Here is a 115,343-nt window from a genome sequence, read left to right as displayed (position 1 = left end):
GTACTCGGCCGTGACCCGCTGCAGGTCGTGCGTCCGCTCGTCGAGCTCGGTCCGCAGCGCCTCCAGCTCGGCGCCCAGCGCGGGCTGGGCCCCGGTCGTGGCCTCGTCGTCCGGCTTCTCGTTCTCAGTCTCGGTCACGGGAGCCTCGTCCTCGGGATCGGCCGCCCGATGGGCGCCGACCGTCGCCTTGCCCTTGGCCGTGGGGGCCTTGGTCTCCGGCTGGTCGATCTTGCGACGGTCCCGGATGACGACCCGCTCGGTCGCCCGACCGTCGTTCTCGTCCTCCGCGGCAGTCACTTCTTGTCGTCCTCCACGATCTCGGCGTCGACGACGTCGTCAGCCGCGCCCGCGGACGGACCTGCGTTGGCCGCACCGGCCGCACCGGCCGGGCCGGCTCCGGCGGCACCGCCGGGCGCACCCTGCGTGCCGTCCGCACCGGGCGTGCCCTGGGTCGGGTCTCCGCCACCCTGCGAGTAGAGCTGCGAACCGGCCTCCTGCGAGACCTGCGACAGCCGCTCGTGGGCCGACTTGATCTTCTCGATGTCGGTGCCACCGAGGGCGCCGCGCAGCTCACCGAGCGCCTCGCCGATCTTGGTCTTGCTCTCCTCGGGCAGCTTGTCGCCGCTCTCGGCCAGGAACTTCTCGGTCTGCCACTGCAGCTGCTCGGCCAGGTTGCGGGCCTCGGCGTCGTCGCGGCGCTTCTTGTCGTCGTCCGCGTGGTCCTGAGCGTCGCGCATCATGCGCTCGATGTCTTCCTTCGGCAGCGCGGAGCCACCGGTGATCGTCATCTTCTGCTCCTTGCCCGTGCCCAGGTCCTTGGCGGACACGTGCACGATGCCGTTCGCGTCGATGTCGAAGGAGACCTCGATCTGCGGGACGCCCCGGGGCGCCGGCGCGATGCCGCTGAGCTCGAAGGTGCCGAGCTTCTTGTTGTACGCGGCCATCTCGCGCTCGCCCTGGAAGACCTGGATCAGCACGGAGGGCTGGTTGTCCTCGGCGGTCGTGTAGACCTCGGAGCGGTGCGCCGGGATGGTGGTGTTGCGCTCCACCAGCTTGTGCATGATGCCGCCCTTGGTCTCGATGCCCAGGGACAGCGGGGTGACGTCGAGGAGCAGAACGTCCTTGACCTCACCGCGGAGCACACCGGCCTGCAGCGCGGCGCCGACGGCGACGACCTCGTCCGGGTTGACGCCCTTGTTCGGCTCGCGACCGATCATGCTCTTGACCAGGTCGGCCACGGCCGGCATACGCGTCGAGCCGCCGACCAGGATGACGTGGTCGATGTCGGCCAGCTTGACGTCGGCGTCCTTGATCGCGGACTCGAACGGGCCCTTGCAGCGGTCGAGCAGGTCCTGCGTCATGCGCTGGAACTCGGCGCGGCTCAGGGACATGTCGAGGTGCAGCGGACCGTCGGGGCCGGCCGTGATGTAGGGCAGGTTGATGCTGGTGGTGGTCGCGGCCGAGAGTTCGATCTTCGCCTTCTCGGCGGCCTCGCGCAGACGCTGCAGGGCCATCTTGTCGGCGCCGAGGTCGATGCCGTGCTCACCGCGGAACGTCTTGACCAGGTGGTCGATGATCCGCTGGTCCCAGTCGTCGCCACCGAGGTGGTTGTCACCCGAGGTCGACTTGACCTCGATGACGCCGTCGCCCAGCTCGAGCAGCGAGACGTCGAAGGTGCCGCCGCCGAGGTCGAAGACCAGGACGGTCTGTTCCTTGGAGCCCTTGTCCAGGCCGTACGCCAGAGCGGCGGCGGTGGGCTCGTTCACGATCCGCAGGACGTTGAGGCCGGCGATCTCGCCCGCCTCCTTGGTGGCCTGGCGCTGAGCGTCGTTGAAGTACGCCGGGACGGTGATGACCGCGTCGGTCACCGTCTCACCGAGGTAGGCCTCCGAGTCGCGCTTCAGCTTCATCAGGACCCGCGCCGAGATCTCCTGCGGGTTGTACTTCTTGCTGTCGATGTCGATCGACCAGTTGGTGCCGACCTCACGCTTGACCGAACGGATCGTCCGGTCGGGGTTGGTCACCGCCTGGCGCTTCGCGACCTCTCCGACGAGCACCTCACCGTTGCGGGCGAAGGCGACGATGGACGGTGTCGTCCGGGAGCCCTCCGCGTTGGCGATGACGGTGGGCTCGCCTCCTTCCAGAACGCTGACGCAGGAGTTCGTGGTGCCGAGGTCGATGCCGACCGCACGTGCCATGGTGTTCCTCGCTTCTTACCGCTATGAGACAAGGTTGAGTGGAACCGACTCAATGATGCCACGGGAGTGCACATCGTCAAGTCGAAGTTGAGTCACCCCGGCGCAACTGCCAGCAACCCCACAGCGGGCACATAAGTTCGGTAGATACCTGTCCGGTCACGGCATACCGGCCGCTGTTGTCCCGCATGCATAGATCAGGCACTCTTTACCCGTGACGACGCACGGTGACGCGGTCGGTCCGTCGGCCCTGTCCGCCGCACCAGCCGCCACGCGAGAAGCCGCCGCAGCCTCCGAGGCCGGCTCCGCGGATGAGAAAGCGCAGGTCAGCACAATGACCGCCGATTCCGCGAGCCCCTCTGAGGGTACTGAAGCAATCGTGCCCCGTCAGCCACATGAGGATCCCGAGCCGCGTCCCACCGACCTGGCCCAGGCCGACGCGGCCAGACTCGCCGAGGCCCCGCCCGCGATCGGCCGGCTCGCCGACGCCCTGAGCGCTCTGCGGGCGGCGATCGGCGGCACGGCGTACCCGCTGGTCATGCCCTCGGCCGAGGAGGCCCAGCGGATCGGCGTGGCCTTGGTCACCCAGCTCGACGACTACCTTCTCCCCCGCCTGGCCCGGCTCGACGCGCCCCTGCTGGTGGTCGTCGGCGGCTCCACCGGCGCCGGCAAGTCGACGCTGGTCAACAGCCTGGTCCGCGCACCGGTCAGCTCGGCCGGCGTGCTGCGCCCGACCACCCGGTCGCCGGTGCTGGTCAGCAACCCGGCCGACCTGCCCTGGTTCCAGCAGGGTCAGCTGCTGCCCGGCCTGACCCGCACCCGCGAGCCCAGCACCGACGCCGCCGCGCTGCAGGTCGTCTCGGCCCCGGCCCTCGGCGCCGGGCTGGCGTTCCTCGACGCCCCCGACATCGACTCGGTGGTCGACCGCAACCGCAAGCTCGCGGCCCAGCTGCTGGCCGCGGCCGACCTGTGGTTGTTCGTCACCACCGCCGCCCGCTACGCCGACGCCGTGCCTTGGGAGCTGCTGACCACCGCCCGGCTCCGCGGCACGGTGATCGCCCTGGTCCTCGACCGGGTGCCGGCCGAGGCCGCAGCCGAGATCGCGACCCACCTGCAAGACATGCTGAACGTCCGCGACCTGGGCGGCGCCCCGCTGTTCGTGCTGCCCGAGACCCGGCTCGACGGCCAGGGCCTGATCGCCGAGGACGTGATCGCCCCGCTGCACGACTGGTTCGGCCGGCTCGCCGCCGACTCGAGCGCCCGCGCCGCGGTGGTGCGCCAGACGCTGGACGGCGCGCTGATCTCGCTCGGTCCGGCCGTCGCCGGGCTGGCCGACGCCGCCGACGAGCAGGCCCGGGCGGCCAAGGCGCTGGGCGACCGGGTCTCGGTGGCCTACCGCACCGGACGGCAGACCATGGCCGACGGCCTGCGCGACGGCCGCCTGCTGCGGGGCGAGGTGCTGGCCCGGTGGCAGGAGTTCGTCGGCACCGGCGAGTTCCTCAAGACCCTGGAAAGCAAGGTCGGCCAGATGCGCGACCGGTTCGTGTCCGCCCTGACCGGACGCCCGGCGCCGGGACGCAACCTGCAGGTGGCGCTCGAGTCCCAGCTGGTCACATTGCTGCGCGGCATCGCCGCCGACTCGGCCGAGCAGGCCTATTCGGCCTGGCAGGCCCACCCGGCGGGCGCCGCTCTGCTCGATCCCGGGCTGCAGCGTCCGGCGGCCGATCTGCCCGAGCGGGCCGACCGCCTGGTGCGCGACTGGCAGCAGTGGGTGCTCGGCCTGGTGCGCGAAGAGGGCGCGGAAAAGCGGATCGTCGCGCGCGGGGCGGCGTACGCGGTGAACGGCGCCGGTCTGGCCGTGATGATCGCGGTGTTCACCTCGACCGCGTTCATCCCGACCGGCCTCGAGGTCGCGGCCGGGGCCGGCAGCGCGGTCGCGGCGCAGAAGGTGCTCGAGGCGATCTTCGGCGACCAGGCCATCCGCACGCTCGCCACCCAGGCCCGCGAAGACCTGCTGCTGCGGGCGGGCAAGCTGCTCGACGAGGAGGCCGCGCGATACACCGACCGGCTCGCCTCGGTCGGGCTCGACACGGAACCGGGGGCCCGGCTGCGACAGGCCGCGGCCGACGTGGAGACTGCGCGTACCGAACTCGCGTTGACGGGGAGCGCATGAGCCTGGTGGAGAAGGTGCGGGGCAACGAGCGGGTGGACGCCGACCGGTTGGTGGTGCGGATCGAGGCGCTGAGCCGGTTCCTGCGCCTGGTCGACCCCTACCTGCCCGACAACGAACTCGTCGCCGCGCACACGCTGGTCGAGCGGGCCGGCCACCGGTTGTCGCTGTCGCGGGAACACACCGTGGTGGCGCTCGCCGGCAGCACCGGCAGCGGCAAGTCCAGCCTGTTCAACGCCCTGGCCCGGCTCAAGCTGTCGCCGGTCGGCGTGCGGCGGCCGACGACCGGGGTGGCCCACGCGTGCGTCTGGGGCCCGCTCGAGCCGGCCACCAAGCTGCTCGACTGGGTCGGCGTGCTGCCCCGGCACCGGTTCATCCGGGAGAGCGCGCTCGACGGCGAGGACGAGGCCGCCCTGCGCGGTCTGGTGCTGCTCGACCTGCCCGACTTCGACTCGGTCGAACGTGGACACCGGCTCGAGGTCGACCGCCTGCTCGGCCTGGTCGACCTGATCGTCTGGGTGGTCGACCCGCAGAAGTACGGCGACCGGATCCTGCACCAGGCCTATCTCTCCCAGTTCCGCTCGCACGCCGCGGTCACCGTGGTGGTGCTCAACCAGGCCGACCGGTTGTCCACGCAGGACACCGACCTGGTGCTGAGCGACCTGAAGCGGCTGCTCACCGACGACGGCCTGGGCGAGGCCCCGGTGCTGGCCACCTCGGCCAAACAGCCCGGCATGCTGGCCGACCTGCGTGGCTCGCTGGAGAGCACGGTCGCCGAGCGGCAGGCCGCCCTGCAGCGGGTGGCCGGCGACCTCGAGACCGTCAGCACGCCCCTGACCAGCATGATCGGACCGCCCGCGGCCGAGGACGAGGTCGACCGGGCCACCGTCCGCCAGCTGACCGACGCGCTGTCCCTCTCGGCCGGGGTCGGCGCGGTCGCCGACGCCACCGCGGCCGCCTACCGGCACCGGGCCTCGGCCGCCACCGGCTGGCCGCTGACCCGGGGCCTGAGCCGGTTCCGGCCCGATCCGCTGCGCCGCCTGCATCTCACCGAGACTCCGGCCTCGGACAAGGCCGACGACGAGCAGCCCCGCTCCTATTCGACCGAACTCGTGCCACGCACCTCGCTGCCCGAGGCCGACGCGGCCCAGAAGTCCGCCGTCAGCCTGGCCGTCCGCGCGGTGTCGAGCCGGGCCGCAGCGCCACTGCCCGACGTGTGGGAACCGGCGCTGACCACGGCCGCCCGCTCGCGCGCGGCCGACCTGTCCGACGCGCTCGACCGGGCGATCGGCACGACCGACCTGGGCGTGGCCAGATCGCCGCTCTGGTGGCGGGCGGTCGGCGCGCTGCACTGGCTCTTCCTGGCCGCCGCGGTGTTCGGCCTGGGCTGGCTGATCTTCGGGTACGTTCTGCGCATCCTCGGCCTGCCCGAGTTGGACGATCCGGCCGTCGGCATCGTCCCGCTGCCCACCGTGCTGCTGGTCGGCGGACTGCTCCTCGGCGTGCTGTTGTGGCTGCTCATGCGCCCGGCCGTGGAGTGGGGAGCCCGGCGCGCCCGGCGGCGGGCCGAGCAGCGACTGCGCACCTCGGTGAGCGAGGTCGGCCGGGAGTACGTGGTGGCGCCCGTACGCGAAGTGCTGAACGCCTATGCGCAAGCGCGTGAAGCTCTCACCGCCGTGCGTTCGTAGTAGTCCGAGCACGCACCGTGCCGGGTAGGCTCGCGACATGCCCGCACCACAGACTCCGTACGAGGCGGTCCTGCACGCGGCCCGCGACGTGGCGAAGCTCGGCTGCGCGCTGGACGCCGAGATGCTGGGCACTGCCCTGCTCGGCAGCGTCTATTCGATAGCCGAGGAAGATCGCGACACCGCCGTCCGCGGGTTCGTCGGCGATTTCCTCTCCGCCACCACCCGGCGCCGCACGGCCTCGGCCACCACGATCCGCGAGGTCTTCGCCGTCCTCGTGCCCGACGCCGAGGGCTCGGCCACGGTCCGCCGGGGTGCCCAGGCGCCGGCCTGGACCGCCCAGCTCGGCCGGGTCCGGCCCACCGGCTGTTACGCCTACGGCGACGTCTACGGCGACCAGACGTCCTATCTGGTCACGTTCGCCTACGACGACGTCGACGAGGGCGGCCCCGAGCACGCGGTCGTGGCCCTGGTCGACCACAACATCGGCATCGCCAAAGATCTCTACGTCGGCTCCTCGGCCGAGCGGATCCTCGAACAGGTCCGCCAGATGTGCGACGACGACGAACTGACCTGGTTCCGCGAGGAAGACCCGGGCCGGCTGCGCGACGAGGTCATTCGCCACCTCGAGATCACCGACGGGCTGAGCGAGCTGCCCGCCGAGGGTTCCCTGGCCACCGACCGGGCCCTGGCCGGCGCGCGGCTGGCCCTGCTGCCCGCGGCCACCACCCCGCCGCTGACCGAGCCACCCACGGTCGACAGCACCGGACTCGTCCGCGACTTCCTGGCTTCACCCGAGGCGGCCCGGTTCTCCCTCGAGCGGGTGCACGCCGACGACGAGCTGGCCTCGCTGCATTTCTGCCTGAGCCTGATCCTCGACCACGCGGCGAGCCTGCCCGACCCCGACCCGCTGCGCTGGAGCCCGGCCGTGGCCGGGCTGTTCCTGCTCGACTGGGTGCACCGGCGGGCCGTCCTCGACATGGACGACGCGGCCATGCTGCCCCGGGTCACGCGGGCCTGGTCGGCCTATGCGACCCGGCGGCGCGACCTGCCCGAGGCCGCGGCCGAGCAGACCGACCACGTGGTCGAAGAGATGATCCCCGAGTTCGCGCGGCTCTACGCCACCGGCGAGAAGCGCAGCGCGGCCACCGCGGCGGTGGCCCAGCTGATCTCCGAGGGCGTCGACCCCAACGACGCCGAGGCCATCGACGCCTGGATCGAGGCCAACCGCCACCGCCTGGAGGACGGCGGGGTCTGAGCTCCCCTCTACCAGCGTCCGGAGAGGTCCTCGCTGTGCTCGGCGTGGTGCCGGCCGACCCGGGAGCTGCGCTGCTGCTCCGCCGTGTCGTCGGCGTGGTGCAGGCTGCTCGCGCGGTGGCTGCCGCGATACGACCGGTTCTGGTTCTCCTCCGAGCGGGCCTCGGGGATCAGCCGCCGTCCGTGGTTGTTGCCGACGTTGGCGTAGCTGCGCTCGAGGATGCTGGACGGGCGGATGTTGTTCGGACGTTCGGCCACAGCTGACCTCCGGCTGTGTTCGGACCGGTCGCGTGACCGGTGACGGGCAACGGAACGGTGGGTCTCGGTGCTGCTCTCCTCGCACCGGCGGTGGCGGGGCCGGTCGGAGTCCTGATCGTCGGAGCCCTGATCGTCGGAGTTGTCGTGGTGGCCGGCGTCATCCGGAGCGTCCGGTTCGTCGACCGGGTCGTCCGGCACGTCGGGCAGACCGGGCACGTCGGGTCGCTCGGAGTCGTCGTCCGATCCGGGCGCGTCCGTCGCATCGCCGGGCACCGACGGCAGACCGGGCACAGAGGGCCTCCTACCCCAATGAGCAGGCTCATCACGTCCCGGGTCCGAGTTTCCGCGGTTTTCATCCCGTACGGCCCCCGACGCCCCGCCGGCCTTCGAGCCCCCGGCCCGCGAGTCATGGTCCCGGCCGCCCGACGAGTCCCGGCCGCCCGACGAGTCCCGGGCACGCGACGAGTCCCGGGCGCGCGAACTGCTTCCCGGTGAACTGGCGGACGAACCGGCGCGCGGCCGCTCTCGCACGGCCGGCTCGCGACGCCCGGCCTGACCGATCAGCTTCCCCGCCCGTACGGCCGCATCGGCGCTCTTGGACGCCCCTTGAACCGAGCCGTCCTGGTCGTCCGGCTCGGGCCCGGATCCCGACGGCGGCCGATCGGTCGGCTGCTGCCGCACCGGCCCCGACGAGGGCGGCGGCAGGAACGGAATGTCCATCGTGTCCGTCCGCGGACCGGACAGCTCCCGCGACCCGGCGGTGATCGCGGCCAGGGTCGGCACCGATGCCAGTCCCACCAGCATCGCCACGATCAGCACATAACGACGCGTCGGCCCGGAGAACCCGGTGTCGGCCCGATAGACCCCGTTGAGGCGCTTGCGCATCACCCTCATCGGTGGCACGAGGTCCTCGTCGGGCTGATCCGGCTGGTCCGGCACGGCCGGGGTCCTCCTCTGCGTCGCATGGGTCGGACGCGGCCAGCAATGATCAACATTGATGGGCCGCAGTTACCGGACTGAACGACGCATGGGCATATCGGCAGCGGCGTAAAGCAGCCGTTCGTACGGTAGTGACCGTACGAAAGCCGCTTATTTGGACAAATACGGGCACCGATATGACGGAGGAATTTCCCGACTGTGATCGACCTGACCTGTAACGGGGCTCACGTTCTCTGTCAGGATGGGGGCGACGGCACCGCCGCCGTCGCTTCGCCGACCCAGCGGGGCGTGGTGGGGGCCGTCACTCCCCGGCGGGGTCCAGGCCCGCGCCGAAACGCCGCGCGGCAACCTCACCCGGGCCAGGCGCGGCGACCAGCGGCCGCCGCGCGCACGGGCGACACCCGTCGCGGGCGCAGAGATGAACAGGGAGACTTGGATGGCGAACGGCGAAAGCATTGTTGGGGCCGACGCTCCAGCAGGCGGCTTCGTCCAGCTGCTCACCCCCGACGGCGAGCGCGTCGACAGCGTGACCACCGCTGACGGCATCACGTACTCGGTCGACTTCACCGACGACGAGTATCGCGAGCTCTACCGCGACCTGGTGACGGTCCGGCGGCTCGACGCCGAGGCAACCGCGCTGCAGCGACAGGGCGAGCTCGGCATCTGGGCCAGCCTGCTGGGCCAGGAGGCGGCCCAGGTCGGCTCCGGCCGGGCGATGCGACCCCAGGACATGGCGTTCCCGACCTATCGCGAGCACGGCGTCCTCTACACCCGCGGAATCGACCCGATCATGCCGTTCGGCCTGTTCCGGGGCGTCGACCAGGGCGGCTGGGACGCCAACGAGCACCGCTTCAACGGCTACACCATCGTGATCGGCTCGCAGACGCTGCACGCGACCGGCTACGCGATGGGCGTGACCATGGACGGCAAGACCGGCGGCCCCGACGGCGAGGCGGTGATCGCCTACTTCGGCGACGGCGCCACCAGCCAGGGCGAGGTCAACGAGGCGTTCGTCTGGGCCGGTGTCTTCCACGCCCCGATGGTCTTCTTCTGCCAGAACAACCAGTACGCGATCTCCGAGCCGCTCGAGCGCCAGACCCGGATCCCGCTCTACCGCCGGGCGGCCGGCTACGGCTTCCCGGGCGTCCGGATCGACGGCAACGACGTGCTGGCCAGCTTCGCGGTCACCCGGGCGGCGCTCGACAACGCGCGCAACGGTCAGGGCCCGACGCTGATCGAGGCCTATACCTACCGGATGGGCGCGCACACCAGCTCCGACGACCCGACCCGCTACCGCATCGCGAGCGAGGTCGAGTCGTGGAAGGCCAAAGACCCGATCAGCCGGCTGCGGGCGTTCCTGGCCAAGCAGCAGGTGGCCGACGAGAGCTTCTTCGACGAGGTCGACGAAACCGCCAAGACGCTCGCCCTGAGCCTGCGCGAGCGGGTGCTCGAGATGCCCGACCCGCAGCCGATCTCGATGTTCGACAACGTCTATCCGCACGGCTCGCCCGAGCTCGACGCCCAGCGGGCCCAGTTCGCCGAGTACCACGCCTCGTTCGAGGGGAGCGACCACTGATGGCCGAGACGATCACCATCGGCAAGGCCCTCAACCACGGCCTGCGCCGCTCGCTGGAGCAGAACTCCAAGGTCGTCATCATGGGTGAGGACGTCGGCAAGCTCGGCGGCGTGTTCCGGATCACCGACGGCCTGCAGAAGGACTTCGGCGACGACCGGGTCATCGACACCCCGCTGGCCGAGGCCGGCATCGTCGGCACGGCGGTCGGCCTGGCCATCCGTGGCTACCGGCCGGTCTGCGAGATTCAGTTCGACGGGTTCGTCTTCCCGGCCTACAACCAGATCGTGGCCCAGGTCGCCAAGATGTTCTACCGCTCCAACGGCAAGGTGCGGCTGCCGATCGTCATCCGCATCCCGTTCGGCGGCGGCATCGGCGCGGTCGAGCACCACTCCGAGTCGCCCGAGGCGTACTTCTCGCACACCCCCGGCCTCAAGGTCGTGACCTGCTCGAATCCCGCCGACGCGTATTCGATGATCCAGCAGGCGATCAACTCGGACGACCCGGTGGTCTTCTTCGAGCCCAAGCGCCGTTACTGGGAAAAGGGCGAGGTCGACCTCGACGCCGACATCGCCGGCGCCTATCCGCTGCACGAGGCCCGGATCGCGCGCGAAGGCACGGACGCGACCCTCATCGCGTACGGGCCGATGGTCCGCACCGCTCTCGACGCGGCCAGCGCCGCCGCCGAGGACGGCCGCAACCTCGAGGTCATCGACCTGCGCTCGCTGTCACCGGTCGACTACGACAAGATCTATTCCTCCGTACGCCGGACCGGCCGCGCCGTCGTCGTGCACGAGGCCCCCGGCAACATCGGTCTCGGCGCCGAACTCGCCGCGCGCATCACCGAGCACTGTTTCTATTCGCTCGAGGCGCCGGTGCTGCGGGTCACGGGTTACGACATCCCGTACCCGGCGGCCCGGGTCGAGGAGGAGTACCTCCCCGACCTCGACCGGGTGCTCGACGCCGTCGACCGTTCGTTCGGCTGGTGACCCCGATGTCACGGATCAAGGAATTCAACCTGCCCGACCTCGGCGAGGGGCTGACCGAGGGCGAGATCTTGTCCTGGCTGGTCAAGGTCGGCGACACGATCGAGCTGAACCAGCCGATCGTCGAGGTCGAGACGGCCAAGGCGGCCGTCGAGATCCCGGCCAAGTGGGCCGGCGTCGTCTCGCGGATCTTCGTCGAGGCCGGCACGACGGTCGAGGTGGGTGCGCCGATCGTGGCCATCGACACCGACCCGTCGGCCGGTCCGCTGCCGTCCGACCTGCCCGGTCCCGTGCCGTCGGCCGAGTCGCTGGCCGCGGTCGAGATCGCGCCGGCCGAGGGTGCGGTCGAGCCGGGCCTGATCGGTGGTCCGGCGCCGGGTGGCCGCACGGCCGTGCTCGTCGGTTACGGGCCCAAGGTCACCACCGCGAAACGGCGGCCACGCGTCGGTACGCCGTCCGGCTCCGCGGTGGTGGTTCCGCCTCCGCCGGTGGTGCCGCCCGCTCCGGTCGCCCCGCCGACTCCGGTTGCGCGGACGGGTGGGCCGGTGCTGGCCAAGCCTCCGGTGCGCAAGCTGGCCCGTGATCTCGGCCTCGACCTGGCCACGATCGCGGGGACCGGGCCGCTGGGGTCGGTGACGCGTGACGACGTACAGAAAGCCGCCGCAGGCGCACCGCAAGCGGCCCCGATCGCACCCGCCGTGACCACCGCCGCCGTTTTCGACGCGAGTCGCGAGCAGCGGATCCCGGTCAAGGGTGTCCGCAAGCTCACCGCGGAGAACATGGTGGCCTCGGCGTTCACCGCGCCGCACGTCACCGAGTTCCTCACGGTCGACGTGACCCGCACCATGAAGGCGATCGAGAAGCTCAAGGGCCGGCGTGAGTTCCGCGACGTGCGGATCTCGCCGCTGCTGCTGGTGGCCAAGGCCGTGCTGCTCGCGGTCGGCCGGCACCCGATGGTCAACTCGTCCTGGTCGGCGGCGACGAACGAGATCGTCGTCAAGGAGTACGTGAACCTCGGCATCGCGGCGGCGACCGAACGCGGCCTGATCGTCCCGAATGTGAAGGACGCCGGACGTCTCAGCCTGCGGGAGCTGGCCGAGGCGCTCAACACACTTGTCCAGGTGGCGAAGTCCGGGAAGACACCGCCGTTCGATATGGCCGGTGGAACCCTTTCCATCACGAATGTCGGAGTATTCGGTGTGGACACCGGAACTCCGATCCTGCCGCCCGGCGAGTCGGCGATCCTGGCCTTCGGCGCCATCCGGCCGATGCCCTGGGTGCACAAGGAGAAGATCAAGATTCGCCAGGTCACGACCCTCGGGCTCTCGTTCGACCACCGGATCATCGATGGCGAACTGGGCTCGAAGTTCCTGCGCGACATCGGCGACTTCCTCACCGATCCCGAGGGCGCCCTGCTCGCCTGGATCTAGGCACACCCGAGGTCGTTAGGCAAATCCTTTTCTTGACCTACGATCCTTAGGCAAGTGCTGCGCGTCACCCCGCAAATCGTTGGTAACTCGTCCCGTTGAGGCGCACAATGGAGTCACAACGGGACGAGCAACACGATGGGCCGGCGATCCCGGCCCGAGGGAAGTGACTAAGTAATGAGCATCGTCGACCGCGTTCGTCAGCGCCGGTTGATCAACCGTCAGAACCGCGCCATCGACCGGGCCTGGATGACCGCACCCAGCCAGTCGATGCGCGACGAGATCGCCATCTTCGCCCAGCGCAAGGTCTTCTGAGACCCTCGCGCCACGGCCCGCCCGGTACCCCCACCGGACGGGCCGTTCGCTTTTTCAAGGGACGCTTAAAGATCTTTTGGTAGTCCCCTTCGTGGCGTACACCGGGATTCCTCATGCTGCCCTCGCCCGGTACTGTCGGGCACGGTCATCGAGCCGGCTCGGCCGGTCGGCAAGGGGCCGGGGTTCCAGCCGAGCGGCGGGATCCCGCACGGCCTGGCCTCAGAGCTGGGCACGACGCCGGACTGTCCGGCGTCCGTGCAGAGCTGGCACGGCCGCATGAAATGAGGAGGCGCTCATGACGTCCGAGGGGCACTACGCCGGCGCACAGCCGGCCGAGGCCACGTCGGGCGGACCGACGTCGGACGGCTTCCCGCCGGACACCGACGGTCAGCGGATCTCGGGACGGGCCTCGGCCCAACCGCCCGCCGACGGTTTCCCCAGTTCGTACGGGCCGCCACCGCAGGCCACCCCGAACGGCGGCTCGCCGTTCGTCGTTCCCGCCGTGCCCACCTTCGGCTCGGGTCCCGACGCTCCGCGTCCCGCCACCGGCACGTCCTACGGGTCGGCGCGCGTCCCCGCGCCCTCGGCCGACGAGGCCTCACTGCCGCAGCGCACCCCGGCTCCCTCGGCTTCCTCGGCTGACGAGGGCGCTCTGCCGCAGCGGGGCGCTGCTTCGCCCTACGGCTCGGTCACGCCGTCGCCGTTCGGTCCCGGGCCCAACTCGGTCTTCGGCACCCCGCCGGCCGACGCGCCCGCGGCCCCGGCCGACGCCTGGGCACCGCCGCCCGCGCCGCCGTCCCGCACGCCCCCCGAGCAGAGCTTCATCCAGCGTCCGGGTGCCCCGCTCCCGCAGCGCAACGCGAACCCGGGCAGCACGGTCGACAGCGTCGAGGGCTTCAACGGCTTCGCCGCGGCGGCCAACCGTGAGCCGCAGCAGCCGGCCGAGGCGCCGTCGATGGACCAGTCCGGCGGCCGCGCGCCCGGCGTCTCCGCCTTCGGTGACCAGCGCGTCCGGGTTCCCGGCGCCACCCTGACCGACCTGCCCGAGACCCCGGCGGCCGGCCGCTCCGGCGACAGCGGCGGCTTCCCGCTGCGCGGCGGCGGTGCCGGTGGCGGTTCGGCGTTCCCGGTCCGGCGCAGTGAGAGCGGAGCCTTCCCGGTGCGCGACGAGTCCGAGCCGCAGGCGGCCCGCCCGCCGTCGGCCTTCCCGCCGCCCCTGCCGCAGCAGACCGCCCCCGCCACCGCGGCGCCGTCGGGCGAGCTGCCGGTGCGCAGCCAGCAGGCGCCGTTCGGTCCGGGCCAGCCGCCGACCGGGGCCGCCCAGTTGCCGCCGGCCACGAGTGGTTTCAGCGCGTTCGGTCCGGCCGGGCCGGCTGCTTCGGGTTCCTCCCCGGAGGATGCGCCGCACCCCTACGGCCGCCCCGAGCCCTTCTCCGACCCGTTCGGCCGCTCGACCGACGCGGCGCCCGAAGCCCCGGCCGGCCACGACCCGGAGCGCGACGGCCTGCCCGATCCCTTCGGCCGCAACACCGCCCAGGCGGCCGGTTCCGCCTATGGCAGCGCGCGGCCGTCGGCGCAGTTCGGTCCGGCCGACAACGGCTCGTCCGACGCGCCCGCCTTCGGTTCGGCCCATCCGTCGGAGCCTGGCTCCGGCGCCTTCGGTTCGGCCCGGGCGTTCGGTCAGTCCGAGCCCACGTCGGGTGCCTACGGTTCGGCCGGCTCGCCCGATCAGCCCGAGCCCACCTCCGGCGCCTACGGTTCGGCCCGCCCGGCCAGCTCGTTCGACCAGCCCGAACCCACGTCGGGTGCCTACGGTTCGGCCCGCCCGGCCGGCTCGTTCGACCAGCCTGAGCCAACGTCTGGCGCCTACGGTTCGGCTCGGCCCACCCCTTCGGACACCTACGGCTCTCCCCGGTCGACTTCCGGCCAGCCCGAGGCCGACCAAGGGCACCCCTACGGCTCATCCCAGCCCAGCTCGGGCACCTACGGTTCGTCCGAGTCCAGCTCGGGTGCCTACGGATCACCCGAACCGAATTCGGGTGCCTACGGATCGCCCGAGCCGACCTCCGGTGCCTACGGGTCTCCCCGCCCGACTTCGGGGCAGCCCGAGGCCGACTTCGGGGCCGCCCGTCCGGCCGAACCGGGTGCGTACGGCTCGGCGCGTCCGAACCCGCCGTTCGGGGCGTCCGCCAACGACGCCGCGGCGTTCGGCTCGGGCCGCCCCGCATCGCCCTACGGTCAGGACGAGTCCGCCGCGCGCCCCGAGGCCGACTCCAGTGCCTTCGGATCGCCGCGATCGGGCGCGCCCTACGGCCGGTCCGACGAGGCCGACTCGGGTGCGTTCGGTTCCGCCCGCCCCGCCTCGCCGTTCGGCCCGGCCCAGAACGACCCCCGGGCCGGATCACCGACCTTCGGTTCGGCCCGACCGGCATCGCCCGATGAGGCCTCGTTCGGCCCGTCCTCGTTCGGCCCGGAGCAGTCCTCGTTCGGTCCGGCGTCGGATGATCGGGCGGAGTCGCCCTATGGCGCGGCTCAGTTCGGGGCCGAAGACGACCGGGCCGGCAACGACGAGCACGCCCTCTACAAGCGCCCCCAGTCGGCCGACGACAACCCGAACGGCTACCCGCAGCGGGTGCCCGGGGCCGCTCTCGGCGCGATCGGATCGCCCGCGGCGAGCTCGGTTCCGGCTCCGCGCGACCCCTCGGAGAAGCCGCCCGCCGTCGGTTCGGCCCGCCCGGTCACGGCCAGCGCTTCGGTGCCCTCGGCCAACCGACCGGTCGAGGCGACCGAACTGCCGCCGCCGTCGGCTGCCCCGCAGGCCCGGGTCTACGGCCGTCCGGCTCCGGCCGAGCCGGTCGAGGACGACGCACCCGAGGCTCCGGCCGAGCGGTCCCCGTTCGGCGCCCGGTCCGACTCGGCGTTCGGTGACCGTTCCGACTCACCGTTCGGCGAGCAGCCCGGATCTCCGTTCGGCGATCACCCCGACTCGCCCTTCGGGATGCGGCCCGATTCTCCGTTCGGCCCGCGGCCGGGCGCCGAGGACCGTCCGGCCACGTCTCCCGGCGGGTTCGGCGCTCCGGCGTACGGGGAACGCTCGAATGACCCCAACGCACCCGGCAGCGAACCCAGTGTCGCCCCGCAGTCGCCGGCTCGCGCCACCGCCCGCGCCTCGGCGAGTGCCCGCGTCGCCCCGCCGACCTCGGGTGGCCCGGCCAACCCGCCGACCGGCATGACGTCGGCCCCGGCCCTGCCCGGCGCGGCACCCGAGCCGGCTTCCCCCGGTTCGCCCTATGCCGACCGTCCCGGCGGCCCCGGTGGGCGGCCCGGTGAGCCGTTCAGCGAGCTGACCACCGACATCGCGGGGCGTGACCAGCAGCCGTACGTGCCGGCCCCGGCCCTGCCTCCGATGCCGCCCGGCCTGAACGGCTTCGACCCGGCCACCCAGCCCCGGTCGAACAGCTTCGGTCCGGCCGGGTCGTCGCCGCACAGCGCCTTCGCCCCGCCCGGCTCGCAGCCGCACAACGGTTTCGGCCCGCCCGGACAGCAGCCCGGTGGTTTCGGCCAGCAGCCGCCGAACAACTTCGGTCCGCCTCCGGACGGCGGGTTCGGCAACCCGGCCAGCCGCGCCACGGTGACCCCGCCGACGCCTGAGGACACCACCTCGTGGCCCGGTGTCGAGGCCGACCAGGGCCGGTTCGACAGCTTCAAGGCCGAGGAGAAGCCCGCCGCCAAGCCCGAGACGCCGCACGTCCGGGTCATGCCGATCCTGCTCGCGGTCGTGGTGGCGGCGATCCTGCTGCTCGGCGCGATCTTCGGCATCGTCTATCTGGTGGCCGGCGGCAGCGACAAGTCGCTGTCGGTGATCCAGGGCGAGTGCGTGAAGCGCGACGGCGAGTCGGCGGTCAAGTCCGAGTGCACCGAGTCCGGGTCGTTCCAGGTGGCGTCCATCGTGGACGACAAGGCGCAGTGTGCCGACCCGGGTCAGCCCTACGTGATCAACAAGACCTCGGACGGCAAGAGCCAGGTGCTGTGCCTCAAAGCGAACGCCTGAGGCCCAACGCCTGACGCTGTCATCCTGACCACCTTCGTGCCGTGCCGGGCCACCCGGTGCGGCACGATGGTGCGATGACTGGACGTGTACGGGCTCCCGAGCTCCGCGGTCGTGGCTGGCTCAACACCGGCGGCAAGGATCTGACCCTCGCCGACCTGCGCGGCAAGATCGTCCTGCTCGACTTCTGGACCTTCTGCTGCATCAACTGCCTGCACGTGCTCGACGAGTTGCGTCCGCTCGAGGAGAAGTACGGCGACGCGCTCGTGGTGATCGGCGTCCACTCCCCGAAGTTCGAGCACGAGCGCGACCCGCAGGCCCTGGCCGCGGCGGTCGAGCGCTACGGCGTACACCACCCGGTCGTCGACGACGGCGACATGCACCTCTGGCAGCAGTACGCGGCCAAGGCGTGGCCGACGCTCGCGGTGATCGACCCGACCGGCTACCTGGTCGCCTCGATGGCCGGCGAGGGCCACGCGGAGGGCCTGTCCCGCCTGATCGACGAGCTGATCGCCCAGCACACCGCCGACGGCACCCTGCATCGCGGCGACGGCCCGTACGTTCCGCCGGTCCCCGCCGACACCGTGTTCCGGTTCCCCGGCAAGGCGATCGAGCTCCCCGGCGGCCACCTGCTGGTCAGCGACTCGGCCCGGCACTCGATCGCCGAGGTCGAGGCCGACGGCGATTCCGTCGTACGCCGTTTCGGCCCGTTCAAGGAGCCGCAGGGCCTGCTCCTGCTCCCGGCCGAGATCGCGTCGACGGCCGGCTACGACGTGCTGGTCGCCGACACGGTCAACCACCAGCTCCGCGGCCTGCGCCTCGCCGACGGTGAGATCACCCTGGTCGCGGGTTCGGGCCGGCCGTGGCGCTCAACCGTCGGCGAGCACCCGCACGACGCCCTCGCCGCCGACCTGTCCTCGCCGTGGGACCTGGCCTGGTACGACGACCGCGTGATCATCGCGATGGCCGGCATCCACCAGCTGTGGTGGTTCGACCCGATCAAGCGCACGGTCGGCGTCTACGCGGGCACGACGGTCGAATCCCTGCGCGACGGCCCGATCCCCGACGTGTGGATGGCCCAGCCGTCCGGCCTGTCGGTGGGCGGCGACCGCCTGTGGATCGCCGACAGCGAGACGTCCGCGCTGCGCTACATCGCCGACGGCGTCCTGCACACCGCGGTCGGCCAGGGCCTGTTCGACTTCGGCCACGTCGACGGCCCGGCCAAGGAGGCGCTGCTGCAGCACCCGCTCGGCGTCGCCGCCCTGCCCGACGGCTCGGTGCTGATCGCGGACACGTACAACGGCGCGATCCGCCGCTTCGACCCCTCGTCGGACCAGGTGTCCACGGTCGACACCGGCCTGGCCGAGCCGAGCGACGTGCTGGTGACCGAGGCCGGCGACGTGATCGTGGTCGAGTCGTCGGCGCACCGCCTGACCCGGCTCGCGCCCGGCGCGGTCCGCACGGTCAACGGCGAGCGCCACCGCACCGAACGCCCGGCGTCCACCGTCGCCCCCGGCGAGGTGACGCTCGACGTGGTGTTCACGCCCGCACCCGGGCAGAAGCTGGACACCCAGTTCGGCCCGTCCACCCGCCTGGTGGTCTCGGCCTCCCCGCCCGAGTTGCTGCTCGACGGCGCCGGCACGACCACGGACCTGTCCCGCGCCCTGGTGATCAACCCGGACGTCCCCGAGGGCATCCTCCAGGTCGTGGCCCAGGCCGCCACCTGCGACGTCGACGTCGAAAATGCCGCCTGCCACCTGACCCGCCAGGACTGGGGCGTCCCGATCGTGGTCAGCCCCGACGGCCCGGCTCGCCTCCCGCTGATCCTGCGGGGAATGGATGAGGACTCCTGACGTCCAGCCCGGCTTTGGTCAGGCCGTTTCGCACCCGCGTGGCCAGGTCCACTGCGCCTGGGGTGTCACCGTGCACGCAGATCGACGCCACCGGCACCGGCACCACCTGGCCGTCACCGGTCTCGACCTCACCGTCGACAGCCATCCGCACGGCCCGGGCAACCACCGCGTCCGGGTCGTGCAGCACGGCCCCCGGCAGCCGGCGCGGCATCAGCGTCCCGTCGGCCTGATACCCCCGGTCGGCGAACCCCTCACCCACCACCGCAATGCCGACCGCCTCCGCGAGCCGGGCCAGTGTCGACCCGGGCTGGCACAAAACCGGCAACCCCGGCCCGTACGCCCGGATCGCCTCCACAACCGCACCCGCCTGCACCTCGTCGACGGCCGCGGTGTTGTAGAGCGCGCCGTGCGGCTTCACATAGGCCACCTGCCCGCCGGCAACGCGGCAGAACGCCTCCAACGCCCCGATCTGGTACAGAATGTCGTCTCGCAGCTCGTCCGGGTCATAGTCGATGCGCCGTCGTCCGAACCCGGCCAGATCCCGGTAGCCCACCTGGGCCCCGATCGCCACGCCCCGCTCCACCGCGTCGCCACAGATCCGGTACATCGTGGACGGATCACCGGCGTGAAACCCACACGCCACGTTGGCCGAGGTAATCACGTCGAGCAGGGCATCGTCGTCGCCGAGCTGCCAGCGGCCGAAGCCCTCACCAAGGTCGGCGTTGAGATCAATCGAGCGCACGAAACCGCACCGTACTCCCCGGCCGCGCCTGAGCCAGCCCATTCACGTCGTCAACCACCCCAATCACCGGGTAGCCGCCGGTAGTCGGATGATCGGCGAGAAAGATCAGTGGCTGCCCGTCCGCCGGCACTTGGATCGCTCCCAGCACCACACCCTCAGACGGCAGCTCGCCCGTTTTGATGCGCGGCAGGGCCGCCCCACTAAGCCGACAGCCGACCCGGTTACTCATCGGGCTGACCTGATATTCGCTCGAGAACAGCTCGTTCGCGTCAAACCAGTCATCGCGCGGCCCAAGCCAGACGCCCAGCTCAATGTGATCGCCGCCAGCAGCCGTCGCCTCTTGATCTTCGGGAGCAGCCGCCGCCTCCCCCGCCCACCCAGGGACGTCGGGGCTGACGCTACCCGCAGAACCACCCAACGGCGCGCCGTCGTCCACAGCCCGCGCCCCAGCGGCCGCGCCGCCCGCCGAGTTGTCCACAGCCCGCGACGCCGCTCGCACGGCCGCGTCTCGTCGCCCCTCGTCGCGCGCCCCGAACTCAACCTCCGGCCCGAATTGTCCGGACTCGTCGCCGATCGGAAGGGACGTGCCGTCAGTCAGTTTTGGCGGACCCAGACCCGAGAGCGTGTCGGTCGATCGTGATCCGAGCACCAGCTCCACGTCCAGGCCACCGGCCACGGCCACATAGGACCGGACGCCCCGGGCCGCCCGCCCGATGTCGAGCACCGAACCCGCGGGCACCTCGATCACCCCGTCGCGGGGCGTGACCGGGAGCTTGTCGAGCTTGAGCACCGCCGTCGCCCCGGTGACCGCGACCACCGCCGCCCGCTCGAACCGCAGCGCGCATCCGAGCAGCGTGGTCTCCAGCCCGGCCGCGTGCGGCGGGTTGCCGACCAGGGCGTTCGCGCGGCGCAGGGCCCACTGGTCGAGGGCTCCGGAGCGCGGCACGCCGAGATGCGCGTATCCGGAACGGCCCTGATCTTGGATGGTGGTGAGCGGGCCGGCCCGCACGACCGTGATCACGTTGCCACCAACTGCACACGGGTGCCGGGGGTGAGCCGGGCCGGGGGTTCCCGTCGTACGTCGAAAAGGGTCTCCGACGTGCGACCCACCAGCCGCCATCCGCCCGGCGAGGCCGTGGGATAGATGCCGCAGTAGTCACCCGCGAGGCCGACCGCACCGGCCGGAACCCGCTGTCGGGGAGTGTCGAGCCGGGGCACGGCGTACTCCGGGCCGAGCCCGCGCAGGTAGGCGAAACCGGGTGCGAATCCGCAGAACGCGACGGTGAAATTTGTCTCGGTGAGACGGGCGATTACCCGCTCGCGGGGCATTGACCACCGCGCCGCGACGTCGTCGAGATCCTCGCCGTCGAACACGGTAGCGATCTTGACCAGCGAACCTTCTCGATGCTCGACACCCACAAAATCATGCGCTCGCCACGAGGAGAGCAGAGCGTCGGTGCCGGGTTCCACGCCGTCGAGCAGCAGCGTCCGGGCACCGGGCACGATGTCGATCACGCGCAGCTCACCCGCCTCGCGCCGGCGCACCACCTCACGCCGCCACGCCTCGACCTCGTCGCCGTCGCGGCACTCGAGCAGCAGAGCCGAAGCGCCCGACCGTTTCAGCCTCATGGTCACATAGTGCCAGTGCCGAAGTTCACTACTGACGAGTAACTTACGATACCGTAACCTGAAACTCGTGACGACTTCCGCCCCGTTCCGGATGAAGCCGGCTGACCTCGGAAAGCCGAGGCTGCGCGGCCGGTTGCATCAATACGCGTTCTTCGTCGCGCTGGTGTGCGGCATCGTGCTGTGCTCGATCGCCCTGAGCAGACCGGGCATCGCGCCGTTCCTGAGCGTCCTGATCTACAGCGTCACCGTGTGTGGGCTGTTCGGCATCAGCGCGCTCTATCACCGGCGGGTCTGGAGCGAACGCGGCTACCAGATCATGCGCCGGGCGGATCACTCGATGATCTTCATCTTCATCGCCGGCACCTACACGCCGTTCTGCGTCGAGCTGCTGCCGACCGGCAAGGCGACGCTGATGCTGAGCCTGATCTGGGGTGGCGCGCTCGGCGGGGTGGCGCTCAAGACCATCTGGCCGCATCTGCCGCGCTGGGCCGGTGCACCCCTCTATCTGGCGCTGGGCTGGGGCGCGGTCGCGATCCTGCCCGAGGTGCTGCACCGCGGCGGCGTCGCCACCCTGGTGCTGCTCGCGGTCGGTGGCGTGATCTACAGCGTCGGCGCCGTGTTCTACGCCCTGCGCCGGCCGAACCCGTGGCCCGAGGTCTTCGGCCACCACGAGTTCTTCCACGCGTGCACGCTGGTGGCCGCGATCTGCCACCACATCGCGATCTACTTCTCGCTCTACGCCTAAGACGACACGGAGACGCGCACGCCCGGGTTGTCGTAGGCGACCCGGGCCGCCTGCACGTCGCCGATGTGCGTCTCGGCCCATCGCGACAGCGCCCGCACCAGGTCGAGCAGACTCAGGCCGAGAATGGTCAGTTCGTAGTCGACCCGGGGCGGCACCTCGGCGTACACCGTGCGGCCGATCAGGCCGTCACGCTCGAGACCGCGCAGCGTCTGGGTGAGCATCTTGGGACTGATGCCCTCGATCCGCTTGGCGAGCGACGAGTAACGCTGCGGGCCGTCGGCCAGCATCCCGACGACCAGGACGCTCCACGTGTCGCCGATCCGGTCGAGGATCTGCCGGCTCGGACAATCTTTCGCGTACGCGGTGGTTTCCACCTGGACACTATCCCTCAGGTAAGTACTGCACTTCAAGGTGCCTTCTATCGATTGGGAAGTGACCTCTGACCTGCGCGGTTATGGTGGTGCAAGCTTCAATCAGCAGGAGGAACGCTATGAGCATCGTCGTCACGGGCGCCACCGGACACCTCGGCCGGCTCGCCATCCAGTCGCTTCTGGCCAAGGGTGTGCCCGCGAGCGAGATCGTCGGCCTCGGCCGCTCGGTCGACAAGATCGCTGACCTGGGCATCACGGTGAAGCAGGTCGCCTACGAGGATCCGGAGGCGCTGCGGGCGGCGTTCGAGGGTGCCGACAAGGTCCTCTTCATCTCGGGCAGCGAGGCCGGTCAGCGGATGGCCCAGCACACCAACGTCGTCGCGGCGGCCAAGGCGGCCAACGTCGGCCTGCTCGTCTACACCAGCATCCCGAAGGCCGACACGAGCGACCTCAAGCTGGCCGAGGAGCACCGCGCGACCGAGAACCTGATCGTCGAGTCCGGTCTCCCGTACGCGTTCCTGCGCAACAGCTGGTACTTCGAGAACTACAACGTCGCGCAGGGTCTGGAGCACGGTCTATTCGGCGCCTCGGCCGACGGCAAGATCAGCGCCGCCACCCGGGCCGACTATGCCGAGGCCGCGGCCGCCGTGCTCACCACCGACGGCCAGGCCGGCAAGGTCTACGAGCTGGGTGGCCAGGGCTTCACGATGGAGGAGTTCGCCGCCGAGATCGCCGCGCAGTCCGGCCAGCCGGTCACCTACACCGACCTCGGTGAGGACAAGTACCGCGAGATGCTGGTCGGTGTGGGCCTGCCCGAGGCGTTCGCGGCGATCCTGGCCGACTCCGACCGGGGCGCGGCCAACGGCGGGCTCTACGTGCCGGTCGACGACCTCGAGTCGCTGCTGGGTCGTCCGGCGACGTCGCTGAAGTCGTACGTGGGAACCGCTCTTAAGGCCTGACAAGCGAACGACAAAGCGACGCCGGCAGGCCGCTAGGGGGAGGGGCGCGGCTGCCGGCGTCGCGAGTCGGGTTGGTTACTGGTAGGCGGGCGGCGGAGGCGGCGGAACGTCGTCGCGCCGGGTCTCCCGGTATTCGCTGCGCACCTGCTGCTGCCCATAGACCGGGGCCCCCGCGACCGGATCGGCGGTCGTCTGCCGGGTCACGACCGTACGGCGACGGCTGTTCCAGAACCAGAGAGTGATGACCAGGCCCACCAGGCCGGCCGCCATCAGGATCCACCCGATGATGTTGATGTCGATCCCACTGATGTTCGCGTTGACGGCGAACGCCAGGATCGCGCCCAACGCCAGCAGGAAGATGCTTCCGCCGATGCCCATCACGGGCCTCCTTGATCCTCACCGTGGTCAATACGTCGCTGACGGGGTTACCCACCCGCTCTGATCCTCAATCAGGCAAGCTGGACGCATGACCGCTAGGACGCTCGTTCTGCTTCGCCACGCCAAGGCCGAAACGCCTGATGAACGCTCCGATTTCGACCGGAAACTGACCACGGTCGGCGAGACCGACGCGGATGCGGCGGGTGCCTGGCTGGCCGACGAGCGCCTGCATCCCGATCTGGTGCTGTGCTCGGCCGCGGCCCGCACCCGGCAGACCTGGCAGGGCGTTTCGATCGCGCTGGCCCAGGCCCAGCCCGGCGGCGGGACGCCCGAGGTCCGCTATGAGCAGAGCCTCTACAGCGGTGGGCCGACCGAGGTGTTCGACCTGCTGCGCAAGGTGCCCGAGACGGTTCGTACGGTGCTGGTGGTCGGGCACAACCCGACGATGTCCGAGGTGTCGACGCTGATGATCCCCGACGATCAGTACGACGGCGTCGACATGATCATGAAGACGGCGGGTCTGGCGGTACACCGTACGGAAGAAGGCAGTTGGTCGTCGACCGAGCCGCGCTCGATGCATCTGGTGGAGCGGCATACCGCTCGCGGATAGACGACCGAGGCCGGCGAACGTCATCGTTCGCCGGCCTCAACCGTTTTCAGGAGTGGTGAGAGGAGCGGGGCGGCTCCGCTCACCGGGGGGAACTACCTCAGAAAACGTCCTCGGAGATGTCCATGATGTCCAGAGTGGTGTTCTCGATGATGCGCCGGTCGGAACCGACGCGGGGCAGGACCTCGCGGACGAAGAATCGGGCCGCCGCGACCTTGCCCTCGTAGAAGTTCTTGTCGGCCGCCGACAGCTCGCCGCCCAGCGCCTTGAGGGCGACCTCGGCCTGGCGCAGCAGCAGCCAGGCGAGCACGACGTCGCCGAGCGCGAGCAGAACGCGCCGCGAGCTCAGGCCCACCTTGTACAGCTCGCGGGTCTCGCCGCCCTGCACCGCGCCGAGCCAGCCCATCGACGCACCGAGGATCTGCTGCATCTCGCCGAGCGCCTTGCCCAGCCCGAGCCGCTCGACCTTGAGCTGACCGTTGCCGGCCTCGCTCTCGACGAACTGCTGCATCTCGCCGGCCAGCGTGGCCAGCGCGACGCCCTGGTCCTTCACGATCTTGCGGAAGATCAGGTCGAGGCTCTGGATCGCGGTCGTGCCCTCGTACAGGGTGTCGATCTTCGCGTCCCGCACGTACTGCTCGAGCGGGTAGTCCTGCAGGAAGCCGGAACCGCCGAACGTCTGCAGCGCCTCGTGACCGAGCAGCTCGTACGCCCGCTCGGAGCCCACGCCCTTGACCAGCGGAAGCAGCAGGTCGTTGACCTTGCTCGCGGTCTTGGCGGCCTCGGTGTCACCGGCCGCCTCGGCGATGGCGACCTTGTCCTGCCACGTGCCGGTGTAGACGACCAGGGCACGAAGAGCTTCCGAGTACGCCTTCTGGAGCATCAGAGACCGGCGTACGTCGGGGTGGTGGGTGATCGTGACGCGCGGCGCGTTCTTGTTGTCGTTCTGCACCAGGTCGGCGCCCTGTACGCGGTTCTTGGCGTACTCGAGGGCGTTCAGGTAACCCGTCGACAGGGTCGCGATCGCCTTGGTGCCGACCATCATGCGGGCGTACTCAATGATCATGAACATCTGGCGGATGCCCTGGTGCTTCTCGCCGAGCAGCCAGCCCTTGGCCGGGGTGCCGTGCTCGCCGAAGGTCAGCTCGCAGGTGTTCGAGACCTTGAGGCCCATCTTGTGCTCGATGTTGGTGGCGTAGACGCCGTTGCGCTCGCCCAGCTCGCCGGTCTCGGCGTCGAAGTGGTACTTCGGCACGATGAACAGCGACAGGCCCTTGGTTCCCGGACCGCCGACACCCTCGACGCCGACCGGACGGGCCAGCACGTAGTGGATGATGTTGTCGGTCAGGTCGTGCTCACCCGAGGTGATGAAGCGCTTGACACCCTCGATGTGCCACGAACCATCGGGCTGCTGGATGGCCCTGGTGCGGCCGGCGCCGACGTCGGAACCCGCGTCGGGCTCGGTCAGCACCATCGAGGAGCCCCAGAGCTTCTCGACGAAGAGCTTGGCCCACTTCTTCTGCTCCTCGGTGCCCTCGGCGTCGATGACGGACGCGAACGAGGGACCGGACGAATACATCCATACCGGAGCGTTGGCGCCGAGCACGTTTTCGGCCAGGGCCCACCAGAAGGCGCGCGGGGCGAGGGTGCCGCCGAGCGACGCGGGCAGGTCGAGGCGCCAGAACTCGCTGGCCATCCACTGGTCGAACGACTTCTTGAACGACTCCGGCAGCGGCGCGGTGTGCGTCGCAGGGTCGAAGACCGGCGGATTGCGGTCGGCCTCGACGTAGCTGGCGGCCAGATCCTCGGTCGCGAGGCGGTTGACCTCGGTCAGGACGTCCTTCGCGGTCTCCGCATCGATGTCCGAGTACGGCGCCTGGCCGAACGCCTGGTCAGCCCCGAAGACCTCGAACAGATTGAACTGAAGGTCCCGAAGGTTGCTCTTGTAGTGACTCATGGTGCTTGGCCCCGCTCTCCGAACGCCGCCGGTCTGGAGTTACCCGTCAGTAACACCCACTGTATTACTGATCGGTAGCGGCCGACAAGCCGCGAGCTGTTTCGTGACCAACCACCCTGTTGCGGGGGTGTGTCCGTCGGTTTCGACATCAAACGCCTCCGATCGGGTGGCCAGCAGGATGGCCGTTCGGCTATTTGCCGACTCCCATGCGCACCTCACGTATCGGTGCGCGATTCGGCTCGTTGCACCGGATAGACACGGAGCTTTTCGCTTCGACCAGCAGCCGCCAAAGGGGGCGCGCCATGTTCGCCACGATCAAGAGCCTCATTCCCGAGCCCCGACAGGCGGACCAGCCACGCCACTACGTCGGGCGGCACCGTCGGCCCGAGCCAGTGCCAGTGCCGGTCTCGCCCGCTCCCACGCCTTCGCCGTCGCCCGAGGGCACTGAGGTCGCCGCCTAGCTTCCGGCGGCGCCGACTTCCCAGCTCGGCATGGGCACCGCGGCACCGTCGTCGGGTCCCGCGTATTCCAGCAGCACCAGTGCGATGTCGTCCTCGAGGCGACCGTGCACCCAGTCGACCAGGGCGGTCTCGAGCGAGGCCAACCCGTCGCCGACCGTGCCGTGGCCGAGCAACCGCCACGCGCGGTCGGCGGTCGGGAAGAACTCACCGTCCCGGCGCGCCTCGCCCAGCCCGTCGGTGAACAGCAGCAGCCGGTCGCCCGGCTCCAGCCGCTCGACCCGCGGCTTCACCTCGGGCATGAACCCCAGCGGCGGCGCCGGCGACGGTGGCTCGAGCGGGATGACCTGACCCCGGCGCAGCAGCAACGGCGCCGGATGTCCACAGTTGACGATCGTCAGGGTGCCGCCACGCTCTTCGACCAGCGCCGCGGTCACGAAGTCCTCGTCACCGACGCTGCGCGCCACCGCCCGATCCAGATCGGTCACCATCGACTTGAGATCGGCCCGCTCGTACGCGACATGCCGGTAGGAGCCGAGCACGATGCTCGCCAGCCGGACCGCGTCCAGACCCTTGCCGCGCACGTCGCCGATGATGATGCGGACCCCGTACGGCGTATCGAGCGCCTCGTAGAGGTCGCCCCCGATGTCGGCGGCGGCGGTGGCCGAGATGTATCGGCCCGCCACCGCGAGCGCCCCCACCTGCGGGCCGACCGGCCGCAGCACCGCCTGCTGGGCGACCGCGGCGAGCCGCTGCAACTCGGCGATCCGGTCGGCCTGACGCTGCCGGATGGTCGCCACGGCGGCCGCGATGCCGGTCGCGAGCAGAATGCCGAGAATGTTGACCGTGCCGGCCACGGTCAGCGCGCCGGCCCCGCCCACGAAGACCATGCCGACGATCGTCGCGAGCACCCCGACGACAAGCACCGTCTGCCAGAACGCGAAGACCGCGGCCAGGAACGGGACGGCCGCGAAGAGCCCCACGAAGTCGGCCTTGGGACCGTCCGCGATCTCCACGGCGGACACGACGGCGAGCAGCACAATGGCCGCGCCGAGACCGGCGCGGGATCCAGAACTCAGCGGGCGGCGGCCCGGCGGCAGATTAGGCATGGCTACGCCGAACAGCATGCCCGATCGAAGCTACGGACTGCACTAACTTGACCCGTAGTCTGAGCGGGTTCTGACCGGGCGGCCGAACGGGACCCCCATGCAGTGACAGGATGTCCGCGTGACAACCGATCTGCGTGATCTTTTGAAGGCGGCGTTCCGCTGGACGGATCCGGGCGAGGGCTACCTCGTCAGCAACCGGTCCGGCTGGTGGCGCTCCCCCGAGATCATCGCCGGTCTGGGCGACGGGCTGGCCGACCTCTTCCGGGCCGACCGGCCCACCGTGGTGGTGTCGCCCGAGGTCACCGGCTTCCTGGTCGGCCCCCTGGTCGCGCGGGCTCTCGGGGTCGGTTTCGTCGAGGCCTACCGGGCCGGGGCGCGGCGTCCGATCGCCGAGCCGATGATGTGGGCCGAGGTGCCCACTGATCATCGTGGTGAGACCCAGCATTTGGGCGTACGCCGTGAGTTGCTCAACGCCGATGACCGAGTGCTCGTGGTCGACGACTGGGCCGCGACCGGATCCCAGTCCAGGGCGCTGCGCTCGCTGCTCGGCGCCACCTATGTGGGCACCGCCGTGATCGTCGACGAGTGCCCGCCCGCCGTGGCCCACGAGCTCACCCTGCGCGGCCTGCTCACGGCGGCCGACATCGACCCTTAGGCCTTCGGGTAGTCCTTTAGCGCGCCGCGAGCCGGGATCCAACCGGTGGCGGTGTATTCGGCGACTTTGCTGAGCACGTACGGGTCTTGGGCGATGATCTCGCGGGCGCGCCCTTCGTCCTCGACGTTGAGCAGCACGACCCCACCGACGGGCGGATCCTGGCGGCCGGCCGTGACGACCAGATTCTGCGCCTCGAGGCCCTCCAGAAAGGCCAGGTGCGCATCGCGTACGGCGTCGACCTGCTCGACCGGCACGAGGTACTTCGAAATCATCAGGTACACGCCCGCAATCGTACGATCGAATCGTGAACAACCTCGGGCGGTACGGCATCTGGATCTCCCGCAACGACTGGCCGGTCGAGGCCGGCCTGATCGCCTCGGCCGCGCAGGAGATCGAGGCCCTGGGCTTCACCTCGGTCTGGATCGGTGCCAGCCCACCCGACGACCTGGAACTCCCCGAGGCCATCCTGGCCGCGACGGAATCTCTGGTCGTCGGCACGAGCGTTGTCGACATCTGGCACAGCCACGGCGAGACGCTGGCCGCGAGCCACATCCGGGTGAGCCACCAGTTCCCCGGCCGCTTCATGCTGGGCGTCGGCTCCGGCCACGCCCCCACGGCGGCCTCGGTGGGCCAGAACTACACGAAGCCCCTGACCCGGTTACGCACGTTCCTCACGGACAAGCTGGCCCACGTCCCCGCGTCGCAGCGGATGATCGCCGCGCTGGGCCCCAAGGCCCTGGCCACGGCCCGCGACCTGACCGCCGGCGCGCTGCCCTACCTGACCCCACCCGGACACACCGCTGACGCCCGCAAGATCCTGGGACCAGACCCCCTGCTCATCCCCGAACAGAAGGTCTACCTGTCCACCGATCCCGTCGAAGCCCGCCGGGTGGCCCGCCGACGATTGAAGTCCTATTTGTCGCTGCCGAACTACACCAACGCCTGGCGCCCATACGGCTTCACCGACGCCGACTTCGCCCACGACGGCAGCGACCGCCTGACCGACTTCACCGTCGCCTGGGGCGACGCCCCCACGGTCCGAGCCCGAGTCGACGCCCACTTGGAGGCCGGCGCCAACCACGTGGCCCTGCAGGTCCTCTCCGCCCACAACGGCCCCTACCTGCCACGAGACGAGTGGCGTGCCGTAGCCGAGGCGCTCGCCCTGACCTGAGCGCCCTGCGCGGGTGCTGGCGCACTTGTCGCAGCAAGCGGGGTGCCCAACCGCAGACGGCCGCACATCCGCTGGGGACTCACCAGTCGGAACAGGAGAAATGAGTCGAGCGGGCGCAGGCATGATCGAGGACCAGGATCAGTCGGTAGCGGTTCTGTTCTTTCAGACGATCGAAGAGGTCGTGCATGAAGGGCTCTTCCGGTTCGTGCGGAACGGAGAGCTCCAGGTCGAACGGGTGACTGACGAACGGCTCGTTGGTGGCGTGGTCGCGGGTAAGCCAAGCGTGCGTGCGGTCGGTGCCACCGTGAAACATCGTCCCGCCATCGACCTCAACCAGGTCATGCCCCAGCGCCGGCGAAATCTCCCGGGCCAATTCCGCTAACGACGGCGCCCAAGCCGCATCCAGAATCCCCAACATGATCGACTTTTCCACAGCAGCCGACGCTAGACCGAACCGCAGGAGCACCGCCTCCGAGTTTCCGCATCCGACCCCACATCGAAATCGGAAGCAAAAGCTCACAACCGCCCCACACAAAAGATCTAGCGCCGGCCCATGAACCGCCGCCAGTCGCGCCTCGTGCTTTGGGTCAGAAACTCAGCAACGTACACCGGGAGGAGCGGGACGATGACCAAGCACAAGCACCCAAAGACCCTCAGCCATCGGAAGACCCTGGTTGCTCCCAAGGCCTGGAAATACAAGGACGGCGTGCCGTCTGCGACGCCTCGTCTTTTCCGCTGAGTCCTGCCTGACGAAGCTCAGCACCAAGGTCACGCGGAGGAAGCTCAAAGCCCTCCTGACGACCGTCGCAGCACAACTGGTCCTGGGCGTGCTGGGAAACACCGTCTACGACCTGATCAAGTACTACTTGCACCAATGACGCCGCCGGGAGTCCGGTTCACGCAATCCGCGAACCGGACTCCCCGCGCCCAGGTAGCCAACATTTCCGAGGTACAGACCAACGAGCTAGATCATCTAGGCGCGCGGCGCCCGAGCTCCGACGTGCTCAACAGCCAAGCTTCGCTGTGGGCCGGTCAACACCTTCGGTCCGCGAGAAGATCAGTCACCGGGACATCAAAGCGCGAACACCGTAATGCGGGGTCTGGGACTCGGCTCGAGGCAGATTTGCGATGAGGACCGGTTCGCGCCTGCCGGTGGTTCGGTGAGTACGGTCTTGAGCCCTGCTTCTGCTTGGGATCCCTGACAGCGCGTGACCGCGCACGGCCCGCTGGAATCGGCCGGGCCGGCGTCTCGGTGGCGTTTGGTTGTGGGCGTGACCACTCACGCAGGTCGCCGTGGCGAGCCTTGCGTTTTGGACGCGCCAGCGGCCAGCGAGGCTCGACGCGGTCCCCGCGGGAGCGACGGTCTGTACCCACCGCCCCGCTGGGACATCTGGCTCTTGATCTTGCTTATGAAGTGGGCCAGAGGCGGAAGTTTTGCGCCGAGCGGCTCGGGGTGGGGCCGCGTTGTCCCTGGTAGCGGGAGCCGTAGACCGCGGAGCCGTAAGGGTGCTCGGCCGGGCTGGACAGGCGGAAGATGCAGAGTTGGCCGATCTTCATGCCGGGCCAGAGCTTGATCGGCAGGTTGGCCACGTTGGACAGCTCCAGCGTGACGTGGCCGGAGAAGCCGGGGTCGATGAAGCCGGCCGTCGAATGGGTGAGCAGGCCCAGGCGGCCCAGGCTGCTCTTGCCCTCGAGGCGGCCGGCGAGTTGGTCGCCCAGCGTGATGACCTCGAGCGTGGACGCCAGCACGAACTCGCCCGGGTGAAGCACGAACGCCTCACCGTCGGTGACCTCGAGTTCGGTGGTGAGATCGTCCTGCTGTTCGGCCGGGTCGATGTGGGTGTAGAGGTGGTTGTTGAACACCCGGAAGAATCGGTCCAGCCGCACGTCGATGCTGGACGGTTGCAGCAACGCCGGCTCGAAGGGCTCCAAAGACAGGTCGCCCGACTTGATCTCGGAGACCAGGTCACGGTCGGAGAGCAGCATCGGGACACCATACCTACCTGCCCGTTCGGCGTGTTTTAGTGGGCGTGTCGAACGTATGTTCGATAGAATGCCCGCATGGCTTCCTGGTCCGATTTCGCCGCCGCCGAGCCCACCCTCGCGGCGGGCATCCGCGCGCTCCTCCAGCAGTACGGTCCTGGCCTGGCTTACCTGGCCACCGTACGAGCCGATGGCGGCCCCCGGGTTCACCCGGTCTCCCCGGTGATCACCGGGGAGGGGCTCTACTGCTTCATCGTCGACTCACCCAAGCGGCGCGACCTCGAGCGTGACGGCCGCTACGCACTGCACTCATATCCCCCGGAAGAGAACGACGACGAGGCCATCCTGACCGGCCGGGCGTCCCGAGTCCGCGACCCGCGGGTCATCGCCGACCTGGCGCTGTCCCTGCACGCGTCGGCCGAGGTCGACTGGCGGCTGTTCGAGCTCTCGATCGAGACCGCGACCCTGCGCACCCACGGCCCGGCCGGCGCGCTGCCACTGGCCGTCGTCCCCCGGGTCGCCCCACTGACCCGCACCTGGCACGCAGAGTTATCCCGCCCACTGGCGGCGGTGAGTTAGTGCTGGGGCAGTGCTCTTCTCAGCGGTCCTCATCAGGTACAGTGAGGCCCGCTGCGGGTGTAGTTCAATGGCAGAACATCAGCTTCCCAAGCTGACAGTGCGGGTTCGATTCCCGTCACCCGCTCGTAGGTGGAGGCCCGTGTTCGCGGAAAGCCCGAACCGGGCCTCCTCGCATATCTGCTTGGGGGCCGAGCCCCCAGACCCCACGGTGCGGTGATTGCGGTTTGTGGGAGGGCTCGGCTTCGCCATCGGGACTAGGCGGGTCGACGGCCGGCTCGGCTTCGCCATCGGCACCCTGATCTCGGTCGCGGCGAACACGGCATCGGCTGCGGGCGCGCGCGAGGGGCCGGGCGCGGGCCGTGCTGTGGACACGTAGCTGGCGGCGGGTTCGACTTGATTGCGTCGCTCGACAGGTTGACGCCCAGCCCTATCGGGATGCTCAGAAGCGCACCCGCGGCCGGTCGGCGACCGAAGCGATGAAGAAGGTGCATTCGCGGCTTCGCCATAACGACGTCTTCCGCTTGGACGCAGGCGTCGGCGCATGAGGTGCTGTCATCTGCTGGCAGGCGCAGCAGCACGGCAGGCGGACTGGGTCTTACCACGCCGCCACAGCAGGCAGCCGTGGCGATCATCAGGAGAAGGGACAGGACGCGGGGTGCGGTAGCTGACTCAGCACTTCCTTCACAGTGTCGGCGACTGAGACGGGGGCAATCGACGCCGGGCCGCCGTCACGGTCCTGTCGATGGCGTCGACGATCCCGTGGTCGGCCTCTCGGTTCGTGTGCTGGTTGATCAAACCGGCGCGCGGGTTGTCGTGGCCCATCCGCGCCACGAGGCCGCCCTGAGCGAGACCGAGCGGCGCTTCCGGGCCACCGTCAACAACGTGCCCGGCATACGTACTGCCGGATCTCGTCGGCGAACCGCAGTTCCTCGAGCGCCGTCACCGCCTCGCCGCGCTCCCACGCCTGCTGGTCGTGCCGGCGTCCGGCGGCGGCCACCGCCTCGGGCAGCACCTCGCTGTCCTCGTGCCCGACCAGGTCGTTCGATGTCGCGCGGGCCTTTGCATCTGAAAGGGGCGTGGCGGGACTGTCGGGAGTGGATGTTTGACGCGCCGGATTCACTCGTTTGGGGGCTGTGCGAAAGCGATCTCACGGGCTATTGCCTTAGAGTGGACATATGGACCTAAACGGTAGAAAACACATCCGCCGTCCGCTTGTTGCCGCTGCTATGACTGTCGGTGCTGTGTGCGCCCTCAGTGCGGTTGCGGTGCAGCCCGCCAGCGCGTCGTCGCATCGGCCGTGCAACGTCGTCAAGCACAGCAACACCGACGGCGTCGTCAAGGTCGGCACCGCGACCGCGACCGTCGGCACCGATGGCATCAAGCTGACCACCGCGGCCGGCAGCAACCCGGACAAGGTTTCCTGGCGCGAGGACATGCGTCCCGTGCCGGCCAGCAGCGTCGACGAGGTCTCGTACGAGACCGTGAAGCTCGACGCGGCCGGTGAAGGCGTCAACGACGCAGCCCTGCCCGCCTACCACATCTTCGTCAAGACCCCGGCCGGCGACGGCACGCTGATCTTCGAGCCGTACTGGTACCTGAGCAAGATCGGCGGCGGCAACCCGCAGCGCCAGCTCCGCACCGAGTGGGACGTGCTGCAGGGTCCGCTGTGGACGTCGTCCACCACGATCACCGGCATGGAGAAGACCGCCGGTGGGCCCGCGACCAAGACGTTCGCCGAGGTCGTGCGGGACAACCCGAAGATGGTCGTGACCGGCATCGGCTTCGGGCTGGGCACCTACAACCCGGGTGTGGTCTCGATCCTCGACGAGCAGCGCTTCGCCACCAAGACCAGCTGCTCCGAGCACCAGTGGTCCACCGGCTTCAAGACCGGCCTCTGGTGGCCGGGCTGGCTGCGCGCGCTGCCCTTCGACCGGAAGAACTGACCCCGGAAGAACTGACCCTCGACGTTGACCGCGGGGCGGCAACCGCCCCGCGGTCAACAACGGTCGACAAGATGTCAGCGCATAGGAACACCGTGGGCGCGAGCAGCAGTCAACAGCTCGTGGATCTGCTGCGGACTCAACCCGCGCGTCGGGATCTGGACATAACGCCCACCGCCCAGCCCGAGGACAACCTGACCGGCCAGGTGCCGGGCGTGGGTGAAGGCGTTCCACGCGTACGTATGCCGGCTGGTCAGCGTCGAGCAGGCCACCCCTTCGGCACTGACCTCGACCGTCATCGGCCCGCCGTCCCGCACGACCCGGCGGGCGTTGTTGTTGATCAGGAACATCGGGACGACGACGGCCAACACCACGCCGGCCACCAGCATCGGGAAGTTGAGGCCCTCCAGCAGGACGGCCAGGGCGATCAGGGCCCAACCACCGATCCGGGCCAGCAGCACCGGCCGCCGCAGCTCGTGACGGGTGGCGGCCGCGATCAGGTGGGGGTCCCGCTGCGCGGTGATCTGCAGAAACACTACTAAAAAGTAACTTTCGGTCAGCTCGGCCCGGCATCAGCCGCTCGGCCGACCACCCCACCGCCGAGACGCGGACTTGAGGATCAATCCGCCAGAATGTGCCGGTGGATGCACTGCTCCTCGACTTCGACGGTCCGGTCTGCAGAATGTTCGCGGGCACTCCAGCGTCCGAGATCGCCGCCACGCTGGCCCACATGGCCGAAATGTCACCAAAAGACGACCCGCTGGAAGTTCTCCGCTGGGTCGGCGAGAACCGCGACCCCGCCACCACAGCGAAGATCGACGACGCCCTGACCGCCGCCGAGATAACGGCCGCACAATCGGCGACTCCCACCCCGTACGCGGAAACGGTCTTCGAGATCGCCCAGAACCGGCGGATCCCGATCGCCGTCGTCAGCAACAACTCAGCCGCCGCCATCGAGGTCTACCTGGCGAAGCACGGCCTCACGGCGGCAGTGGTGATCGGCCGCCCCTACGCGGAGCCGTGGCGGATGAAGCCCGACCCCAGCCCGCTCCATGAAGCGCTCGCCGCCCTAGGGAAGGCCCGCGGCACCATGATCGGCGACTCCCCGACCGACATCACCGCCGCCCGGGCCGCCGGCGTGCCCGTGATCGGCTACGCGAACCGCCCCGCGAAGATCGACTCGCTGAAACACGCCGACACGGTGATCACCAGCATGGGCGACGTCTTCAGCTGATCGTCACGAAGACGTTGTCGATCTCGCCCGCGAACTGGTCGTTGCTCTTGCTGGTGCCCTTGCCACCCACCCGCAGCGGCTCGGCGTTGGCGATCGACAAGGCGGCCGGCACGGTCACCGCGGCCGCCACCGCGCCGTCGACCGAGAGGGTCAGCCGGTTTCCGGAGCGAACGCAGGCCAGGTTGTGCCACCGCCCGTCCGCGACGTCGAGGCTGGGCTCGGCCCGATAGATCTGCCCCCGCCCCGCGATGACGCAGCTCGGGTGGCCCAGCCGGTGGTCGACCTGCAGTTTGTACTGGCTTCCGCCGACCGAGTAGCCCTTCTGCACGACGTTGGCCCCGTCGGCGAGGTCGGCGTAGGTCATCCGCACCGCCGCGCCGTACCGGAGTCGGCGGGTCCCGGGGTTGAGCGAGTCGTCGCGCGAACCCTCCAAGATCACGCGCGGGCAGTCCCGCTGCCGCGCCAGGCGGCACCGGTCGGGATAGGAGAGCGCCAGCCCGTCCCCTTGCCGGACGAGACGGAGCGAGCCGCCGTTCTGCCCGAGCGGCCGGAGCTCGTGGCGGCCGAGGTGATCGGTGATCGGCTGACTGACCCCGCCGTCGAAGTCGTAGCGGACGGCCACCGGCCCGGCCGCCACCCGGATCGGTCCGGGCGGCGCGGGCGACTCCCCCAATGGCACCCGCACCGGAAGAAGCCCCGGAGCCAGGGACGGCTTGACGACGGCGAAGGCGGGTTGCGCCGAGGGCCGTTGTGCGTGCGCCACGGTACCGACGAGAACCAGCAGGCCGGCGAGAGCAAGCCACCACCGTTTGCGAGACATAGGCCTATTGTCCGAAATGGTGGACGACGGATCGAATCCACCCCGGCGTCGGCCCGACAAACTACCCGAACGCGGTCAGCCGACCGTCCGAGGCTGGCCGGCCACGGTGGCCACGTGGGGATGGCCCGGCTCGCCGACCACCGCGTGCACCACATCGTCCAAAGTGATCACGCCGAGCGGCCGCCGGCCGTCGCTGACCAGCACGATGTGCAGTCGATCGCGCCGCATCGTGAGCAGCAGATCGGCGAGCGTCCGCTCGGGCGACACCACCGCCAGGGGCCGGATGATCTCAGGCGGGATCGGCCGGGTCCGGCGCTCGGCCGAATAGCCGAGAATGTCTTTGACGTGCACGAATCCCAGCACGCGCCGGGTCTCGCGCTGAACCACCGGAAAACGCGATCTTCCCGTACGCGTGGCGACCGCCTCGACCGTGGCCGGTGAGACGTCGTCGGCGATGGTCGTGACGCCGGCCCAGGGTCGCAACGTGTCGGCCGCCGTCCGCCCGTGCAGCCCGAGCGCGGCGTGGATGCGCGCGTACTGTTCCGTGCCGAGCAGACCCTCGCTGCGCGCCTGGGTCACCATCCCGGCCAGCTCCTCGGCCGTGAAGACGGTCTTGACCGAGTCGGTGGCCTCGATCGACCAGATCTTGAGGACCAGCCGGGCGGCCCAGCGCATCGCGTTGAGCAGCGGCTTGGTCGCCGTGCAGAAGGCCAGCATGAACGGCCCGAGCAGCAGCGCCGCCCGTTCCGGCCCGGCCAGCGTGATGTTCTTGGGCACCATCTCGCCGATGACCGTGTGCAGGAAGACGACGATGCCGAGGGCCAGGACGAACGCGACCGGATGGATCGCGTTTTCCGGCAGGCCGGCCGCCTCGAACGGCCCCTCGAGGAAGTGGGCCAGCGCCGGTTCGGCCAGCGCGCCCAGGCCGAGCGAGCAGATCGTGATGCCGAGCTGGGCCCCCGCGATCATCAGCGGGATCTGGCTCATCGCCGACAGCGCCCACTGCGCGCGCCGGCTGGTCGCGGCGAGCGGTTCCAGCACCGTACGCCGGGACGCGATCAGGGCGAACTCCCCGCCCACGAAGAGCCCGTTGCCGATCAGCAGCACAACGGTCACCAGGAGCTCAGTCATCGTCGGCCTCCGGCGGCGGCGCGGACACCCGCACCTGTTCGATCCGGTGCCGGTCGACCGCCATCACGGTGAACTCCCAGCCGAGCGTCTCGTAGGACTCGCCGACCACCGGGATGTGGCCGAGGCGGGACAGCAGGAAACCGGCAAGCGTCTCGTACGGGCCCTCGGGCAGCACGAACCCGGTCTGCTCCATCAGTTCGTCCTCGCGGAGCAGGCCGTCGACCAGGTAAGACTTCTCCCCGTCGGGCGCCGTGAGCACCTGCGTCGAGGTCTCGGCCGGCTCCACGTCGTATTCGTCGGCGATCTCTCCGACCAGTTCCTCGATCAGGTCTTCCGCCGTCACCACGCCGTCGGTGCCGCCGTATTCGTCCACGACGATCGCCAGGTCGGCGTTGGCCGCCCGCAGCGCCGCCAGCACCTTGTCGAGGCTGAGGCTCTCGGGCACGTAGACCGGCTCGCGGGCGATCGTCGCGACCTGGGTGGCACCGCGCCGCTCGGGTGGGACGCCGAGCGCGTCGGGCACCCCGACCACGCCGATGACCAGGTCGATCGTGTTTTCGTAGACCGGGAAGCGGGTGTGGCCGGTCTCGCGCGCGACCGAGATCAGCTCGGCCACGCTGGCCGTGGTCTTGAGCCCGACCACGTCGACCCGCGGGGTCATGGCCTTGGCCGCGCGTTTCTCACCGAACCGGATCGTGCGGCGCATCAGCGTGGCCGTCTCGGCCGGCAGCGCGCCGGCGTCGGCGCTGATCGCGGCGAGCAGGCCGAGCTCTTCAGGCGAACGGGCGCTGGCCAGCTCTTCCTGCGGCTCGATGCCGATCCGGCGGACCAGCCAGTTGGCCGACCCGTTGAGGCCGCCGATGACCCACTTGAAGAGCTTGGAGAACGTCCGCAGCGGGGCCGCGGTCAGCAGCGCCGCGCGCATCGGGCGGGCCAGCGCCGCGTTTTTGGGCACCAGCTCGCCGAACAGCATCGAGATCAGCGTGGCCACGACCAGCGCCAGCGCGTGGGTGACACCCTCGGTGGCGTCGCCCGCGAGCGGCTCGATGGCCGGGTCGAAGAGTTTGGAGAGGGCCGGCTCGGCCAGGTAACCGGTGAGCAGGGCGGTCAGCGTGATGCCGAGCTGGGTGCCGGAGAGCTGGAACGACAACTCGTGCAGAGCGTGCTGGACCGTGCGCGCCCGGCGATCACCGGAGGCCGCCCGCGACTTGATCTCGACGCGATCGACCGTGACCAACCCGAACTCGGCGGCCACAAAGAACGCGTTGCCCGCCGTGAGCAGCGCAAACGCTGCCAAGGGGAGCACCGCGGTCAGGAACAGGCCGTCCATGATCGGTTCACCTCGGTCTCATTGTGCCGGAACGGGGCGAGCCCGGCGTACCCACCCGAGGTGAGGATTGGCACGCGCCGAAAATGGAAACCCTCCAGGTATGAACCTGGTCGAAGAGTTCACGCTGCTCGCGTACGACGACGACGGCACTCCGCTGACCGACGGCACCCACCTGGACCACGGTCTCGGCGGTGGGCTGCTGCTCGAACTGGCTCTGGCCGGCCGGGTCGACGTCGTCGGCAAGACCGTGGTCGCGCTCGACATCAGCCCGACCGGCGACCCGCTGGTGGACGCCGCGCTGATGCAGATCGTCGCCGACGACAAACCGCGCAAACCCGGTCACTGGGTGTCGAAGTTCGCCAAGACCACCCGGCCCCAGGTGCTCGACAAGCTGGTGGCCGACGGGATCCTGACGGTCGAGAAGGACAAGGTGCTGTGGGTGTTCCCGCGCACCAAGTATCCGGCCGCTCACGGTGTCGAGCCGCCGCAGGAGACCGCCGCCCGCGACCGGATGCGGCGCGCTGTGCTCGGCACGGGGGCGGTCGAACCGCGTACGGGAGCGCTCTGTGCCCTGGTTGCGGCGACCGGGCTGGACAAGAGCGTGTTCGGCGACCTGGACGCCAAGGACCGGCTGCGTGAGATCAGCGAAGGCGCGTGGGCGGCCGCGGCCGTGAAGAAGGCGATCGACGAGATCCAGGCGGCCGTGATGGTCGCGATCGTGGCCTCGACCACCGCGGCCACCGCCGGCACGCCCTCCTAGACCTCCTGCTTGAGCGAGCGCAGGAGAACCGTCGCGACGTCCACGACCTCGACGTTCTCCTGCTCTCCCTTGCCGGTGACGCCGTCGCCGATCATCGTGTAGCAGAACGGGCAGCCGACCGCGATCGTCTTGGCGCCGGTGGAGAGAGCTTCCTCCGTACGTTCGACGTTGATCCGCTTGCCGATCTTCTCCTCCATCCACATGCGGGCACCACCGGCACCGCAGCAGAAGGAGCGCTCCTGGTTTCGGGGCATCTCCACGAGGTTGCCGACCGACTCACCCAAGACCTCGCGGGGCGCGTCGAAGACCCGGTTGTGCCGCCCGAGGTAGCAGGGGTCGTGGTAGGTCACGTCGCCCTCGATCGGCTGGACCGGCGTCAGCTTGCCGGTCTTCACGAGGTGGGCGAGCAGCTGCGTGTGGTGCACGACCTCGACCTTGAGCCCCAGCTGCTCGTACTCGTTGCCGAGCGTGTTGAAGCAGTGCGGGCAGGTCGCGACGATCTTCTTGACGTTCGCCTCTTGCAGCGTCTCGACGTTCTGCTGGGCGAGCATCTGGAAGACGAACTCGTTGCCGATCCGGCGCGCGGGGTCACCCGTACAGGTCTCGCCCTCGCCGAGAATCGCATAGTCGACACCGGCCTCGTGCAGCAGCTTGGCGACCGCGCGGGTGGTCTTCTTGGCCCGGTCTTCGAACGCGCCGGCGCAGCCGACCCAGAACAGGTATTCGAAGTCTTCCTTCTCGCCGACCCGCGGCACCTCGAAGTCGAGACCCTTGGTCCAGTCCTCGCGGGTGTTCTGCGGCGCGCCCCACGGATTGCCCTTGTTCTCCAGGTTGCGCAGCATCACGCCGGCCTCGCTGGGGAACGACGACTCGATCAGCACCTGGTAGCGGCGCATGTCGACGATGTGGTCGATGTGCTCGATGTCGACCGGGCACTGCTCGACACACGCGCCGCAGGTGGTGCACGACCACAGCACGTCGGGGTCGATCACGCCCTGTTCCTCGGCGGTGCCGATCAGCGGCCGGTCCTTCTCGGCCATCGCCAGCACGTCGACGCCCCGCAGCTGCTCCTCGGTGGCCTTCTCCTCACCGGTCAGGTCGAGACCGCCGCCGGCGAGAAGATAAGGAGCTTTCGCGTACGCGTGATCGCGCAACGACAGCACGAGCAGCTTCGGCGACAGCGGCTTCGCGGTGTTCCAGGCCGGGCACTGCGACTGGCACCGGCCACACTCCGTGCAGGTCGAGAAGTCGAGCAGACCCTTCCAGGTGAACTGCTCGACCTGAGCCACGCCGAACTGGTCCTTCTCGGGGTCGGCCTCTTCGAAGTCGAGCGGCTTGCCCTCGCTCATCATCGGCCGCAGCGCGCCCAGCCCGGAACCGGCCGGCTTCTCGGGCGCGCGCTTGAAGAAGATGTTGAAGAACGCCAGGAAGCGGTGCCAGGCGACGCCCATCGTCGGGTTCAGCCCGATGGTGATCAGCCAGCCCATCGAGATGAAGATCTTGACCAGGGCGGTCCAGGTGCCGCCGTCCGCCCAGGCGGGCAGGACGGCGCCGATCGCGTGGGACAGCGGGGTGGCCCACGCCGCGTACTCGAAGTGATCGGTGGCGACCTTGAACCCGCGGATCAGGAAACCGCAGACCAGCACGCCCAGGATCACCGCCTCGACGAAGTACGCCTGCCACCAGGTCGAGCCCAGGAACCGGTTCTTGGCCGACCGGTTGGCCCGCTGCCGCACGAAGATCAGATAGAGGATCCCGGCCAGGCCGAGGATGCCGATCCACTCGGTCACGAAGCCGAAGATCAGCCAGTGCCCGATGATCGGCAGGCCCGACGCCGGGTTCACGACCTCGAAGTACGCCTCCACGACCAGCAGGAACAGGATCATGAAGGAGACCATGACGAACCAGTGGGCGGCGCCGATCGCGCTCCACTTGAGCATCCGGGTGTGACCCAGCGTCTCGACCAGCATGGTCTTCGTACGCGTCTTGGGGTCGACGAACCGGCCCGGGTCGGGCTGACCCTGGCGGATCACCGCGGTGATCGTGAGAACGGCGCGGACCGCGAGCACGACCGCGACGATGGTGATCGCACCGGCCAGGACGGTGGCGACTATCTGCGCGATACCCATCTGCGTTGTGCCTCCTCGATCGGCGGTTCGCCGCGGCCATGTTACCCACGAGTAATAGATGGCCGCACGCCAGTGGGTCAAGTAGGCGAAGCGCACCCCGGCGATTTACGGGGTGCGCTGGAATAACACGAGGTCACACTACGCCCGGCAAAGCGGGCATTTCGGCGTTACGCCGGCCGTCAACGCCAGCGCGACAGGATGCCGAGCGAGGCCACCATGCACCCGAAGCCGATCGCCAGGTTCCAGTACCGCAGCGCTTCCACCGGGTACTGCTGGGACGACAGGTAATACACGACCAGCCACGCGATGCCGATGACGATGAGCGCCACGGCGCTGATCGGCAGCCACATCGGGCTCGGCTTCTTCGAGGCCGCAGCCGCAGCGGGACGGATGTCCGTCGGCGGCGTGTAGACCTTCTTCTTACGAACCTGAGACTTCGGCACGGTGCTCTCCTGAAGGGCAACAAGTGGTGAACAACCCCACCGCTGAGCGGCTCCGGAGACCCCGAATGCTGCCCGTGGCGATTAATGTTCGACAGCTAGCGTAGTCAAGGCTGCCGGAAGTCAGGCACCCGCAGGGCGAGGAAAATGTCCGGAGCGGATATTTCGGGGGGAGACGAGGACGTGGAATACACCACCGGCACGCCCTCGTGGCGTCTTGTCGTACGCCGCGCGTGGCGTGGTCTGCGGCCACAACGACCCACGCTGCGCATGCGCGGCTGGACGATCGGCACTCCATTGATCGCCTTGGCTGCGGGCCTGCTCTTCACCACGTCGGCCACCACGGCCGACGGCACGGCGCTGCGCGACGATCGGCGGCCCCAGCTGACCCAGCTGATCGCCGACAAGCGGGTCCGGCTCGAGGCCCGCGAGCAGGCGGCGGCCAAGCTGCGCTCCGAGGTCGACCAGGACACGGCCCGCCTGGCCGAGGTCGACGCCCCGGTCAAGGCGGCCCGGGAACGCGCTGATGCCCTGCGCGCGACGGCCGGCTTCACCGCGCTCCAGGGCCCGGGGGTGACGGTGACTCTCGACGACTCGTCCCGCCGCAGCAACGACTTCTCCGCCGTGAACGCTCCCGACAACGACGATCTGGTCGTTCACCAGGGAGATGTGCAGGCGGTGGTGAACGCGTTGTGGGCCGGTGGGGCCGAGGCAATGTCGATCATGGATGTCCGCGTCATCTCCACCAGCGCTGTACGCTGTGTGGGCAATACGCTGCTGCTTCACGGCCAGGTTTTCTCGCCACCGTTCAAGATCACGGCAATCGGCGAACCCACAGGCATGCATCGCGCGTTGGAGTCCGCGGAAGGGGTCCGACAATTCAGAGATGCGGTCGCTGACTTCGGCCTCGGTTATACGGAAACCGTCGAGAGGAACGTGACAGTGCGGGCGTACGACGGGTCGAGTGACCTCCGATCCGCGCGGGTCGCCGGGTAATGGCCGACAACCCACCCACCGGGCCCGGCTCGGGGCGGCATCGCGCGCCCGACACCGAGGCCCAGACGGCATACATCCCGCGCATCACCGACGCGTCGCCGGACGGCGTGCCCGGTGGGCCGCTCGCGCCGCCGGTCGGCCTCGGCGCCGCCCGGCCCGAGTCCCCGGCACCGCCGACTTTGCCGCCGACTTTGCCGCCGCCGAGCCCGTCAGCGGCCGAGACGGCCGTCCTGCGCACCGACGAAGAGGTGCAGCAGCGGATCAGCACGGCCGCCGGCGGCACCGTGGGCGCGGCGGCTCGGGCCGTTCGCCCCGCGCAGACCGACTTCGACTTCTTCGCCGGCTCGGCCGACGAGCAGCAGCAGGCCAGGACGCCACAGCCGCAGCCCGGAGCACAGCAACCGCCCGGCCCGCCGCATGGTGCGGGCCGAGCCGCCGGGCCGTCCGGCGAATGGTCGACCTCCGGCCAGCGGTCCGCGGGTTTCCCGCCCCCACCGACCGGCGTGCCCGTGGCTGCGCCCCCGACCGGGTCGCTCGCGCAGCCGGCCCGCCGGCCGCAGGATCCACCGCCACCCGGCCGCGAGCCCGGCTGGCCGCACGAGCACGGCGCCCCGGTCAACGAGCCGCGCTACGACGCCGGACCGGGCCGTCCCGCCCCTCAGACGGCCCGTACGCCGGCAAACGGCGCCGGGGCGGCCGGCGGGGTCTACGGACGTTCCGAGGCTCCTGAGGCGTCTCAGGCCCCGACGCCCTTCGGTGACCCCTGGGGACGAGACGTCCCGACGCCGGCACCGGGCTACCGTCCGCCCGCCACCACCGGCCGGAGTTTCACCGAGCCGGGTTTCAACGAGCAGGGTTTCGACGACCAGGGCCAGATCCGGCCCAGCGTGCCGGTCAACCCAGGTCAGATCGTCGCTCCCGGCGGGCGGCAGGATCCCGGCGAGACCGCCGTCATCCGCACGTCCGACGCTCCGACCGGCCTGCTCCCCGCGGTCAACCGCCCCGAACAGCCCCCACACCCCGTCAAGGCACCCACCGCGCTCCTCTCCGCGGTCCCCGGCGTCGCCGCACAGGCCGCGAAAGCGAAGGCCGACCCCGACGCCGCTCTCGGCGCCGCCTCGGTCTCGCCCGCCGGCCCGGGCGGTCCGAGGCCCCCGGCAGAGGAGGAGGCCGTGGACGAAGCACCCAGACGCGGCGAAAAGGTCGTCAAGCTGCGCCCGGAACAGACCGGTGAGGGCTACAAGAGCGTCTACTCCGAGATGACCCGGCCGACCTTCGGCTCCCGCCTGCGGGCGGGCATCCGGGTCTCGGGCGAGCTGATGATCACCTTCGGGGTCATCGTGCTGCTCTTCGCCGGCTACGAGGTCTTCGGCAACTCGGCCGAGGTGCAGGACGAGCAGAACGCGCTCAGCACCGAGCTCGACGACGTGTGGAACGACCCGACGGTCGGACCGACCGCGTCCGCCGCGGCCAAGGCTCCGGCCGCCCCCGGCTCCAACCTGGTCGGCCGGCTCTACATCCCGAAGTTCGACAAGGAGTGGGTGGTCGTCGACGGCGTGCAGCCCGACGACATCCGGTACGCCCCGGGCCACTACCCCGATTCGGCCAAGCCGGGCCAGGTCGGCAACTTCTCGGTCGCCGGTCACCGGATCCGCAAGATCTTCTGGCGGCTCGACGAGCTCAAGGACGGCGACGTCATCGGCGTCGAGACCCGCACCAACTGGTACGTCTACAAGGTCTACCAGCAGCAGGTCGTCAAGCCGAGCGCGGTCGAGGTGGTCGCGCCGGTGCCCGGCAAGCCCAAGGCCAAGCCGTCGCAGGCGCTGCTCACGCTGACCACCTGCAACCCGAAGTTCAACAACTACGAGCGCCTGATCATCCACGCCGAGCTGGTCGCGACCAGCAAGCGTGACCAGGCCGCACCCAACGCCGGCATGCCCGCCGAGATCAAGGGGGCATGATCCGTGTACTCCTGGATCTGGCGCAAACTGCCCGGCGGCCTGTGGGGCAAGCTCACCGGCTCGATCGGGCTGCTCGCGGCCACCGGGGCGTTGCTCTGGTACGTGGTGTTCCCCTGGGCCACCCCGTTGCTGCCGTTCGACGACGTGCAGGTCGGCACCGGCACCGAGCAGCAGGGCCCGGACACCCCGGGCGACGACAACGCGGACGTGACGTCGACCGACAACCCCGATCACCCGGGGCCGGACGAGATCCCGTACAGCACCGAGTCGAACCAGCCGCATCCCTCCGACGCCGCCACCGGTGGCAACCAGATCCCGGGTGATTGACGTGCGCATCCTGGTCATCGACAACTACGACTCGTTCGTCTTCAACCTGGTGCAATACCTGGGCCAGCTGGGCGCCGAGTGCGAGGTGCGCCGCAACGACGAGATCGAGGTGGCCGACGTCGGCACCTTCGGCGCGGCCGGTGTGCTGCTCTCGCCCGGCCCCGGCACCCCCGAGCGGGCCGGCATCATGATGGACGTCATCAAGGCGTACGCGGGAAAGGTTCCGATGTTCGGGGTCTGCCTCGGTCATCAGGCGATCGGGGCCGCGTTCGGGGCGACGGTGACCCGTGCCCCCGAGCTGCTGCACGGCAAGACGTCCGAGGTGCATCACAACGGGGCCGGGGTGCTGGCCGGGCTGCCCGAGCCGTTCACGGCCACCCGCTACCACTCGCTCGCCGTGCTGCCCGAGACGCTGCCGTCCGAGATCGAGGTGACCGGCCGCACCGAGTCCGGCGTGGTGATGGCCATGCGCCACCGCGAGCTGCCGATCGAGGGCGTGCAGTTCCACCCCGAGTCGGTGCTCACCGAGGGCGGGCACACCATGCTGGCCAACTGGCTCGCCTCGTGCGGCCTGCCCGAGGCGCTCGAGAAGGCGCCGCCGCTGGCCGCCGAGGTCGAGACCCGGCGTCGCGCCGCGTTCGCCACCGCCTGACCGGACCGCTCAAAACAGAAACGGCCGCCCCCCGTACGCCGGGAGGCGGCCGTTGCCGCATGTCGGGGTCAGTCTCGGCGGAACGTTCCGATCGAGTTTCCGATCAGGCCGTTCGTGCCCGTGCCACCGCCGTTGCCGGGGCCGGTGCCGGGCGACCCGGTGTCGTCCGGGTTGGGGGTGGTCTGGCCCGGGTCGGGCTCGCCGATCACCGAGAGCGTGACCTTGTCGCCCTTCTGGGCCGTCGTGTTGGCCGCCGGGTTCTGCTCGACGACCGTGCCCGGCTCACCCTCGGCCTGCACGAGCTCAATGTTGACGTTGAACCCGCCGGCGTTCTCGAGAGCGCCCTGGGCCAGGCCGACCGGCCTGCCCACCACGTCGGGCACCTTGACCAAGCGGCCGTTCGAGACCTCGATGGTGACGGTCGAGCCGGGGTCGACGTCGCGGCCGGCGTTCGGCACCTTGGTGACGATGCCGACCGGCTGGAGGTTGTCGACCTCCTTGGGGTTGACCTTGAGACCGAGGCCCTTCAGCGTGCTGGTCGCGCTCGCCTGGGTCGAGCCGACCAGGTTGGTCGGCACCTTGACCTGCTCGGGCTTCAGGCACAGCTGATAGGAGACGCTCTGATCGGCGCCGACCTTGCCGCCCTTCTCCGGGTCCTGCGCGACGACAGTGCCGTCGCAGTCGCTGTCGGTCTTCGGTGAGTCGGGCGAGGACTTGGTGATGCCCGCCTTGGCCAGTGCGTCCAGCGCCTGCTGGTTGGTCAGGCCGTCGAGGTCAGGCATCGTGTAGGTCACCGGAGCCGAGGGCGTCGGGTCGGCGTTGGTGTTGTCCGCGTTGTTGCGGCTCATCATGAGCGCTACACCGAGGACGATCACCACCAGCACACCGAGCCCGGCCAGCGCGGCCCACACCCACGACGACGAGCGGCGTTCCGGCTGACGCGGACCACCCATCGGGCGCTGCACCGTGGTGGCGCCCTGCGGCTGCCACTGCCTCTGCGGCGAGCCCTGCATCGCCATCGTCTCGGCCTCGGTCATCACCGGAGTGGCCAGCACGGGCCGACCGGCGACGGCCCGCAGCGCGTCGGCCCGCATCTCCTGCGCCGACTGGTAGCGGTTGACCGGGTTCTTGGCCAGCGCCTTGAGCACGATCGCGTCGACGTCGGCCGGCACCTCGTGGACGATGTCACTGGGCGCTTTCGGATCTTCCCGTACGTGCTGGTAGGCCACGCTGACCGGGCTGTCCCCGACGAACGGGGGATGGCCGACCAGCAGCTCGAACAGCACACAGCCGGCGGCGTACACATCGGAGCGGGCGTCGACCGCCTCGCCACGCGCCTGCTCGGGTGACAGATATTGCGCCGTGCCGATGACCGCGCTGGTCTGCGTCATGGTGGTGGCGCCGCTGGCCAGGGCCCGCGCGATGCCGAAGTCCATGACCTTGACCTGGCCGTTCTGCGTGATCATCACGTTGCCCGGCTTGATGTCCCGGTGGATGATCCCGTGCCGGTGGCTGAACTCCAGCGCGGCGCAGATGTCGGCGGTGATCTCGAGGGCCCGGCGCGTCGGCAGACGCTGTTCCTGGCCCAGCACTTCCTTGAGGGTCCGTCCGTTGACGAACTCCATCACGATGAACGGCAGCTTCTCGCCGGTGGAGGAGATCTCTTCGCCGGTGTCGTAGACGGCGACGATCGCCGGGTGGTTCAGCGCGGCCGAGTTCTGCGCCTCACGGCGGAACCGCTCCTGGAACGTCGCATCGCGGGCCAGGTCGGTGCGCAACATCTTGATCGCCACGTCACGGCCGAGCCGGAGGTCGCGTCCGCGGTGCACCTCGGCCATGCCGCCGTAGCCCAAGAGCTCGCCGACCTGATACCTGCCACCGAGCAGGCGGGCCTGCGCCGTCATAGCCTCAATCGTCCTTCGTTAGCTCTGATCCAGTCGGGGTTCGCGCCCGCCTGCGTAGTTAGACGGTACGACGCCACCGTTGGATCCCCTCCGGTGACGCCCGGGTGGACGTTGCTGTCGCCGAGTGCCTGACCCTGGCTGTAGAGGAACGAGATCACGCCGGCGCACAGCAGAACCAGCAGGGCCAGGACCACGGCGAGCACGATCAGCACCTGCCGCCCGCCGGAACTCTCCGGCTTCGCGGCCGGAGCCGGTTGCTGCTGCTGTGGTTGGTACGGCTGACGGTAGGGCTGCGGTTGAACGGGCTGGGGCTGAGACGGCGGGGCGGAGGGCACCGAGGCGGCGCCGCGCGCACCCGAGACCGGGCGGGGCACCGGCGGATAGGGCGGACGGGCCGCCCCCGAGATCGGGGAACCGGAGATCGGCGCGCCGCTCGCCGGGCGGGTCTGCGGGTGGCCGACCGCCGGGCTGACCGGGCCGGCCGGCCGCGCGGGCGAGCCGGTGGGCGCCTGGGCGGCCGGGTTGGCCAGCGAGGCGGCGGCCTGACGGGCGACCGCGGCCAGCGCCGAGGCCGAGGGCCAGCGGGCGTTCGGGTCTTTGGCCAGGGCACGGTCGACGATCGTGCGCACCTGCAGCGGGATGTCGCCGGGCAGCGGGCGCGGGGTCTCGCGGACGTGCTTCATCGCGATTTCCATCGGCGTGGCGCCGTCGAACGGCCGGTGCCCGGAGAGGCACTGGTAGGCGACGACGCCCAGCGCGTAGACGTCCGAGGCGTGCGTCGCGACCGCACCCGAGGCCTGCTCGGGCGAGATGTAGGACGCCGTGCCGAGCACCGAGCCGGCCACCGTGAGCTGCCCCACCAGGGCCGAGCGGGCGATGCCGAAGTCGGTGAGCACCAGCGTGCCGTTGGGGCGGACGAGAAGGTTACCCGGCTTCACATCGCGGTGGACGATGCCGTTGGCGTGGGCCGCCTGCAGCGCGTCGGCGGCCTGGGCGATCAGGGCCATGGTGCGGGCCGGGGTCAGTCGGCCGACCCGGCTCAGGGTGCGGGAGAGAGCGTCACCCTCGACGTATTCCATGACCAGGAACGCGAGCTGCTGGTCGCTGCCGTAGTCGTAGACGTCGACGACCCCGGGGTGATTGATCGTGGCCATGGTGCGGGCCTCGCCCCGGAACCGCTCGGCGAAACCGGGCTCGTCGAGCAGGGCGGGCAGCAGGATCTTGACAGCGACCGTCCGGCCCAGCACCTCGTCGGTGCCGCGCCAGACATCACCCATCCCACCGCCGGCGATCCGCTCGTCGAGAACGTACCGGCCGCCGAGGGTCACCCCAGGGCTGATCATGCTCAGTCGCCTCCCTGGCCCGCCGCGGCCTCCATGATGAGTCCGGCGATCCGAGCCGCCTCGGCGCTGGCGTGGCCACCGCTCACGTTCTCAAGCATGACGCACACCGCCGAGACCGCCTCGCCCTTGTCGTTGAAGGCGAACCCGACGAACCAGCCGTGCGGGTCGGCGCCCTCGGCGTTCTGCGCGGTTCCGGTCTTGCCGCCGACCTCCATGCCGCTGATCCGGGCCCGCTTGCCGGTGCCGTTCTCGACGACGCTGACCATCATGTCTTTCAGGTCGCTCGCGACCTGTCCGTTGATGGGCGTGCGGAGGGTCTTGGGGGCGGCGGTGTAGATCGTCCGCAGATCGGGGCTGGTCAGCTTCTGCACCAGGTAGGGGCGCTGCTGCTTGCCGCCGTTGGCCACCGTCGCGGCGATCAGCGCGCCCTGCAGCGGGGTCATCCGCACGTCGCGCTGGCCGAGCGAGGACTGCGCGAGCGCGCCCTTGTCGACGCTCCCGTCCGGGTTGGCGATCTTGCCGGTGTCGCTCATCGCGACCGGCAGGCCGCCGCCCTCGAGGTCGCCGACGGTGAGCTGGTCGTCTTCGAAGCCGAAGGCCTTGGCCGCCGCCAGGATCTTGTCGCGGCCGAGCGTGACGCCGAGCCGGGCGTAGCCGGTGTTGCAGCTGGTGGTCAGCGCGGCCTTCAGATCGATCTGACTACCAGGGCAAACTTCGTCCTCGGAGTTGCGGATGACCGCGCCGCTCTCGCGGTATTCGCGGCCCGCCTCGATCTCGGTATCGGTTGTATAACCGTTCTGGAGGGCGGCCGCGGAGACGATCACCTTGAAGACCGAGCCGGGCGGTTTGGTCGACGCCGTGGCGCGGTTCAGCAGCGGCTGGTTCTCGTCCTTGTTCAGCTTGCTGTACGCCGCCGAGGCCGCCTTCTCGTCGTGGCTGACCAGCGGGTTCGGGTCGAAGCTGGGCATCGAGACCAGGGCCTGCACGGCGCCCGTACGCGGGTCGAGGGCGATCGCCGCACCCTTCTTCGCGCCGCGCTCGTTGTTGACCAGCTCTTTCCAGGCCGTCTCCTGCGCCTTGGTGTTGAGCGTCAGCAGCACGTTGCCGCCACCGGTGTTGTTGCCGGTGAACATGTCTTTGACCCGGTCGGCGAACAGCTTGTCGCTCTCGCCCGACAGGAAGTCGTTCTCGGCGTTCTCGATCCCGGTCGCGGCCAGGCCGACCGGCCGGTAACCGAGCACCGGCGCGTAGACCTCTTTGCGCGGATAGACGCGCAGGTACTTCAGGGCGTCGTCGGTGGCCTTGTTGGTCGCCAGTCCGGTGCCGCCGGCCTCGATCACGCCGCGAGGACGCTCGTACTGCGCGACCACGACCCGCCGGTTGTAGTCGTTGGTCCGGTATTCGTCGGCCTTGTACGCCTGGACCCAGTTCAAGTTGGCGAACAGCAGGCCGAACAGGACGAGGATGACCACGCCGGCCCGTCGAAGTGGTGCGTTCACGGCTTGATCACCTCCGTCATTGCGCCGTGTAGTTGTGCTGGTGCCTTCTTACCGCCGCCACCGGCCCGATCCGTTCCCCCGCCGCTGGCCGCCGGTCCCCGCGCCGCGTTCGAGATCCGCAGCAGCATGGCGATCAGCAGCCAGTTGGCCATCAGGGAGGAGCCGCCGGACGAGAGGAACGGTGTCGTCTGACCGGTCAGCGGGATCAACCCGGTGATGCCACCCAGGATGACGAAGATCTGCAAACCCAAGGTGAACGAGAGACCGCCGGCGACGAGCTTGCCGAACGAGTCACGGACGGCCAGGGCGGACCGCAGACCCCGCTCGACGATCAGCAGGTAGAGCACGAGCAGAGCGGAGAGGCCGAACAGGCCGATCTCCTCACCCATGCCGGCGAAGATGAAGTCGTTCTGCACCTCGGGCACGAACCGCGGCGAGCCGGCCCCCGGGCCCGAGCCGAACAGCCCGCCCGTGCCCAGCGAGAGCAGGCCCTGCACCAGCTGGTAGCTGCCGCCGAGCCGCTCGTAGTTCGCGTTGTCGAACGGGTTGAGCCACACCTGGGCGCGGTCGTAGAAGTTGGCGAACGGGCCGCCGACCGTCTCACCGAGCAGGTAGGCCACGTAGACGCCGCCGAAGAACATCACCAGGCCGATGATCAGCCAGCTCGAGCGTTCGGTGGCGACGTAGAGCGTCACGATGAACAGGCCGAAATACAGCAGCGCGGTGCCCAGGTCTCGCTCGAAGACCAGCACCAGGAGGCTGAGCAGCCAGACCGTGACGACCGGGCCGAGGTCGCGGCCACGCGGGAAGTCGATGCCGAGGAACCGTTTACTGGCCAGCGACAGCACCTCGCGCTTGCGGACCAGGTAATAGGCGAAGAACGAGACCAGCGCGATCTTGGCGAACTCGCCGGGCTGGATCGAGAACCCGCCGAGCCGGATCCACAGCTTCGCGCCGTTGATCTCGGACATGCTGGCGGGCAGCACGGCCGGGATCATCACCAGCACGATGCCGGCCAGGCCCAGCGTGTAGGCGTACCGGGAAACGACCTTGTGGTCCCGGACGACCAGCAGCAGGACCGCCGCCAGCACCAGCGCGACCAGGGTCCAGACCAGCTGGCGGCCGCCGATGCCGGCGAAGACGCTCGGGACGGGCTGCTTGTCGGAGAGCGCGTCGCCGATGTCGAGCCGCCGGAGGAAGCCGACGCCCAACCCGTTGATCAGCGCGACGGCCGGGATGAGCACCGGGTCGGCGTAGGGCGCGGTGAAGCGCACCACGAAGTGCAGACCCAGGAACAGGATGCTCAGCAGCGCGGCCGGCACCCAGAAGGTGGGCGTGATCTCACCGATACGGCTCGCCTCGACGGTGGCGCCGTACGCCGCCACCAGGATCATGGCGAACGCGAGCAGACCCAGCTCGGCATTGCGCTGGGTCTTCATCCCCGGGATACGCGCCATCTCGCCCGTGGAGGAGGGCGAGGAGGCAGGCACGGCGGGCGCGGTCAAGAAGGATCCCCAGACGTGGTCGAGCCGAAGCTCAGTTGACGGTCCGGCACCCGACCGGATCGGCAGCGGGCGCAGACTCGGAAAGCTGAGCGGACGGCGTGAGGGCGGGCGCGACGCTGGTTGCGGCGGGCGCGCTCGGCGTGGTCGGGCTGCCGGCCGCGGCACTCGGCCGGGCCGAGGACGAGACCGACGGCGCCGGCGGCGTCGTGGCCGGCGCGGTGGTAGGCGTGATGCAGAGCGGCTTGAGATTCGGGTTCGACGCGACGTCGTCGGTCAGCTCGGCGAGCATGCGCTGGGCATCCGGCCGGTCGTCGGCGTGGATGCCCTCCTTCACTCGCTCCTGCGCGACCGAGGTGAGGTCGTCGAGGCGGGACGGGCTCGTCTCGTTGATGCTGGAGAGGTCGAGCCCGGCGATCTGGCCCGGCACCCCGCGGAAGATCGCGAGCTGGCCGGCCTCGGTCGCACCCACGTAATACTGGTCCTGGGTGTATTGGTAGCCCAGCCACAGGCCGCCGCCGAGTACGCCCAGCAGCGCCAGCACGAGCAGCGTGGCCCGCACCGGGTGCCCCTTGGGCGTGGGCTCGGGATAGGTGTCGCTCGCCGGTTGCGGCTGCGCCGGGCGCGGCGCCTGCAGGGCGGACGCGCGGGCGGCCGGGGTCGAGCTGTCGGCGACGGTGGTGTTGCCGCGGTCGATCGCCGCGGCCCCGCCCACGATCGGCGCCTGCTCGATGATGTCGCCGTCGGTCGCGTCGGCGATGACCACGGTGATGTTGTCGGGACCGCCGCCGCGCAGTGCGAGCTGCACCAGCCGCTCGGTGCACGCCTGCGGGTCGGTGAGCTCGCGCATCGTCTGCCCGATGGTGTCGGCGCTGACCACGCCGGACAGACCGTCGCTGCAGATCAGATAGCGGTCGCCCTTGAGCACCTGACGCACCGAATATTCGGGGTCGATGTCGCGGCCGTCGAGGGCGCGGGTGAGCAGCGACCGTTGCGGGTGGCTGCTCGCCTCCTCCGGACTGACCCGACCCTCGTCGACCAGCATCTGGACGTACGTGTCGTCCTTGGTGATCTGGGCGAAGTCGCCGCCGCGGAGCAGGTAGGCCCGGCTGTCACCGATGTGCACCATGCCGAACTTGCTGCCCGAGAAGAGCACCGCGGTCAGCGTGGTGCCCATGCCCTCGAGCTGAGGATTGGCGTCGACGGTGTCGCGGAGCTGTTGATTGGCCGTCCCGACGGCGTGACGCAGCGCGTCGACCAGGGCATCCCCGGGGACGTCCTCGTCGAGCGGCGCCATCGCGGCGATGACGATGTTGGACGCGACGTCACCAGCGGCCATCCCGCCCATACCGTCGGCGACAGCAAGCAGCCGCGGCCCGGCGTAGACGGAGTCCTGGTTCAGGTCTCGGATCAGACCGCGGTCGCTCTGAGCGGCATAGCGCAGGGTCAGGGTCATGGCCGTAACTCGAGAGAAGTGCGACCGATCCGGATCGGTACGCCAAGGGGGACGGGAGTAGGTCCGGAGACCTTACCGCGGTCGAGATAGGTGCCGTTCGTCGAGCCGAGATCCTCGACGAACCACTGACCGTCCCGCGGAACGAGCCGCGCGTGCCGGGCCGAGGCGAAGTCGTCGGTGATGACGAGCGTCGAATCCTCGGCACGACCGATAGTGATCGGCGCCTCGCTCAGCGTGATCCGGGTGCCGGACAGCTGCCCGGCGGTCACCACGAGCTGCCGTGCCGCCTTACCGCGTTTCGCCTTGGCCGGCCGGCCCTCGGGCACCGCGCCACCCACCCCCCGAGGGCTGGCGACGATGCTCTTGGACCGGACCCCAGCGAACAGATCCCGGCGGATCACACCCACGACCGTGAACACGAAGATCCACAGAAGGATGAGAAAGCCGAACCGGGCGACGGTGAGGACAAATTCGGGCAAGGTGCTTAGCCGTCCACTCGGAACGTCAAGGTGGTGGTGCCCAGCTGGATCATGTCGCCCGGGTTGAGCGCCACGGCCGAGACACGCTGGCCGTTGACCATCGTGCCATTGGTCGAACCGAGGTCGGTCAGCACGACCTGGTTGCCGTCGTAGTCGAGCCGGGCGTGCCGGCGCGAGATGCCGACGTCGGGCAGGCGCAGGTTGGCCTGGTCGCCCCGGCCGATCACGGTCGAGCCCATCTGCAACGGATAGGTGCGGCCGTCACCCGAGATGAGGCCCACACCGCCACCGCGGCCGTTGGGGGCGCCGCCACCGCCGTGCTGCTGGTAGCCACCCTGCTGTTGCTGCTCGTACGGCGGGTACTGCGGGCCCGCGTCGTAGGCCGGCTGCTGCACCGGGGCGACCTCGCCGCCGGTGTAGACCTCGGCGGTGACCCGGAACATGCCCGTGTCGAGCCCGTCACCACGCTCGATCTCGACGATCACATCGCCGTAGACCGTCCACGCCTGCTCCCCGATGAACTCGGCCTGCGACTGGGCGAGCTCCTGGGCGAGCGCGGCGGCATAGGGCGCCAGCCGGCTGTGGTCATAGGGCGAGAGGTCGATCACGTAGCGGTTCGGCACCAGCGTCCGGCCACCGGCGAGGATGGCCTTGTGCGCCTCAGCCTCCCGCTGCATGGCATTCAGGATCTCCACCGGGTGCACGACACCCTTGAACACCTTGGCGAAGGCCCCTTCGACAAGGCCTTCCAATCGCTTCTCAAAGCGCTGCAGCACGCTCACGGCTCCTCCTCGGCTTCCGAGGACATGATGGTATCCGGACGTCGCTTGCGCATCTGTAGCCCAAGAACGACCGGCACTTCTGACCCTCGTATGACACCCTTTGACGCCGTGCTAGTCTTCCCTGGCGTTCGGGGCGATATCAACTCGCTTGGTGACGTGCGACAGCGTAGTCTGTCGCAGCCAGTAACAAAAACGCAGGTCTGACGCCTGCTGCATATTGCCACGGGGATGTGGCGGAATGGCAGACGCGCACGGTTCAGGTCCGTGTGTCCGAAAGGACGTGGGGGTTCAACTCCCCCCATCCCCACGAGTCGATGGCGGCGTGTGTTCGCGGAAAGCGCGAACCGCGTCGCCTCGTCATATCTGCTCAGGGGGCCGAGCCCCTTGAAACCCCACGGTGCGGTGGTTGCGCTGGGGTGCGGTGGTTGCGCTGGTGTGCGTTATCTCTCGCTGAGCGTTGGGCTACCGGCTTCGCCGGGGACGAGCCCTCGTTGGGCTTAGGCTGCCGGCTTCGTGGGACGACCCGGTCACGATCTGCTTCTTCCCGGCCTTTCTTTGTTGCTCTTAGTGACTGTCACGGTGTGGTTTCAACATCGCGTCGGGGAAGCAACGAGAGCTGCGCCGGGCGGGTCGGGGCGATCTCGGCGGTGGAAAGAGTGGCCGAGTGGGTGGGTGATCACCTGGCCGGTTGGTTGGTGGGTGCTGGTTGTGCCGATCGGGTGACATGGGTGGGGCGGCTATGCTCGGCGGCGGAAAATGCCGGTGTTGAGCCGAACTAAGAGGGTGCCGTGACTGCCGACCAGGCCACGACCATGCGGGGCAAGCGCAGTGTGCTTGGCGTGCTGGTGGATGTCACCGACTATGCGGAGGCCACGCGCCTCATTGTTGAGGCGGCGCGGGAGCGGCGGGGCTATGCGGTCACCGCGCTGGCTGTGCACGGAGTAATGACTGGTGTGCAGGATCCGGCGCACAACGCGCGGCTCAACTCGTTTGATCTCGTCACGCCGGATGGGCAGCCGGTTCGGTGGGCACTGAATGTGGTGCACCACGCTGGGCTGGGTGATCGGGTCTATGGGCCGACGCTGACGCTCAAGGTGGTGGAGGCGGCCGCGGCTGAGGGGCTTCCGATTTATCTGTACGGGTCCACGCAGCCGACGCTCGACCGACTTGTTCCGGCGCTGGAAGAGATGTTCCCGGCTTTGAAGATCGCTGGGGTGGAAGCGTCCAAGTTCCGGTCGTCCCATGCCGGCGAAGCCGCGGAGATCGCCGCGCGGATCAAGAGCTCGGGCGCGCGCATCGTGCTGGTCGGGCTCGGGTGCCCGCGGCAGGAGATTTTCTCGTACGCGATGCGTCCACTATTGGACATGCCACTTCTCGCCGTCGGCGCCGCGTTCGACTACCACGCCGGCCTGCTCAAGAACCCGCCCGCGTGGATGCAGAAGTACGCGCTCGAGTGGCTGTGGCGCCTGGGCCTCGAACCGAAGCGGCTCTGGAAGCGATACGTGCTGCTCAACCCGGCCTACCTGGCCCGGCTGGCCGCGCAGCGAAGTGGACTGTGGAAGGCGACCCCGCCCGCCCCGGCCACCGAACCGGTCACCACGTTCGCCGTCTAGGGGTCGGCAGCACCCCGTCCCCTACGGGATCGGTGGGGTGATAACCCGGTTTCGCCGCCCTGCGTTCAGGTGAACGCTGTCGATGTGAACATCGTCGCGGACCTCATTCTCGCCGGCACTCTCGTCGCCGTCTGGCTCACCGCCGGACTGATGGCCGACGCGCTGCCGTCGGCCCGCTCCGCGCTGGATCTGCGCCGCCGGGCCGGCATCCTGACCGCACTGGTCGCCGTCGGCGCAACGGTGTTCGTCGCCGTCCCCGTGGTCACCTATCTGGTGCCGGGCGAATCGGCGGCACCGGCGGCAGCGCTGCTGCCCGCCGTTCCGGCCCTGATCGCGCTCACCGCCAGCCTGCGACGCATGACTCAGGTGCGACGAGGAGCGGGCGCCTTCGCCTCGGCGCCGCTGACTCCTGTGCCACCGGCGCTGCGGGCGGCTGCCGCGCACCCGCTGATTTTGGTGCCGCTGCAGGTCACCGGTCTGGCGACGCTGCTCAGCCTGCCGATCGCGGGCGGACTCATCGAGGTGCCGGGCGCCGACCTGGCCGGGATCGCGATCACGGTGGTGGGGGTGGCCGTGCTGGCGATCGGGATTCGTGCGGGACTACGGCACAGCCGGCTCGCCGTGCTGGCGCTCGCGCCGATCGGGCGTCGCCCGCGGGTGCCGGTCGACAGCCGCTGAGGGGTCAGTTCTTCTTCTTGGCTTCCTGCACATAGAGAAGTTCGAGAATCGAACGGGCGGCCTCGAACCAGCGGTCCAGCCAGTCCGATGTGGGCAGTGCACCGCGAGCAGGCAGTTCGAGCAGCAGTCCACGCAGCAGCGGGTGGTCCGCCATCGACTGGGACGAGCCGGAGTCGGAGTCGGGCCAGCCGCTGGACGGGAAGACCGGCTCGGTCAGCCCCTGGAGATCGAGCGACGGCAGCTTGGCGGCACGGTCGAGCGGGCTGGACGACTCGATGCTGTGCGAGCGACCCGGCGACCGGGTGGGCAGCCCCGAGGAACTGCGCGACAACAGTTCGCCGTCGGTGGCCTCGGAGAGCGCGGCCTCGCGCCGGTTCTGCCGGTAGGCGCTGACTCCCCCGCTGAACCGGTCCTGCGCCGTCGAGGAGCCGCTGAGGTTTTCCGAACCAATCGTCATCTGTCTGCCTTGCCTCAATCGCAGGAAAGCGACCCCTCCCCGCGCTTCTGCCGTTCAACGAGGCGAGCGCAGAAATGACTACGGCCGGCTCCCCCGCGTCGCTGCGGGAGAACCGGCCGCTCGTCCGACGACCTCCTGGTCAGAGGTCGAACTCGCCGTCCTTGGCGCCGCCGACGAACGCGTCCCACTCGGCGGCCGTGAAGATCAGTGCCGGCCCGTGCGGGTTCTTCGAGTCGCGCACCGCGATCGCCTCGTCCACGAAGGCCACCTCGACACAGTTGTCGGAGTTGGGCCCACTGCGAGTGCTCTTGAACCACTGCGCCCGGCTCAGATCGATCCGGAAACCCTTCGCTTCGACTTCCACAATGGCTCCTCTACCAGCATTTCAATCATCCCGATGGACTCCTCCGGGAGGAGGGCCGTCGACCGGATGGTCTCGAAGATGGAGATGTACTTGCTGAGCTCCTCGGCCTTCTCCAGAAACAGGCCGCCGGTCGCATTCTCGGTGAAGACCACGTCGGCGTCACCCTCTTCCTCGAACTCGAGAATGGAGAACGTGCCATCCATGCCGGCGTGCGCACCGGCGGCAAACGGCAAGATCTGCAACGTGACGTTCGGCAACCGGGCCGCCGTGATCAATCTGGCTAATTGATCACGCATGACCTCGTCGCCGCCGACCGGCCGGCTCACCACCGCCTCATCGAGCACCACCCAAAGATCGATCGGATCGTCCTGAATCAATAACGACTGCCGTTCCATCCGGACGCGGACACGCTGCTCGATTTCCAGATCTCTGTCCCCCTGACGGGCGGCCCGAATCATCGCAATTGCATACTCTTCGCTCTGCAGGAGACCGGGTACCACCTGCGACTCATACGTTCGGAGGGAACGGGCGGCCGCCTCCAGACCCACGTAGGCACCGGAAAGAACCGTCGAAAAAGGATGCCACCAGCCTTTTTGCCTCGCTTCTCGGGCAATTTGGACGAGTTCCTGTTTGATGCCGTCGGTTACGCGGTAAATGTCCAACATGGCCGACACATCACCGGGGCTAGCACTGGTATGTCCCGTCTCAATTCGGGACACTTTGGACGTCGAACAACCCAGTCGTTCCGCCACCATGTCGATCGTGACCCGGGCCGCCTCCCGGTGCCGGCGCAGCTCGACCCCGAGCCGCCGGCGTCGAATGGTGGGACTGCGATGTTGATTCACCACCCCAGTCTCCTGTCGATCATTTAGCGATTCAAGTTGACCGTACCTACCAACTGGTAATCACTAAGGGCTGACATGCAACTTGCATCGACCGGACTCGTGGTGCAATCTTTTGGGTATGGCTCGCGTCACTCAGCCCGAACGGGCGATGGGGCCGAGTCCCGCTCAACGTACCGATACGACACCGTTCATGGGGGGCCGATCATCAGTTTTGTCCGAGGTGGACTGATCCACTTCGGGCGCTACCGAGATCGGCGATGGTGACGTTCCGCAACCCTTTCGATGATTGGCATCGTCGAAAGCTTGCATAGGCGTCTACGCCGGGCACACTTGGTGCTTTCGTGTCAAGGTTTCAGGGCAGGAGATGACGTGCTTCCTCGGTCCGGTGATGTCATACACGTGACGAAGGCGGCCAGCGTCCAATTCGCGGCGCCGATGCTGTTCCGTGTCATCCGGGTCCACGACTGGCCGACGTACGAGGGCTGGATCTGGCTGGACGGATACGAACTGAACCCCTCGGGCGACGCGGTGGAGCGCCGATCGATCTTCGTCCAGGTCAGCGGCCTGCGTGCAGTCGGCAAGGCGCCCGACCCCCGGGCCCGCAACGGCCGGCAGCCGGGCCTGGTCAGCGGCACGATCCAGGCTCGCGCGGTACGCACCAACCGCTAGTTGGCGACGGTCGGCTCGGTCGTCGGTGTCGTCGGCGCACTCGTCGGTGCGGCCGCGATGACCAGGGTGACCATGGTGTCCGGTGGGACTTCCTGCCCCTCCACCGGATCACTGTCGATCACCGTGTCCGGCGGCACGTCCGGAGCCTGACGATAGATCAGCCGGTAGTTGAGCCCGGTCGACCGCAGGGCCTCCTGCGCATCGGCCAGCGCCAGTCCGCGCAGCGCCGGGATCGTGATCTCACTGGCCGACGGCTCGGTGGTGGACGGCTCGGGCTCGGGCGATGTCGTGGTCGGCGTAGCGCTCGGTGACGTCGTCGTGGTCGTCACCGTCTCGGCCGGCGCCGCCGCACTGCTCGTGGCCGGTGCCGGGGTCTCGCCTCCCGACGAGTTCCGCACGATCAGATAGATCGCCCAGCCCAGCACGGCGAGCAGGATCAAAGCGACGATCCCGACCACGATCGGCATCCACCAGCGGTCCTTGGGCTGAGCCGGGGCCGCGGCGGCCCAGTCGACCTCGGGATATCCACGGCCGGGTTGTGGCGAACGGACCTCGGCCCGCCCCGACCACGCGGGGTTGGCCCGGCTCGGCGCCCAGTCGTCGTCACCGACCGGCGGCATGACCGCGGTCGAACCGGAGGCGACCACGGTCGGCTCGTCCCGGATCGTCGGCACGGTCCGCACGTCGTCCAGGGTGTCGTCGTCGCGGCGGCTCTTGCCGGGCAGCGTGTCCTCGTCGTCGGCCGGCGGCACGGTGGCCCGCCCCACCGGCGCCTCGGCCGCTTCCCCGTCGACCTGGGTCGCGTCCAGGTCGGCCGGAGTGCCGTCGACCTGCGTGGCGTCAGGGTCGGGAGATTTGCCGGTTTTAGCCGGTTTTTCGGCCTCCGGAGAAGGGTCATCGGCGTCATCGGGCGAGAAACGTCGCGTCTCGTCGTTCTCGTCGGACATCGCCTCTCCTCGGCTCGATCACCCGCAAGGGTCAACGTATCGAATCTTGCGAGGCATGTCTGGCCTCCGCAGGACAAACACACCAGGTGGCTACAGGTGAGAAGGACCATCGGACATCGACGTACCGATTCGCAGGCATCGGCGGCGACCGCTACAGTGCGGCGCATGGCCGACAAGGGCTGGACGGCACGGATAGCCACGGCAGCGGGCGCTGCCGCCGGCACGGGTGCCGCGCAATTGGGTCTGGGCTACGGCCTGGGCGTGGTCGTCTGGCCGGTGACCCCGACCGCCGACGACAGTGCCTGGCTGGGCAGCCTCGGCTGGGCGACCTGGATCACCGCGAGCGCGACCGTGTTCGGCGCCGTGCTCGGCAGTCGATACAAGGGTGGGCCCGGTCCACGCACGAGCGCCGCGTGGCGCTTCGCCCTGGCCGCCTGCGCGGCGGTCGGTGCCCTGGTGACGGTCGCGCTGATCGCGCTTCCGGCCCGTTCCGCCGTACGCTTCGAGTCCTTCACCCCCCAGGTCATCGCGGGCGGTTACGCGATGGTGGGCCTGGTGCTGGGCCTGATCGTCGCCTTCTGGGCCGTGTCGTCCCGGCCGGTCGCGGCCAACCTGATGGCCACCGGGGCCTGGTTGTGGGCCCTGGCGATCGCCGCCATCGTGGTCGAGCTGACCGTCAACCGTGACTCGGCCACCTATCTGACCAGCTGGCAGTTCGCCGAGGTGGCGAGCAGCGGACGCTACGGCACGATCTTCTGGCCGAGTGCGCTGCTCACCCTGGGCGCGGCGTTCCTGGTCGCGGTTCTGGCGGCCATCCCGGCGGCTCGGCGCGGCGACACCGGGGTGGGTGCCGCCACCTCCGGTGTGGCCGGTCCGCTGCTGGTCGCCTTCGCGTTCCTGGCCCTGGCCCCTCGGCTCACCGGCGCTCTGGGCCCGATCGAGTCGGCCTACCTCATCGCCCCGTACGCCGTGCTGGCCGGCCTGGCCGGTTCCGCCCTCGCCGTGACCGTGACGCGTGGCCTGCAGGAACAACGCTCCCGCCGAGTCTCCACGGTGAGCGGCACAGCCCGCGTCCCCGACCAGCCCACCCCCGCCGCCGAGCGCCCCGCCGCTCCGAAGCCCCCGAGAACCGGCTTGCTGGGCCGCCGAAAGCTCCCCAAGCAGCCCACTCCCAGCGCGACTCCCGACCCGGCGACGACCTCCGGCGCCGTGCCCAGCGCACCCACCAAGCCCATCCCCGCCGGGCCTACACCGGCCGACCGAGCCTCCGCGGGGCCCGCCTCAGCCGAGCGGTCGTCGGGAGCAGCCGCCCGGCCGCAGGCAAAGGGCGCGCCGTCCGATTCGGATAAATTGCCGCGTGTCGCCAACGGCACGCCGCCCACAGTCGACGCGGAGATCGCCGCCGCCGCGCGCCCCACTCCGCGCCCACGTCCCAAGAAGGTCAGCCCGCCGCCCGCCGACCCCAAGCCGGCCAGGTCCACAGTGACCCCACCCCCGACGGCACCGACGATCGCGCAGATCAACCCGAAGCCCCCGGCCAAGAATTAGGGTTTGGGCGCAACCATTTACGCAGGTCGCCGCGGTGGGCTTCGCGTTCTGGACGCGCCAGCGGCCTGCGACGCCCGCCGCGGTCCCCGCGGGAGCGACGGTCCGTCACCCACCACCCCGCCGGGACAAAAGGCTCTCGATCCTCGACCGCCGCAACCAACCGCCCGGCGGAACATGAAAGCTCACGCGGGATCTTCAAAGAGGCCAACCGTGGACGGGTTCGTTGGTTCGGTGCAGCTCTGAGTAGCGGAGCAGCATCGCGTGCAGGGCCTCGTCGCGGGACAGCCCCCGGCTCTCGGCCTGGCGGACGGACTCGGTCTGCCAGGAAGCGCCGTTGCGCCCCAGGCGACAGCGCTCGTCGATGACGCTCAGCAACCGATCACGGACGGCCGGTTCGACGCCGTAGCGGTCGAGGCCCGCGTGTGCCTTGGGCAGCAGCTCCGATCGCACCAGCTCGGCCACGCCGATCTCGCCCCGCCCGGGCCAGAACACCGTGGCCTCGATGCCGCCGACCGCACCGGCGTGGAAGTTGTCGCGGGCGGCGGCGAACGACAAGCGTGACCAGATCGGGCGTTCCTCCTCGGCCAACTGTCGTACCAAACCGAAGTAGAACGCCGCGTTGGCCAGCAGATCGATCACGGTCGGGCCGGAGGGCAGCACCCGGTTCTCGACGCGCAGGTGCGGCCGGCCGCCGGCGACGTCGTAGACCGGGCGGTTCCACCGATAGACCGTGCCGTTGTGCAGGCGCAGCTCGCTCAGCTCGGGGACGCCGCCCGCGCGCAGGGTCTCGATCGGGTCCTCGTCGGACAGGAACGGCAGCAGCGGGCCGAAGAACTTCACGTTCTCCTCGAACAGGTCGAACACCGAGGTGATCCACCGTTCGCCGAACCAGACCCGCGGCCGTACGCCCTGCGCTTTGAGCTCTTCGGGCCGGGTGTCGGTGGCCTGCTGGAACAGCGCGATCCGGGTCTCGGCCCACAGCCGGCGGCCGTGCAGGAACGGCGAGTTCGCGCCGACCGCGACCTGGACGCCGGCGATCGCCTGGGACGCGTTCCAATAGCGGTCGAACTTCTCCGGCGGCACCTGCAGGTGGAACTGCACGCTGGTGCAGGCCGCTTCCGGGGCGATCGAGTTGCTGACGCTCTGCAGGCGTTCGACGCCGTGGATGTCGAGCCGGAACTGTTCCCCGCGGGCGCCGGCCATCTCGTTGTTGAGCAGGCGGTACCGCTCGTTGTCGCTGAGGTTTTCGAGCACCAGGTGCTCGGCCGTGAGGGTGGGCAGCATGCCGATCATCACGAGACCGGAGTCGGATTTGGCGGCGGCCCGCCCGAGGCTCTCGAGCAGGTCGTTCTCGTAGTCGGCGAGGCCGCGGCCGGCGATCGATCGGGGCCGCGCGTTCAGCTCGATGTTGAAGCGGCCGAGTTCGGTCTGAAACAGCGGGTCGCTGAGCTGGGCGAGCACCTCGGCGTTGCGCATGGCGGGCCGGGCGTCGTCGTCGATCAGGTTGAGTTCGATCTCGAAGCCGGTCATGCCGTCGGTGGTGTCGAACGCACCCTGGTCGAGCATCTGCGCGAAGACGTCGAGGCAGCGATGCACCTTGTGGCGATACGTGACGCGGTCGTCGGTGACGATGACGGCCTCCTGTGGCGAAACGGACGTCGATCACCACTCTGTGAGCGAATGCGTGCGCTCGGTCTACCTTGCCATCCGTATCGGAGTCGCGCCAGACAGCAACGAGCCGCCGCCCCGGTGCGGGACGACGGCTCGACTGTGGAGATTGGAGCGGGAAGATCAGGCGCGGCGGATGGCTTCGCCCTCGATCTCGATCTTGATCTTCTTGCTGACCATGACGCCGCCGCTCTCGAGGGCCATGTTCCAGGTCAGGCCCCAGTCCTCGCGGTCGATCTCGGTCGTGGCGCTGAAACCGAAGACCGAGAAGCCGTACGGGCTGGCGCCGGCACCCTCGAACTCGACGGTCAGCTCGACCGGCTTGGTCACGTCCTTGATGGTGAGCTCGCCGTCGAGCACGAACTCGGCACCCGCGTGGCTCTTGATGCCGGTGCTGCGGAACTCCATCGTCGGGTACTTCTCCGACTCGAAGAAGTCGCCGCTGCGCAGGTGGTTGTCACGGTCGGTCTGGCCGGTCTCGATGCTGGCCGTGTTGATCGACGCGGTGACCGACGACTGCAGCGGGTCCTCGGCGATGGTGATGACAGCGGAAGCATCCGCGAACTGGCCGCGAACCTTGCTGACCATGAGGTGTCGCGCCACAAAGCCGACCCGCTTGTGTGCGGCGTCCAGGTCGTACGTGCCGGCGGCCGGGATCTGCAGACCCTCGAACGCGCGGGTGTTGGCGACGGACTCGGTCATGACTGTGTCCTTCTCTCAAGCACTTGTGGTCGGTGTTTGTGTGACGGAGCAACTATATGCCAAGCAATATTCCCCGTGTCAAGGGCCCGGTGTAGGATGTACCCGTGAGTACGGACCTGGATGACCCTCGTTTCACCGCGTTCGGCCTGTTCGCCGAGGCATTCACGGGGCTGACCAATCGCTTTGCCGCTCAGTTCGAGGAGCATCGCCTCTCCGCCGTCGAGTTCGAGGTGCTCATGCGTCTCGCCCGGTCTCCCGGCCGACGGCTCCGCATGACCGACCTCGCTGGTCAAACCTCACTCTCTACCAGCGGCGTCACCCGCGTCGTGGATCGCATGGATCGGGACGGCCTGATTCGCCGCGAAGCCTGCCCGAGCGATCGCCGCAGTTCGTACGCCGTGATCACCGAGGCCGGGGTCGCCCGGCTCGACGAGGTGCTGCCCGGCCACCTCGAGCTCCTCCAGCAGTGGTTCATCGGTCAGCTCACGCCGGTCGAGCTCGACGGCATGCTGGGTTCGCTCCGCAAGATCCGCGATGCGGTCAACCCGTGCGCGACGGCCGGGACGACCGAGGAACGACCTGCCGCCTGACCCGTCGAAGTCAACATAAAGCCGTCCGTGACCACCTCACCGGAAGGCTTCGTGCAAACCGGCAGAACTACCGGCAGAATCGGGCGACGCGGCGGTCTAAACGGACAAATCTCCCAAGTTTTGCGGCGGCCCGCGGCTACTGTGATCCGCGCAGGGGGATGCGGCGCGACCGAGGCGACGGCGGGGCTTGACGGGGGAGCTTCGTTCTCGCCGCGTAACTGGCGGGCGTGGCGACGGACGGCGCGTGGGGGGCACGCTAGGCCGACCGGCCACGCCCGGCCAGTGACAACCCCCTACTTCTCGAGCAGCGCACGTTCCCGCGGCAACAGGGTGATCCCGCTCTGCCGGCAGATCTCCCGCATCCAGTCGACGGCCATCCCGCGCTCGTCCTCGTCCGGTGTGCTGACGATCAGTCCGACCAGAGCCTCCACCACGTCGCGAGGATCATGAGTTCCCCCGTACGCCTCGGCGGCCCGGGCAAAACACTCGGCCGCCCGCTTCCGCTCGCCCCGGCGTAACGCGATCGCTGCCTCGACCATGGCCGCCGGACCGTCCTGGGGCTCGTCCTCCCCCGTGTCGAGCTGGCCCAGCACCTCGGTCGCCTCGTCGAGCCGGTTCGCATCGGCCAGCGCCAGCCCGATCGTGGACAGCAGCCGGCGCCGGTGCCCGGGGTCGCCGACCCGGATCAGGTCGGCCATCGCGCGTCGCCCGAGGCGGGCCGCCTCTTCCGGACGCCCGTCCAGGCGCTGCACCTCGGCCAGGTTGACCTGGGCCAGCACCCGCAGCCGGGTCTCGCCGCAGCGCGCGGCCAGCCGGCTGACCTCGGCCAGTCGCTCGCGCGCGGCCGGCAGGTTGCCCTGGCGGATCTCGTGCCAGGTCAGGTTGTTCTCGGCGACGGCCATGTCGCGGTCCCGCCCGCCGCGCTTGGCCAGCGCGAGCGCCGCCTCGCCGTGCTCGCGCGCCCGGTCGTAGTCGCCGACGCTCATCCACAGCGCGGCCAGCTGGGCCTGCGCGGTGAGTTGCCCGGCCAGGTCGTCGAGCCGTTCGAAGGCGGCCAGCGCCTCGGCCGCCGAACCGACCTCCTCGCTGCCGTCGCCGTGCTCGCGGGCGAGCTGGGCCAGCCCGATCCGGGCCCACGCCCGTGCGGCCGGGTCGGCGTCGGCCGTCCGCGGGTCGTCGAGCAGCCGGCGCAGCCAATGCCGTCCGGTCACGTCGCGTCCGCGGAAGCGCCACCAGCGGGGCAGCGCCGACGCGAGCCGCAGGGCGGTGTGCGGATCTTCGCCGGCCGCGTAGGCCAGCGCGAAGCCGAGGTCGCCGGCCACGTCGTCGAGCCGGGTCGCCGCCTCGGACAGGCCGGTGCCGGTCAGGTCGGGCCAGATCTCATGGGCCAGATCGGCCAGCACCTGCGCGTGCCGGCGACGCCCCTCGGCCAGCTCGCCCTCGGCCGCGGCCCGCTCGGCGGCGTAGTCGCGGACGACGTCGAGCAGGCGGAACCGGAAGGTGCGGCTGCCCCGCACGCTGAGCAGGCCGAGTTCGAGCAGACGGTCCAGCAGGTGCTCGACGTCGGCCCGCGGGTCGTCCACGAGCTGCTCGGCCAGGCCGATCGACCAGCGGTAGCGGAACATCGCCAGCCGGCGCAGCGCCCGCTGCTCCTCGGGGTTGAGCAGCCGGTAGCTGGCGGCCACGGCGTCGCGCAGGGTGACCTGGGGTTCACGGGATCCCGGCCGGTTGAGGTCGAGCACCCGGTCGCCGTAGCGGTCGAGGATCTCGGGGATGGTCAGCACCCGGCCGCGGGCCGCCGCCAGTTCGATCGCGAGCGGCAGGCCACCGAGCCGGCGGACCAGCGCCGCCAGCGGGGCGACCTCGCCCGGCTCGGGCTCGCCGCGGCGCACCTGACCGAGGCGTTCGAGAAACAGCGCGACCGCCGGATAGGCCGCGACCTCGTCGAGCGTGCCGTCGTCGGACTCGGGCGGGGGCGCGGTCAGCGGCGCCAGCGGCCAGACCTGCTCGCCGGGCAGTCCGATCGGGTGCCGGCCGGTGGCCAGGAACCGCAGCGTCGGCAACCGGTCGAGCAACTGGGTCAGCATCTCGGCGGTCGCGTCGGCCGACCGTTCGACGGCGTCGATGAAGACCAGGGCGGCCCGTCCGGCGAACCGGGCGGGCAGGGCATCGGGACGGCCCACGCCGAACTCGGCCGAGATGCTGCCGAGCATCTCGCCGACCGTCGAACCGTCGGTGATCACGATGCCGGCCACTCCGCCCGGATAGGCCGGGGCGGCCCGGTGTGCGGCCACGATGGCGAGGCTGGTCTTGCCGACCCCGGCCAGGCCGACCAGGGTCACGCCGCGCGGACCGTCGGGCGCGCTGAGCTGGGCGGTCATCTCGGCGAGGTCGTCGTCACGGCCGATCAGCTCGCCGGTCGGCAGCACGCGGAGGAAGCCGGTGGGCGGCAGAGGGTCCTCGGTGGACTGTCCGCGCGCCGCGGCCAGGAAGGCCTCACGCTCGGTGCCGGCCAGTCCGAGAGCGGCGGCCAGCAACTCGACGGTGGTGCGTTGCGGGCGGGACGCGCGGCCCCGCTCCAGATCGCGGACGGTACGCACGCCGACCGCGGCCCGGGTGGCCAGTTCCTCCTGAGTCAGGCGCGCTCGCTGTCGTTCCCGCCGCAGGACCGCGTCGAACCCGGATCCCCCCTGGTCCGGCGCGTTTTCTTCCCCCATGACAACGAACTTAGGGTGGGTTCAGGAGAGCGGCGAGCAGAGATCCGCTCTTGTCGGATTGCGGACGGTGTTCCGGCCCGCAAAAGCCGCTAAAGCCCCAGCCCGCGGGCGATCAGCATGCGCTGGACCTCGGACGTTCCCTCGCCGACCTCGAGGATCTTGGCGTCCCGGTACATCCGGCCGACGGCCGACTCGTTCATGAAGCCGTAGCCGCCGTGCACCTGGGTCGCCCAGCGGCTGTTCTCCATGGCCGCGTTGCTGGCGTTGAGCTTGGCGATCGCCGCGTAGCGCTTGAAGTCCTGACCGGCCAGCATGCGCGAGGCCGCGTCGTAGTAGCCGAGCCGGGCCGTGTGGGCGCGCATCTCCATGTCGGCGATCATGAACTGGACCGCCTGGTAGTTGCCGATCGGCTGACCGAACGCCTCACGCTGGCCGGCGTAGCGCACCGACTCGTCGACACAGCCCTGGGCCAGGCCGACCGACAGTGCGGCGATCGCGATCCGGCCCTCGTCGAGGATGCGCAGGAACTGGGCGAACCCACGGCCGCGCTCGCCGAGCAGGTTGGCCGCCGGGACGCGTACGTCATCGAAGGAAAGCTCGTGGGTGTCGGACGCGCACCAGCCGACCTTGGAGTAGCCCGGAGCGACGGTGAAGCCCGGAGTTCCGGACGGCACGATGATCGTGGACAGTTCCTTGGACCCGTCCGGGTTGACGCCGGTGACCGCCATGACGGTGACCAGGCAGGTGATGTCGGTGCCGGAGTTGGTGATGAACGCCTTGCTGCCGTTGATCACCCACTCGTCGGTCGCTTCGTCGTAGACCGCGCGCGTCTTCGTGCCCGCCGCGTCCGACCCCGTGCCCGGCTCGGTGAGCCCGAACGCGGCCAGCGCCTCGCCCGAGGTCAGCCGGGGCAGCCACTGCTCCTTCTGCTCGGGCGTGCCGTAGCGGTGGATCGGCATCGCACCGAGCGAGACCGCGGCCTCGAGCGTGACCGCCACCGAACTGTCCACTCGGGCCAGCTCTTCGAGCGCGATGCACAACGCGAAGTAGTCGCCGCCCATGCCGCCCGACTCCTCGGGGAACGGCAGGCCGAACAGACCCATCTTGCCCATCTGACGGACTACGTCGTACGGGAAAGTCTTGTTCTCGTAGTGCTCGGCGATCACCGGCGCCACCTGCTCACGGGCGAAATCCCGGACGGTGACGCGCAGCGCCTCCTGCTCCTCGTCGAGCCGGAAGTCGACCATGGTGTGCTCCTGTCAGACGGGCGTGACGCCGTGCCGGCGCCGGGCGAAGAAACGGTTCTTGCCGCGGGCGGCGCGGTAGCGGCGGATGAGCTCGCCGCGCAGATCGGCCGGCTCGACCACGGTGTCCACGACCAGCTCGCTGGCCAGCCGCATGATGTCGATGTCCTGCTCGTACTCGGCGCGACGCTGGGCGACGAAGGCGGCTCGCTCCTCGTCGTCGGCGATGGCGGCGATCTTGTTGGCGTAGACGGCGTTCACCGCCGCCTCGGCCCCCATCACCGCGATCTTGGCGGTGGGCAGGGCGATCGTGGCCTCGGGCTCGAAACTGGGACCCGCCATGGCGTAGAGACCGGCCCCGTACGCCTTCCGCACCACCACACAGATCTTGGGCACCGTGGCCTCGGAGATGGCGGTGATCATCTTGGCGCCGTGCCGGATGATGCCCTGCTTCTCGACGGCCGAACCGACCATGAAACCGGGCACGTCGCACAGGAACAGCAGCGGGACGTTGAACGCGTCGCAGAGCTGGGTGAAGCGCGACGCCTTGTCGGCCGAATCGGGGAAGAGCACGCCGCCCTTGAACATCGAGTTGTTGCCGATGACGCCGATCACCTCGCCGTCGAGCCGGGCGAACCCGATCGTGAGCTCCTTGGCCCACAGCGCCTGGATCTCGAAGAACGAACCCTCGTCGACCAGGCCCTTGATGTATCGCCGCATGTCGAAGGCCTGGCGCTCGCTGGCCGGCACGAGCGCACCGAGATCGGCCCCGGAGGAATCCCTCGCCTCGGCCGACGGCGGGCTCTGCTCCCAGTTCGACGGCAGATAGGACAGATATGCCCGTACGGTGTCGAGCGCGTCCTGCTCCGTCTTGCAGAGGAAGTGGCCGACGCCGGACTCGGCGCAGTGCACCCGGGCGCCACCCATCGCCTCGAGCGTCGTCTTCTCACCGGTGACCATCTCGACCATGCGGTCGGACCCGAGATACATGCTCGCGTTGCCCTCGACCATGGCGACGATGTCGCAGAAGGCCGGAATGTACGCCCCACCGGCCGCCGACGGGCCGAACAGCGCGCACGCCTGCGGGATCGCGCCGGACGCCTTGACCTGGGTGTGGAAGATCTTGCCGGCGCCACGGCGGCCGGGGAACAGGTCGACCTGGTCGGTGATCCGCGCGCCGGCCGAGTCGACCAGATAGATCATCGGTACGCCGTACTGCACGGCCCGCTCGATGATGCGGATGATCTTTTCCACCGTACGCGCGCCCCAGGACCCCGCCTTGACCGTCGAGTCGTTCGCCATCAGGCAGACCTCGCGGCCGTCGACCCGGGCGATTCCGGTGATCACCCCGTCGGCCGGCAGTCCATCGGCCAGGCTGTTGGCATACAGCCCGTCTTCGACGAAGGAGCCCTCGTCGACCAGCAGCGCGATCCGCTCGCGGGCGAAGAGCTTGCCCTTCGCGGCGTTGGCGGAGTGGTAGCGCTCGGCGCCGCCGGCCAGGACCCGCTTGCGGACCTGTGCGAGCGCCTCGTCCTGGGTCACGAGCCCTCCTGAACGGTCGTTAAAGCTTAACGAGCGTTAGGGTAGCCCACCCGGGGGTGACACGGCAACGACGGACGGGAGCCTCCGCCGGCTGCGGAGACTCCCGTCCGCTTCACTGCTTCCGGTGCCGTGGAGGGGCACCGGTTCCTACCCGACGCCTCGTGGCGTCGGTCGGGTCGCACCCGGGACCGGCGCGACCCGGCCTATCGCTGTCCCCCCGTGATTTCCCCCGTGGGAAAGCGCGTGTCAGCGAAGGGTGTTGAGCAGGCCCAGGCTGCCGACGCCGCCGACCGAGTCGGTCAGGCTCGTGATCGGGGTCGACTCGGTGTCGTCGCCCATGTCGTCGTCCATGGCCTTGTCACGGCCACCCTTCTTGGTGCTGTCCGACCCGGTGGCGTCGTCCTGGACGTCGCCGTAACCCTTGTTGTCGGTCGGGTCCTCGGCGGTGTCGTCCTGGACGTCGCCGTAGCCCTTGTTGTCGTCCTTGACGCCGCCGTCGCCCTTGTAGTCATCGTCGTCGTCGTTCACGCCACCGTTGTCACCGTGGTGGTGACCCGGACGCCCGTGACCGTGGTCCCGGTCGCGGTCCCAGTTGTCGCCGCCGAAGCCGAAGTCGTCGTCACCGTTGGCGCACGCCGCCTGCGAGTGGGCCGCGCCGAGGATGCCCAGCGAGTTGCCGCAGACGTTGATCGGCACGTTGATCGGCACGGCGATCTGGGTGCCGTTCAGGATGCCGTTGTTGGCGCCGGTCGCCTGCGTGAAGTCGTCCCCACGGGTCGACTCGTTGCGGGAGATCGCCCGGCTGCTCGCGCTGCCCAGGATGGCGGCCGAGTTGCCCGACAGGTTGATCGGCAGGCTGATCGGCGCGTAGAGCTGGGTGCCGTTCAGGATGCCGTTGTTGACACCGGTCGCCTGGACGGCGCCACGGCCACCGCGGTGACCGTTGGTGGCCTGGACGCTCTCGCGCTGGCCGTGCCGGTGACCGCGGCCGAAGTGGCCGCCGCCCCGGGTGTCGTTCGAGCAGATGGCCTGCGAGTAGGCGCCGCCGAGGATGGCGAGCGAGTTGCCGCAGACGTTGACCGGAACGTCGATCGGCGCGTAGATCTGGGTGCCGTTCGCGATGCCGTTGTTGAAGCCGGTGTACTGGGTGTCGCCCCAGCCGCCGCGCTTGCCCTCGGTCGTCCGGGTGCTCTCGGTGCGGTTGACGCCGACACCGGTCGCGCTGGCGCCACCGAGCACGGCCGCGGCGTTGCCGACCACGTTCACCGGAACGCTGACCGGCAGGTAGGCCTGGGTGCCGTTCGCGATGCCGTTGTTGGCCCCGGTCAGCTGCGCGTCGCCGCGGCGGCCGCTCTCGGTCCGGTTGACGCCGATGCCCCGGGCGTCGGCGACACCGAGGATCCCCAGCGAGTTGCCGACGACGTTGATCGGAACGCTGACCGGGACGGCGATCTGGGTGCCGTTGAGGATGCCGTTGTTGGCACCGGTGATCTGCTTGCTGTCGGCCTGCGCGGCAGCCGGGGCGAACAGCAGGGCGCCGGCGGCCAGGACACCGACGCTCAGAGTCTTGCGAACCCAAGTCTTCATGAGAAAAGAAATGCCTTTCAATAATGTTTCGGCAGTGGTGTGACTTATTCAGTTAGCGAGATTGCATTCGGGCGCAGCGGTGCCCTGGCTCGTTTTGCTTTCTGCCCTGACTCCGCTTGTCGACGTGCGCCCGTCAGGCGCTTCGGTGCGGTGCGTGTGATTCAGGCGTGTGCGATTCGCCGCTTGTTCGCAAGCGGGTGGGGAATCGAGCCGGAACGCGGACACCGAAGGTGGTGCCGGCCGGTTCACCGGCGGTCGGGCGGACCGCCGGACGCCATCACTCAGTCAGGTGAGACGGTCGGTGCCTCGGCGTCGTAACGCCGGACCTCGACATCGGACACGATCGCCGGCCGATGGCGAGCCATCGTGCTGTTCGCGATCGCAGCCGGCAGGAAGGCCGCGGAGCCACCTTCCGTCGGAGTCCCCGACCCGCTGGTCGGGGTGCCGCTGACGTCCCCGAGGTGCAGCCGCAGAGGAGCGGCCGGTCCATCACCACCGGGTGTGCTGTCCTCCTGCGCCGTCTCCGGCACCGCGTTCACCGCGTGAGCGGTGCGGTGGTGCCGGTGGGCGGACGACGCGGAGGTGACCTTGCCGTGCCGGACCGGTACGGCGGCCGGATGGCCGACGACCGGGGTGGGCCGGACCCGGTCGATCGTGGTGCTCGGCTCGGCCGGTTGCTCGCTCGGTTCCTCGGCCGTCTCTTCCGCGATCTGCGGTGACTCGGCGACCGGGGGCCGCTCGTCGTCCACAGGCCGCGTGTCGCCGGAGGGTTCCGGGAGCTCGGCGTTGTCGAGCCGCTGGTCGGGCGCCGGTTCGCCGTCGAGGCGAAGGGGAGCGGCGACCTCCCCCAGGATCTCGTCGACACCCGTGAAGGCGTCCACAGTGGTCCTGGACGAGCCGTGCGTGACCCGGTCGACCGCCGCCGGACGGGTGAGAACCCGCCCGGGCACGTCGAGGATGTCGGTCACGGCCCGGAGTTCATGAGTCTGGTGTTCGTGGTGTGCCGGCCGGGAGTTCTCCAACGGCTGAACGGCCGTCTGCAGGAGACCCGTGACCGGCGAGGTGACGTCGGCGCCCAGCACGGAACCGAGCAACGAGCCGTCCGGCCCGTCGGCCCGGTCCGCAGCGTGGGCCGCGGCGCCGGTGAGCAGCCAGGCCGCACCGGCCAGGCCGCCGATGACGAGCACACGCAGGCCCCACCGACTGGTGGTGTGCCGCGCGCGGTTCCCCGATCGCCGCTCCGCCCCCTGGATGTGAGGCGGCAAGGGCGTGGAGTCGCCGGCGGGCGAGACCGACGGCAACGGGAACGCCGCGCGCGACAAACGCCCGACCCCCAGTTCCGCCATGATCCGCCCCTCGTCGTGTCGACCGAACCGATGGCCGTTCCGTCAGTACCGCTTCATCCGAAGCGAACTGGCGATATCGGCCACTCGGTATTGGTAACGAAACGAGGGGGACCGGGTCACGCGGACAAAAAGGAAAAATGATCGCGGGTCGGTGGGGAAGAAATCACACCAATCTCGTACGCGGTCCGGCGCGAAGAACACCCGACGGGAGCGTACGCCCGAGCAGCTTCTCGGCCGTCTCGGCGGTGCTGATCAGGCGATCGAGGTCGATTCCGGTGTCGATGCCCATGTCGTGCAGCATGTGGACGACCTCTTCGGTGGCCACGTTGCCCGAGGCGCCGGGGGCGTACGGGCAACCGCCGATCCCGCCGACACTGGCGTCGAACTCGGTGATCCCCAGGTCGAGGGCGGTCAGGATGTTGGCCAGCCCCGTGCCCCTGGTGTTGTGAAAGTGCAGCAGGTCGGGGCGTACGGCGGAAAGAAGGTCTTTGACCCTGCGCGGAGTCGCCATGCCGGTGGTGTCTCCGAAGGCGATGCGGTCGGCTCCGTCGGCACGGACCCGGGCCACGATGCCGGCCACCCGATCGGGGTCGATGTCACCCTCGAACGGACAGCCGAAGCTGGTCGCCACGATCACCTCGACGGTCGCCCCGGCCTGGTGGATCAGCGGGATGAGCGAGGCGATGTCGTCCAGCGACTCCGCGGTCGAGCGGTTCAGGTTGCGGCGGTTGTGAGTGTCCGAAGCGGACACCACGACCTCGATCTCACGGAAGCCGGCGGCCAGCGCACGCTGGGCCCCACGCGTGTTCGGGATCAGCGCCGAATAGCGGATGTCGGGATGGCGGGTGACCCGGGCCCACACCTCGTCGGCGTCGGCCATCTGCGGGATCGCCCGCGGGTGCACGAACGAGACGGCCTCGATGCGCCGGACGCCGGTCCGGCTCAGCGCGTCGATCAGCTGCACCTTGGCGTCGGTGGGGATCGGCTCCTCGTTCTGCAGGCCGTCGCGGGGCGCCACCTCGCGGATGCTGACCGACGTCATGAGCGCATCCGCCCGACGATGCCGGTGTCGTAGTCGCCGGTGAGGAACTCGTCGTTGTCGAGCAGCTCGGCGAAGAACGGCAGGTTGTTCTTGGGGCCGGCGATCTGGAAGCCGATGACCGCGGCGCGAGCCCGGGCGATCGCCGTGTCGCGGTCATCGGCGAAGACGATCAGCTTGGCCATCAGGGAGTCGTAGGACATGCCGACCGTGGTGCCCTCGGCATAGCCGGAGTCGACCCGGACGCCCTCGCCGGTGGGCTCGACCCAGGTGGTGACCTTTCCCGGACCGGGCAGGAAGCGTTTCGGGTCTTCCGCGTTGATCCGGAGCTCGATCGCGTGTCCGGTTGTGGTGGTCGCGATCGTCGCCGGCTCGCCCGCGGCGATGAGCAGCTGCTGCTCGACCAGGTCGATGCCGTGGATCAGTTCGGTGATCGGGTGCTCGACCTGCAGGCGGGTGTTCATCTCGAGGAAGAAGAAGTCGCCGGTGGCCGGGTCGAGCAGGCACTCGACGGTGCCGGCGTTGCGATAGCCGACCGCCTCGCCGGCCTTGACCGCGGCGGCCAGGAACCGTTCGCGCAGCGCGGGACCGACGGCCGGGCTCGGGGCCTCTTCGACCAGCTTCTGATTGCGGCGCTGCACCGAGCACTCGCGCTCGGAGAGGGCGATCACCCGGCCGTCGGCCAGGCCGAGGATCTGCACCTCGACATGCCGCACGCGGGGGAAGTAGCGCTCGAGCAACACGTCGCCGCTGCCGAACATCCGCTCGGCGAACGCGCGTACCTTTTCCACCTCGGTGCGTAGCGCGGCCTCGTCGTTCGCGACGGCCATGCCCATGCCGCCGCCGCCCGCGGCCGCCTTGACCATGATCGGGTAACCGATGCCGGCCGCGGCCGCGATCGCCTGGTCGACGTCGCCGACCGGCTGCTGGGTGCCGGGCGCGACCGGAACGCCGGCCGCGGCCATCAAATTGCGGGCGTTGATCTTGTCGCCCATCGCCTCGATCGCCTCGGGGCTGGGGCCGACCCAGATCAGATCGTTCTCCTCGACCCGGCGGGCGAAGGCGGCGTTTTCGCTCAGGAAGCCGTAGCCGGGATGGATGGCCTGGGCCCCGGTGGATTTGGCGGCGGCCAGAATCGCCTCGACGTTCCGATAACTCTGGGCCGGGTTGGCCGGTCCCACGCAGACTGCCTCGTCGGCCTCGAGCACGAACGGCATGTCCGCGTCGGGCTCGGAGTGGATCGCGATGGTCCGGATGCCGAGCCGCCGGGCGGTGCGGATGATCCGGCGGGCGATCTCGCCCCGGTTGGCGATGAGCAGCGAGTCGATCATCGTTGACCTTCTCTTCTCTTTGACGGCCCTTGTGGGGCCTTTTCTTACCGCCCGGTCAGGGCGTGCATCGTGGCCTCGCGCAGGAGGGCGGCCCGGCGGCGGCGGTCGACCTCGCCGCCGAGGAAGGGAGTCGAGTTCATCAGGCCGAACGCCGAGTGGGCGAGCACCCGCGCCTCGGGGGCGTCGAGCTCGGGCCGCAGCATGGCCAGCACGCTGACCCACTCCTCGACATAGAGGCGCTGGAGGCGGCGGATCTGGCGGCGCGGCTCTTCGGGCAGACGGTCGAGTTCGTGCAGGTGCAGGGCGATCACGGCCGGGTTGGCCAGCGCGAACTCGACGTGGAAGTCGATCAGGTCGGCCAGCGCGGCGCTCGCGTCGTCGGGGTTCTGGCTCACCCGGGCCTCACCGCCGTGCAGCAGGCTCTCACTCACCGGGATCAGCGCGGCGACCAGCATCGCCTCTTTACCGGCGAAGTGGTGATAGAGCGCCGGACCGGTCACCCCGGCTGCGGAGCCGATGTCGTCCATCGAGACACCGTGATAGCCACGGGCCGCGAACAGGCCCACCGCGATCTCGAGGATCTCGTCGCGGCGGGACCGTCGCCGGGGCGCGGGCGGTCCCTGGCGCTGCTGCTGATCAACCGTTGTCACGAGGTCACTTTAACCCTCTGTCAAGCCTTCGCCTTAACGGGCGTTCAGGATGTGGAACTCGTCGCTTCTTCGTGCAGCCGCTCGGCCATCTCACGGGTCGGTGCATCGGGCGCCATGCGCTCGAGCAACGCCGCCAGCAGCGCCTCGGCCTCGCTCGTCTGCCCCGATCGCAGCAGGGCTTCACCCAGCATGCCCTCGATGCGCTCGGCCTGGTCGGTCGCGCCGATCGCGGCCAGCTTTTCCGGAGCGCCCCGCAGATGCGGCACCGCCTCGGCGAACCGGCCGCGGGACATCAGGAGATTACCGGCCTCGTACGCCGTCAGGTTGCGCTGGAAGATCGCGTTGGGTTCGGCCGCGAGCTCGCCGGGCAGCGCGTCGAACTTCGCCGCGATCTCCGCGATCACCTCTTCGCCGCGCTCGGGGCGATCGGCGTAGTGCAGGGCGCCGACCGACCGCCGCAGGACGCGCAGCTCGCCGATCAGGTCGCCCGACTCCCGCAGGGCCGAGGCGGCGGCCAGGAACGTCTCGGCCGCCTCGGCGTCCCGGTCGATGTCGTAGAGCAGGCCGGCCGCGTCCTCGGCGATCTGACCGCGACCGGCCGGGTTGCCGGCCAGCCGCTCGATGAGGGTGCGATAGAGCGTGAGGGCGCCGTCCGGGTCACCGATCTGCTGATAGAGCCCGGCCAGCTGATACCGCTCGTTGTCCGTCGCGTCGTCGTCGCCGAGCTTTTCGAAGAGCGCGAGCGCCTCCTCGGCCACCTCGGCCGCCTCCACCGGCCGTCCGGCCAGGCGGTAGGCGTTGGCCAGGTCGTGGCGGGCGTGCGCGCCGCCCTCGTCGAATCCGGTCTCGGTGCACAGGGCGACCGCCTCGACCAGGTCGACGATCGCCTCGTCGGGGCGGTTCAGGCGCAGCAGCGCGTGCCCCCGGCCACCCCGGGCCGCCAGCACCTTCTCGTGGTCGCCGGCCGCGATGACGGCACTGAACGCCTCGACCTGCTCGGCCGGGTCGTCGACGGCGTGGCCATAGATCGTGGCGGCGTCGGCCCGGCGCCCGGCCGGACCGTGCTCGCGATAGAACTCCCACGCCGCACGCGCGGCCGCGACCGATTCCTCGTGCCGGTCGGCCCGCATCAACACCTGGGCGCGGAGCATCGCGTTCATGGCCACCATGCGCGGGTCACCGCTGGCCGCGGCGTGTTCGTCGCTGCGGGCGATGGCCGCGATCGCCTCGTCGAGCTCGTCCTTCATCAGGTGCACGATGGACAGACGGGCCCACGCGTAGGACCGCTCGTAGGCGCCGCCGTGCTGCTCCTGATAGGTGATGTCGGCTCGGATCGGCTCCTCGTCGAGCTCGTCGCCGCCATAGGCATGGTCGAGCGCGATGCGGGCCCGCACGGCGCTGACCTCACCGGTCGCGCCGGCTTGCTCGAACAGCTCGAGGGCCCGCACCCAGTGCTCGCCGCCGCCCTCCTGATTGCCGAGCAGCAGCTCGCGGCGGGCCCGGAGCAGCGGCTCGCCCTCGCCGAGCTCCGGGAAACGGGCATCGAGCGCCGACAGGGTGGCGGCCAGGGCAGCGTTGCGGTCGTCGCGCCAGTGCTGCTGGGCCAGGTCGAGCAGCTCGGCCGGTCCGGCCTCGGCCGGAATCTCGGGTTCGGGCTCGGCCGGGACCGGGATCTCGACGACCGGGGTCGCCCGGCGCGCGCTGGGCGACAGCGAGAGCACCACGTCGTAGGGCTCGGCGGCCAGGGTGCCGGCGATCGAGCGGCTCTGGTGGTCGGTGCCGTTGCGCTCGTCGAACCGCCGGGCCAGCCGGGTCGCCCGGTCGCTCAGCTCGGCGGCCAGCGCGGTCGCGGAGAGATCGTCGTGGTCGCGCCGGTGGACGACCGTGTCGCCGTGGCCGAGCTCGGTGAGCCGGCGCAGCAGCATGGCCGCCTGGGCCGAGAAATACATGTCGGCGCCGGGCGAGGGCGCCTTGTCGAGCCAGTCGATGTGCCGCTGGAGCATCTCGAGCCCGCGGTGCTCGTTCCCCGTACGCGCGCAGAACTCGATGTGCGTGCCGAGGTTGGACAGGTCGGCCAGGTTGCCCCGCTCGAGCCGGTAGGACCGGCGGTGCGCGTCGGCCGCGTCGTCGCCCCGGCCCGTGTGCAGGTAGGCCTGCATCAGCTCGTGCAGGATGCCCTGTGGCTGCTCACTGCAGGTCAGATCGCCCGCCAGCACCGGCTCGGCGGTCTCGATCACCTCGGCGTAGCGGTGGCGGCGGTTGTAATAGCGGGCCACCGACGACGGGTCGCAGCCGATGCAGTCGGAGAGGTCGTCGCGCGGGGCGGCCTGCCAGCGCGCGAACCACTCGTCGGCCTCGGGGGCTCCGATGTGGTTGGCCACCAGATAGCGGTGCTTGTAGACGGCCTGGAGGCTGTGCCCGTCTTCCCGGTAGCGCCGCTCCATGTCGTCGAGCACCGCGTACGTCCGGTCGAGGGGGATCTCGGGGAAGTCGGTCATCGAGTTGACCATGGTCTTGAAGTGCCACAGCAGGGTGTGCTTGCCGCGGGCGTGGTAGTCGCTCGGGTTGCGGTCGAAGTCGCTCAGCGACCAGGCGAACGTGACGAACGCCTTGGCCGGCTCGCCGCCGTAGGTGTAGGCGTTGGTGGCCAGCAGACGGATCGTGAAGGCCAGCCGCGGGTCGCCGACCGTGTCGGCGTGCCGCATCACCTCTTCGACCATGGCGATCTGGGCCGCGCCGTGCGGCATCGTGCGGGCCTGCTCGAGCAGGTCCCACAGCTCGTCGGCGGTCTTCATCGGTTGTCCTCCCCCGGGACGGCCCGGTCCAGCAGGCCCATGAACGAGCTGGTCAGCAACGCGGCGTCGGCCGGGCGGATCGGATGCTGCCCGAGCATCAGGGCCTGGCCGTAGAGCGACTCGACGGCCAGACCGGCGAGCTCGGGGTCGCCGAGCGCGGTGATGCGGCGGACGAGGGCGTTGCGGTGGTTGAGCACGAGCTGGGGCCGGTCGACCGTGGTGACCCGGGACAGCGCGTCGAGCACGCCGCCCCACAGGTCGTCGGCGGCGTCGCGGCTCTCGGTGAACTGCTCGTTGAAGGCGGCGGCCCGGCTGACCAGATAGAGCGCGGGAACGTTGGCCGGGTCGAAGCCGCGCACCACCACCTCGCAGCCGAGCCGGTCGAGGCGGCGCTGGGCGGCGGTCAGGAACGGGCGCAGGCGCAGCTCGGTCTCGGTGTCGACGGCCGAGAACCGGGCCGCGACGTCGGACGGCTCGAGCCGCTCGACCCGGACGTCGGGATCCACTGTGGCCAGACGCTCGACGATGTCGGAGCTGTAGACGATGCCGCCGTTGATCACGCCGAGATCCTGGGCCGCGGCGATCGACGCGAGCTGGCGGAACTCGTCGTTACCGGCGGCGTAACGCAGCACGCCGTGGCGCTCGCGGAACTCGGCCAGCGTGACGTAACCCATGTTCGTCTCGAGCGGCACCCACTGCTCGACCAGGCGCAGCATCTCGTCGTCGTGCAGGGCCAGCGCCTTGACGCCGAGGGCGTGGATGGACAGGAACTCGCCCAGCCGGCGCGGGTCGGTGGTGGCCAGCCGCACCAGCCAGCCGCGCAACTGGTCGGCGATGGCCTCGCGGGTGTCGGCGAGCAGGCTGTCGTCGTAGAGCGCCTCGCGGCTCGCGGTCGGGCGCAGCTCGGTGCTGTCGACCACGCACCGGGCGAAGAACGCCCACTCGGGCAGCAGGCCCTCGACGCTCTCGGCCAGCAGCATGCGCTTGAGATAGACGCGATGACCACCACGGGCGGCCGGGTTGACCGGGGTCGGCAGGACGAACGCGGCGCCGGTCAGGCCGGCCTCGGGCACGTCGAGCGGCACCGTGTCGAGCGGGCGGAAACCGAAGACCTCTTGCGCGTACGCCCGCAGATCGCCCCCGGCCCAGGGCAGCTCGCCGGTCGTGACCGTCGCGCCGTCGACCTCGACCCGCACCGGCAGCAACGAACCGTAGAGCGTGGCCAGCTCACGAACCGTCGCACCGGTGAGCAGGTGCTCGGAGCCGCGACGCGGGAGCAGGGTCACCGTCGTCCCCGGCTCGCGTTCGTCGCCGGGGCGCACGTCGTAGCGGCCGTCGGAGTAACCCGTCCACAGCACCGGCTCGGCGCCGGCCCGCCGGGTGTGCACGCGGATCTCGTCGGCCACCAGGAAGCAGGACAGCAGCCCGATGCCGAACTGGCCGAGGAACTCGTGGCGGGCGAAGCCCAGCTCGTCGCGTTTCGAGCTGCGGCCGATGGTGGCCAGCAACTCGTGCACCTGCGCCTCGGTCAGGCCGACGCCGTTGTCGGTGACGCGCAGCGCGTCGTCACCGGTGGTGATCGACACCAGGCCGGGCGTGCCGGCCGCGGTGATCGCGTCGACCGAGTTTTGCAGCAGCTCGCGGACATAGACGCGCGGGCTCGCGTAGAGGTGATGGCTGAGGAGATCGACGATGCCGCGGAGATCGACCTGGAACGTGTTGCTCACGGCGGAGAAGGTACCGCGAACGGCTGACAAAAACGGGGCGGTTCTGCGGGCCGCCCCGTTCTGTCCGTCAGCTCAGGCCGCCCGGCTCCGAACCGGTGGCGATCGGGGCACGCACCAGATTGCCCCACTCGGTCCACGAACCGTCGTAGTTGCGGACCTGCGGATATCCCAGCAGATGACGCAGCACGAACCAGGTGTGGCTGGAGCGTTCGCCGATCCGGCAGTAGGCGATGATGTCGTCGCCCGACTCCAGGCCCAGCTCGTCGCGATAGATCTTGGTGAGCTCGTCGGCCGGCTTGAAGCTGCCGTCTTCGTTGGCCGCCGACTTCCACGGCTTGCTCAGCGCACCCGGGATGTGCCCGCCACGCAGAGCGCCCTCCTGCGGGTACGCCTCCATGTGCGTGAGCTCGCCGGTGTATTCCTGCGGCGAGCGCACGTCGACCAGCGGGCGTCCACTGCTGATGTGCCCCATGACCTGGTCACGGAAGGCACGGATCTCGGCATCGTTGCGTACGGGAACCGGGTATTCGGCCGTCGGTCGCTCGGTGCGGTCGCGGGTCAGGTCACGCCCCTCGGCCGCCCACTTCTGCCGGCCGCCGTCGAGCAGACGCACGTCACGGTGGCCGAAAAGGCTGAAGACCCAGAGGGCGTACGCCGCCCACCAGTTGAAGTTGTCGCCGTAGAACACGATGGTGTCGTCGCGGCCGATGCCCTTGGCCTCACACAGCGCGGCGAAGGCGGCCGGATCGAGATAGTCGCGGGTGACCTGGTCGTTGAGCTCGAGGTGCCAGTCGACCTTGACCGCGCCCGGGATGTGCCCGGTGTCGTAGAGCAGCACGTCCTCGTCCGACTCGACGACCACGAGGCCGTCGGTGCCGAGGTTCGCGGCCAGCCACTCGGTGGTGACGAGTTTGTCGGGATGCGCGTACGCCTGGAGCGCAGGCGATGGATCGTTCGCAACAGACATGCCGACCACGCTAGTCCCTACTTGATGGGTGTCAGCGCCGGACGCTTCGGCATGATCGACTCGCCGGACGAGTGGCCGCGCAGATGGCGGCCCACCCAGGGGGCCAGATGCTCGCGGGCCCACCGCAGGTCGGCGCCGCGGGCCAGCAGCCACGGGGTCGGTTCGGGGGTGGGCGGCACCAGCATCCAGTCCTCGTCGACGCCGACGCCGAGCGCGCTGAGCACATGCCCGGCCGTCCGGCGGTGACCGGCGGGCGAAAGGTGCAGGCGGTCCGGCGCCCACATGTGCGGGTGGTGGAAGGCCTCGTCGGCGAACAGGTCGACCAGGTGCGCGCCGTAGCGCTCGGCCAGCATGCTCGCGCCGTCGTTGAGCACGGCGGCCCGACGGCCGAGGATGGCGGGCAGGTTGACGGTGACGTCGGCGAACCGGAACATGATGACCTCGGCGCCCGTCTCGCGCAGCCGCCGCACCACGCCGTCGAGCTCCTGCACGAGGGCGTGCGGATCGACCCGTACGCGAAGAGCGTCGTTGCCACCGGCCGCGATGCTCACCAGGTCGGGGTGCATGGCCAGAGTCGGCTCGAGCTGCTCGTCGACGATCTCGTGCATCACCTTGCCGCGGATCGCCAGGTTGGCGTAGCCGAAGTCGGGTCCCGAGTCGACCGCCAACCGCGCCGCCACCAGGTCGGCCCATCCCCGGAAACTCCCGTCCGGGTACGCGTCGTTCAGCCCCTCGGTGAAGCTGTCCCCCATAGCAACGAAGCTTCGGTAAGCCATCGCCGCCCCCTTAACGTGCCTTTAATTTTTCCCGTGGGGAACACATTTCCACTCGATCAAGCCCCTGGGTAGCGTGACGATGGCGACACCCCGTTAAGGGAATGCATTCGTGGGGTCACGTTCCCTACGCTTGCGCCCATGCTGCTGCGAATGTCCACCTTGCTCCTGAAGACCCTGCGGGAGGAGCCGGCGGACGCGGAGGTGCCGAGTCATCGGCTGCTGCTGCGCGCCGGTTTCATCCGTCGCGCCGCTCCGGGTGGCTACACCTGGCTCCCGCTCGGCAAGCTCGTGCTCGACCGGGTCACCGCGATCCTGCGCGACGAGATGGGCGCGGTCGGCGGCCAAGAGGTCGCGTTCCCGGCGCTGCTGCCGCGCGAGCCGTACGACGTCAGCCACCGCTGGACCGACTACGGCGACGACATCTTCACGCTGCAGGACAGGCGCGGCAACGACTACCTGCTCGCGCCCACCCACGAAGAGATGTTCACCCTGCTGGTGCAGGACATGACCAGCTCCTACCGCGACTTCCCGCTGCTGCTGTTCCAGATCCAGACGAAGTACCGCGACGAGGCCCGGCCCCGCGGTGGCCTGTTGCGCGGGCGCGAGTTCCTGATGAAGGACGCCTATTCGTTCTCGTTGTCCTCCGACGACCTCGCTGCCGTCTATGCGGAGATGCGCGCGGCCTACCAGCGATCGTTCGCGCGGCTCGGCCTCGACCACACGATCGTTTCGGCCGTGTCGGGCGCGATGGGCGGTTCCGCGTCCGAAGAGTTCCTGGCCACGTCGGAAGTGGGCGAGGACACCTTTGTCGGCTGCACGTCGTGTTCCTATGCGGCGAACACCGAGGCGGTTGTCACGCCGACCCCGCCTTTTGTCGATGCGTCCATCTCTCTGATGGAGGTGCACGACACCCCGGAGACCCCGACCATCGCCTCGCTGGTCGAGCTGGCCAACGACCGGGCTCTCGGCGGTCGCACCGACTGGACGGCGGCCGACACCCTCAAAAACGTGGTGGTCACCGTCCACACCCCCGGCGCCGACGACGAGGTGCTGGTCATCGGCCTGCCTGGCGACCGCGAGGTCGACCTCAAGCGGCTCGACGCCGCGCTCGCCCCGGCCACGGCCACGATGTTCGACGACTTCGCCGCGCGGCCCGACCTGGTCAAGGGCTACATCGGTCCGCAGGGCCTCAAGGCGCGCTACCTGGCCGACCCGCGGGTGGCGCCCGGCACGGCCTGGCTGACCGGCGCCAACGAGCCCGGCCGGCACGCGATCAACGTGGTGGCCGGTCGCGACTTCACGCCCGAGGGGACGATCGAGGCCGCCCTGGTGCTGGCCGGTGACCCGTGCCCGGCCTGCGGCAGCGGGTCGCTGACCATGCGGCGGGGCATCGAGATCGGCCACATCTTCCAGTTGGGCCGGCGCTACACCGATGCCTTCAAGGTCGACGTGCTCGGCGTGGACGGCAAACCGGTGCGGCCGACCATGGGGTCGTACGGGATCGGGGTGTCCCGGGCCGTGGCGGCGATCGCCGAGCAGCATCACGACGAGCGCGGGCTGCTCTGGCCGGACGAGGTGGCCCCGGCCGACGTGCACATCGTCGCGGCCGGCAAGGACGGTCAGGTCGCGGCCGCCCTGAAGCTCGGCCAGGAGCTGGTCGACGCCGGCCTGCGGGTGCTGGTCGACGACCGCACGAACGTCTCGGCCGGGGTGAAATTCACCGACGCCGAACTGATCGGGATCGGCCGGTCCGTCGTGGTCGGCCGCCGGCTCGCCGAGGGGTTCGTCGAATTTCGCGATCGCCGCACAGGCGAACGAAACGACGTGGCCGTCACGGACATACCACGTGTAATCGCTACTTCACTCGGGTAACTGCTGTCCCAACGGGAGGTGTGTGCGGATGTCCAGAGCGCCGGTCGGCGAGGTGATGACCCGGCAGGTGGTCTACCTGCCGGAGGCCACGATGCTGGACGAGGCGGCGCAGGTGATGCGTGACCGCGGCATCGGAGACGTGGTGGTGACCCGCGGCCCGACGATGATCGGCGTGATCACCGACCGCGACATCGTGGTGCGGGCCATCGCCGAGAATCTGCCGCCCCGGACCACGTCGCTCGGCGACATCACCGCCCACGAGCTGCTCATGGTGGAGCAGTCGGCGACGGTCGACGAGGCCGTGCACGCCATGCGCGAGCGGGGCGTCCGGCGGTTGCTGGTGTGCGACGCCGACCGCAAGGTGGTCGGCATCCTGAGCCTGAGCGACGTGGCACTGCTCCCGGCCTGACCTTTGCTGATCGCGTTAGGGTCGATGCCGTGACCGACATGCCCCCGAAGCTGGCCGAGATCGTCGACGAGTTCGCCTCGGCGCCGCGTGAGGTGGTGCTCGAGATGCTGCTCGAGTTCGCCGACGCGATGCCGCCGCTGCCGGCCGGACTGGCCGGGCACGACGGCATGGAGCAGGTGCCCGAGTGCCAGACGCAGTTCTTCCTCAAGGCGACCGTCCGGCCCGACGACACCGTCGAGGTGTTCTTCGACTGCCCGCCCGAGGCGCCGACCACGCGGGCGTTCGCCGGCATCCTGGCCGAGGGTCTCGAGGGCGCGACGACGGCCGAGATCCTGGCCGTGCCGGACGATCTCTACGCCAAGATGGGCCTGTCTCAGGCGATCAGCCCGCTGCGGATCCGCGGCGGCACGGCGATCCTGGCCCGGCTCAAACGCCAGGTCTCGGCCCAGCTCGGCTGACGCGATGGACGTCCAGTTCTGGTCCGACGTCGTCTGCCCGTGGTGCTACCTCGGCAAGCACCGCCTCTACCGGGCCCTCGCCGAGTTCGGCGGGGCGGTCACCGTGACCTTCCGGGCCTATCAGCTCGACCCGGCGCCGGTGCCGCGCGGCCTGCCCTTGATCGACGCCATGGCGGCCACCGACGGCGGCCACGAGCGGGCCGCCGAGATGCTCGCGCACGTGGCCTCGGTCGGCGCCGGTGACGGCCTGCCCTTCGCCTTCGACCGGGCGATCGCGGCCAACACGTTCGACAGCCACCGCCTGATCGCCTGGGCCGCCGGTCAGGGCCGTCAGGCCGACATGCTCGAGGCGCTGCAGCGGGCGTATTTCACCGGCGGCCTCGATCTCGGATCCCGGCCGGTGCTGGCCATGGTCGCGGGCTCGATCGGGCTGGACGAGCCCACCGCGGCCGCCTATCTCGAATCGGGTGCCGGTCGCGAGGCGGTGTACGCCGACCTGGTCGCGGCCCGCGAACTCGACATCACCAGCGTGCCGTTCCTGATGATCGACGGCCGGTTCGCCATCCAGGGCGCACAGGAACCGGCCACGCTGATCGAGGCCCTCCGCGAGATCGCCCGCCGGGAGGACGTCGACGCCGGTCGATGACGTTCCACGTGAAACGGTATCGACCTCAGCCGATCAGCTTGGCCAGGTCCTCGATCACCTCGGCCCCGGGCAGCGCACCCAGGGCCGGTCCGGCGATGGCGATCTTGCTGTGCCGCACGCCGGAGCCCACGATCACGTGCGGGGTGGCCGCGACCCGGGCGTCGACCAGGATCGGCCAGTCGACCGGCAGGCCGATCGGGGTGATGCCGCCGTACTCCATGCCGGTCAGCCGCACGGCGTCGTCCATCGGGGCGAAGCTGCACTTGCGGACGTCCAGGCGCTTGCGCACCACGCCGTTCACGTCGGCGCGCGTCGTGGCCAGGATGATGCAGGCGGCGTACTTGACCACCTCGCCCCGCTTGCCGGCCACGATCACGCAGTTCGCCGACACGTCGAGGCCCACGTCGTACGCGTCGCAGAAGGCCGCGGTGTCGGCCAGCCCCGCATCGATCGGGGCCACCAGCACCTGGTCGGCGTCGATCGGCGCGTCCTCGGGCCAGACCGTCAGCGCCTTGGCCACCGGGGCGGCCAGCAGGTCGGGGCGGGACTGGGCGGGCTCGAGCTTCAGGGTTCCCATCACGCTCGCCATCCTCGCTCACCACGCGCCGTCCAGGTAGCCCCCACCGGAGCTAACGAACTCGTAACACGGCCCGGCTCAGAAACGGTTTTCCGCTGCCGACCGCCATGGTGTGAAGGAGCGTCGTGGAGGGCGGGTCGGAACCGTCAGTGGGCTGGCCCTGCTGGCCGGCGGTACAGCGCTGGCCGCCTCGGTCGGGGGCGATCACCAGTCGCTGTCGGCGAGCCTGCTGCTGGGCGGGCTGACCCTCGGCCTCGGCCACTCCCTCGTCGACGAGATCAAGCGTCAGGCCCGCCGGGAGACGGCCGGGTGGTCGCGTTCCGACACCACCAACGCGGTGCTGCTCGCCGTGTGGGCCGAGTCTTCGCTGCTGGCCAGCATCCTGCTGTTCCACGCGACGGCCACGCTGGCGGTCGGCCTCGCACTGGCTCTGGCCTACGCCTTGGCCTGCGGCTACTTCGTGACCGAGCGGCGGCGAGTCATCGCGGCCGCCTCCGCGGTTCAGCCCGCAGCGGTCACGGCCGGCAGCACGACGATCATCGGCGGCACCGGCACCCCGCCGTTCGTCTCGGTCGGCAGCTCCGGCGCCGGCAACCAGTCGAGCCCGAGCAACTCCGGCCCGATCCCGTCGTCGATGCCGATGCGCGGCTCGCCGTCGGCCACGGTCACCGCGAACACCGAGGTCATCCCCGAGGGGTAGGGCATCTCGAGGACGTGCCGGGCCTCGCCGACCACCAGGCCCGTCTCTTCGAACACCTCGCGGCGCAACGCCTCTTCGGCGGTCTCCCCCGGTTCGAGACCGCCGCCCGGCAGTGTCCACCACTCACCGCCACCGGATCGCCGACTACGCTCGTGCACCATCAGCACGCGGCCGTCCCGGACGATCACGGCAGCGGCCCGTTTTCGTTCGCTCACGGAACGCAGGCTAACCGGAGCCACGCCCGTTCCGCATGACAACTTCGAAGGGTGTGGATAACGTCCACATTCGTTCCCATGTAACGGATCTCTCACTGACCGATGAGGACAGACCGATTCGGATCAGACCGCGTAATCACTGCGCGTAGGCGACATGTCACTCGACCCGTCACGGTGGCCCTTCACGGCGAGCACCTGATTGACGCCGATGCGCGCCTGCTCGAACGCGAGCGCGGACGCCGCCATGTAGAGGCGCCACACCCGGGCCCGGCCGGGACTGGTCAGGCGTACGGCCGTGGACCACTCCGCCTCGAGGTTGGCGACCCAGGCGCGCAGCGTCCGGCCGTAGTGCTCGCGCAGGGCGTGGACGTCGCGTACCTCGAAGCCGGCCTGCTCGAGAATCGTGACCGTGGTGCCGACCGGGGCGAGTTCGCCGTCCGGGAAGACGTACGCGTCGATGAAGCTGCGCGGCTGGTGCGGCTGCTTCGGGGCCAGGTGCAGGCGCGAGATCTGATGGTTGAGCAGCCGCCCGCCCGGCTTGAGCTGGGCGTACAGGATGGCCGCGTATTCGGCGTACGGCTCGGCGCCGACGTGCTCGGCCATGCCCACGCTGGCGATCGCGTCGTACGGGCCGTCGTCGAGGTCGCGATAGTCCTCGACCCGGATCTCGACCTGGCCCGCCAGGCCCGCCTCGGCGACCTGCTTGCGGGCGTAATCGGCCTGCTCGGTCGAGAGGGTGATCCCCACGACCTGCACGCCATATTCGCGGGCGGCATGGATGGCCAGGCTGCCCCAGCCGCAGCCGACGTCGAGCAGCCGCTGACCCGGGCGCAGGCCCAGCTTGCGGCAGATCAGGTCGAGCTTGTCGTGCTGCGCCTGCTCGAGGTCACCGGCGTCGGACGTCCAGTAAGCGCACGAATAGACCATGCTCGGCCCGAGCACGAGACGGTAGAAGTCGTTGCCGACGTCGTAGTGGTGGCTGATCGCCTGCCGGTCGCGGCGCTGGCTGTGCCGGGTGCCGGTGACGACCATCTCTTCCGGCGGGGGCTTGGGCTGGGTGCCGAGCACGCCGAGGCGTACGAGATCGGCGGCCACCGACCGGATCGGCACGTCCTTGAGGTCGGGTGAGCGCCAGATCAGCGCGGCGAGGCGGGTGAGCGCGTCGTAGAGATCACCTTCGACGTCGATCTCGCCGGCGACATAGGCCCGGGCCAGTCCCAGTTCGTTGGGCTGCCACATCAGGCGGCGCAGGGCGCGGCGGTTTCGGATCATCAGCAGCGGGGCGTCGGCGGGGCCGGTGGTCGAGCCGTCCCAGGCTCGCAGGCGTACCGGCAACGGTGCCTGGAGCATGGCTTCGAGCAGGCCCTGGAGCTTGGTCGCGGTGGTGACATGGGGGATCGTGGTGGTCATCGGGTACCTCCGAGGGCGGTGCATCGCGCAAGGCGAATCACGATCCACTATCCGCCCGCGGCGGCGATTTACATAAGTCCCTTTTCTATTTTTGTGATCGAGGACTCACACTGCGCGCATGACCCTCTCGAGGCGCGCCACCCGCAGAGGTCGTGCCTGGTCACGGCGGCTTTCGGAGAGCGCGTCGAGGACGGCCCGACGCTCCCTTTCGGACAGTACGCCGGCAAACGGTGACGCCGAACGCAGCCGCACCGCGTACTGAGCCGGGGAGGTCAGCGCGTCGAGCACCGCGGCCGGCTCACCGGCCAGCAGCACCTCCCAGCGCTCGAGCCATTCCCACTCGGGGCCGCCCGGGTGCAGCCGCCGCAGCCTGCGGACGTTGGCCTCGGCGATCGACAGCACGAGATCCGGCTGGGCCGCGAGCCGGGCGGCGATCGCCTGGTGCAGCCACAACTGTTCGAGCTCGGTGCGGGTCAGCACGGGGTGGATCAGCGCCTCGACGTCGGCCCGGCGCACTCGCCGGTGTGTGCCGATGCTGACGTACGGCAGCAGCCCGCGCGCGCAGAGGTCCAGCACCCGGCGCCGCGAGAACCTCAACAGGATCGCGGCCTCACCGATGGTGAGCAGATCGGTCGTGCGCATCGTCACACGTGGATGTTGGCGTGACCACGATCGGCATGCAACAACCGAACGGCTATTGACTCTTTCCCTGACCGGTTGGGGTCGCGCTGAAGAGGTACGTCCGCTCTTGCAGCATTTCCAGGCTCAGCCGTACGCCGGTAACCCGCTCGGCCAGCGCAAACGCCCCCGGAACAGGGTCCGAGTCGGTGTCCCCGCCCAGCCCGACCTCGTCGATGGTCGTTTCCATTTCCCGGGCTTTGTTTCCCGTACGCCGTGACACGTCCGACGGATCCATATCGAGCTGAACAACCTCGTCGTCCAGTTCGAGGTACCGCACGCGCCCGCCCGACCCTTTCCACAGGCACACCAGCGTCGTCCCCTTGGAGAGCGGCCGCAGCAGATCATCGGCCAGCCCGAGCTGCCCGTTGTCCTCGATCACCAGCGACCACTCGTCACTGGCCCGCGACACACCGAAGAAGTACTTCTCCACGGCCCCGCGCTGCCCGTCGCCGGCCCCCACCATCTGCTGCCATCCGATGCGCTCGAGCTCTTTGGCCCCCATGCGCTCGATAACTTCAGACGACGTGAGCCCTTTGACCCAAACAAAGCAGAACCCTTTACGCAGGTCCTCCACGTCTTCAAACCAGACGTAGTCCCCCGCCACGGCAGGCAGAGCACTAGCCGACGCGCTGACCGCCGCCGACTCCGGCACGCCGGCACCCGTCGGCGCCACACCGGCGGCCCCTCGGTTCTCCGCCTTAGGAGCCCCACACCCAGCCAACAAACTGCCGGCCACCAAACTCAACATCACCCGCCGTCGCACGGCGCCAGTACATCAAACCCCACCCACCACCAGTCCCCCGGTCCCACGTGACCGCCCACCACCAAGCCACCGGTCCCGCGTGACCGCCCGCGCCCGACCCCGTCCCCGCCTCCCGGAGCAACTTGGACGCAAAAAATCCCCCCGGCACCGCGCTTCGCGCAGCACAACCCGGAGGGATCTCTCGGTGGAGCCCAGGGGACTTGAACCCCTAACCCCCGCCTTGCAAAGGCGGTGCTCTGCCAGTTGAGCTAGGGCCCCCAACTTCAACCCAACCTACCTACCGCAGGTCAGGCGCAGTGGTCGCCTCATGCCAAAGCGCCCGCTCATCGCTGGACGCCTTAACCTTCTTGAAGATAAGCGCAGCCGCCCCCACCACACCAGCAACAATCAGGAGCTTCTTGAACATCAAAACCCTCCACCCAAGATCACTGCCAACGATGTGGCCGAAGGCCACGAGCAAACCTCTCCAAAGAAGCTACTCGACGTGGCCGAAGGCCACGAGCGAGCTCTGAGCCAAGCTACTCAATGTGGCCGAAGGCCACGAGTAACGGCCGCGACCGAAGCACGCAGAGTGGCCACCGTAACGCGGGGTTTCAGGGGGCTCGGCCCCCTGAGCAGATATGACGAGCGGCCCCGGTCTGCGCACTCCGCAGACAAGGGCCGCCTGCCGCTCGTGGGGCTAGCTGGAATCGAACCAGCGACCTCAGAGTTATCAGCTCTGCGCTCTAACCGACTGAGCTATAGCCCCTCAGTGCGACTGCGAAAGATTACCGTATCGGGCCGGGCGCCTCCAAAACGGGGCCCCCGACCCGTACGTGCGAATCCTCAGTCCCGCTCGGCGAGGGTCAGTTCGACCCCGCCGACCAGGTCGGCGCACACGTTGTAGATGAACGCGCCGAGCGTCGCCAGCGCCGTGAACAGCACGACGTTGACCGCTCCGATCAGCATCGACGTGCCGATCACGCCCCACGCGGTGATCTGGAAGCCGCCGCTGGACGAGGCGTCTTCGCCTCCGCTGGCGCTGACCAGTTCCTTGAGGCTGGTGTTGACCTCGGTCCAGACGCCCATGGCGTCAAGGGCGAGGTAGAGCACCGACGTCGCCACGACCACGACGATGAAGAGCACCACAGACACGGCGAACGAGAACTTCATCACGGACCACGGGTCGATCCGCTTGAGGTTGAGCCGAGCCCGCCGCGGGCCGCGTGCGGCCGCCGAGGTCACGGTCGAGCGGGCCGAGCGAACCGCCTCGGTGACCCGGGCAGCGCCGACCGCGGCGGAGCCGGTGGCCTGCCCGGGACCGCTGGTGGGCCGGGCCGCCTTGGCCGCTTCGCCACCGGGCCGCTGCTGCGGGCCGGCGGGCGCGCCGGGTTTGCCGGACGACGGCACGCTGACCCGGCCCGAGCTGCTGCCGGGCGCCGCGCCTTTGCCTTTCGTGACGGTCGGCACGCTGGCCGAACCCTTCACGGGCCCGCCGGGCCGTTTCGTGTCGGGGCCGTCGTGATCGGCGGGCGGTTCACCGGGCGGCGGGGCCATGCCCGGCGCCCGGGTGAACTTCGGCGGGGACGGGGCTTCGGCGGGGGCCGCGCCACGAGCCTGGGCGCCGGCTCCGTTCGGGGCGGCGCCATCTTTCTTGGCCGCCTCGTTCGGAGTCGCAGAGCCTCCCGTGGCCCCCGACTTCGCCTGTGTCTCCGGCATCAACTAGTCCTGTTCGTCAGGCTCGTCGGCATTGCGAGCAAGCGCCACGATGGTTACACCTTCTGGGAGGTCCATCAGCTTGACCCCCATTGTGTTCCGATCCCGTGTCTGCCGTACAGGCTTCACGGGAGTCCGGATGACACCACCATTGCTGGTGATGGCAAATACTTCATCCTCGGGACTGATCACGAACGCCCCCACGAGTCCACCACGACGCTCCGTGATTTTCGCGGTGAGGACGCCCTTCCCGCCTCGGCCCTGTACGGGATACTCCTCGATCGGTGTCCGTTTCGCATACCCACCATCGGTGGCGACCAACACATCCATACCCTCGCGGACGACCTCCATGGCCAGGAGTTCGTCCTCGCCACTGAAGCGCATGCCGATCACACCCGATGTGGCGCGGCCCATGGGACGCAGCGCCTCGTCGGTCGCGTTGAAGCGGATGGCCTGCGCGTGCTTGGAGACGAGCAGCAGGTCGTTCTCCGATGCCACCAGCGCCGCACCCACCAACTCGTCGTCCTCCCGCAGGTTGATGGCGATAATGCCACCGCTGCGGTTGGAGTCAAATTCCTCGAGCCGGGTCTTCTTCACGAGACCATTCTTAGTGCCGAGCACAAGGTAGGGCGCGACCTGGTAATTCGGGATCTGGATGACCTGGGCGATGTGCTCGTCGGGCTGGAACGCGAGCAGGTTGGCGACGTGCTGTCCCTTGGCCACCCGGGCCGCCTCGGGCAGCTCGTACGCCTTGGCCCGGTAGACCCGGCCCTTGTTCGTGAAGAACAGCATCCAGTCGTGGGTCGAGATCACGAAGAAGTGCGAGACGATGTCGTCCTGCCGCAGCGTGGCGCCGCTGACACCCTTGCCGCCGCGCTTCTGCGAGCGGTACAGGTCGACCTTGGTGCGCTTCGCATAACCCGTACGTGTGATGGTCACCACAACGTCTTCGCGGGTGATGAGGTCTTCCATCGAGACCTCGCCGTCGAACGGGATGATCTGCGTGCGCCGCTCGTCGCCGAACTTCTGGACGATCTCGCCCAGCTCCTCGGAGACGATGGCCCGCTGCCGTTCCGGCTTGGCCAGGATGTCCTTGAGGTCGGCGATCTCGATCTCGATCTTGGCGAGCTCGTCGATGATCCGCTGACGTTCGAGGGCGGCCAGGCGGCGCAGCTGCATGTCGAGGATCGCGGTGGCCTGCACCTCGTCGACGTCGAGCAGCTGCATCAGGCCCTGACGCGAGTCTTCGACCGTCGGCGAGCGCCGGATCAGGGCGATGACCTCGTCGAGCATGTCGAGCGCCTTGACCAGACCGCGCAGGATGTGCGCGCGCTCCTCGGCCTTGCGCAGGCGGTAGGCCGTGCGCCGGCGGATGACATCGATCTGGTGGTCGACGTAGTGGCGGATGAACTGGGCCAGGTTGAGCGTGCGGGGCACGCCGTCGACCAGCGCCAGCATGTTCGCGCCGAACGTCTCCTGCAGCTGGGTGTGCTTGTAGAGGTTGTTGAGCACGACCTTGGCGACCGCGTCGCGCTTGAGGACGAGGATCAACCGCATTCCCGTACGCCCGGACGACTCGTCGCGGATGTCGGCGATCCCGGTGAGCTTGCCCTCCTTGACCAGTTCCGCGACGCGCTCGGCCAGATTGTCCGGGTTGACCTGGTAGGGCAGCTCGGTGACGACCAGCTGCGGCCGGCCGCGCGGGTCTTCCTCGACCTCGACGACCGCGCGCATGCGGATCGAGCCGCGGCCGGTGCGGTACGCGTCCTGGATCGCCTGCTGTCCGACGATCAGGCCGTAGGTGGGGAAGTCGGGGCCCTTGACCAGCTCGAGCATCGCTTCGAGGGCGGTGGCCTCGTCGGACTCCGGGTTGTCGAGCTGCCACTGCACGGCGGCCGCGATCTCGCGCAGGTTGTGCGGCGGGATCTTGGTGGCCATGCCGACGGCGATGCCTTCGGAGCCGTTGACCAGCAGGTTGGGGAAGCGCGCGGGCAGGATCGTCGGTTCCTGCGTACGCCCGTCGTAGTTGTCCTGCATGTCGACGGTGTCTTCGTCGATGTCGCGCAGCATCTCCATGGCGAGCGGCGAGAGCTTCGACTCGGTGTAGCGCATCGCGGCCGGCGGGTCGTTACCCGGCGAACCGAAGTTGCCGTTGCCGTCGATCAGCGGGTAGCGCAGCGACCACGGCTGACCCATGCGCACCAGGGCGTCGTAGATCGACGAGTCGCCGTGCGGGTGGTAGTTGCCCATCACGTCGCCGACGACGCGCGCGCACTTGACGTAGCCACGGTCGGGCCGGAAGCCGGAGTCGTACATCGCGTAAAGGATCTTGCGGTGTACGGGCTTGAGACCGTCGCGGACGTCGGGCAGCGCGCGGCCCACGATCACGCTCATCGCGTAGTCGAGGTACGAGCGCTGCATCTCGACCTCGAGGCCGACGGGTTCGACCCGCTGGGCTACGCCGCCGGCATCCGGGGCTTCGTCGCCGTCCGGGGGTTCGGGAGTGTCAGTCACTGTTAACCCTTACTCAAGGTGAAACCAGACATGTACGGCGAAAATACGCATCCTGCTGTGGATAACGTTGTGGAAACCCGGGGGACGCTGTGGATACAGCTCCCCCGGAACGTCACCTAGATGTCCAGGAAGCGCACGTCCTTGGCGTTGCGCTGGATGAACGAACGCCGAGCTTCCACGTCCTCACCCATGAGAACGCTGAAGAGCTCGTCGGCCACGGCGGCGTCGTCGAGCGTCACCTGGCGTAGCGTCCGGGTGGCCGGGTCCATCGTCGTGTCCCACAGCTCGTGGAAGTTCATCTCGCCGAGACCCTTGAACCGCTGGATGTCGTCCGGCTTGGCGTTCGCCTTCTTCTGCTGACGCAGGGCGATCAGGCCGTCACGTTCCCGGTCGGAGTAGGCGTACTGCGCGTCGTCGCCGCGCTTGTTCCACTTGATCTTGTAGAGCGGCGGCGCGGCCAGATAGACGTGGCCCATCTCGACCAGCGGCCGCATGAAGCGGAAGAGCAGGGTCAGCAGCAGCGTCTGGATGTGCTGGCCGTCGACGTCGGCGTCGGCCATCAGCACGATCTTGTGATAGCGCAGCTTGGCGACGTCGAAGTCCTCGTGGATGCCGGTGCCGAGGGCGGTGATCAGCGCCTGGACCTCGTTGTTCTTCAGCACCCGGTCGATCCGGGCCTTCTCCACGTTGAGGATCTTGCCGCGGATCGGCAGGATCGCCTGGATCCGGCTGTTGCGGCCCTGCTTGGCCGAGCCGCCGGCCGAGTCGCCCTCGACGATGAACAGCTCGGACTCGCGCGGGTCGGTCGACTGGCAGTCGGCCAGCTTGCCCGGCATCGAGCCCGACTCGAGCAGCGACTTGCGCCGGGCCAGCTTGCGCGCCTGCTGGGCGGCGATGCGGGCGCGGGCCGCCTGGTCGGCCTTGGTGATGATCTGCTTGGCCTCGGCCGGGTTGCGGTCGAACCAGTCGGCGAGCTGCTCGTTGGCCACCCGCTGGACGAAGCTCTTCATGTCGGTGTTGCCGAGCTTCGTCTTGGTCTGACCCTCGAACTGCGGGTTGGCCAGCGTCACCGAGATGATCGCGGCGAGACCCTCGCGAATGTCTTCGCCGGAGAGGTTCTGATCGCCCTTGAGCAGCTTCTTGTCCTTGCCGTACCGGTTGACGACACCGGTCAGCGCGGCCCGGAAGCCCTCTTCGTGGGTGCCGCCCTCGTGCGTGTTGATGCGGTTGGCGAAGGTGTAGACCGACTCGCCGTACGACTCGTTCCACTGCATCGCGATCTCGACCGCCATGCGGGCCTCGTTGTCTTCGGCCTGGAACTCGACGACCGTCTTGTGGATCGCGTTCTTGGTGGCGTTGAGGTGCCGGACGAAGTCGGCGATGCCGCCCGCGTACATGAAGGTGACCTTGCGCGGCTCGCCGTTGTCGTCGGCCGACTCGGCCCGCAGGTCGGTGAGGTTGATGGTGAGTCCCCGGTTGAGGAACGCCATCTCCTGCAGCCGGCGGTAAATCGTCTGCCAGTCGAACTCGACCGTCTCGAAGATCGTCGGGTCGGGCCAGAACTGCACCATCGAGCCGGTGCTGTCGGTGGTCTCGCCCTTTTCCAGCGGACCGGGCTTGGAGGCCGTGTAGTGCTGCCGGTAGACGTTGCCGGACTTGTTGATCTCGACGAACATCTTGACCGAGAGCGCGTTCACGACCGACACGCCGACGCCGTGCAGACCACCGGAGACCGCGTAGGCCTTGCCGTCGAACTTGCCGCCGGCGTGCAGCACGGTCAGTGCCACCTCGACGCCCGGCTTCTTCAGCTTGGGGTGCAGGTCGACCGGGAAGCCCCGGCCGTTGTCGGTGACCGAGACACCGCCGTCGGCCAGCAGCACGACGTCGATCTTGTCGCAGTAGCCGGCCAGCGCCTCGTCGACCGCGTTGTCGACTACCTCCCAGATCAGGTGGTGCAGACCCCGCTCGCCGGTGGAGCCGATGTACATACCGGGGCGCTTACGGACGGCCTCGAGACCCTCCAGCACCTGGATCGACTCGGCACCGTATTCCTGCTTGTTCTCTGCCACCCTCGGCCACTTTCTCGCACCGGACCCGTCAGGGCCCCGCACGGGGACGGCGGGCGCGCGGCGGGCGGCGGCAGGCAGGGTGAGCCACAGATGAGCGCCGCGGGGAGGAGCGGACCACCGGTGGAACCATGCACGCCGGTCGCCGCGGCAGGCCCGCGGATCGTGATCGGCTGGAAAAACCGCGTAGCGTGACAGCAACGGCCGTCACACAGAGGTTTTCCCGGTCTTCATCGATTCTACTCCGCCGAAGCGAGTTGGCGAGGGTACGGCACCCCTTCCGGGTGCCTGAGATTGCCGCAGACGCGTCGAGGGCCGCTCCCGAGTCTCCCCCTACACGGAGCGGGGGGCCCGCGCAACGGCAAGTGATCCGACGGGCCGTCGTCAGGGCGCGCCTGCCGAGGCTTCCGGACACGCACTGCGACACTGCCTCCCAACGGCGGGGGTTTGTGTCGTAACCTCTGCCCGCGCGGGCCGGTGATGGCCGGACGGCCGCGACGCAGGTCGAGGAGGGGTGGCCCCCACATGGCGCACGACAAGGGGCTGGATAACGTCGCGGTGCACTGGCCGCGGACGAATCAGTACTACGACCCGGTGGCTCCCGCCGAGTTCGTCGACTTCGGGGCGATCGCCGACGCGCCCGAGATCGCCGCGCCCACCGGAGCCCTGGCGCTGCACATCGCCAAGACCGGAACAGTGCGCGCCACGGCGTACACGGAACTGGTTGATCTGCTTCTCGGTCTCGACGGCGTCCTCTATGCGACAGATGCCGCGGCCGAGGACGAAGACCCGGTGATCGACCCGGACGGCTGCGCGTGGATCGCGGGCGGGCTGGAGCGCTTCGTCGAGGGCCATGAGCAATACGGTGACCTGGTCACCTTCGACTCGGTGGCGGGCGTCATGCGCAACGCGGTCGCCGCCGGCCGGCTCGCCGAACAGCAGCTGCGGTGGCTCGACCAGCGCCTGTCGGCCCTGCGCGACGACGCCGGCAACGCCCCGCACTGGAGCTTCGCCCGCTCCGAGCTGGCGATCCTGGCCGGCTTCTACCGGCGCTGCGCCGAGCGCGGGTTCGCCGTCTTCGCCGACTACTAGCCCTAGCCGTAGGTGTCGCGCGGACCGCGGCCCTGCACCCGGCGTGGGCCCTTGTTCCACGACGGGGCGGCCGGGCCGTGGATGTTGAGCTTGGTGACGACGTTGTGGCCGACCTCGGACGCGATGTTGCGGAGCAGCTTGGCCGCGAGCAGGCGCAACTGGGTGGCCCAGGCGGTCGACTCGGCCTCGACGGTCAGCACGCCGGCGTCGAGCTTGACCGGGCGGCTGTGCTGGGCGATGTCCGGGCCGACCACGCGCTCCCAGGCGCCGAAGACCATGGCCTCCGCCTTCGGCTTCTCCCAGCCGCGGGCCTTGACCAGCCGGCCGAGCATGTCGCCGAACAGTTGCGGGTCGCGCGGGTCCGGTCCCGGGCCGGAATAGCCGCGCAGGCGCTTTCCCGAGCCCTCGCCCGTGCCGGTACGCCGCCGGGGCGTACGGGCGGCCTCCCGGCGCTTGGCGAGCGCGGCGTCGAGCACCGCGCGGGCCAGCTCGGGCCCCGAAGCACCCTCGGGCCCCCCGGAAACGCCCTCAGCGCCCTCCTGCGGGCCGGAACCGGCCTCGGCGCGACCCGGACCACTCCGGGGATCTCTGCGGGGCGCTGCGGGGCGCTCGTCGCGATCTCGCTCGCCGGCCGCCTCGGCCGTGTACCAGCCCTCGTCGACATCGCCGAGTTCCTCGCGGGCCACCCCGTGGGGATCGGCCTGTGGATAAAACCGCTCGGCTGTGGACGGCGCGTCCGGACGATCCCCGCGCGCCCTCGGTGGCCGCTGCTCCCGGGCGAGGTCGTCGCGCAATCCACGCGATAGGTCGGCGTTCCGCTCCCGGGCCAGACCTTGATGCCTTTCCCGTACGAGGTCAGCGTGCAGTTCGCGGTTCGACTCGCGCGGTTCGTCGTCATCCGTCGGCACGATTCACCGTCCCGGTCGTCACGTCGAAGCGGGCCCCCCGTAGGGCAGCCGGCACGTCCTCCGGCACGGCACAGGTCACCAGCAGCTGCGCCGCGTCGGACACCAGGGCGGCCAGCCGGTCGCGGCGGCCGCCGTCCAGCTCGGCGAACACGTCGTCGAGCACCAGCACCGGTTCGATCCCGTCCGAGCGCAGCAGGTCGTAGGCGGCCAGGCGCAGGGCCAGCGCGAACGACCAGGACTCGCCGTGGCTCGCGTAGCCCTTGGCCGGCAGTTCGCCCAGGGCCAGCGTCATGTCGTCGCGGTGCGGGCCGACCAGGGTGGTCCCCCGCTCGATCTCGGCCGGGCGCCGTTCCTCGAGCGAGGCGAGCAAGGCCTGCTCCAAGGCCGCGCGGTCGGAACTGAGGTTGTCGCCGAGCCGGGACGCGTACGCGATGGAAGCCGTTGATCTTCCGGCCGCGACCGCGTCGTACGCCTTGGTCAGATGGGGCCCGAGGGCCGCCGCCAGCTCGAGCCGGCCGGCCAGCAGCTCGGCGCCGTGGTGCGCGAGGTGCTGATCCCAGACGGCGAGCGTGGACAGGTCTTGCCCGCGGCTGCCGCCGACCTTGCGGGTCAGGTAGGCCGTGCGCAGCAGGGCGTTGCGCTGCTTGACCACCCGGTCGTAGTCGGAGCGCACGCCGGCGAACCGGGGCTGCCGGGCGACGAGCAGGTCGTCGAGGTAGCGCCGCCGTTCGGACGGATCACCGCGGACGAGTTCGAGGTCTTCGGGGGCGAAGAGCACCATGCGCAGGGCGCCCAGCACCTCGCGCGGGCGGCGGACCGGCGAGCGGTTCAGCCGGGCCCGGTTGGCCTTGCCCGGGACGATCTCGAGCTCGACCAGCAGCTCGCGTCCTTCGTGGACGATCGCGCACCGGATCACGGCCGACGTCGCACCGGCCCGGACCAGCGGGGCGTCGGTGGAGACCCGGTGACTGTCCAGAGTGGCCACGTAACCGAGCGCTTCGATCAGGTTGGTCTTGCCCATGCCGTTCTGGCCGACCAACACGGTCACGCCGGGTTCGAGATCGACCGCAACCCGCTCGTAGGAACGGAAGTCGGCGAGCTCGACCCGGCGTACGTACACCTGTGCCTCAGCGCTTGACGGCGTGGCCGCCGAACTGCTGACGCAGCGCGGCGACGGCCTTCATGGCCGGCGAGTCATCCTGGCGGGACTCGAAACGGTTGAAGATCGAGGCGGCCAGGACGTGCGCGGGCACGGCCAGGCGGATCGCCTCGTCGACGGTCCAGCGGCCCTCGCCGGTGTCGTCGACGTAGCCCTTGAGCCCGGAGAGCGTCGGGTCCTCGTCGAGCGCCCGGTCGAGCAGGTCGAGCAGCCACGACTTGACGACGCTGCCCTCGCGCCAGCTCTTGATGACCGCGGGCACGTTGTGCACGAGCTCGCTGGCGATGAGGATCTCGTAGCCCTCGCCGTAGGCCTGCATCATGCCGTACTCGATGCCGTTGTGGATCATCTTGGCGTAGTGACCGGCGCCGTGCGTGCCCGCGTGGGCGAAGCCGAACTCGCCGGCCGGCTTGAGCGCGTCGAAGATCGGCTGGACCTTGGCCACGACGTCGGCCTCGCCACCGACCATCAGGGCGTAGCCGTTGTCTTTGCCCCAGACACCGCCGGAGACGCCGACGTCGAGGTAGTGGATGCCCTTGGGCTTGAGACGCTCGGCCCGGGGGCCGTCGTCGGTGAACTTGGAGTTGCCGCCGTCGATGATGATGTCGCCCGGCTCGAGCAGCCCGGCGAGCTCGTTGATGGCGTCCTCGGTGATCTTGCCGGCCGGGACCATGGTCCAGACGACTCGCGGAGCGGCGAGCTTCGAGACCAGTTCGGCCAGATTGGCCACGTCGCTGTTCTCCGGGTGGTGGTCGTAGCCGACCACCTCGTGTCCGGCTGCGCGGATCCGGTCGCGCATGTTCCCACCCATTCGGCCGAGACCGATGAGGCCGAGCTGCATGGTGTCCCCCTAGATGAGCGTTGCTTTCGTGCCCAGCGAAGATTATTCAGGGCTTTGGTCACCGAAGCGGTGACCTGCGGCAGATCGCCTGAATAACCTTCAGTATCAGCGGGTTACCCGGATCGGCATGATCAGATAGCGGTAACCGGGCACGATTTCGCCGCTTTCGGTTGCGGGCGAGATCACAGCCGGCTTGAACGCGTCGACGAACGACAGGATCGCGTTGGGCGAGCCGAGGTTCTGCAGACCGTCGATCAGGTACTGCGGGTTGAAGCCGATGGTCAGCGCCTCACCGGTGAAGGTGGCCTCCATCGCCTCGCTGGCCCGCGCCTCCTCCGTCCCGCCGGCCTCGACGACCAGACCGTCCTCGCTGAAGCTCAGCAGCACCGGGGTGGTGCGCTCGGCGACCAGGGCGACACGACGGACGACCTCGACCAGCGCGGCCACACCGACCTGGGCCTGCGCGTTGCTGCTGGCCGGGAACAGCGAGCGGACCGGCGGGTAGTTCGCGCCGTCGAGCAGGCGGCTCGTGGTGCGGCGGGTGCCACCGGCGAAACCGATCATGCCCTCGCCGGTCTTGCCCTGCGACAGCGCGAGGACGACCGAGCCGCCGAGGGGGCCGAGGGTCTTGGCCGTGTCGTTCAGCGTCTTGGCCGGGACCAGCGCGTTGAGGCTGATCTCGGTGTCGTCCGGGTTCCACTCCAGCTCGCGCATCGCCAGCCGGTAGCGGTCGGTGGCGAGCATGGCCATCGACGAGCCGTTCAGCTCGATGCGCACACCGGTCATCATCGGCAGCGTCTCGTCGCGACCGGCGGCGATGGCGACCTGGGCGACCGCGGCGGCGAAGGTGGCCGCGTCGACGGTGCCGGCGCTCGACGGCATCTCGGGCAGGCTCGGGTAGTCCTCGACCGGCATCGTCGGCAGGGTGAACCGGGCGCTGCCGCAGACGAGCTCGAGGTGCGCACCGACGGCGGCGATGTCCACCGGCTTGGCCGGCAGCGCCTTGGTGATCTCGGCGAGCAGACGACCCGAGACCAGAGCGGCACCGTCCGCGTCGGCCTGCACGTCGACGGTCACCTGGCTCGAGACCTCGTAGTCGAAGCCGGAGACCTGGAGGCGGCTGTCGGTGACGCGCAGCATGACGCCGGCGAGCACCGGCACCGACGGCCGGCTGGGCAGGCTCTTCGCCGTCCAGGCCACGGCGTCGGCGAGTGCGTCTCGCTCCACCCGGAACTTCATGCTGTCCTCCGCGTCGCTTCCTCGGGGGCTTCGTCGACCCCCACGAACCTTATTCAGTCGAGCCGATCAGGGCCTAATCAGTGTCGTCCACCATCGTGCGGGCTGATGACCCGGCCCTGCGGTCCCGGAACGTGCCGTTCTTGATCCGTCCGGCTGGAGCACCTCCTGGCCTCGGTGCGCTCTTGACCTTGAAGACCTGGAGCACCGAGAAGCCGGAAGCAGCCCATCCACAACTTCCCCAACGCCTGTGATTGCTTTTGAGTTCTCTATTAAAGAGATAACTAGTCGTCTTCATCGGTCCTGTGCATTCTGTGGAGAACTCGCGTTTGCGCAGGTCAGAGAGTTATCCACCGGTGATTCACATGTGGGAAACCAGGGTAGAAGTCCTCTCCCCGGTCCACAGGCAGTCGAGCCTGACGGGGTTGTCCACCGTTGTCCACCGGTTGTCCACCGGATATCCACGGGGTTTGTGCCCAGGGGTGTGGACAACGCCGTAACGGTTCCGGCTCGTCGTCCCCAGAACCTTCAACAGGAAATCCACAAGTTTCCACAGGCGGTGGACAGCCAGATGACTCTCCGTGTCTGTCCACATCGATTTCCCCAGGAGTTGTCCACATCTGTGGGTAGAGGGTCGTCGAGTTGTCCACCGCTGGGGATAACTTCCTGTGAATGCCTGTGGATGGCGGTGGATAACGTTGGCACGAAACGGTTTCCGGGGTTCGTTGACAGAACCGGCCGGTGGATGCGTGCCGGCGAAAGGCTTGTCGTCTGACTAGCGGTGGACATCGACCGGGCGGGCCTGTGGACAACTTGGCGTTCTGAGCGTGGGCTTCGTCCACACCCTGTGGACAAATGCTAAGGAATGCGGAGAATTACCCCTTCCGGGCGACGGACAGAGCTGTGGACAGTTGCCGTCCGGCCTGGTCCGCTCGGTCGTTGTCGTCGCCGGGGTACGGCCCACCCACCACCGGGGGTCCCCCGCCACCGGCCAGTGTGACGAGTTCAGCGGATCTTGGCGGGCGGCCTGTGGACAGACTGGAATTGTGGACAGCGGCGGACGATCACCTAAGCAGCTGTGCACCGGGCCGAGAACGGGCCTGAGCAGCCAAGAGCCGACTTATGCACAGGTGTTCCGGGCTGTCTGGCGCTTGTGCACAGCGGCCGGGCCGCGTGCCAGATCGCCCTGTGCACAACTGCTGAGCCGCGAGCTGAGCTGCTCTGTGCACAAGCCGCCGAGCCGCCGAGCCGCCGGCTGAGCTGCCCTGTGCATAAGTGCCCGGCGCCGCGTCGCGCTGTGCACAAGTGCCTGGCTCCGCGTCGCGCTGTGCACGAGCGTCTGAGCCGTTCGGAACTGTGCACAAGCCGTCAGCCTCCGATAGGCCCGTCGGGCTGTGCACAGGGCGACGCGTCCAGAGGCGGGGAGAACCGCAGCGTGCCCGTCCGGGGCCGCCGCAGGCCGGGTACGGCCTTGCGTTCTACGGCCGGCCCCGCAGCGGCGGGGAGTTGTGGATGCGGTTGTTCGGCACGCACCCGCGTACTGGAAAAGCTCTCAGGTGTTCTGTTTGATGCGGTTGGTCAGTTCGGCGATCTGGTTGTAAAGCGAGCGCCGCTCGGCCATGTGCTGACGGATCTTGCGGTCGGCGTGCATGACGGTGGTGTGGTCACGGCCGCCGAAGGCCTGGCCGATGCGAGGGAGGGAGAGTTCGGTCAGTTCGCGGCAGAGATACATGGCCACCTGGCGGGCGTTGACGAGCACCCGCGAGCGGGAGTGGCCGCGCAGATCTTCGAGGGAGACGCCGAAGTAGTCCGCAGTGGACACCATGATCTGGTCGGCGGTGATCTCGGGGCCGGCGCCGTCGGGCATGAAGTCGCGCAGGACCTCTTCGGCCAGCGAGAGCTGGACCGGGGAACGGGTGAGGCTCGCGAAGGCCGTCACCCGGATGAGGGCGCCCTCGAGCTCGCGGATCGAGTTGGAGACGCGCGAGGCGATGAACTCGAGGACGTCGTCGGGCGCGTACATGCGCTCCTGGGCGGCCTTCTTCTGCAGGATCGCGATACGCGTCTCGAGGTCGGGCGGCTGGATGTCGGCGAGCAGGCCCCACTCGAAGCGGGTGCGCATGCGATCTTCCAACGTGGCCAGTTGGCGCGGCGACCGGTCCGAGCTGATGACGATCTGCTTGTTCGCGTTGTGCAGCGTGTTGAAGGTGTGGAAGAACTCCTCCTGCGTCCGCTCGCGATTTTCCAGGAACTGGATGTCGTCGATCAGCAGGATGTCGACGTCGCGGTAGCGCCGCTGGAAGGCCTGCGTCTTGTCGTCGCGCAGGCTGTTGATGAAGTCGTTGGTGAATTCCTCGGTGGACACATAGCGGACGCTGCGGGCGTGACCGAGCGTCGTCGCGTAGTGACCGATCGCGTGGAGCAGGTGGGTCTTGCCGAGTCCGGAGCTGCCATAGATGAACAGCGGGTTGTACGCCTTGGCGGGTGACTCGGCGACGGCGACGGCGGCCGCGTGCGCGAAGCGGTTGGACGAGCCGATGACGAACGTCTCGAACATGTACTTCGGGTTGAGCCGGTTGCCGTCGTTGGTGCCGCGCGGGTTGCTCGACGGGCGGACGTCGTGCTGGGAGCGACCGGGACCGTTGTCGCCGCGCATCTGCAACGTGTCGTCGCGCGGGTCGCTGCCGCCGTACGGGGACTGGTGCTCGTCCGGCCGGCGCTGGTTGTCTCGCAACTGGGACGGATCGGACGCCATGCGATGCACCGGGGCGTCGTTGGAATCAGCCTTTTCGGTGACATGCGCCACTGGGTTGCCGGGGCGGCTCGGTGGGGACGGCATCGGGTCACCGAAGAGCGCCTCCTGGCCGCCGCGGGCGGTCGGCACCCCGCGCGGGTAGGAGACGCCGGGCGCGGACTGCTGGGCCGAGCCGTTCGGGTTCCAGTCGTACGCCGGCGGCTCGGGCTGGCGTGGCGCGTCGGAATAGTGGCGGGGCTGCGGCTCGGCGGCTTCGTCGGCCGGGACCTCGACCGGGGTGCCGTAGACCGTGCCGGGCAGGCCGGTGCCGTCTTCGGGTGGCTTGACCGTGACCGCGACCTGTATCGGCCGGTTCAGCCGGCGGCTCAGGGTCTCGGTGATGGCCGGGCGCAGGCGGGACTCGATGACGTCGCGGGTGAAGGCGTCGGGGACGGCCAGCAGCGCGGTGTCCTCGACGATGGCGCGCAGCTGGGTCAGCTGCAGATAGGCGCGCTGCTGGCGGGACGAGATCTCGTCGGCCAGTTCATCCAGCGTCGCCTTCCACACACCACCCAGGTCGACCTGATCGGCCACCGCCGCGCCACCCCCATCGCCACCGACCCCCGGTGGACCTTGTCCGGCTAACCGCCTTGCCCTCGTTGCCCCCGGCGGGCGACGGTTCCCCCTCCACTCAGCACCACATTTAACGTGCTGAAGACGCTCGGCGCCACCGGCTGTCCACAGGTTATCCACAACCTGTGCACCGACCGGCGGGCGCTCCCGGCCGGATGGTCGGCAGACTTACCGGAGCCCGAAAAGGCGTGGTTCATCGTGGCGAACGATTTACCTGCTTGTCTGGTTTTGGCCGACTCGTCGTGGTATGCGGGTCGCGCTGATGACCAGCAAACGGGCACGCTAACAGCGACCTCGCCGAAGCATCAACTCTGCGATCGGACGACAAGAGCCCGACCGCGGGAAAAGATTCACTACCTGTGTAGAAAGACGACCCGGCGACTCGTGATCACCGTAACGGTGTGCCGCACCAGGCTATGGTTGACCGGCGTGGCACCCCTGCGTAGGGTCGAGCGGTTGCTCCGCCGCGCTCTGGTAAAGTGGCGTCTTGCAGCTTTGATGCCCCCTGAATCTTGTACGAAGACGGAGTTCTGACGTGAGCAAGCGCACCTACCAGCCGAACAACCGCCGGCGTGCCAAGACCCACGGCTTCCGGCTGCGCATGCGCACCCGTGCCGGTCGCGCCATCCTCTCGACCCGCCGGGCCAAGGGCCGCGACAAGCTGTCGGCCTGAGCCGGCTGCTGTCGGGCCGGAATGCCCAGGTAGTCGTGCTGGCCGCGGCACAGCGTCTTCGGCGTAGTGCCGACTTCGTCGCCGCAATCCGCGGTGGCCGCCGAGTCGGCCGAGGCACGGTTGTCGTTCATCTGCTTCTCGAGGAGCCGGTGCATGCCACTACGGCGCGCGCCGGCTTCGTCGTATCCAAAGCCGTCGGTAACGCCGTGATCCGCAACCAGGTCCGGCGGCGCCTGCGGCACCTGGTGCGGCCGGTGCTCGACGAGCTGCCGGTCGGCGCGACGCTGGTCGTACGGGCGCTGCCGCCCGCGGCTGGCGCGTCCTACTCCACGCTCGGCACCGATCTGACCGCCGCGGTGACGGCGGCCCGCAGACCCAGGCGGCCCCGATGAGCCTGCTTGCCCGCGTGCTGACCGCGATGGTGGTCGCGTACCGTCGTTATGTGAGTCCGGTGCTGCCGGCCCGCTGTCGGTTCTATCCCTCGTGCAGCGCATACGCCCAGGAAGCACTGGCGCGTCACGGTGCTGTGAAAGGGACAGGTCTCGCGGTCTGGCGGCTCCTGCGCTGCCACCCCTTCCATCCTGGCGGGTACGACCCGGTACCTGACCCGATCCGTCACCGTCCTGCCGATGTGACTGGAGCCTGAATTGAGTCTCGACTGGATCTACACCGCCATCTCGTGGATCCTCCTGCGCTGGCATGCCCTCTGGGACTTCATCGGCGTGCCCGACGGCCGGTTCCTCGGCACGAACTGGTCGTGGGTTCTCGCGATCGTGTTCCTGGTGGTCACCGTCCGGGTCATCCTCTTCCCGGTCTTCGTCAAGCAGATCAAGAGCCAGCGGGCCATGCAGGCGCTGCAGCCCAAGGTCAAGGAGCTGCAGGAGAAGCACAAGGGTGACCGCGAGACGCTCCAGAAAGAAATGATGGAGCTCTACAAGACGGAGAAGGCCAACCCGCTCATGGGCTGCCTTCCGATGTTCTTGCAGATCCCGGTCTTCCTCGGCCTGTTCCACACGCTGCGGCGGCTCAACCCCGACAACCAGGGCAAGACGCTGTACGGCTGGACTGTGGAGCAGTTCGAGAGCGCCACCCACGCGTCGCTGTTCACCGCGCCGCTGGCCGGCAAGTTCGGCTCCACCCCGCAGGAGCTGACCGCCCTCGAGGCCAACGCCACCACGGTGAAGGTCATCGCCGGCATCCTGGTGCTGATCATGATGGCGACGACCTACCTGACCAGCCGTCAGATGATCCTCAAGACCGGCTGGGCCGAAGACCCGCAGCAGAAGATGATCCAGCGCCTGATGCTCTACGGCATCCCGGCCTCGCTGCTCATCTCCGGTGCGCTGTTCCCCATCGGCGTCATCATCTACTGGGTCACGAACAACCTGTTCACGCTGGCCCAGCAGCAGTGGGTGCTCCGCAAGTTCCCGCCGCCGCCGATGGCCAAGAAGCCCGGCGCGGCGCCCGCCAAGCCGTCCGGCCCGCCGGTCAAGAAGGCCGCCGGTGGCACCGCCACGGCCCCGAAGAGCCCGGTGCAGCCCGGCCGCAGCGGTGGCCTGTTCGGCCGCAAGCCGGCGCCGGAGCCCGAGCAGCCCGTCGTGGAGACCAAGGCCCTGGCCCCCAAGCCTGGCGCCAAACCGGTGAATCCCAAGCGCGGCGGCCGGCCGGCCAGCAAACCCAAGGGATGATCGCGGCTCGGGCGTCGTTCCGGCGCCCGAGCGCTCCCCTTGCCGATACCTCCCCGCGGCCCCGACACACCGCTCCCGGCGCCGCGGGAACAGCGGACCCGCAGGTCCGGCCCGATTGAGTACGGAGATGAGACCGTGACCGACACGAGCACACCCGAATCGTCGGTCTCCACGTCGCCCGAGGCTGAGGCCTCGCCGGCGGCGACCGAGGAGACCAAGACGTCGGAGACTGTCGCTTCCGACGGAGACCTGTTCCGCCAGAGCGAGATCGCTGCCGATTACATCGAGGGCCTGCTGGACATCCTCGACTACGACGGCGACATCGACGAGCTCGTGTCGGCCGGACGCCCGATGGTCGAAGTGGTCGGCGGCCGGCTTCAGCCGCTCGTCGGCCAGCGTGGCGCCACGCTGGAGGCGCTGCAGGAACTGACCCGCCTGGCGATCTTCCGGGGCACCGGCTCGCCGTCGCGCCTGCTGCTCGACATCGGCGGCTACCGCGCGTCGCGTCGCAAGGAACTGGCCGCGGTCGCGCGCAACGCGGTCGAGAAGGTCAAGGAGCACGGCGACCCGGTGCGCCTCGAGCCGATGTCGGCCTTCGAGCGCAAGTGCGTGCACGACGTCGTCAACGCGATCTCCGGCGTGCAGAGCGAGTCCGAGGGCGTGGAGCCCAACCGTCGCATCGTGGTGCGCGCGGCGGACTGACCATGACTGACCCTCGCTTCGGCGCGGGGAACATCGGCCCGGGTGAGGAATCGCCCGGGCCGGTGGCTTTCCCGGGCAAAAAGGCAAGTTCCCGTCCCGTACGCCGGCCGATCGCTTTTCCCGGCAAGACGCGTTCGACGTCGACGCCGTCCCGGTCGTCGGCACCCGCAGCTTCTTCGGCTCCGCCGTCGTCGGCCGCTTCTCCGTCGCCTGCTTCTCCGTCGGCCGCTCCTTCCTCAGCTGCTGACTCTGCACTTTCTGACGGTGTGGATGCCCCCGTGGGCGCTTCGCCGCCGGCTGAGATCGCTGCGGTGGCGGCCGAGGTGTTCGGGGATCGTCTGGGCCTGGCTGTGGACTATGCGCGGCTCCTCGTCACCGACGGCGTGGTGCGCGGGCTCATCGGGCCGCGGGAGGCCCCGCGCATCTGGGAGAGGCACCTGGTGAATTGTGCCGTGGTGTCCCAGATGATCCCTATCGGCGCTTCGGTGGTTGACGTGGGCTCTGGTGCCGGTTTGCCCGGTATCGTGCTTGCAGTGGCCCGGCCGGATCTACGCATCACCCTGGTCGAGCCGCTGGCACGACGCACCGCCTTCCTCGAGGAGGCGGTGAGCATCCTCGGCCTCGAGCCGGCCGTCACGGTCGTCCGGGGCCGCGCCGAGGACGTCGTCGACGGACCCCCCGCCGGCGCCGACGTCGTCACGGCACGGGCGGTCGCACCGCTGGACCGACTGGCGGGCTGGTGCCTGCCGCTGGCCCGGGTCGGTGGCCGGCTGCTGGCGCTCAAGGGCGCCACGGCCGCCGAGGAAGCAGCCGAGCACCGGGACGCGGTGGTCGCGTTGGGCGGTTCGGATCCGGTCCTCCGGCTGTGCGGGGAGGGACTGATCGACCCGCCGACGACGGTGCTCGAGGTTGTCGTGCAGTCGAGGCCGAAGCCGCCCACCCGGGTGGCCGGGCCGGGACGCGACGCGGGCGGACGGTCCGGCGGTCGTGGGACCGGGCGAGGGAGATCGCGGAGGGGATAGATGTCCAAGCGGGGCGCGCGGAAGCGGAACGCGAGAGCCAGGCGTCCCGACCAGGGCAGTCCAGGAGATGCCGCCGAGGCACCCCGCGCGGATCCATCCCGTCGTGCTCCCGAAGGCGATCGCGTGGCGCCTGGGGGCGGCGCGCGCGAGGCCGCTGCGCCGCGGGCCGTTGTCGGCTCACGCGATCTCGACCTGCGTCCCGGCGGCGCCACACCTGTTGGAGACGGGCGGAACTCTGCCTTGCGGGCCGGTTCGGGTGGGTCGGCACGTGCTGGGGATCGCAAGCCGTCACCGCGCTCCTCCCCTGCGGGCGCGGAGCCGGTTGTGTCTGGTGGCTCCCCAGCGGCCCCCGCGCGGTCTGCGATGCCGTCGATCCGTTCTCCGCAGCCGGAGTCGACCACTCGTTTCATGTTGGCTGGGGCGACGTCGTTACGCCGTTCATCACAGGCTGAGGCGAGTTCTGATGGTGAGCCGGTTCGGTCTCCCTGGCCTGAGGGGCGTGGAAGTCGAGCACCGCGGGACAGTCGTGATCAGGTTCGTGGAGTGTCCGACCGTTCTTCGGTGAGTTCGATGGAGCCGGCGGCAGCCGGGTCCGCGGCGGGTGACGTGCCGTCGGTCGGGGACGGAGATGGGTCACGCGGGGCCGGGAGATCGGCGCTGTTGCGGTTGTCGCGGGCGTTCCGGCGTACGGGAAAAGGAGCTGGAGCCGGCGATGCGGAAGCGCGCCAGCAAGCCGGTCAGCCGATCGAGGTCGCGGGGGTTTGGTCGGCTTCGTCCGGAGCGGTGATCTCCGAGGGTGAGGAAGCGGGAGCGCCGGCCGCAGGCGAGTCCGACGCAGTGATGTTCGGGTCGCTCGATGAGGGGGAAGTGTCTACGATGCACTCGCCTCATCAGGCGGTTGGCCATGGCGAGGCTCGCCCGGCGGCCGTAGGCTGGCCGGGCGTCGATAGTGTGGACCGGTCTTTTGCCGCCGGAACGCACTTGTCGCCGACCGACCCGTTCCTCACTAACAGGGATAAAACGGTGCATGAGTACGGTGTTTCACGTGAAACCGAGTCATCTCTCGATCGCGATCGTGCGGCGGGAACCGGCGTCGGTGGTTCGAGTGGCGCATTCAACACCGGAGAACAGCCCGTTCCGGCGCCTCGAGTAGGCAGCGCCTACCCCGGAAGTGGACAGATTTACGGGACGCCTGCGCCTGCGCCCTCGTCCGATGATTCGCGTCGTCCGGCGCCTGCGCCTCGATCGGGACCGCCGGCAGTAGCTTCGACGCCCGTCCCGGTCTCGTCGCCGCCCGCTCCGGCAGCCCCGGCCGAGACTCCTTTGAGTGCGGACGAACATGTTTCACGTGAAACGCCGGGCCGGGATGAAGACGATCCGCCCTTGGCCATGGAAGCGTTGCGAGCTGTGCAGATCCTCAACCCGAGCGGCGAGATAACGATGCCGCGTCCGGACCACCCGAGGGTGCTCTGCGTCGCGAACCAGAAGGGCGGCGTCGGCAAGACCACCACGACGGTGAACCTCGCGGTGGCTCTGGCCCTGCACGGCAACCGGGTGCTCGTCGTCGACCTCGACCCGCAGGGAAACGCGTCCACCGGTCTCAACGTGCCGCACCACGCGGGCGTGCCGGATGTCTACGACTGCCTGATCGACAACATCCCGCTGTCGGAGGTTGCCCAGCCGGTCGAGGGGATCCCCAACCTGTGGTGCGTACCGGCCACGATCGACCTTGCCGGCGCCGAGATCGAGCTGGTCTCGGTCGTCGCGCGTGAGTCCCGCCTGTCGCGCGCCATCGCGGCGCACCCGGAGCCCTTCGACTACGTCTTCATCGACTGCCCGCCGTCGCTCGGCCTGCTGACGGTCAACGCGCTGTGCGCGGCGCAGGAGGTCCTGATTCCGATCCAGTGCGAGTACTACGCGCTGGAGGGCCTGAACCAACTGATCAACAACATCAATCTGGTACGCCAGCATCTGAACCCGACGCTGGACGTCTCGACGATTCTGCTGACCATGTACGACCGCCGGACCCGGTTGGCCGACGCGGTCGAGCAGGATGTGCGGAACCACTTCGGAACCAAGGTGCTGAACGCCGTCATCCCGCGCAACGTGCGGGTGTCGGAGGCTCCTAGCTACGGGCAGTCTGTGATGACCTACGATCCGGGATCACGGGGCGCGACCAGCTACTTCGAGGCCGCCCTGGAGATCGCGATGCGTGGCGTCAACACGGGAGGCACCGCATGAAGAACCGTCCACGGGGCGGCCTGGGCCGCGGCCTGGGCGCTCTGATCCCGACCGCGCCGGCGCCGGCGCCGGCGGATCCGGTGGTGCCTTCGCCCGCTGCCGAACCGGCGGCGCATCTCATCACCGCTCCCCCAGTGCCTTCGGCTCCGCCTGCGCCTGCTTCGGCTCCTGCTTCGGCCACGGCTCCTGCTTCGGCTTCGGCTTCGGCTTCGGATGACCTTGCGCCGGTTCCGGGTGCCCGGTTCCTCGAGCTTCCGGTCACGTCGATCGAGCCGAACTCGAAGCAGCCGCGGCACGTCTTCGACGAGGAAGCGCTCGACGAGCTCAAGACCTCGATTCAGGAGGTCGGCTTCCTCCAGCCGATCGTCGTTCGCGAGATGGGCGACGGCCGGTACGAGCTGGTCATGGGTGAGCGCCGCTGGCGGGCGGCCCAGGCGATCGGGCGCGAGTCGATCCCGGCGATCGTGCGGGAGACCCGCGACGACGCGATGCTGCGGGACGCGCTGCTCGAGAACATCCACCGGGCCAACCTGAACCCGCTGGAAGAGGCGGCCGCCTATCAGCAGCTGCTCGAGGAGTTCGGGGCCACGCACGAGGAGCTCGCGAGGCGGATCGGTCGGAGTCGCCCGCAGATCTCCAACACGATCCGGCTGATGAACCTGCCGGCTCCCGTCCAGCGACGGGTGGCCGCGGGCATCCTGTCGGCCGGGCACGCGCGCGCCCTGCTCGGCCTGGACGACAGCGAGGCGCAGGAGAAGCTCGCTCTTCGCATCGTGGCCGAGGGCCTTTCCGTACGGGCTACCGAAGAACTCGTCTCACTCACGCTCTCGGACGGCCCCGCCAAGAAGGCCGCCCCGAGCCGACGGGCGAAGGTCCACGCGCCCGCCCTCAACGACCTGGCCGAGCGCCTGTCCGACCGCTTCGACACCCGAGTCAAGGTCGACATAGGGCGCAACAAAGGCAAGATCACGATCGAGTTCGCTACGGTGGACGACCTCGAACGCATAGTGGGCATGATCGGCGTCGACGAGGAAGGCTCCGCCGGCGGGAGCGACGAGGAGTAGGGTTCGGCGCTTTCACCCGATCGGGGCACGCTGTTGCTGGCGTGCCCCTTTCTTGTGCCCGAAACTCCGTCGCGGGTTCGCGGGTTCGCGGGTTCGCGGGTTCGCGGGTTCGCGGGTTCGCGGGTTCGCGGGTTCGCGGGTTCGCGGGTTCGCGGGTTCGCGGGTTCGCGGGTTCGCGGGTTCGCGGGTTCGCGGGTTCGGAATGGTTCTGTCAGAGCCATTCTCCTGGGATTTCTAAGCGGTGCTATTTGGTGCGATGTCGCTAGCAGAACGTCGCTTTTGTGAATTTCTGTCGCAACCGAAGTTGATCTGCCACTCGCTACCTGTCTACGGTTGTTTTTGATCGATCGGCAGCGCTCACTCCAACGCTTATGGGCGCCAATCATGTGTGGATCAAGGCATTGTCGGAGTTGTGGGGCCGAGAGCGGTCGGTCCGTTGGTTTGGTCAGTCAATATCTTTACGTACCTACATCGGCCCGTCATGCCTATAGCTGGATCGAGCGAGTCGACCCCGCGCAATGATGTTGGCTTCCCCTCTCGAAGACAGCTGGGTTCTTCTCCCCTAGGGACGGCGGCTGTGCGCAGTCCGGGGTCTCTACCGTTCAGGTCTGCCGCCTCCATCTCGCAAACTCGTGGGTGCGGGCACGACCTCCGGTCGAACGACCGGCGGTGCAGACGAAGTCCCGACCGGCCTCGACCAGATCATCACCCGGATCGGGCGGGCTGTCGTCAGCCTGGATCTTGGGGGATCGCAGAGGTATGCCGATGGCCGCTGAATCCGGTTGGACTAGTGCGTCCTCGGCGTCGGCCGGCTCGCTGTAACAGCTCTGCAGTCGACGAGATGCCAGGGCATGGACCAGGTGCAGCGCATGCCGAGCGACCTGCGCGGCATTGTGTGATGCGTAGAGATCGCTAGCGGACCGACTGGATTGCAGTTGTGCGGACGGCCTGTGGCGGAGCTGTGTGCACCCAAGGCACCAACGTCGCCGGCACTGACCCCGCCATGCTGCTTCGTTGAGCCGGGCATCGAGTTTCTGAGCCGAATAGACCCATACCGCGGCTGCCGACCGGACCCTCGCCCTGCGCGGCTTGTCTGGTTCGAGACCCGCCGATCCGATGCTTACTCTGGTGCGCGCTGAGCCGACCTTGGCTCGTGTACGCCACGGCCGGACCCGCGGATCCGCACTGGAGAGTTCTGGTCGCGTCTCGTCTGGGCTTAGTAGACCCCTACCCACCCCTACCCACAGTCGGCGCATCGAGGCGTAGAGCGTCGTGACTAGAGGTCAATCCGCTCCTGTTGGAGGGACGTCGGTGACGGACCGCGCAGTGCTTGGCGGTCCGAGGTGCTCTGCTCGCGGAGGGAGGCCTGTCGGAACCACGGACTTTGCTCCGTACACGATTCATCGCAGGCCGCTCGCAGTTGTTCTGCAGTCCCGCGTGGCTTAGGTGAGTTGTCCGGAGTTTGGGCGCGGGCCGCGGTCCGGAAATAGGATCCGAGTCGCCACCAATGCGGCAACAGGCTGGCTCGGACTGCAGGAGTGCCGGTCCCCTATGTTTCACGTGAAACGGGCACCCCGTGCGGGGGTGCCCTCGCACGAATCCCAGTTTCACGTGAAACCGAGCCCAATGGAGGTGCCATCTCCTAGCCCATATGGACCTGAGTCCTTGATGGCTGTGCCGGACTTTGCTCGGCTGAATCCGAAATTGATCCCCCCAGAGTCTCAGCAACGAGTGTCCGGAGAGCCCATCCTCCCGGGGTCGCCGGTCGCCTCCGCTGCGCCCCGCGCATGCCAGTCAGACATCACCGTTTCGGCAAAATCTCTCGGCGTGCCGCCGACTGCGATTCCGGTGCGTAGAACTCTGCGGCATCGAGGGCATCCTGGGGTTGCCTCTAAGACTGTTCCCATGAGCCGACGCCGCCAGAAACGCTCGGCGGAAAAGCCCCAGGCCCGGACCGGCCCACGCTCTCCTTTTCGGTTTCACGTGAAACGCGCGCTGTAGCTGCCGCGGCCTTCCATCTCGACACGGGCTACATTCGTCCGCCCCATCCGTTCCCGCTGTCGAACAGTAGAGCCGGCCGGAAAGGGGCGAGGCCCGAACGGCGTTGCTGGTCCATTTGGACGGCGCGGAGGCCGAATCGGTCTGCTAGTCAGTGTTCTGCCAAGGCGCCATGCGTTAGATGCTGAGCGAAGCTCCATGGTCAGCGCGATTCGAAGGCCATGAGAGGAAGCGGCGTTTCACGTGGAACATCGCAAGGCCAGCTCGCATCACCCGGTCGGCCCTAGACGATGATCTGAGCGCCCTCGGTGGTGCGCTCAGAACTTGGAGGCGTTGAATCCCGACTCCTCGGTTCAGGCGCTCGACGGCCGTCAGAACGTTGTCAGCCGACAGCGGAGTACGGATGCCCGGGGTCTCTAACGGCCGGCATCAGCTCTAGGCGGAAGACGGTCCAGCTTCCGTTGCTGCTGTCGTTACTTATGACCCGCCCGAGGATTCTGCTGGGCCTCCACACGCCGCGGACCCTGTGGCCACTCTTCAGGTCGATGAGCCGCACCGAGTAGCCAGCGCGGCCTGGACCCGTCCTGGTTCCTGCCGCGGACAGCACGGCCTTCACGGAACACATACTAAGCCGTCGCCTAGCCGGTCGGTTTCACGTGAAACAGACCTAGACTCTCCCGGAGCCCGGAGCCCGGAGCCCGGAGCCCGGAGCCCGGAGCCCGGAGCCCGGAGCCCGGAGCCCGGAGCCCGGAGCCCGGAGCCCGGAGCCCGGAGCCCGGAGCCCGGAGCCCGGAGCCCGGAGCCCGGAGC

General features: G+C 69.4%; 99 protein-coding genes, 4 tRNA genes and 1 pseudogene (1 of these 104 running past the window's edge). 43 read left to right on the top strand and 61 right to left on the bottom strand.

Features of this window, described 5'->3' with window-relative positions; genetic code table 11:
- Window positions 1-297, bottom strand: partial view of a nucleotide exchange factor GrpE gene (gene grpE / locus KOI35_RS41790; RefSeq protein WP_215795280.1) — the beginning only. The gene continues 360 nt to the left of window position 1, outside the view; only the first 297 of its 657 coding nucleotides appear in the window; it begins with the start codon at window positions 295-297; its stop codon lies beyond the left edge, outside the window.
- Complete coding sequence (gene dnaK, locus KOI35_RS41785) at window positions 294-2,198, bottom strand: molecular chaperone DnaK (RefSeq protein WP_215795279.1); 1,905 nt, start codon at window positions 2,196-2,198, stop codon at window positions 294-296. Before dnaK ends, grpE begins: the two co-directional genes overlap by 4 nt.
- A gap of 535 nt (window positions 2,199-2,733) precedes the next feature.
- Here dnaK and KOI35_RS41780 point away from each other — a divergent pair.
- From KOI35_RS41780 to KOI35_RS41770, 3 genes are read left to right on the top strand one after another with little or no spacing between them, the layout of a single operon-like run.
- On the top strand, window positions 2,734-4,368 hold the full coding sequence (locus KOI35_RS41780; RefSeq protein WP_246614666.1) for a GTPase domain-containing protein: 1,635 nt from the start codon (window positions 2,734-2,736) through the stop codon (window positions 4,366-4,368).
- Window positions 4,365-6,053, top strand: a complete 1,689-nt coding sequence (locus tag KOI35_RS41775; protein ID WP_215795278.1) for a GTPase — start codon at window positions 4,365-4,367, stop codon at window positions 6,051-6,053. The genes KOI35_RS41780 and KOI35_RS41775 overlap by 4 nt, the downstream gene beginning before the upstream one ends.
- 37 nt (window positions 6,054-6,090) lie before the next feature.
- On the top strand, window positions 6,091-7,308 hold the full coding sequence (locus KOI35_RS41770; RefSeq protein WP_215795277.1) for a hypothetical protein: 1,218 nt from the start codon (window positions 6,091-6,093) through the stop codon (window positions 7,306-7,308).
- A gap of 8 nt (window positions 7,309-7,316) precedes the next feature.
- On the opposite strand, the gene KOI35_RS41765 is transcribed toward KOI35_RS41770, so the two are convergent.
- Window positions 7,317-8,504 carry a hypothetical protein gene (locus KOI35_RS41765; RefSeq protein ID WP_215795276.1) on the bottom strand — a complete coding sequence of 396 codons (1,188 nt, stop codon included), beginning with the start codon at window positions 8,502-8,504 and terminating at the stop codon, window positions 7,317-7,319.
- A gap of 436 nt (window positions 8,505-8,940) precedes the next feature.
- Between KOI35_RS41765 and pdhA the strand changes: the two genes are divergently transcribed.
- From pdhA to KOI35_RS41735, 6 genes are all read left to right on the top strand, one after another.
- Window positions 8,941-10,080, top strand: a complete 1,140-nt coding sequence (gene pdhA / locus KOI35_RS41760) for a pyruvate dehydrogenase (acetyl-transferring) E1 component subunit alpha (RefSeq protein WP_215795275.1) — start codon at window positions 8,941-8,943, stop codon at window positions 10,078-10,080.
- Complete coding sequence (locus tag KOI35_RS41755) at window positions 10,077-11,066, top strand: alpha-ketoacid dehydrogenase subunit beta (RefSeq protein WP_215795352.1); 990 nt, start codon at window positions 10,077-10,079, stop codon at window positions 11,064-11,066. Before pdhA ends, KOI35_RS41755 begins: the two co-directional genes overlap by 4 nt.
- Before the next feature lie 5 nt (window positions 11,067-11,071).
- Window positions 11,072-12,493 carry a dihydrolipoamide acetyltransferase family protein gene (locus KOI35_RS41750; RefSeq protein ID WP_215795274.1) on the top strand — a complete coding sequence of 474 codons (1,422 nt, stop codon included), beginning with the start codon at window positions 11,072-11,074 and terminating at the stop codon, window positions 12,491-12,493.
- Window positions 12,494-12,667: 174 nt separating this feature from the next.
- The gene (locus KOI35_RS41745) at window positions 12,668-12,805 is read left to right on the top strand and encodes a hypothetical protein (protein ID WP_215795273.1); all 138 of its coding nucleotides are present in this window, start codon (window positions 12,668-12,670) and stop codon (window positions 12,803-12,805) included.
- 295 nt (window positions 12,806-13,100) lie between these two features.
- Window positions 13,101-16,856: an LppU/SCO3897 family protein gene (locus KOI35_RS41740; RefSeq protein ID WP_215795272.1), complete on the top strand. Its 3,756-nt coding sequence runs from the start codon at window positions 13,101-13,103 to the stop codon at window positions 16,854-16,856.
- A gap of 74 nt (window positions 16,857-16,930) precedes the next feature.
- Entirely contained in the window at window positions 16,931-18,706 is a 1,776-nt protein-coding gene (locus KOI35_RS41735; protein ID WP_215795271.1) for an NHL domain-containing thioredoxin family protein, read from the top strand.
- Here the strand turns inward: KOI35_RS41735 and KOI35_RS41730 are convergent.
- The 3 genes from KOI35_RS41730 to KOI35_RS41720 are packed head-to-tail and all read right to left on the bottom strand — an operon-like array spanning window position 18,645 to window position 21,077.
- Window positions 18,645-19,439: a LamB/YcsF family protein gene (locus KOI35_RS41730; protein WP_215795351.1), complete on the bottom strand. Its 795-nt coding sequence runs from the start codon at window positions 19,437-19,439 to the stop codon at window positions 18,645-18,647. The two genes, KOI35_RS41735 and KOI35_RS41730, sit on opposite strands and share 62 nt — an antisense overlap.
- Window positions 19,435-20,469, bottom strand: coding sequence for a 5-oxoprolinase subunit C family protein (locus tag KOI35_RS41725; RefSeq protein WP_308121383.1), 1,035 nt, complete (start codon window positions 20,467-20,469; stop codon window positions 19,435-19,437). The genes KOI35_RS41730 and KOI35_RS41725 overlap by 5 nt, the downstream gene beginning before the upstream one ends.
- Window positions 20,466-21,077, bottom strand: coding sequence for a 5-oxoprolinase subunit B family protein (locus KOI35_RS41720; protein WP_215795269.1), 612 nt, complete (start codon window positions 21,075-21,077; stop codon window positions 20,466-20,468). The genes KOI35_RS41725 and KOI35_RS41720 overlap by 4 nt, the downstream gene beginning before the upstream one ends.
- Window positions 21,078-21,144: 67 nt before the next feature.
- On the opposite strand from KOI35_RS41720, the gene trhA reads away from it, so the two are divergent.
- A complete protein-coding gene (gene trhA / locus KOI35_RS41715) occupies window positions 21,145-21,822 on the top strand; it encodes a PAQR family membrane homeostasis protein TrhA (RefSeq protein WP_215795268.1) in 678 nt (225 codons plus the stop codon).
- Here the strand turns inward: trhA and KOI35_RS41710 are convergent.
- On the bottom strand, window positions 21,819-22,196 hold the full coding sequence (locus KOI35_RS41710; protein WP_215795267.1) for a winged helix-turn-helix transcriptional regulator: 378 nt from the start codon (window positions 22,194-22,196) through the stop codon (window positions 21,819-21,821). The two genes, trhA and KOI35_RS41710, sit on opposite strands and share 4 nt — an antisense overlap.
- 116 nt (window positions 22,197-22,312) lie before the next feature.
- Here KOI35_RS41710 and KOI35_RS41705 point away from each other — a divergent pair, with 116 nt between their 5' ends.
- A complete protein-coding gene (locus KOI35_RS41705) occupies window positions 22,313-23,152 on the top strand; it encodes an NAD(P)H-binding protein (RefSeq protein ID WP_215795266.1) in 840 nt (279 codons plus the stop codon).
- 75 nt (window positions 23,153-23,227) lie between these two features.
- Here KOI35_RS41705 and KOI35_RS41700 read toward each other — a convergent pair whose 3' ends face one another.
- A complete protein-coding gene (locus tag KOI35_RS41700) occupies window positions 23,228-23,530 on the bottom strand; it encodes a DUF6458 family protein (RefSeq protein WP_215795265.1) in 303 nt (100 codons plus the stop codon).
- A gap of 88 nt (window positions 23,531-23,618) precedes the next feature.
- On the opposite strand from KOI35_RS41700, the gene KOI35_RS41695 reads away from it, so the two are divergent.
- Window positions 23,619-24,140 (top strand): SixA phosphatase family protein, encoded by a 522-nt coding sequence (locus KOI35_RS41695; protein WP_215795264.1) that lies wholly within the window; start codon window positions 23,619-23,621, stop codon window positions 24,138-24,140.
- Window positions 24,141-24,237: 97 nt separating this feature from the next.
- Here the strand turns inward: KOI35_RS41695 and KOI35_RS41690 are convergent, their stop codons facing one another.
- Window positions 24,238-26,094: an acyl-CoA dehydrogenase gene (locus tag KOI35_RS41690; protein WP_215795263.1), complete on the bottom strand. Its 1,857-nt coding sequence runs from the start codon at window positions 26,092-26,094 to the stop codon at window positions 24,238-24,240.
- A 457-nt stretch (window positions 26,095-26,551) separates the two neighbouring features.
- Window positions 26,552-27,679 carry a PP2C family protein-serine/threonine phosphatase gene (locus KOI35_RS41685; RefSeq protein ID WP_215795262.1) on the bottom strand — a complete coding sequence of 376 codons (1,128 nt, stop codon included), beginning with the start codon at window positions 27,677-27,679 and terminating at the stop codon, window positions 26,552-26,554.
- A 100-nt stretch (window positions 27,680-27,779) separates the two neighbouring features.
- Between KOI35_RS41685 and KOI35_RS41680 the strand changes: the two genes are divergently transcribed.
- On the top strand, window positions 27,780-28,316 hold the full coding sequence (locus tag KOI35_RS41680; protein WP_215795261.1) for a phosphoribosyltransferase family protein: 537 nt from the start codon (window positions 27,780-27,782) through the stop codon (window positions 28,314-28,316).
- On the opposite strand, the gene KOI35_RS41675 is transcribed toward KOI35_RS41680, so the two are convergent.
- Entirely contained in the window at window positions 28,313-28,588 is a 276-nt protein-coding gene (locus KOI35_RS41675; protein WP_215795350.1) for a YciI family protein, read from the bottom strand. The genes KOI35_RS41680 and KOI35_RS41675 overlap by 4 nt on opposite strands.
- A gap of 32 nt (window positions 28,589-28,620) precedes the next feature.
- Between KOI35_RS41675 and KOI35_RS41670 the strand changes: the two genes are divergently transcribed.
- A complete protein-coding gene (locus tag KOI35_RS41670) occupies window positions 28,621-29,487 on the top strand; it encodes a TIGR03620 family F420-dependent LLM class oxidoreductase (RefSeq protein ID WP_215795260.1) in 867 nt (288 codons plus the stop codon).
- 79 nt (window positions 29,488-29,566) lie between these two features.
- On the opposite strand, the gene KOI35_RS41665 is transcribed toward KOI35_RS41670, so the two are convergent.
- Together KOI35_RS41665 and dcd are read right to left on the bottom strand one after the other, a co-directional pair.
- The gene (locus KOI35_RS41665) at window positions 29,567-29,920 is read right to left on the bottom strand and encodes a hypothetical protein (RefSeq protein WP_215795259.1); all 354 of its coding nucleotides are present in this window, start codon (window positions 29,918-29,920) and stop codon (window positions 29,567-29,569) included.
- Window positions 29,921-30,894: 974 nt separating this feature from the next.
- A complete protein-coding gene (dcd, locus tag KOI35_RS41660) occupies window positions 30,895-31,473 on the bottom strand; it encodes a dCTP deaminase (protein ID WP_215795258.1) in 579 nt (192 codons plus the stop codon).
- Between the two features lie 75 nt (window positions 31,474-31,548).
- On the opposite strand from dcd, the gene KOI35_RS41655 reads away from it, so the two are divergent.
- The 3 genes from KOI35_RS41655 to KOI35_RS41645 all read left to right on the top strand — a co-directional run bounded on the left by KOI35_RS41655 (window position 31,549) and on the right by KOI35_RS41645 (window position 32,425).
- Window positions 31,549-32,049, top strand: coding sequence for a pyridoxamine 5'-phosphate oxidase family protein (locus KOI35_RS41655; RefSeq protein WP_215795257.1), 501 nt, complete (start codon window positions 31,549-31,551; stop codon window positions 32,047-32,049).
- Between the two features lie 53 nt (window positions 32,050-32,102).
- Window positions 32,103-32,173: transfer RNA gene (locus tag KOI35_RS41650), tRNA-Gly, on the top strand.
- Window positions 32,174-32,266: 93 nt separating this feature from the next.
- On the top strand, window positions 32,267-32,425 hold the full coding sequence (locus tag KOI35_RS41645; protein ID WP_215795256.1) for a hypothetical protein: 159 nt from the start codon (window positions 32,267-32,269) through the stop codon (window positions 32,423-32,425).
- Window positions 32,426-32,923: 498 nt separating this feature from the next.
- Here KOI35_RS41645 and KOI35_RS48075 read toward each other — a convergent pair whose 3' ends face one another.
- Window positions 32,924-33,169 (bottom strand): PAS domain-containing protein, encoded by a 246-nt coding sequence (locus KOI35_RS48075; protein ID WP_215795255.1) that lies wholly within the window; start codon window positions 33,167-33,169, stop codon window positions 32,924-32,926.
- Between the two features lie 106 nt (window positions 33,170-33,275).
- Between KOI35_RS48075 and KOI35_RS41635 the strand changes: the two genes are divergently transcribed.
- Entirely contained in the window at window positions 33,276-33,992 is a 717-nt protein-coding gene (locus KOI35_RS41635) for a hypothetical protein (protein WP_215795254.1), read from the top strand.
- 74 nt (window positions 33,993-34,066) lie between these two features.
- Here KOI35_RS41635 and KOI35_RS41630 read toward each other — a convergent pair whose 3' ends face one another.
- A complete protein-coding gene (locus KOI35_RS41630) occupies window positions 34,067-34,525 on the bottom strand; it encodes a YcxB family protein (protein ID WP_215795253.1) in 459 nt (152 codons plus the stop codon).
- Window positions 34,526-34,671: 146 nt separating this feature from the next.
- On the opposite strand from KOI35_RS41630, the gene KOI35_RS41625 reads away from it, so the two are divergent.
- Entirely contained in the window at window positions 34,672-35,223 is a 552-nt protein-coding gene (locus KOI35_RS41625) for an HAD family hydrolase (RefSeq protein ID WP_215795349.1), read from the top strand.
- Here KOI35_RS41625 and KOI35_RS41620 read toward each other — a convergent pair.
- The 3 genes from KOI35_RS41620 to KOI35_RS41610 form a co-directional block, all read right to left on the bottom strand.
- The gene (locus KOI35_RS41620) at window positions 35,216-36,043 is read right to left on the bottom strand and encodes a LamG-like jellyroll fold domain-containing protein (protein WP_215795252.1); all 828 of its coding nucleotides are present in this window, start codon (window positions 36,041-36,043) and stop codon (window positions 35,216-35,218) included. The two genes, KOI35_RS41625 and KOI35_RS41620, sit on opposite strands and share 8 nt — an antisense overlap.
- A 75-nt stretch (window positions 36,044-36,118) precedes the next feature.
- The gene (locus KOI35_RS41615) at window positions 36,119-37,174 is read right to left on the bottom strand and encodes a hemolysin family protein (RefSeq protein WP_215795251.1); all 1,056 of its coding nucleotides are present in this window, start codon (window positions 37,172-37,174) and stop codon (window positions 36,119-36,121) included.
- Entirely contained in the window at window positions 37,167-38,504 is a 1,338-nt protein-coding gene (locus KOI35_RS41610; protein ID WP_215795250.1) for a hemolysin family protein, read from the bottom strand. The genes KOI35_RS41615 and KOI35_RS41610 overlap by 8 nt, the downstream gene beginning before the upstream one ends.
- A 100-nt stretch (window positions 38,505-38,604) precedes the next feature.
- On the opposite strand from KOI35_RS41610, the gene KOI35_RS41605 reads away from it, so the two are divergent.
- A complete protein-coding gene (locus KOI35_RS41605) occupies window positions 38,605-39,264 on the top strand; it encodes a GOLPH3/VPS74 family protein (RefSeq protein ID WP_215795249.1) in 660 nt (219 codons plus the stop codon).
- Here the strand turns inward: KOI35_RS41605 and KOI35_RS41600 are convergent.
- Both KOI35_RS41600 and KOI35_RS41595 read right to left on the bottom strand, forming a co-directional pair.
- Window positions 39,261-41,393: a (Fe-S)-binding protein gene (locus tag KOI35_RS41600; RefSeq protein WP_215795248.1), complete on the bottom strand. Its 2,133-nt coding sequence runs from the start codon at window positions 41,391-41,393 to the stop codon at window positions 39,261-39,263. The two genes, KOI35_RS41605 and KOI35_RS41600, sit on opposite strands and share 4 nt — an antisense overlap.
- Window positions 41,394-41,572: 179 nt before the next feature.
- Window positions 41,573-41,836 carry a cell division protein CrgA gene (locus KOI35_RS41595; RefSeq protein ID WP_202997483.1) on the bottom strand — a complete coding sequence of 88 codons (264 nt, stop codon included), beginning with the start codon at window positions 41,834-41,836 and terminating at the stop codon, window positions 41,573-41,575.
- Between the two features lie 180 nt (window positions 41,837-42,016).
- Between KOI35_RS41595 and KOI35_RS41590 the strand changes: the two genes are divergently transcribed.
- Genes KOI35_RS41590 through KOI35_RS41575 form a run of 4 tightly spaced genes read left to right on the top strand, consistent with a single transcriptional unit; the run spans window position 42,017 to window position 45,769 of the window.
- Window positions 42,017-42,829, top strand: a complete 813-nt coding sequence (locus tag KOI35_RS41590) for a DUF881 domain-containing protein (protein ID WP_215795247.1) — start codon at window positions 42,017-42,019, stop codon at window positions 42,827-42,829.
- Window positions 42,829-44,790 carry a class E sortase gene (locus KOI35_RS48070; protein WP_246614636.1) on the top strand — a complete coding sequence of 654 codons (1,962 nt, stop codon included), beginning with the start codon at window positions 42,829-42,831 and terminating at the stop codon, window positions 44,788-44,790. Before KOI35_RS41590 ends, KOI35_RS48070 begins: the two co-directional genes overlap by 1 nt.
- Before the next feature lie 3 nt (window positions 44,791-44,793).
- Window positions 44,794-45,117 carry a hypothetical protein gene (locus KOI35_RS41580; protein WP_215795246.1) on the top strand — a complete coding sequence of 108 codons (324 nt, stop codon included), beginning with the start codon at window positions 44,794-44,796 and terminating at the stop codon, window positions 45,115-45,117.
- 1 nt (window position 45,118) lies between these two features.
- A complete protein-coding gene (locus KOI35_RS41575; protein WP_215795347.1) occupies window positions 45,119-45,769 on the top strand; it encodes an aminodeoxychorismate/anthranilate synthase component II in 651 nt (216 codons plus the stop codon).
- A gap of 68 nt (window positions 45,770-45,837) precedes the next feature.
- On the opposite strand, the gene pknB is transcribed toward KOI35_RS41575, so the two are convergent.
- From pknB to KOI35_RS41540, 7 genes and pseudogenes are all read right to left on the bottom strand, one after another.
- Entirely contained in the window at window positions 45,838-47,673 is a 1,836-nt protein-coding gene (gene pknB / locus KOI35_RS41570) for a Stk1 family PASTA domain-containing Ser/Thr kinase (RefSeq protein ID WP_215795245.1), read from the bottom strand.
- A complete protein-coding gene (locus tag KOI35_RS41565) occupies window positions 47,670-49,016 on the bottom strand; it encodes a serine/threonine-protein kinase (RefSeq protein ID WP_215795244.1) in 1,347 nt (448 codons plus the stop codon). The genes pknB and KOI35_RS41565 overlap by 4 nt, the downstream gene beginning before the upstream one ends.
- 2 nt (window positions 49,017-49,018) lie before the next feature.
- On the bottom strand, window positions 49,019-50,515 hold the full coding sequence (locus KOI35_RS41560; RefSeq protein ID WP_215795243.1) for a penicillin-binding transpeptidase domain-containing protein: 1,497 nt from the start codon (window positions 50,513-50,515) through the stop codon (window positions 49,019-49,021).
- Window positions 50,512-51,972, bottom strand: a complete 1,461-nt coding sequence (locus tag KOI35_RS41555) for an FtsW/RodA/SpoVE family cell cycle protein (protein ID WP_215795346.1) — start codon at window positions 51,970-51,972, stop codon at window positions 50,512-50,514. Before KOI35_RS41555 ends, KOI35_RS41560 begins: the two co-directional genes overlap by 4 nt.
- Before the next feature lie 79 nt (window positions 51,973-52,051).
- Window positions 52,052-53,473, bottom strand: coding sequence for a PP2C family protein-serine/threonine phosphatase (locus KOI35_RS41550; protein ID WP_215795242.1), 1,422 nt, complete (start codon window positions 53,471-53,473; stop codon window positions 52,052-52,054).
- On the bottom strand, window positions 53,470-53,952 hold the full coding sequence (locus tag KOI35_RS41545; protein WP_133873756.1) for an FHA domain-containing protein FhaB/FipA: 483 nt from the start codon (window positions 53,950-53,952) through the stop codon (window positions 53,470-53,472). Before KOI35_RS41545 ends, KOI35_RS41550 begins: the two co-directional genes overlap by 4 nt.
- Window positions 53,953-53,957: 5 nt before the next feature.
- A pseudogene (locus KOI35_RS41540) lies at window positions 53,958-54,760 on the bottom strand (FHA domain-containing protein).
- 198 nt (window positions 54,761-54,958) lie between these two features.
- On the opposite strand from KOI35_RS41540, the gene KOI35_RS41535 reads away from it, so the two are divergent.
- The 3 genes from KOI35_RS41535 to KOI35_RS41525 all read left to right on the top strand — a co-directional run bounded on the left by KOI35_RS41535 (window position 54,959) and on the right by KOI35_RS41525 (window position 57,025).
- Window positions 54,959-55,041, top strand: a tRNA-Leu gene (locus KOI35_RS41535).
- A 505-nt stretch (window positions 55,042-55,546) separates the two neighbouring features.
- A complete protein-coding gene (locus KOI35_RS41530; protein ID WP_215795345.1) occupies window positions 55,547-56,347 on the top strand; it encodes a WecB/TagA/CpsF family glycosyltransferase in 801 nt (266 codons plus the stop codon).
- An 84-nt stretch (window positions 56,348-56,431) separates the two neighbouring features.
- Entirely contained in the window at window positions 56,432-57,025 is a 594-nt protein-coding gene (locus KOI35_RS41525; protein WP_246614635.1) for a hypothetical protein, read from the top strand.
- A 4-nt stretch (window positions 57,026-57,029) separates the two neighbouring features.
- Here KOI35_RS41525 and KOI35_RS41520 read toward each other — a convergent pair whose 3' ends face one another.
- The 3 genes from KOI35_RS41520 to KOI35_RS41510 all read right to left on the bottom strand — a co-directional run bounded on the left by KOI35_RS41520 (window position 57,030) and on the right by KOI35_RS41510 (window position 58,691).
- Window positions 57,030-57,482, bottom strand: coding sequence for a hypothetical protein (locus KOI35_RS41520; RefSeq protein ID WP_215795239.1), 453 nt, complete (start codon window positions 57,480-57,482; stop codon window positions 57,030-57,032).
- Window positions 57,483-57,621: 139 nt separating this feature from the next.
- Window positions 57,622-57,846, bottom strand: a complete 225-nt coding sequence (locus KOI35_RS41515) for a DUF397 domain-containing protein (protein ID WP_184954316.1) — start codon at window positions 57,844-57,846, stop codon at window positions 57,622-57,624.
- A complete protein-coding gene (locus KOI35_RS41510; protein ID WP_215795238.1) occupies window positions 57,810-58,691 on the bottom strand; it encodes a helix-turn-helix domain-containing protein in 882 nt (293 codons plus the stop codon). The genes KOI35_RS41515 and KOI35_RS41510 overlap by 37 nt, the downstream gene beginning before the upstream one ends.
- 369 nt (window positions 58,692-59,060) lie before the next feature.
- Here KOI35_RS41510 and KOI35_RS41505 point away from each other — a divergent pair, with 369 nt between their 5' ends.
- Window positions 59,061-59,360: a hypothetical protein gene (locus KOI35_RS41505; protein ID WP_215795237.1), complete on the top strand. Its 300-nt coding sequence runs from the start codon at window positions 59,061-59,063 to the stop codon at window positions 59,358-59,360.
- Here the strand turns inward: KOI35_RS41505 and KOI35_RS41500 are convergent.
- Window positions 59,357-60,307 carry a PASTA domain-containing protein gene (locus KOI35_RS41500; protein WP_215795236.1) on the bottom strand — a complete coding sequence of 317 codons (951 nt, stop codon included), beginning with the start codon at window positions 60,305-60,307 and terminating at the stop codon, window positions 59,357-59,359. The genes KOI35_RS41505 and KOI35_RS41500 overlap by 4 nt on opposite strands.
- A gap of 165 nt (window positions 60,308-60,472) precedes the next feature.
- Between KOI35_RS41500 and KOI35_RS41495 the strand changes: the two genes are divergently transcribed.
- Window positions 60,473-61,855: a Hansenula MRAKII killer toxin-resistant protein 1 gene (locus tag KOI35_RS41495; RefSeq protein WP_215795235.1), complete on the top strand. Its 1,383-nt coding sequence runs from the start codon at window positions 60,473-60,475 to the stop codon at window positions 61,853-61,855.
- 195 nt (window positions 61,856-62,050) lie between these two features.
- Here the strand turns inward: KOI35_RS41495 and KOI35_RS41490 are convergent, their stop codons facing one another.
- Together KOI35_RS41490 and KOI35_RS41485 are read right to left on the bottom strand one after the other, a co-directional pair.
- Window positions 62,051-63,487 carry a glutamate-cysteine ligase family protein gene (locus KOI35_RS41490; protein ID WP_308121392.1) on the bottom strand — a complete coding sequence of 479 codons (1,437 nt, stop codon included), beginning with the start codon at window positions 63,485-63,487 and terminating at the stop codon, window positions 62,051-62,053.
- A gap of 159 nt (window positions 63,488-63,646) precedes the next feature.
- Complete coding sequence (locus tag KOI35_RS41485) at window positions 63,647-64,225, bottom strand: YceI family protein (RefSeq protein WP_215795234.1); 579 nt, start codon at window positions 64,223-64,225, stop codon at window positions 63,647-63,649.
- A 104-nt stretch (window positions 64,226-64,329) separates the two neighbouring features.
- On the opposite strand from KOI35_RS41485, the gene KOI35_RS41480 reads away from it, so the two are divergent.
- Window positions 64,330-64,815 (top strand): MarR family winged helix-turn-helix transcriptional regulator, encoded by a 486-nt coding sequence (locus KOI35_RS41480; RefSeq protein WP_215795233.1) that lies wholly within the window; start codon window positions 64,330-64,332, stop codon window positions 64,813-64,815.
- A gap of 293 nt (window positions 64,816-65,108) precedes the next feature.
- On the opposite strand, the gene KOI35_RS41475 is transcribed toward KOI35_RS41480, so the two are convergent.
- The 12 genes from KOI35_RS41475 to KOI35_RS41420 form a co-directional block, all read right to left on the bottom strand.
- A complete protein-coding gene (locus tag KOI35_RS41475; protein WP_215795232.1) occupies window positions 65,109-67,532 on the bottom strand; it encodes an ATP-binding protein in 2,424 nt (807 codons plus the stop codon).
- Window positions 67,533-67,621: 89 nt separating this feature from the next.
- Entirely contained in the window at window positions 67,622-68,779 is a 1,158-nt protein-coding gene (locus tag KOI35_RS41470) for an acyl-CoA dehydrogenase family protein (RefSeq protein ID WP_215795231.1), read from the bottom strand.
- A gap of 12 nt (window positions 68,780-68,791) precedes the next feature.
- Window positions 68,792-70,318 (bottom strand): acyl-CoA carboxylase subunit beta, encoded by a 1,527-nt coding sequence (locus KOI35_RS41465; RefSeq protein WP_215795230.1) that lies wholly within the window; start codon window positions 70,316-70,318, stop codon window positions 68,792-68,794.
- 246 nt (window positions 70,319-70,564) lie between these two features.
- Window positions 70,565-71,905: a chaplin family protein gene (locus tag KOI35_RS41460; RefSeq protein WP_215795229.1), complete on the bottom strand. Its 1,341-nt coding sequence runs from the start codon at window positions 71,903-71,905 to the stop codon at window positions 70,565-70,567.
- A 281-nt stretch (window positions 71,906-72,186) separates the two neighbouring features.
- On the bottom strand, window positions 72,187-73,251 hold the full coding sequence (locus KOI35_RS41455) for a hypothetical protein (RefSeq protein ID WP_215795228.1): 1,065 nt from the start codon (window positions 73,249-73,251) through the stop codon (window positions 72,187-72,189).
- A gap of 163 nt (window positions 73,252-73,414) precedes the next feature.
- Window positions 73,415-74,293 carry a hydroxymethylglutaryl-CoA lyase gene (locus tag KOI35_RS41450; protein WP_215795227.1) on the bottom strand — a complete coding sequence of 293 codons (879 nt, stop codon included), beginning with the start codon at window positions 74,291-74,293 and terminating at the stop codon, window positions 73,415-73,417.
- Entirely contained in the window at window positions 74,290-75,621 is a 1,332-nt protein-coding gene (locus KOI35_RS41445; RefSeq protein WP_215795226.1) for an acetyl-CoA carboxylase biotin carboxylase subunit, read from the bottom strand. Before KOI35_RS41445 ends, KOI35_RS41450 begins: the two co-directional genes overlap by 4 nt.
- Window positions 75,622-75,665: 44 nt before the next feature.
- The gene (locus KOI35_RS41440) at window positions 75,666-76,271 is read right to left on the bottom strand and encodes a TetR/AcrR family transcriptional regulator (protein ID WP_215795225.1); all 606 of its coding nucleotides are present in this window, start codon (window positions 76,269-76,271) and stop codon (window positions 75,666-75,668) included.
- Between the two features lie 44 nt (window positions 76,272-76,315).
- Window positions 76,316-79,066, bottom strand: a complete 2,751-nt coding sequence (locus KOI35_RS41435; RefSeq protein ID WP_215795224.1) for a tetratricopeptide repeat protein — start codon at window positions 79,064-79,066, stop codon at window positions 76,316-76,318.
- Window positions 79,063-80,793: an HSP90 family protein gene (locus tag KOI35_RS41430; protein WP_215795223.1), complete on the bottom strand. Its 1,731-nt coding sequence runs from the start codon at window positions 80,791-80,793 to the stop codon at window positions 79,063-79,065. The genes KOI35_RS41435 and KOI35_RS41430 overlap by 4 nt, the downstream gene beginning before the upstream one ends.
- Before the next feature lie 67 nt (window positions 80,794-80,860).
- Window positions 80,861-81,760 carry a sulfurtransferase gene (locus KOI35_RS41425; RefSeq protein WP_215795222.1) on the bottom strand — a complete coding sequence of 300 codons (900 nt, stop codon included), beginning with the start codon at window positions 81,758-81,760 and terminating at the stop codon, window positions 80,861-80,863.
- A 17-nt stretch (window positions 81,761-81,777) separates the two neighbouring features.
- Entirely contained in the window at window positions 81,778-82,536 is a 759-nt protein-coding gene (locus tag KOI35_RS41420; RefSeq protein ID WP_215795221.1) for an SGNH/GDSL hydrolase family protein, read from the bottom strand.
- Between the two features lie 138 nt (window positions 82,537-82,674).
- On the opposite strand from KOI35_RS41420, the gene KOI35_RS41415 reads away from it, so the two are divergent.
- The 4 genes from KOI35_RS41415 to KOI35_RS41400 are packed head-to-tail and all read left to right on the top strand — an operon-like array spanning window position 82,675 to window position 85,921.
- Window positions 82,675-84,408 carry a proline--tRNA ligase gene (locus KOI35_RS41415; protein WP_215795220.1) on the top strand — a complete coding sequence of 578 codons (1,734 nt, stop codon included), beginning with the start codon at window positions 82,675-82,677 and terminating at the stop codon, window positions 84,406-84,408.
- A gap of 28 nt (window positions 84,409-84,436) precedes the next feature.
- Complete coding sequence (locus tag KOI35_RS41410; RefSeq protein ID WP_215795219.1) at window positions 84,437-84,817, top strand: CBS domain-containing protein; 381 nt, start codon at window positions 84,437-84,439, stop codon at window positions 84,815-84,817.
- A gap of 29 nt (window positions 84,818-84,846) precedes the next feature.
- Window positions 84,847-85,275: a SufE family protein gene (locus KOI35_RS41405; protein ID WP_215795218.1), complete on the top strand. Its 429-nt coding sequence runs from the start codon at window positions 84,847-84,849 to the stop codon at window positions 85,273-85,275.
- Between the two features lie 4 nt (window positions 85,276-85,279).
- Complete coding sequence (locus tag KOI35_RS41400) at window positions 85,280-85,921, top strand: DsbA family oxidoreductase (RefSeq protein WP_215795217.1); 642 nt, start codon at window positions 85,280-85,282, stop codon at window positions 85,919-85,921.
- Window positions 85,922-85,946: 25 nt separating this feature from the next.
- On the opposite strand, the gene KOI35_RS41395 is transcribed toward KOI35_RS41400, so the two are convergent.
- The 11 genes from KOI35_RS41395 to gyrB all read right to left on the bottom strand — a co-directional run bounded on the left by KOI35_RS41395 (window position 85,947) and on the right by gyrB (window position 96,545).
- Window positions 85,947-86,498, bottom strand: a complete 552-nt coding sequence (locus KOI35_RS41395) for a YbaK/EbsC family protein (RefSeq protein WP_215795343.1) — start codon at window positions 86,496-86,498, stop codon at window positions 85,947-85,949.
- Window positions 86,499-86,999: 501 nt separating this feature from the next.
- Window positions 87,000-87,359 carry an NUDIX domain-containing protein gene (locus tag KOI35_RS41390; RefSeq protein WP_246614650.1) on the bottom strand — a complete coding sequence of 120 codons (360 nt, stop codon included), beginning with the start codon at window positions 87,357-87,359 and terminating at the stop codon, window positions 87,000-87,002.
- Between the two features lie 177 nt (window positions 87,360-87,536).
- Window positions 87,537-88,823 carry a class I SAM-dependent methyltransferase gene (locus tag KOI35_RS41385; RefSeq protein ID WP_215795215.1) on the bottom strand — a complete coding sequence of 429 codons (1,287 nt, stop codon included), beginning with the start codon at window positions 88,821-88,823 and terminating at the stop codon, window positions 87,537-87,539.
- 105 nt (window positions 88,824-88,928) lie between these two features.
- Window positions 88,929-89,465, bottom strand: a complete 537-nt coding sequence (locus KOI35_RS41380) for a helix-turn-helix domain-containing protein (RefSeq protein WP_215795342.1) — start codon at window positions 89,463-89,465, stop codon at window positions 88,929-88,931.
- Between the two features lie 52 nt (window positions 89,466-89,517).
- On the bottom strand, window positions 89,518-90,108 hold the full coding sequence (locus KOI35_RS41375) for a DUF6461 domain-containing protein (protein ID WP_215795214.1): 591 nt from the start codon (window positions 90,106-90,108) through the stop codon (window positions 89,518-89,520).
- Between the two features lie 344 nt (window positions 90,109-90,452).
- Window positions 90,453-90,525, bottom strand: a tRNA-Ala gene (locus KOI35_RS41370).
- Between the two features lie 19 nt (window positions 90,526-90,544).
- On the bottom strand, window positions 90,545-90,673 hold the full coding sequence (locus KOI35_RS41365; RefSeq protein ID WP_215795213.1) for a DLW-39 family protein: 129 nt from the start codon (window positions 90,671-90,673) through the stop codon (window positions 90,545-90,547).
- Between the two features lie 268 nt (window positions 90,674-90,941).
- Window positions 90,942-91,015: transfer RNA gene (locus KOI35_RS41360), tRNA-Ile, on the bottom strand.
- A gap of 77 nt (window positions 91,016-91,092) precedes the next feature.
- Window positions 91,093-91,965, bottom strand: coding sequence for a DUF3566 domain-containing protein (locus KOI35_RS41355; protein WP_215795212.1), 873 nt, complete (start codon window positions 91,963-91,965; stop codon window positions 91,093-91,095).
- A gap of 3 nt (window positions 91,966-91,968) precedes the next feature.
- On the bottom strand, window positions 91,969-94,476 hold the full coding sequence (gene gyrA, locus KOI35_RS41350; protein ID WP_215795211.1) for a DNA gyrase subunit A: 2,508 nt from the start codon (window positions 94,474-94,476) through the stop codon (window positions 91,969-91,971).
- 116 nt (window positions 94,477-94,592) lie between these two features.
- Window positions 94,593-96,545: a DNA topoisomerase (ATP-hydrolyzing) subunit B gene (gyrB, locus tag KOI35_RS41345; protein ID WP_215795210.1), complete on the bottom strand. Its 1,953-nt coding sequence runs from the start codon at window positions 96,543-96,545 to the stop codon at window positions 94,593-94,595.
- A 522-nt stretch (window positions 96,546-97,067) separates the two neighbouring features.
- Here gyrB and KOI35_RS41340 point away from each other — a divergent pair.
- Window positions 97,068-97,634 carry a hypothetical protein gene (locus KOI35_RS41340; RefSeq protein WP_215795209.1) on the top strand — a complete coding sequence of 189 codons (567 nt, stop codon included), beginning with the start codon at window positions 97,068-97,070 and terminating at the stop codon, window positions 97,632-97,634.
- 2 nt (window positions 97,635-97,636) lie between these two features.
- On the opposite strand, the gene KOI35_RS41335 is transcribed toward KOI35_RS41340, so the two are convergent.
- The 5 genes from KOI35_RS41335 to dnaA all read right to left on the bottom strand — a co-directional run bounded on the left by KOI35_RS41335 (window position 97,637) and on the right by dnaA (window position 105,106).
- Window positions 97,637-98,122, bottom strand: a complete 486-nt coding sequence (locus KOI35_RS41335) for a DciA family protein (protein WP_246614646.1) — start codon at window positions 98,120-98,122, stop codon at window positions 97,637-97,639.
- A 406-nt stretch (window positions 98,123-98,528) separates the two neighbouring features.
- Entirely contained in the window at window positions 98,529-99,662 is a 1,134-nt protein-coding gene (recF, locus tag KOI35_RS41330; protein WP_215795208.1) for a DNA replication/repair protein RecF, read from the bottom strand.
- Window positions 99,663-99,669: 7 nt separating this feature from the next.
- A complete protein-coding gene (gene gnd, locus KOI35_RS41325) occupies window positions 99,670-100,542 on the bottom strand; it encodes a phosphogluconate dehydrogenase (NAD(+)-dependent, decarboxylating) (RefSeq protein WP_215795207.1) in 873 nt (290 codons plus the stop codon).
- 105 nt (window positions 100,543-100,647) lie between these two features.
- The gene (gene dnaN / locus KOI35_RS41320; protein ID WP_215795206.1) at window positions 100,648-101,781 is read right to left on the bottom strand and encodes a DNA polymerase III subunit beta; all 1,134 of its coding nucleotides are present in this window, start codon (window positions 101,779-101,781) and stop codon (window positions 100,648-100,650) included.
- A 1,549-nt stretch (window positions 101,782-103,330) separates the two neighbouring features.
- Window positions 103,331-105,106: a chromosomal replication initiator protein DnaA gene (dnaA, locus tag KOI35_RS41315; protein ID WP_215795205.1), complete on the bottom strand. Its 1,776-nt coding sequence runs from the start codon at window positions 105,104-105,106 to the stop codon at window positions 103,331-103,333.
- Between the two features lie 574 nt (window positions 105,107-105,680).
- Between dnaA and rpmH the strand changes: the two genes are divergently transcribed.
- From rpmH to KOI35_RS41275, 8 genes are all read left to right on the top strand, one after another.
- On the top strand, window positions 105,681-105,818 hold the full coding sequence (gene rpmH, locus KOI35_RS41310; protein ID WP_125812322.1) for a 50S ribosomal protein L34: 138 nt from the start codon (window positions 105,681-105,683) through the stop codon (window positions 105,816-105,818).
- 35 nt (window positions 105,819-105,853) lie between these two features.
- Window positions 105,854-106,210, top strand: coding sequence for a ribonuclease P protein component (gene rnpA / locus KOI35_RS41305; RefSeq protein ID WP_215795204.1), 357 nt, complete (start codon window positions 105,854-105,856; stop codon window positions 106,208-106,210).
- The gene (gene yidD / locus KOI35_RS41300) at window positions 106,207-106,464 is read left to right on the top strand and encodes a membrane protein insertion efficiency factor YidD (protein ID WP_215795203.1); all 258 of its coding nucleotides are present in this window, start codon (window positions 106,207-106,209) and stop codon (window positions 106,462-106,464) included. The genes rnpA and yidD overlap by 4 nt, the downstream gene beginning before the upstream one ends.
- A gap of 1 nt (window position 106,465) precedes the next feature.
- Window positions 106,466-107,506, top strand: coding sequence for a membrane protein insertase YidC (yidC, locus tag KOI35_RS41295; RefSeq protein WP_215795202.1), 1,041 nt, complete (start codon window positions 106,466-106,468; stop codon window positions 107,504-107,506).
- Between the two features lie 135 nt (window positions 107,507-107,641).
- Window positions 107,642-108,208, top strand: a complete 567-nt coding sequence (locus KOI35_RS41290; protein WP_308121381.1) for a Jag family protein — start codon at window positions 107,642-107,644, stop codon at window positions 108,206-108,208.
- 266 nt (window positions 108,209-108,474) lie between these two features.
- A complete protein-coding gene (gene rsmG / locus KOI35_RS41285) occupies window positions 108,475-109,230 on the top strand; it encodes a 16S rRNA (guanine(527)-N(7))-methyltransferase RsmG (protein WP_308121380.1) in 756 nt (251 codons plus the stop codon).
- A gap of 1,179 nt (window positions 109,231-110,409) precedes the next feature.
- Entirely contained in the window at window positions 110,410-111,471 is a 1,062-nt protein-coding gene (locus KOI35_RS41280) for a ParA family protein (RefSeq protein WP_438870655.1), read from the top strand.
- Window positions 111,468-112,535: a ParB/RepB/Spo0J family partition protein gene (locus KOI35_RS41275; protein WP_215795200.1), complete on the top strand. Its 1,068-nt coding sequence runs from the start codon at window positions 111,468-111,470 to the stop codon at window positions 112,533-112,535. Before KOI35_RS41280 ends, KOI35_RS41275 begins: the two co-directional genes overlap by 4 nt.
- Window positions 112,536-115,343: the final 2,808 nt, after the last annotated feature.

Source organism: Paractinoplanes bogorensis, assembly GCF_018829635.1.
GTDB classification, from domain to species: domain Bacteria; phylum Actinomycetota; class Actinomycetes; order Mycobacteriales; family Micromonosporaceae; genus Actinoplanes; species Actinoplanes bogorensis.
The sequence above is the reverse complement of the archived record's forward strand: the minus strand, read 5'-3'. Positions and strand labels throughout refer to the sequence as shown.

Bases quoted from the DNA above. Each gene is read 5' to 3' on its own strand.
- dnaK (WP_215795279.1), bottom strand. From the start codon at position 2,198: ATGGCACGTGCGGTCGGCATCGACCTCGGCACCACGAACTCCTGCGTC.
- KOI35_RS41780 (WP_246614666.1), top strand. From the start codon at position 2,734: ATGCCCTCGGCCGAGGAGGCCCAGCGGATCGGCGTGGCCTTGGTCACC.
- KOI35_RS41775 (WP_215795278.1), top strand. From the start codon at position 4,365: ATGAGCCTGGTGGAGAAGGTGCGGGGCAACGAGCGGGTGGACGCCGAC.
- KOI35_RS41770 (WP_215795277.1), top strand. From the start codon at position 6,091: ATGCCCGCACCACAGACTCCGTACGAGGCGGTCCTGCACGCGGCCCGC.
- pdhA (WP_215795275.1), top strand. From the start codon at position 8,941: ATGGCGAACGGCGAAAGCATTGTTGGGGCCGACGCTCCAGCAGGCGGC.
- KOI35_RS41750 (WP_215795274.1), top strand. From the start codon at position 11,072: ATGTCACGGATCAAGGAATTCAACCTGCCCGACCTCGGCGAGGGGCTG.
- KOI35_RS41745 (WP_215795273.1), top strand. From the start codon at position 12,668: ATGAGCATCGTCGACCGCGTTCGTCAGCGCCGGTTGATCAACCGTCAG.
- KOI35_RS41740 (WP_215795272.1), top strand. From the start codon at position 13,101: ATGACGTCCGAGGGGCACTACGCCGGCGCACAGCCGGCCGAGGCCACG.
- KOI35_RS41735 (WP_215795271.1), top strand. From the start codon at position 16,931: ATGACTGGACGTGTACGGGCTCCCGAGCTCCGCGGTCGTGGCTGGCTC.
- KOI35_RS41720 (WP_215795269.1), bottom strand. From the start codon at position 21,077: ATGAGGCTGAAACGGTCGGGCGCTTCGGCTCTGCTGCTCGAGTGCCGC.
- KOI35_RS41705 (WP_215795266.1), top strand. From the start codon at position 22,313: ATGAGCATCGTCGTCACGGGCGCCACCGGACACCTCGGCCGGCTCGCC.
- KOI35_RS41700 (WP_215795265.1), bottom strand. From the start codon at position 23,530: ATGGGCATCGGCGGAAGCATCTTCCTGCTGGCGTTGGGCGCGATCCTG.
- KOI35_RS41695 (WP_215795264.1), top strand. From the start codon at position 23,619: ATGACCGCTAGGACGCTCGTTCTGCTTCGCCACGCCAAGGCCGAAACG.
- KOI35_RS41690 (WP_215795263.1), bottom strand. From the start codon at position 26,094: ATGAGTCACTACAAGAGCAACCTTCGGGACCTTCAGTTCAATCTGTTC.
- KOI35_RS41685 (WP_215795262.1), bottom strand. From the start codon at position 27,679: ATGCTGTTCGGCGTAGCCATGCCTAATCTGCCGCCGGGCCGCCGCCCG.
- KOI35_RS41675 (WP_215795350.1), bottom strand. From the start codon at position 28,588: ATGATTTCGAAGTACCTCGTGCCGGTCGAGCAGGTCGACGCCGTACGC.
- dcd (WP_215795258.1), bottom strand. From the start codon at position 31,473: ATGCTGCTCTCCGACCGTGACCTGGTCTCCGAGATCAAGTCGGGCGAC.
- KOI35_RS41655 (WP_215795257.1), top strand. From the start codon at position 31,549: ATGGCTTCCTGGTCCGATTTCGCCGCCGCCGAGCCCACCCTCGCGGCG.
- KOI35_RS41635 (WP_215795254.1), top strand. From the start codon at position 33,276: ATGACTGTCGGTGCTGTGTGCGCCCTCAGTGCGGTTGCGGTGCAGCCC.
- KOI35_RS41625 (WP_215795349.1), top strand. From the start codon at position 34,672: ATGTTCGCGGGCACTCCAGCGTCCGAGATCGCCGCCACGCTGGCCCAC.
- KOI35_RS41620 (WP_215795252.1), bottom strand. From the start codon at position 36,043: ATGTCTCGCAAACGGTGGTGGCTTGCTCTCGCCGGCCTGCTGGTTCTC.
- KOI35_RS41615 (WP_215795251.1), bottom strand. From the start codon at position 37,174: ATGACTGAGCTCCTGGTGACCGTTGTGCTGCTGATCGGCAACGGGCTC.
- KOI35_RS41610 (WP_215795250.1), bottom strand. From the start codon at position 38,504: ATGGACGGCCTGTTCCTGACCGCGGTGCTCCCCTTGGCAGCGTTTGCG.
- KOI35_RS41605 (WP_215795249.1), top strand. From the start codon at position 38,605: ATGAACCTGGTCGAAGAGTTCACGCTGCTCGCGTACGACGACGACGGC.
- KOI35_RS41600 (WP_215795248.1), bottom strand. From the start codon at position 41,393: ATGGGTATCGCGCAGATAGTCGCCACCGTCCTGGCCGGTGCGATCACC.
- KOI35_RS48070 (WP_246614636.1), top strand. From the start codon at position 42,829: ATGGCCGACAACCCACCCACCGGGCCCGGCTCGGGGCGGCATCGCGCG.
- pknB (WP_215795245.1), bottom strand. From the start codon at position 47,673: ATGACGGCGCAGGCCCGCCTGCTCGGTGGCAGGTATCAGGTCGGCGAG.
- KOI35_RS41565 (WP_215795244.1), bottom strand. From the start codon at position 49,016: ATGATCAGCCCTGGGGTGACCCTCGGCGGCCGGTACGTTCTCGACGAG.
- KOI35_RS41555 (WP_215795346.1), bottom strand. From the start codon at position 51,972: ATGGCGCGTATCCCGGGGATGAAGACCCAGCGCAATGCCGAGCTGGGT.
- KOI35_RS41550 (WP_215795242.1), bottom strand. From the start codon at position 53,473: ATGACCCTGACCCTGCGCTATGCCGCTCAGAGCGACCGCGGTCTGATC.
- KOI35_RS41530 (WP_215795345.1), top strand. From the start codon at position 55,547: ATGCGGGGCAAGCGCAGTGTGCTTGGCGTGCTGGTGGATGTCACCGAC.
- KOI35_RS41520 (WP_215795239.1), bottom strand. From the start codon at position 57,482: ATGACGATTGGTTCGGAAAACCTCAGCGGCTCCTCGACGGCGCAGGAC.
- KOI35_RS41500 (WP_215795236.1), bottom strand. From the start codon at position 60,307: ATGTCCGACGAGAACGACGAGACGCGACGTTTCTCGCCCGATGACGCC.
- KOI35_RS41495 (WP_215795235.1), top strand. From the start codon at position 60,473: ATGGCCGACAAGGGCTGGACGGCACGGATAGCCACGGCAGCGGGCGCT.
- KOI35_RS41485 (WP_215795234.1), bottom strand. From the start codon at position 64,225: ATGACCGAGTCCGTCGCCAACACCCGCGCGTTCGAGGGTCTGCAGATC.
- KOI35_RS41475 (WP_215795232.1), bottom strand. From the start codon at position 67,532: ATGGGGGAAGAAAACGCGCCGGACCAGGGGGGATCCGGGTTCGACGCG.
- KOI35_RS41470 (WP_215795231.1), bottom strand. From the start codon at position 68,779: ATGGTCGACTTCCGGCTCGACGAGGAGCAGGAGGCGCTGCGCGTCACC.
- KOI35_RS41460 (WP_215795229.1), bottom strand. From the start codon at position 71,905: ATGAAGACTTGGGTTCGCAAGACTCTGAGCGTCGGTGTCCTGGCCGCC.
- KOI35_RS41455 (WP_215795228.1), bottom strand. From the start codon at position 73,251: ATGGCGGAACTGGGGGTCGGGCGTTTGTCGCGCGCGGCGTTCCCGTTG.
- KOI35_RS41450 (WP_215795227.1), bottom strand. From the start codon at position 74,293: ATGACGTCGGTCAGCATCCGCGAGGTGGCGCCCCGCGACGGCCTGCAG.
- KOI35_RS41445 (WP_215795226.1), bottom strand. From the start codon at position 75,621: ATGATCGACTCGCTGCTCATCGCCAACCGGGGCGAGATCGCCCGCCGG.
- KOI35_RS41435 (WP_215795224.1), bottom strand. From the start codon at position 79,066: ATGAAGACCGCCGACGAGCTGTGGGACCTGCTCGAGCAGGCCCGCACG.
- KOI35_RS41425 (WP_215795222.1), bottom strand. From the start codon at position 81,760: ATGTCTGTTGCGAACGATCCATCGCCTGCGCTCCAGGCGTACGCGCAT.
- KOI35_RS41420 (WP_215795221.1), bottom strand. From the start codon at position 82,536: ATGGCTTACCGAAGCTTCGTTGCTATGGGGGACAGCTTCACCGAGGGG.
- KOI35_RS41415 (WP_215795220.1), top strand. From the start codon at position 82,675: ATGCTGCTGCGAATGTCCACCTTGCTCCTGAAGACCCTGCGGGAGGAG.
- KOI35_RS41410 (WP_215795219.1), top strand. From the start codon at position 84,437: ATGTCCAGAGCGCCGGTCGGCGAGGTGATGACCCGGCAGGTGGTCTAC.
- KOI35_RS41400 (WP_215795217.1), top strand. From the start codon at position 85,280: ATGGACGTCCAGTTCTGGTCCGACGTCGTCTGCCCGTGGTGCTACCTC.
- KOI35_RS41395 (WP_215795343.1), bottom strand. From the start codon at position 86,498: ATGGGAACCCTGAAGCTCGAGCCCGCCCAGTCCCGCCCCGACCTGCTG.
- KOI35_RS41390 (WP_246614650.1), bottom strand. From the start codon at position 87,359: ATGGTGCACGAGCGTAGTCGGCGATCCGGTGGCGGTGAGTGGTGGACA.
- KOI35_RS41385 (WP_215795215.1), bottom strand. From the start codon at position 88,823: ATGACCACCACGATCCCCCATGTCACCACCGCGACCAAGCTCCAGGGC.
- KOI35_RS41380 (WP_215795342.1), bottom strand. From the start codon at position 89,465: ATGCGCACGACCGATCTGCTCACCATCGGTGAGGCCGCGATCCTGTTG.
- KOI35_RS41365 (WP_215795213.1), bottom strand. From the start codon at position 90,673: ATGTTCAAGAAGCTCCTGATTGTTGCTGGTGTGGTGGGGGCGGCTGCG.
- KOI35_RS41355 (WP_215795212.1), bottom strand. From the start codon at position 91,965: ATGCCGGAGACACAGGCGAAGTCGGGGGCCACGGGAGGCTCTGCGACT.
- KOI35_RS41340 (WP_215795209.1), top strand. From the start codon at position 97,068: ATGGCGCACGACAAGGGGCTGGATAACGTCGCGGTGCACTGGCCGCGG.
- gnd (WP_215795207.1), bottom strand. From the start codon at position 100,542: ATGCAGCTCGGCCTCATCGGTCTCGGCCGAATGGGTGGGAACATGCGC.
- dnaN (WP_215795206.1), bottom strand. From the start codon at position 101,781: ATGAAGTTCCGGGTGGAGCGAGACGCACTCGCCGACGCCGTGGCCTGG.
- yidD (WP_215795203.1), top strand. From the start codon at position 106,207: ATGAGCCTGCTTGCCCGCGTGCTGACCGCGATGGTGGTCGCGTACCGT.
- KOI35_RS41275 (WP_215795200.1), top strand. From the start codon at position 111,468: ATGAAGAACCGTCCACGGGGCGGCCTGGGCCGCGGCCTGGGCGCTCTG.